The organism is Bacillus sp. WC2507, from assembly GCF_052656125.1.
On the sequence record NZ_JBQXPN010000001.1, the window covers coordinates 905,172 to 1,018,406 of the forward strand.

Here is a 113,235-nt window from a genome sequence, read left to right on the forward strand (position 1 = left end):
TGGAAGCAATACATGAGAATGGGGAATTCATAACATTTCAATATTCGCTTGTGAAAAAAGGATTTATACAGCATTTCTTTCCCGAAATTACGCTAGAGAAAGTGTGGCTCAATTTCCCACCAGCGTACGTCTTTAGCTGTAAAAAAGAATTGAGGAGAGCATATGCATAATGGAATTACATGAATTATTATCTTATATTGAACAATACGGTTATTGGGCGTTATTTTTCTGTTTATGGTTAGGTATTATTGGTATGCCAATTCCAGACGAAATGATTGTCATGAGTGGTGGTTTTGTATCTTCACTCGGTATATTAAGTGTTATTCCTGCATTTTTGTTAACATATTTAGGCGTTGTCTCAGGGCTTTCTTTAGGGTATATATTAGGGAAAATATTTGGTACGAAAGTACTTGATAAGCTAATGAAAAAGAAAAAGGCGAAATATCTTTTAAAATCTCAACAAATAGTAGAGAAGTATGGTCATTATGCGTTAGTCATAAGTTACTTCATACCGGTTGTAAGACATATCGTACCGTATTTAGTTGGAATGAATAACATGTCATTTAAAACGTATGCGATTTATTCATATGTAATAGGATTTGTTTGGACGTTAGTTTACTTTGTACTAGGCTCTATATTTGGAAAGCATATAGAAATGATAGCAACCCTTGTGACCGAGTATGGTATATATTTTGGTGGCATCGTTATCATAGTTTCTATTATTTCTTATGTGTATATGCATAAGAAGAATACAGTGGTGAGTGAAATAAAGTAACATTCATAGTTTGGTAAATGATGCTGGAGGAGATTTTGTGAATAAAGGAACGATACTTATCGTGGACGATGAGAAGGAAATTAGAAAACTTATCACCATCTATTTGAAGAATGAAGGGTATGAAGTATTACAAGCTGGAGATGGTGAAGAGGGTTTAGAAATAGTAAGGAAAAGAGAAGTGCATCTAATTGTACTTGATATTATGATGCCGAAAATAGATGGTATTCATATGTGTATGAAAGTGAGAGAAATAGCGGAAATGCCCATTATTATGCTTTCGGCAAAAACGCAAGATATGGACAAGGTTTTAGGGTTAACAACTGGAGCAGACGATTACGTAGCAAAACCATTTAATCCACTTGAACTCATTGCTCGTATTAAATCACAACTTCGGAGATATATGAAAATGAGCGGGGCAAGTGTAAAAGATGAAAATGTGTTTGAAGTTGGAGATATAAAGATAAATATAGCAACGCGGCAGGTCATTATTGCAAATGAAGAGGTGAAATTGACACCGAGAGAGTTTGAGGTATTAGAATTGCTTGTACGAAATCAAGGAATGGTATTAAATGCAGAGCAAATTTATGAAAGGGTATGGAAAGAGCAAGCTTTCCAATCCGATAATACTGTGATGGTACATATTCGGAAAATACGTGAAAAGATAGAGGAAATTCCAAGGAAGCCTCGTTACATTAAAACAGTATGGGGAGTTGGCTACAAGATTGAAAAAGATATTTAAACCGATAATATGGATGAATCAAGTTTTAAAAAAAATGATAGGTAAAACAGTGAGTTATTTGCAAAAGAGCATACGGGTACAGCTAATTACTACATTTACTTTCTGTACATTACTTGGTGTATTAGTAGGAGGGGTTTCATCTTCCTTTTTCGAGGATGCGAATAAAATTTCTATCATTGATTATGCATCAGGTATGGAAGCCATTGATGGACAGACACAAAGGCTTGTTGAAAGTATGACAGAAGAAGGTCAGGAAATTAATATACAAGAACTGCTGGATCAATTAAATCATCAAAATCAATTGAAGGTTTTAATAATAGATGAGAATGGGAAAGTGGTTTATAAAACAAAGGGAGCATCAGAAGAACAGATTAATCTTCATGAGACGATGCGTAATGTAATGGATTTTAAAATGGATCAAGTACGATATGTAGAGGCACAAAATTTAAATCAAGATAGAGCTGAACAAAGGCGTAAGGAGTTTACAACTTTTTATCCGGTTACTGTTAATATGAAAAATATGTATGTCATTGCAAGTGGTATACCACAAGGAAATGTAAAGTATGTAGTGAACGGTAGTAGTCCATTCCCATCTTTACTAGGTTTTATTACTTTTCTACTTTCTTTCTTTTATATAACGAAAAGAAAGATGAATCAGATTGAAGCAATGGCAGAAGGAGTAAGAGAGTTTTCGAAAGGGAACTTACAATATAAAATCAAACAGGCAGGTCAAGATGAAATAGGGGTATTAACTTCAAATATTAATCAAATGGCAGAAAAGCTTTTGGCTAATATAGAAAAAGAAAAACAAATAGAGAAACAAAAAAGTGAATTGATTACAAATGTATCACATGATTTAAGAACACCACTTACTTCTATTATGGGGTATTTACGCTTACTAGGCGATGCGAAATATGAAAATAAAGAACAGCATGATGAGTATATAAAAATTGCTTTTTCAAAATCAGAGCAGTTGAAGATGTTAATAGAGGATTTGTTTGATTATACAAAACTAACGGATGAAAATATGGTGTTAGATTCGCAAGAAGTGTGTATGAATGAATTACTTGATCAGTTAATAGAAGAGCTAGTACCACAAGCAGAGGAACATAATCTTTCGTTTGTGAAAGAATTTGAGGAAGATCGTATGTATGCCGTTGTGGACTCGGAAAAAATGGTGCGTGTGTTTGAAAACCTCTTAATAAATGCAATCAAATACAGTATAGATAAAGCAGAAATTCAAGTTTCGCTTCAAAGAGAAGAACAGCATATCAAAATTTCTATAGCGAATCATAGTGAAGAATTTACAAAAACAGAATTGGAGAATGTGTTTGAGCGTTTTTATAAAAAAGATCAATCTAGAAGTAGAGCTGTAGAAGGTTCAGGCTTGGGGCTTGCAATTGCAAAAAGCATTGTTGAATTGCACAAAGGAGAAATTCGAGCGGAATATGGAAATGGGGTTATTCAATTTATTATCTTATTGCCAATTTAATTAGAAGGGCATTAGAAATATCGGTTACCTTCTAATTAGGGAAGAATGAGTGATAGTATTGCTATTGATTTAGAGAGAGGCTTATTTCATCATTCAGGTGGACGTTGACTAATAAAACAGAGAAGTGGAGAATCGAAGGTTATATGAAAAAATTAAGTGCGTTTATCGTATTGATTATAGTTGGAGCTACATTACTTGTAGTGAAAGGTGGACCGATTGTAGATCAACTCAATCCGTTTATTAAAGAAGATATTTATTATGCTGTTGTCGACAGTGATGGGGAATATGAAGCCAAAAGTAATGATTTTGGTAGATGGAACTATAAATTTAAAGGATATGATGAATCTGGTAAAGAACAAAAAATTATGATGACTTCTTCAAAACATTTACGAATAGGAGCATATGTAAAGATTAAGTCTAAAGGGACTTGTGGTATAAAATGGGAAGAAATACAAGGTGACGAAATGCCCGCTAAAGCAAAAGAAAAAATAACAATAAAGCATGTCTAGTTATAGAAATGATAAGTTGTATTTAATAGATAAAGTAACGATCAAGCTTACAAATGTAATGGCAGTATATGATAATTTCTAAAATTTTTATAAAGAAGATAAAGATTATCTGAACTTTATCGAAACTGCATTTCTTCTGTATACAACTACTAGTATTCTATATTGTGTAGATAAAAAATGGTAAGGAGTAACAGGGTGATTATGCAGGTTTCTAAGAGGAAAATATTATTATTTCTTTCAATTATTCTTTTTGTTTTATTGATGATGTATGTATGTACGAATAATAGGCATGTACAAAATATTATTCACAATATAGAAGACATTTATAAAGTATATAAAGAGAATCAATTATTGAAAGAAAAAATCGAGAACCAAGAATCGTTAAAGAGTAAAGTGCAAATATTAAGTGAGGAGAAAGAAAACCTTACTAAGCTTATCAACAAGACGAGAGAATTAAAGGAACAAGGGAAATATAATTTAATTCAAGCTACAGTAGTAAGGCGTGTAGCAAAAGATTGGTATGGGAAAATCGCTCTTGATAGAGGGGTACAACATGGTGTAAAGGTTGATATGGCTGTTATGACGGTGAGTGGTCTTATTGGAAAGATAGAGAGTGTAGATCAATATACATCTGTTGTGAAATTAATTACGAAAGATGAACGAACAAATCGTTTAGCAATCACTTTCCAAAGTAACTCATCCATTTTAGGATTTGTTACAGGGTATGATAAGGAAAAACAAGCTCTTCGAATTGATAATATTCCATCAGATGAAGCGAAAGAAATAAAAATAGGTGATAGCATTATTACCTCTAAATTAAGTCAGAAAATACCACCCGGTCTTGAGGTAGCAGAGGTGATAGAGCAAGAACCAGATCAATATGGTCTTGCACATATTATTTATGCAAAACCAAAGGCGAATTTATATGATTTAGAAGATGTCATTTTGGTAGAACCTAAAGATTAGTAAAGTATAGATGAATATCATTTCTTTTTTTAGGTAGAGTAAGATTAAGAGGAAAAAAAGTCTTTATTTCTTACTCAAAAATAGAATATAGAAATCAAAAGTCCCAATCTATTAGCTTTGGGGCTTTTTCATATTCTTAAAGAAATGTTAAGAATATTCGCTGCTATTTATTAAGAAATGCTATCTATACTTAAAAATGGGTTAAGAAATGCTCGGAAAATATGTAAGGAAAATAAAAATAGGAAAAAGAAGTGTAGGAGGATATATATGAAAGCATCGGTTGTAGAGGTAAAGAATGTACAAAAGGTATACGGTAAAAAAGATGAGAGTCAATCACATGCACTAAAGGATGTATCGTTCTCAATTCAAGAGGGTGAATTCGTTGGAATTATGGGACCATCTGGTTCAGGAAAAACAACGTTATTGAATGTAATTTCTACATTAGATAAGGCAACAGGTGGAATTGTTGAAATTGCTGGAATAGATATTACGAAAATGAAGCAGGGAGAATTATCAGATTTTCGCTCAGAGAAACTAGGGTTTATCTTTCAAGATTTTAACTTACTTGAAAATTTATTAATCTATGAAAACATTGCATTACCGCTTTCTCTGCAAGGTGTTCATTCGAAAAGAATTGAATCAAAGGTGAAAAAGGTAGCAGAAATGTTAGGGATTTCAGAGATTCTTCAAAAATATCCGTCCGAAGTATCTGGTGGACAAAAACAACGCTCGGCAGCGGCCCGTGCACTTGTCCATGAGCCAGCCATTATTTTAGGAGATGAGCCAACAGGAGCGCTTGATTCTAAAAATGCGAAAAGTTTATTAGAGTCGATGACCAACTTAAATGAAGAACAGGATGTTTCGATTATGATGGTTACACATGATCCATTTAGTGCGAGTTACTGCCGACGTATTTTATTCATCCAAGACGGAGAACTGTATAAAGAAATTCATCGCAGAGGTACGCGTGATGAGTTCTATAAAGAAATTTTAGATGTGCTTGCGGATTTAGGTACACAAAAAGCATAAGAAAGAAGGTTCAACATGTTATTCAAACTTTCCATGTCGGGACTAAAAAGTAAACGAAAAGACTATATGGTCTTATTAGTTGGGCTTATTATGTCTATTTCAATTTTTTATATGTTTCAAACGTTAGCGTTAAATAAAACGTTTATTGAAGGGAATTCAATGGACGGGATTTTTTCCGTCTTTCAAACGGGCTCATTTTTATTAGGTTATATTACATTATTTTACATTTTGTACGCCAATTCATTTTTATTATCACTTCGGCAAAAAGAATTTGGTATGTATATGGTATTAGGGGCAAAAAAGCATAAAATTACATTGCTCATGTTTATTGAAACAATTGTATTAGGAATAGTATCTCTTATAGTAGGTGTGATAGTCGGTATAATCTTGGCACAAGGTGTTGGACATTTACTGATGAAGGAGATGGAATTTACTGGAGGTGGTTATCATGCATTTTATGTACCATCAATCCTTGTTACTTTCATCTTTTTCATTTCCTTATTTATGTTATCAGCAATTATGAATGGTATGAAACTAGTGCGTAATTCTCTATTACAACTTGTTCACTCCGATAGTCAAACAGAGCGTACGCCTACTAAAGGAAAACTAACAAGTATAGTAGCACTTTTATCGATTATTTTATTAGCAGTTGGCTATGTTTCGATGATTTGTATGAAGGAGCTAAAGGAATCAGGATTTATCATTGCAACAATTACAGTAACATTAGGAACTTATATGCTATTTGCATCATTCCTTCCCATTATTATTAACAAATTAAAAGCGAATAAAAATCGTAGTGAAAAAGGAATCAATGCGTTTACGTTTGCACAGTTAAGTTTTTCTATTAATAGTTTAACGAAAGTATTAGCGACAGTTGCTATGTTAGTGGCTCTCGGTGCGGGTGCAATCTCCAGTGGTATGGCGTTAAAAAATAATGTCACAAATATGGTGGAGAGTGCAGAATACTATGATGTCGAAATTAAAAATCCCACAGCAGAAGAAAAGAAAATATTAGATAGTATTACATTTAAAGAAAAGAATGAATATCGATACAAAGTAGATGAGCAGTTTATTTATCAATTGAAAGAAGATTTGGAAAGAAATCGTCCGCTAACACGTACTGGAAAGGACGAGAATAGTAGCCGATTCATTCCTGTTTCGAGGGAACTAGTTGCGGGATCCGTTTTAAGTCATAGCCAAGAAAAAAATGAGAATAATACCAATGTAATTCCAGAAGAGTGGGGAAATGTTTTACGGTCTCTTCAAAAGACATATATGAATCCTAGTCAAAAGATACAAATTGTAGATCAAAAGATGTATGACGGGATACAAGGTAAAGAAGAAATTATAATACTGGGGAAAACGGACCATTTTATAACGTATAAAGAAGAATGGAAAAAAATCGATGAATTAGAATTAGATAAATATAAAGATATGAAAGAAGTACATCTTTTGAGTAAATATATGCTGTATGAAGGATATTACAGTACTTACAGTGGCACAGTATTTATGGGGTTTTTCTTAGGCATAGCTTTCTTAGCGATGTTGGCAAGTTGTTTAATGTTTAAAATTCTTTCTGGTGCTTCAAAAGATATTACGCGTTATCAAATGCTTCGTAAAATTGGTGTGCGTTATGAACTATTAACGAAATCAATTTATAAAGAGTTACTTTTCGTTTTCTTGTTCCCAGCGATCGTAGGTATAATGCACGTATTAGTCGGAATGAACATGTTCTCGTTCTTAATAGATAATCCATATTTCCGTATTTGGCTGCCGATTATTATTTTCTTAGTCATTTACGTGTTTTATTATTTCATTACAGTTCAATTGTATAAAAAAATTGTCCTTCCGAAAGAAGTGTAGTATATAAGCCTAGATATAAATCTAGTAAAAGTTTATATTAGAGTGTTTTGAAAACATATAGAAATGATTGTAGCGAATTGATTTAATGAATATAGGGGTATAAAATATGACGGAAGATTTCCTGATATATTACTTTTGTTGTAAGAGAGGATACACTATGTTATTGATTTCTTAACATCATTTCGATAGGAATTATGACCGGGATGAAAGTAGTAGTTTTTGGGATAGTAGAGAGAAAAAGGTTTGTATATGTATTGTCCTAAGTGGAATGGGAGGATTAGAAAGGGGAATTCTGCTCCTTTTTATTCAAAATGTAATTTGTTTTTTAGTAAAGAATGATAGTTGGAATGAGTTTGAGATATTGAAAAAGCTTTGCGAGGATACGCAAAGCTTTTTGTATAGTTTATTTTCTTTCGATTCACATTGTAAATAAGGAGAAAGAGAATCCTCTATGTTTCAGTTTATAAAAGGTGAAGAAGAGAATTTATTATATCTTTTGTAATAAGCGTTCGCCGCTTTCCATATCGCTTTTGCATAACGGACATTTCGGTTCTGCTTCTAATGAAAAGTTTTTACGCATCCATCCACGGCAGTTTTCTTCTTGGCACTCCCATACAGCAATTGCTTCTGGTTCTTCTACAGGTTTATCATTTTTTCTCCAATACATGTGATCGCTCCCTTAAATTGAAAAGTTTTTCAGAAAAACAAAAAAGGTTGTTAACGATTTTGTTAACAACCTTCTTTGTATTAGTTCATTATACTTTGTTTTTTGGAAAAATGCGAAGGTTAGTAATTGTTAAAGTATAGAGGAATAAGGATTATATAAGCTAAGGATTATAAATTATCGTTGAAAGCTTTGGTAATCATTCAATTTGACACGGTGTGTGACGTCAACCTTCTCCTCATTTTTCTACCTTTTTCAATTTCTACTAATGTTTTTTTCGATAAACCAATAACTTCTGACATTTTTTCTTGTGATAAATCATTTTCAACACGGATAAGTGTTAATTTGGAATTAACGAGTTCAATAAATTCTTGTTTATTTATAATGCCACTCCTCTTTTGTTATAGTGTAAATTTATCGAAACAATAGGGATGGTAAGGAACAAGAAGCAACTATTAATGAAGTAGGTAAATTAACAAAAGGTTCGTACTGGAATATGCTTACAAAGGGAAAGTTTTTACATGATAAAATGCAAGTAATGATGGGTATGACTCCTGATGGACGAAGCAAAGTTAGGATTGTAAGTATGAATCCGATTCTTAATGAGAGAATTAGATTTGTTATTTTATGGTAAAATATAGGGGGAGGGGGGAGTAAGTTATGCTACTCATTGTTAGCCTTATTTTAATTGGAATCATGTGTAGTATGAGAATAGTATCTTTACATATGATAGAACGAGATAAGATAGAAGAGCGATACGTATATTGTCCAAAATGTGATGCGAAAATTAGAAGAGGGAATGCTGCTCCTTTTTGTTCGAAATGTAATTTAATATTTTAGTTCAAGTAAGTCCGCCGAATCACTTTGTATGGTGCTGGATTGTTCTTTTGAAGAAACCGTTGGGAAATTTCAGTGCTATTTCAAAAAAACGAACTGTATTACTTCTTTATACGAGCGACATATACCAAAGTTAAGAACAGACTATGAAAAAGGTATCTGGATTCACTGTGTGGATGATATTTCATTATTAAATAAGTGGGAGGAGAAATATCGAATTTTTCCTGAATATATGAATGTGTTTGTAGAATATGGGAGTGTAAAGGATTTCCCATATTTATCAGATAGAGAGAAAAAAGAATTAGCCCTTAAAATCGTTCATACTGAAATGTGATTGGGATATAGAGATGTTAGAAAAAGCATACAATAAGGTACTGGATTTGGATTATAAAAATGAATTTATTTATATAAAGAAGAGTAGTCCAAATAAAAAATATGTATGTAGTATAATTTGGCAGCATGAAGTGATGTATGCTGATATGTACTTAGAAATAAGGGAGTATAGAACGAGACGACTAATCAAAAAGGAAAAGCTTATTAGAGAAGAAGATATGTATAAAATGTCTAATCATGTTAGTGACGTGGCTTGGAAATTAAACCATAAAGTAATGTTGATGAACGACAAAGAGAAAACTATGTGGATGTTAACTTTTTTAGAGAAAAACGATCCAGATAATTTAGTTTGGAAGATTGAACGAATTGAGGAAAGTTGATAAAAAAGAGCTTGAAACAATTCAAGCCCTTTTTTATTACTATTTATGTCCTAAAATATGTTCAACCTCATGCACACTTAATTTACTTGCCTTAGCAATCGTTTCAAGTGGCATACCAAGATCATACATGCTTTTAATCATTTGCATTCTTCCCTGTTGAACACCTTCTTTTCGACCTTGTTCAATGCCTTGTTCAATGCCTTGTTCAATGCCTTGTTCAATGCCTTTTTCAAGCCCTTGTTCAAGCCCTTTTTCAATTCCTCTTTTTATTCCTTCTTGCTCTGCGTGAGCGAATTTTGCGGCCTCATCCATTAGAACCTTCTCCCTTGCGTCATAAGCTTGTCGGAAAGAAGAATCTTGACTCATACGTTCCCATTTATTTATCGTTTTTTGTAAAATAGGATCTTGGTTCATAGCAATATCCTCCAATGTTTTAGTTAAGTGCTCATCCTCATTTGCTGAAAGCAATAAAAGCCAACGAACAAATGGATCTTTCCACGGATTTACTTTTTCTTCATGCCATTGTTCTATTAATTTTGGCATTTCTACAATGTGAATCTCTATGCCATCACTCAAGAGTTTTTGTTGTTGTGTATTCCATAACGTGCCCGTTGTATGAAATTCTTTGTGATCTAAAAACATTATGAAGTTTAATAAATTAATGGTGATGGTTTTACGAAGTGCACTATATGGCATGCCTTTTTGTAATTGAGATGTGTATAATTTTCCCCAATAATATAAACTGCGTTTCATCATATCGTGATTATTATTAAGTTGTATTTCTACATTTATTTTTGTTCCCGTGTTTAACGTAGCTGAAATGTCTAGAATTGATAACTTATCATCTTCATATTCCCGGTGTAAATGTGGATCTTCTAATTGTAGAGAAGCGATGGGTGACTCTAAAGATTTTTGTAACATCGCGTTTAAAAAAGTGATTAGAATATCTTCACTATCATTTGTACCAAACAATTGTTTAAATGCAAAATCAATGCGTAAATTAACTAACTGTTGGTTGAACAAAGTTTGTCCTCTCCCTTATATCAAGGTGCTTCTTTCCTTCATTTTACCTAAAAATAACTAGAGCATGCAAATAGAGCATTCTGCTATTTTTAAGTAGCATTATTAGAATGTCACAGGCAAGAATGGCTATGTTATACTCTAGTGAAATTGAAAAGTTTATATAGAGGTGAAGATGATACATATGCAAAAAGGTATTTTGAAACTATTAGATAAAAAGCAAAGTAAGTATGAATTTCCTACCCTTGATAATGAAGATATGGCTATTTCGCAAGTGAAATTCTCTCTTTTCTTTAAAGATAATAAGGATTGGTTAATGGTGTTTCAGGTTGTTGGTGTAGGATCATTAGGTGTATGTAATAATATTCAAATATATGGTGATGGAGTGGATCATTTAATTGGTGATGATGGCATTTTGCAATTAAATGATGGAGATTATGAATTATTTGATGATGAAGGTGAATTTGTATTGGATATTCATAAAGGTAGTGTGAAAATTCGTGATCATCATTTTGAATATGAATTTACAGAAGAAGATTATGTGAATCATGGAATAGAAGTACAAACGACAGAGTCTTATCCAACATATTTCATGCGTGTGCTTGCTACTAATGATGAAGCTCGAAAATTAGTATGGTGGGATAAAGAAGAAATTTTAGAAGAGTGCGGTTTAGAAGGTGATTGGGAAGTAGCGTATGAAACGGAAGAATGGCAACATGTTGAGGACGAAAAAGTAAGTGAAAATGAATTCTTCCAATCAGTAGCCGCTGCAATAGAGAAGAAAGATCCAAGTGTTATTGTGAATAAGAACGCTAATACACATTGGAAAAATTGGGTGGAGTTTGATTATGAAAACTCATATTAAAAATGAAAACTAGGTTAAAATACCTTTCTAATAAAAAAGACGAGCTAAAATGTTAAAACTTTAGCTCGTCTTTTTGTATTACACAACCGCAGGATTATAAATCATCGTAAAGTGCCCTTGTAATAATTCAATATGACAAGGTGTATGAAGCGAGCTTTCTCCATCTGTATCTACTTCTTTTTCTTCCTCTGTTTCAATATGAATGGATTTCGCTTTTACGTGGAAGATATCATTTTCATTTGAGTCTTCAAATAATTTCTTTCCGATGTAATCTTTAAATGCTTGAATCCCTGTTGATTTTACAACGAAAATATCAAGTGTTCCGTCGTCGCATTTTACGTTTGGGATAAAGGAAGGAATACCACCAAGATATTCACCATTTCCAACCATAACAAGGACAGCTTCGTCTTCATATACTTGTCCGTCGTACGTAATTTTTACTGGGAATGTTTCAGCATTTTTGACAGTTCGAATGGTGCTTAGGTAGTAACCAATTTTACCAAGCTTTGCTTTCTCTTCTGCATCGATATTGTTTGATACTTCAGATACGAGTCCAATACCCCAAAAGTTTAAGAAATGTTGTTCGTTTGCTTTTGCGACGTCAACTGGTTTTACATGTTCCTTTGTGATAAGCTTTGCTGCTTCTGCAATATTTTGCGGAACACCGAGTGTGCGAGAGAAGTCGTTGCAAGTTCCGCCGGGAATAATTGCAAGTGTAGGTCTAGTTTCAAGAGGTGCTAAGCCGTTTGTGCATTCAAATACAGTGCCGTCACCACCAAAGACGATAATTAAATCTACTTTACTAGCAAACTCTTGGCAATATTTTGTTGCATCACCTTGCTTTTTCGTATGAAGGATATGTAAGTCAGGAAAAGCTGCCGCAAGAGGTGGTACGATTTTCGTTAAGTTCGTATGTAAATCGCCTTGCCCTGCTTTTGGATTTACGATGAGGAGTACTTTTTCAAATTTTGTTTTTGTCATTTTATTCTCTCCCTTTGTCTTTTACGAATCGTGATAGAAAATAAACTTCCATCAGTAATTGATGAAAGTTCATTCTATTATATTATTCCGTTACAACTGAAGCGATAAATGGTAAGTTACGATATTTTTCTGCACAGTCGATACCGTAGCCAACGATAAATTCGTCTGGAATTTGGAAGCCAACATATTCAGCTTTTAAGTCTACTTTACGACGTTCAGGTTTATCAAGTAACGTACAGAATTTCAACGCTTTCGGTTTATGCATAAAGAAGTGATCTTTTAAGAAGTGAAGTGTTAAACCAGAATCGATAATATCTTCTACTACAATTACGTTTTTTCCAGTAATGTTTACGTCGATATCTTTTAATAGTTTTACTTTTCCAGTTGTTTCTGTTTGATTTCCATAGCTAGATGCAGAAATAAAGTCGATTGTTACATCGTTTTTAATGTGACGAATTAAATCAGCAGCGAATACGAAAGATCCTTTTAATACAGCGATGACTATGATTTCTTCTCCTTCAAAGTCACGTTCGATTTGAAGTGCTAGTTCTTTTACTTTTTCTTGCAATTGTTCTTCAGAAATTAAAGTGTCTTTTATTTCAATATTCATTGGAGTCCTCCTACAGTGTAAAACTTGCGAACATTTCGACTGTAAAGGATAGAAAGGAAAAAGTCAAAGAAGACATCAGGTTTTTACAAAAATCCCCACAAAATAGTCAGATGATATGATATACTGATTACATTAAGAAAACGCTTCCATAAAGGGTGATTATGATGAGAAAGAAAGAGTATACAAGTGCAACATTTATAAAAGCATTACTTTTAACAATTGTTCTTGGTAGTTTGGCTTACATAATTGATGTACCAGCGATTCGGATTTCACTAATTGGAATGACTTTAGTATTAGGCGCAATTTCCCACGGTATGATGTCACAGCTGCAAGAAGCTGGAGTCAATCATATGAAAGATCATATAGATGAGAAATGAGAAACCTTCACGTATAGAGAGTGAAGGTTTTTTGTTTCTTACAAAAATGTAAGGTAGTTGTAAGACAAATCGATAGTTGCATAGTAGTGTTTTGGATAAACTATAAGTGTAAGGTAAAAGGCAAGCATATTTTAGGTAAATTAAGTTTTAGGCACTCTATATGTGAAAAAGGAGTAGGAGGGCATGGAGAAACGTTGGACGACCTTTTCTTTTCTAGCAACTAGCAACACCGTAATGCTAGCTGGTGAAATGGATTTTTTGCACTTGTTTGATCGAGAAGATGATCATTCTTCTTCTAAATTTACAATGAAATGGAATAAATGGAGCGAGAGTTGTAGGTTTGAAGAAGAGACCCCTAATGAAGAGCAAAAGATTATTTTGACAAACCCTATTAAAGCTTGGGTCGTTCAACGTCGTAAGTGTAACGTCAAAAATCACTTCAAGAAAACTGAGCCGAGACAATTAGTTATCGCTCCGGCCCGTTCTACTTCTAAATCACGCGAAAGTAACATGTAAATATTGAGACACACACCCGAAAAAACATCGTATATATTGCGATGTTTTTTTATTTTTCTACAATGAAATCTTTAAATGAAATATATTTTATCTGCATCTTATATTTATATCGATTGTTTATTCTAGTGATACATCCGATGCGAAGTGATGTAAAACGTATAAAAGGAGAGAAATAAAATGAAAAAGAAACTATTACCAATCTGTGCGATGGCACTTTTAACAGTAGGATATTCTTCAGTAGCGAGTGCGGATACTGGAACAGTAACAAAGGAAGAAGCAACGCAACTGCAACAAGATAAAGCGAAAAAAGAAGCAGCGATTAAAGAACAGCAAAAAAGTGAAGAAGAGAAAAAGAGAATGGCGCAAGAGCAGTTGAAAAATGATATGGCTAAAAAAGAGGAAGCGATAAAAGCTGGACAAAAAAGTGAAGAAGAGAAAAAGGGAATAGCACAAGAACAGTTAAAAAATGATATGGCAAAAAAAGAAGCAGCAATTAAGGAACAGCAAAAAAATGCTGCAGCAAAAAAAGAAGTAGCAAAGCCGGTTGTACAAGGTGAAAAATTACCAAACACTGCATCAAATAATGTAGTAATGATGGGGTTAAGCGCGTGTCTTGTCGCAATAGGTACATTATTTGGTTTGAATCGTCGTAATAAAGTTAAGGTGTAAATAAAATATTGTCCTATAAAGAGCGGGAAAATTTCACATATTAAAAATGGTAGGTTATTCCTACCATTTTTTGCATGGAGGGATGAAAATTGAAGTTACTTAATTATATCGGAATCATATTGATGGCCATCGGGCTATTTATGGGATCATATTACGCAGTGGAATGGTATAAAGGAAAAAGCTCTGCTCAACAATTAACGAAAGAAGAAATAAAGAGCCTTAACAATATACAAGATAATAAACTTTCTCACGAAACATCTGTAACTTCTCAAGTGCCTTCTTCTCAAACAGAACATAAAGAAGGAGAAAAGGTAGCGATATTAAATATACCGAAAATAAAGAAGAAGTTTTCTATATATTGGGGAGCGGATGATGCAACTTTGAAGAAAGGGGTTGGAATGTTCGTTAGTGATGTAACGACAACGCCATCTGGAGGTGGACATACTGTACTAAGTGGGCACCGGGATACTGTATTTACCGATTTAGGGGAGCTAAAAGAAAAAGATACCCTTGTTTTAGAGTATGATAATAAAATTTACACATATGAAATTCAAAAGACATGGATTACCCATGCGGATGATCGTACTGTTATTATAAAAAAAGAAGAACCGATATTAACACTGACAACTTGCTATCCATTTGATTATATAGGGGATGCACCAGATAGATATATTATCGAAGCGAAGTTAACTGCGAGCTATGCAAAATAAGATTGTAGTTTTTGAAAGTGGAAAGGGGATACATAAGTTATGGCAAAAAACATTTTAATTGTGGAAGATGAAGATATTTTGCGTGAAATATTAAAAGATTATTTTTTGAGTGAGCAATATATAGTGTTTGAAGCAAGAGATGGGAAAGAAGCTTTAGTTGTATTTGAGCAAGAAGAGGTGGATTTAGTTATTTTAGATATTATGTTGCCGGAACTAGATGGGTGGTCCGTTTGCCGAAGAATCCGTAAGACATCTGAGGTTCCTATTATTATGTTGACGGCGCGTGTAGATGAAGACGATACGTTACTTGGATTTGAACTTGGGGCGGATGACTATGTGACGAAGCCGTATAGCCCACCAATTTTATTAGCAAGAGCGAAAAGGTTGTTAGAAAGTAGAAAAGTAACAAAGCAACTTTTAGAGAATGAAGATGATACATTATCAATCCATGGTATTCACGTCCATTTTCCGTCACGTACTGTTACGGTAGATAAAACAGACATTAATTTAACACATACAGAATTTGAAATATTAGCGTATTTTATGAAAAATCAAGGGATTGTTTTAACACGAGAGCAACTCATTTCAAGAATTTGGGGATACGAATTTGCCGGTGATGATCGAACAGTTAATAGTCATATTCGTAATCTAAGAAATAAATTAGGAGCGAAAGCAAAATACATTACAACTGTAGTACGCACCGGATATAAATTTGAGGGGAATGTATGAGAAAAGGGATTGTACTAAAATTATTTACTCTCACAACGGCACTATGTATGTTAATTTTAGCGACGATATTTATTGGACAAACGATATTTTTTAAACAATATTATGCCAATCGAAAAGTGGAAGATATTAAAGTGAATTTAAATTCCTTTGAACAGAATTATTTAAATAATGCCGGAAATGCAGAAGGAATTCAGAAGCTGGAGCAAGACTTTTTAAGAGAAAATAATACGTGGATTACGACATTAGATCAGAACGGGAATTTAAAACATGCAGATGATTTTTATTTTGAGGTAACGATAGATCGTAGGCAACAGAAGAGTTTTGGACATCAAATATTCAAAATTCCCTTATACAATCTCGTCAATATTGAGGAGATTGATAATAAATCATCAGAACAGTTTTTAGGCCAAGAAATTTATTTTTCTGGAATGAAAAAAGAAGATAGTTTTATTCCATTCACTTTCTCGTTATCTAAGCAGACTTTAAGCGGATGGAATAAACCGTTAGAAAAAGCATTTAAGGAGAAAATGAGTAAATTAGATCAGGAGAAAAAGAAAGCAGCGGGTGAACAAGTTGGTAAGGAAAAGAAGCCGGTCGTTCAGGAGCAAGTTGCCCAAGAACCAGCTGCCCAAGAACCAGATGCTATCATAGGAGGGCGTGTTACGAAAGTACAGTTTCCAGATGTAAAAGGCCCCGTAAATCCAATTTATAAAAACACTTTATTTTTGGATAGCATAAAAGAATTTCAAACGGATGTAGTACTAAAAGAGGGTAATCCAATAGAGTATTCAACAAAGACAATGGACTATGAAAAAAATGATATAAAATATAAATTATTAATGAAACCGATAAAAGAAAAAGACGGATCCATAACATATATATATGCGATGGCTTCCTTACAGCCTGTAGATGAGGCTGTACAAATGGTACAAGATTATTACATCTACATCATTGCATTTGTAGTTGTTCTTATTTTTCTCGCTTCGTTCTATTACTCTAAACAAATCGCAAAACCGTTATTAAAAATAAATGATACAACGAAGAAAATAGCGCATTTAGATTTCACAGAACAAATACCGATCACTTCAAAAGATGAAATTGGTGATTTGTCGAAAAATATTAATGTATTATCCAATAAGCTCCATTCGCATATTGGACAGCTAGAGCAAGATATTGAAAAGGAAAGAATGCTAGAAAATACGCGGAAAGAATTTATTTCTGGTGTTTCGCACGAATTAAAAACACCGCTGAGCATTATGAAAAGCTGTATTTCTATTTTAAAAGATGGAGTAGCTGAGCATAAAAAAGATTACTATTTTCAGGCAATGGAACGAGAAGTAGATAAAATGGATACGTTAATTTTGGATATGCTTGAGTTAGCTAAATTTGAGTCAGGTACATATAAAATGAAAATGGATTCATTTTATATCGATACAGTAATTGAAGATATATGTGAACACCTTTCTGTAGAAATAGAGAAAAAAGAACTTCGTGTTCATAAAAATATAGGTCCATTTGAAGTGATAGCAAATCAAGGCCGGATTGAACAAGTCATCGTGAACTTCATTACGAATGCCATACGTTATACACCAAATAAAGAAGATATTATTATTTCTACAATAGATGAAAAAGATCGTATAAAAGTATGTATTGAAAATAAAGGTACTCACATTGAAGAAGAACAATTAGATAAAATTTGGGATCGTTTTTATCGCGTGGATGCAGCTCGCCAGCGTTCGCAAGGTGGAACAGGTCTTGGGCTTGCCATTTCAAAGAATATTTTAGAACTACACGGTGTTGAATATGGAGTAAAGAATACAGAAGATGGTGTATTATTTTATTTCTACTTATTGAAAAAAGCGTAGATGATGCATGCTACGCTTTTTTAATTTATTTTCATATTATCTTTACCTAATCTTTATTTTTAAGCGATATAATCTGATTAGAAAATGAGGTTATGTAAGGAGTCGATGAACCGTGCATAGCAATTGGCTAAGTATAATGGTATTTATTTTCTTTTGTGCATTTATTGTATTTTTAATTGATATTACGATATGAAAAAAAGAGCGCTCATTAAGCGCCCTTTTTGTTTGAGTTTAGTCGATAAGCATTGATACTCTTGAATAAACGTGGTGAAGTGATAAATAAAAAGATAAGTAAAACGGTACATAGAATATAGGAACCAATCATTGTACTACCATTTACGATTAATGAATATAGCACAGCTGATTGACCTTTCGGTGCATATTGTCCCCAAAAAATAATACCGGCAATGAAGTGACAGAAGTAGCGAGCAAAGCTACCAATAAATGTAGCAACAATAATGTAACCAATAACTTTCTTTCCTTCGTTTTGTTTTGAAGAAGGTTTGTCTTTACGGCTACCTAAATTGGATTGGTCTTCGCAATTTTCATTGGATGTTAAAAGTGCTTTTTGAATTGGACGATAGAATAAACCAGCAAATCCAATGAATGCGAAAGCAACGAAGTATTCAATGAGTACTTGAATTGGTGTGACGATAATGGCATCGCCTACGACAATTTGTAATAATCCCCAAATTAAGCCTCCTAAGAAAGCCATTTTGAAGCCCCAGCGGTATGCGATAATAAAAATAGGAATCATAGCGAATGAGATGGAACCGCCTGTTGGAAGTTTGATTGATAATGGTAAAATGTCGATGACCAAGGCGAAGGCTGCAAGAATGGCAGATTCGATCATCGCTTGTAAATTGGTGTTACGCATGTTGTCTCCCCCTAAATCCAAGTTGTACAAAAAAGAATAGGTATCATAGGAGGATACGAAATACGTAAATAAAAAAGAGGTATGTATTTCGGACGTTTGCACAATCCCTGCGTTAGCATTAACTAACAGGTTCGAAGGGTCGGAACGAAGTGTTCCCTCTCAGCGGCATGGCTCCCCCTGTGATAACGAGATTCTTTATTTGCTATTGTTTATTGTAAGCGAAATGGATGAGAATGGCAAATGAATCAAGTATGACAATAATTGAAATATAATTGTATTGAAATGTTAATAAATATGAAGCGAAAAGATATAGTCCAAATGAAATAGAGTATGCTATAATTTTTTTGAAAATAATTATCATTCTCTTCTGAGGGGGAAGGTTATGAGCTTAGTAGATATTAAAATTGGCGAGAAAGTGTTAGTAAAAAGTATTCAGTCTTTAGATCAGTTATTAAAGCGTAGACTAGCTGCTTTCGGTCTTGCGGAAGGAAGCGAACTTCGCTTGAAACAGAAAGCGATGTTTAAAGGTCCTTGTACATTGGAGTGTCGTGGACAGTTAATTAGTATTCGTCATTGTGACGCGAAAATGATAAAGGTGGAATTAGCGTGAATAAGGTAGCTTTGCTAGGGAATCCGAATACAGGGAAGACATCATTATTTAATGCACTTACTGGTTCTTATGAATATGTAGGAAACTGGAGTGGTGTAACAGTAGAAAAAAAGGTTGGTAAATTAAAAGATAAGCAAGGAACATTAATTGATTTACCAGGAGTGTATGATTTGAATCCAGTTTCACGTGACGAAGGTGTCGTTACGAATTTTCTACTAACAGACGAATTTCATCATATGTTAAATATTGTGGATTCCTCGCAGTTTGAACGAAATATGCATTTAACGTTGCAATTACTTGAATTTGGAAAACCGGTTTCAATTGGATTAAATATGGTCGATGTGGCAAAGCAACGAGGCATTGTAATTGATGTAAAACGGTTATCAGAACTATTAGGTGTAACAGTCGTTCCTGTCGTTGCAAGAAGCGGAAAAGGCTGTGAAGAACTGCTTACTACTCTTAAAGAAAATGACAAAAATGAGAAAAAACCATTCATTATTTCATATGGTGTACCAATGGATGAAGGAATTGGAGAGGTAATCGCTCTTTTAGAGACAGTGAATTATAAGCATCCGAGATGGTTAGCCCTTCAATTTTTAAGTAATAACGAAGTAGTAGAAAAAGAAATGAAAGCATTACCAATTTATAAGGAACTTGTAGCCATTCGATCTCGCTTAGAAGGAAAACTCGATTGTACGTTAGAGGAGCACATTTACAAAACTCGTGAAGCGTATATTGAAAAGTTAAAAACAAATGTTATGAAGCATGAGAAAGAAGGAAAAATTCCTTTTTCGGAAAAAATAGATAGGTTAATTACACATAAAATTTTAGGACTTCCAATCTTTTTAGCAGTTATGTTTTTTATTTTTCAGGTTACGTTTACGTGGATTGGTACACCTTTATCTGATATGTTAGATGGATTTTTTGGCGGGCAGCTTACGGATTGGGTAACGGCTGGACTCACAAGTATTGGTGCTTCTGACTTTATTCAAGCACTCGTTACAGAAGGTATTATTGCTGGTGTTGGTGCGGTATTAGTATTCGTTCCACAAATCTTTGCACTATTCTTTTTCATTTCATTATTAGAAGACTCAGGATATATGGCGCGAATTGCAGTTGTTATGGATAGAATTATGGAATTCTTCGGTTTAAACGGAAAAGCATTCATTCCGATGATTATCGGTTTTGGATGTAATGTCCCAGGTATTATGGCAGCGAGAACGATTGAACAAGAAAAAGAAAGATTACTTACAGTGCTTGTAACACCATTTATGTCTTGTTCGGCACGTTTACCTGTATATGCGTTATTTGCGGGAGTATTCTTCCCTCATAGTCAGGCAACTGTTGTGTTCTCCTTATATGTTGCAGGTATTGTTCTAGCGTTATTAGTTACAAAAATTATGTCTCTTACAATTTTAAAAGCGGAGAAGTCTATTTTCGTCATTGAACTACCTCCTTACCGCGTGCCACAAGCGAAAACGTTATGGCTGAGCACATGGGAGAAGGGAAAAGGATTTGTTCGTAAAGCTGGTACATTCATCTTCGGTGGCTCGGTTGTCATTTGGTTATTAAATTATGCAGGTCCATCAGGATTTGGTGTTGATATGGGAGACAGTTTCTTGGCGATGATTGGTGGATTTATCGCACCACTATTTGCACCGCTTGGCTTTGGAACTTGGCAAGCTGGGGCATCCCTTTTAACAGGATTTTTGGCAAAAGAAGTTGTCGTTTCAACAATGGCGATTATTTATGCGGTTAAAGAAGATGTGCTAGGAAATGTAATGGGAGCACATTATACAGCGTTATCAGCGTATGCATTTATGTTCTTTGTTTTATTATATGTTCCGTGCTTAGCGACAGTAGCTGTTATTAGACGTGAAACGGGATCGGTGAAATGGACGATTTTCTCAGTCGTTTATCCACTCGTTGTTGCTTATGTATTAACGTTCATTATATACCAAGTTGGATCCTTACTCGGATTCTAGAAGGAGATGTATTGTGATGATGGTCAATATTATAATTGGAGCTATCATTTTTGGTTATGCAGCATATACGTTAGTTCATTTTGTAAAGAGAAGTAAAAAAGGAAAATGCGCAGCATGTTCTTTAAATAAGTCATGTCAGTCACAAACTTGTAGTCCGGATATGGAGCAAATTGCTCATAAATAACAAAAAAGCTTTGCGAAATTGAAGTGACCCCTAAAAGTTAGGCACGGTTAGTTCATTAGGCAGCTTGATAAAAGTGAGTCCGGTATTGTACCGGACTCATTTTTAATTTTGCCTTTATCCGTTTGGTATTATAATAATCTATATATTTTTCTAATTCTATTTCGAAATGCTCTACACTTTCAAACTCTTTTATGTAGAGAAATTCAGACTTCATGATTCCAAAGAAATTCTCCATTACTGCGTTGTCGTAACAGTTGCCTTTACGAGACATACTTTGTACGATACCTCTTTCTTGTAATGCGTGACGGTACTGTTTCATTTGATAATGCCAACCTTGATCTGAATGCATCAATAGTTGGTGACTTTCAGGTAAACATTCTAATGCTGTCTCTAACATTTCTGAAACAAGTGAGTATGTTGGTCTAGAGCCAATTGTATAAGTAATGATTTCACCATTATACAAGTCCAATACAGGGGATACATAAAGTTTCTCACCGAATAATTTAAATTCCGTAATATCGATTACCCATTTTTCATTTGGCGCATCTGCCGTAAAATTACGCTCTAAAATATGGGGTGCAATTTTACCAACCGTTCCTTTATAAGATTTATATTTTTTCATACGTACAAGGCATTTTAAACCTAACTCTTTCATAATTCGTTGCACCTTTTTATGATTCACTATTTGATTACGGTTGGCTAATTCATCACGAATACGACGATATCCATAACGACCTTCGTGTTCATCATAAATCGCTTTAATTTCTACTTTTAAATCCGCATCTGGATCGATTCTATCCATTTGTTTTACATAAAAGTAATATGTGCTTCGAGGGATACCCGCTAACTTTACTAATTCTTTCACTTGAAACTCATGCCTTAATTCATAGACTACTTGTGCCTTATCTTGTTTGGTGATTTTTCCTTGTTTTGAACTAAGGCATTCAACTTTTTTAAATACGCGTTTTCCATACGTAAGCGCTCTAATTCAGCTTGTAACGCTTCAACTGAACCTTCTGCCGGAATTTTTTTCGTATCCTGTTTTGTGTTTTTATTTTTCATGGATGGACGCCCCTTTTTCTTTGGTTCAAGGGCATCTAAGCCACCTAATTCAAATTGCTTCTTCCATTGATAAACCGTTGTAAAAGAAGGAATCATGAATATAGCCGCTGTATCCATTAACGATATACCCGATTGAGCCATAAAATTTAGTACGTTTAGTTTAAACTCTACGGTGTAATTTGTATAGACCTCGTGTAAACCTTCTTCTCCATGGAGTTCGTATAAGCGCAACCAGTATTGAAATTGCGCCTTTGTAATATGCATCTGTTTTGCATATTCTGCTTGAGAAATTGTTTTTGGATTAAATCCTTGAACGAGCTTTAACCTTGAATCCTTCGTAAATTTTGTCATAAAAAAACTGCACCTCCAATTGTTAGACTGTGTCTAACAATTGGGGTGCAGTTCAAATTCGCAAAGCTTTTTTTGTTTCACTTTATAGTAAATACAACTTTTATATTAGACTTTACAGTATGAGAAGCTTGTTTGTTGCTTCTGGTATTAGTGTATAAAAAATATTGAAACGTAACTATCGAGTTAGCCTACAGTAACATTACAATAATGTAATTTAGTGAAAGTGTATAAAAATAAGTCAATTCTGAAGAGGATTAATGAGAATATATTAGGAATACAATGTTTTATCTGGAATGTCATATTATATTGGCTGTATTTTGGAAATAACATGTAAGGACATATTAGTTTTGTTATAATAAACACATAGGTTGTAAAAATGAATATTCTTTACTGTAAAGGGAGATTTTTCAGTTTTCCAAGTAGTGAATTTGAAATACGAGGTAAGTCATAGGAGGAATTAGAATGTCTGTATTTAAACGATTAAGAGATTTAACAATGTCAAATGTATATTCACTAATTGAAAAAGCGGAAGATCCAGTTAAGATGACGGATCAATATTTACGCGATATGCAAGCGGATGTACAAGAAGCTGAGAAAAGTGTAGCAGCTCAAATCGCGCTTGAGAAGAAATTCAAAATATTATTTGAAGAGCAAGAAGCACTTGTGAAAAAACGTGAAGAGCAAGCTCATATGGCTGTTCAAGCAAGCAATCTTGACCTTGCGCGTCGTGCTCTTGAAGAAAAACAAAACGCAGAACAAAAGATGAATGAGTATAAAGCAAGCTATGAGCAAAACAAAGCTGCTGCTGATAACCTTCGCCTGAAGCTAGAAGAAATGCGTAAGCAATTAACAGAGCTGAAAAATAAACGTGAAACACTTGTAGCACGTGTAAATGCGGCGAAAGCACAAAAGAATATTAATCAGGCGATGTCTGGATTTGATTCAAATTCAGCAAAAGCTGGTTTAAGCCGTATGGAAGAGAAAGCTCTTCAATTAGAGGCTGAAGCAGAAGCAAGCGGTGAAGTGTACAAAAAAGAAAAATCATTAGATGACGAATTCGCAAGCTTAAACAAAAATTCTGCTGTTGACGATGAATTAGCTCGTATTATGAAGCAGTATGAGAAATAATATAGAATAGAGACAAATGAACCGACATGTCTAAATAAATTCATGTCGGTTTTCTATTATCATTTAAGAGGAGGTTTTGCAATGACATGGACAAATGTGTTAGCCATGCTTGTATGGACTGGAGCAAGTGCAGTACTTTTATTTGCAATTATGTGGATTGATTCAATTTTTACTAAATACAATGATTTAAAAGAAATAAAGAATGGAAATACAGCTGTAACAACGCGTTTCGTTATGAAATTATTCGCGCAAGGGTACATTTTATCTCAATCTATAACGAAAGCAAATGACTTATGGCAAGCGCTACTTGCATCAGCAGTTTCTTTCGTTATTTTATTAGTGGTAGAAATGTTTATCGAATTTGTGTTAAAGAAAATGTCTGGCTTAGATTTAGAAGAAGGTACGAAAGAAGGCAGTGTCGCCCATGCGATGTTGGCTGGATCATTACATATCGTTGGTGCACTTATTTTAGGTGCTTGTTTATAAAGAGAGAAGGAGGGGTAGATCGTGAGTTTATTTAAACGAATTAAAAATATAATGAAGAGCCCAGAGCCGCCGAAACCAGAGAAAAGTTTGTTAACGTTAGCTCCTGGCGATATGATTGAAGTTTCATTAGTCATGTATGAATTAACTGGGAAAACGAGTATGCATTCTCGTAAAGAAATTGTTTTAACGCTGCAAGACGGGAAAGATATTCGTTATTTAAAAATTGAAGACCGTGAAAATACGTATTACAAATTATATACACCAATTGATGGTCGTTTAGATTCTATTGATGAAGTTCCGACGACAATTGAAATGGATGATACAGAGTACCATATGGAAGAGCAATATAACGGACGTGTTGTTGTGATGGGGAAAACACCATTCTCTGCTTCAGAAGAACAGTACGTATGGGAATTCCAATCAGATAACCGAAAATTATTGCGTATTGAATGGCAAAATGGTCGCACAATGATGTATGAGGGAGAAGCAATTATTCCTGCTGATGTACAAATTATAAGAGCAACGTAAGGGGGCGTAATCATGTCAAACCGATTGTTTACCATGATTAAATCGTTCGTAATCCCTATACTTGCTATCGTTATATTACTTGTTGTTGCTGGATATGCCCTATCAGGTTGTCAAGGCGGGCAGACAAAGTCGATTCAAGACCGTTATCCACTTGAATCTGTCGCAAAGGAAGGTAAACAAGAATCTTACGTGTATAGGGCCGCCAATCGGTCAGTTCCTGAAGTCGCAAAGGAACTTATAGCCGAAAGGAAACCGAAGCAAGCATCTAAAGAAGACGAAAATCAAATGTTCCTCGTTTATTCTGATAAAATGTATAATTTACAAAAGGATAAAGAGAAACCATCTGATACGTTAATTGAAGTAAGTAATGAAGAATTTGTCCGTCAAAATTACCAACCATCCTTCTTGCAAGGATATATTATGGGAAGTATATTAAATGATATATTCGGTTCAAAAAAATCATCATCCGGTGATTACCGAGGGTATAATGACAGACAAAATCATAAACCAGTTATTCCAGAAAGACCACCTACGAAAGAAGAAAAGAAAACCCCTCCTCCAATTACGAAGGAAGGGAAAGGATCTATCATTAAGCGAGGCGATAATGTAGATTCGAAATCTTCTGTAGGAGATACAGGAAGTATTACGGAAAAAGGAAGTAATACGCCTCCGCCTTCTACTGGAAGCAAAGGGAAAATTACAAAAACACCAGGTGGCTCGAGCGGATCAGATGTGAAGCCGAAATCATCTATTAAAACGCCGCCAAGGAATACGTCTCCCCCGAAAACGAGGGTTGGTGGTTCAGGAAAGATTACGAAGAGAAGATAGTTATAGAGACCGAAAAGTGGAATTTGCTTTTCGGTCTTTTTAATATGTAAATTAGTTCCTTTTAGCTGGTACAATTAAGTTATAAGGAGGAGAATAGTATGACTATATATAAAAGGTTTAGTTTGATTATGTTCCTCGTCTTATTCCTCAGTTTGTTTATTAGCACAACGATGAAATTTCACTTTGTAGTAGGTATTCTATGGATACTATGTACATGTACTCTCTTTCTATATGTTCCGCTTCGCTTTCAACAGAAAGTGCCCGCCTTTCAAAAATATGTAGCATGGATTAAGAACGGAGGAAGATGGGGGAAGTGAAATGATATCGGCGATTATTGAAATATATCGACCGCAATTTCATAATAAAAAGAGGGTGCACCAAATTGTTGGCGCACCCTCTTTTTTTATAATGATTAATGAATATCACGTTTCTTAAAGTTACCGCCTTTTACTTCTGCTACATCATAAACTGTAATGAAGGCATTTGGATCGATTTCATTAATTAAGTCTTTCATTTTACTTTCTTCTAAACGGTTAATTACGCAAGAAATTTCTTTAAATTTCTCTCTTGAATAACCACCGTATACTTCGTTATACGTTGCGCTTCGGCCTAAACGATCGCGAATTGTTTCTACCATTAATTCAGGCTCTTTCGTGATGATTTTAAATGTTTTCGAACCACTTAAACCAACTTCAACAATATGAATCACTTTCGAAGCGATAAAGTAAGCAATTGCCGAAAGGATAGCTCCTTGAAGGCCGAATACTGTTGATACGAAAATAAACACGAACATGTTTAAGAATAAAATAAGGTCACTTGTTCCAAAAGGTAACTTACGAGAAAGTAATACAGCTAGCATATCGATTCCATCTAATGCGCCGCCGTTACGTAATGCTAGTCCCATACCGAAACCGATAATAATACCACCAACAACTGTAACGAGTAATGTATCACCTTCAATAATAATTGGTATTCCGTGCATGACAACGGTACCTATTGCTAATGAAGCAATCCCGATAATAGAATAAATTGCAAAACTTTTACCAATTTGTTTGTATCCTAACCAAACGAAAGGAATGTTAATAACTGCGATTAGAGCTCCTAATGGCAATCCAAATAATCTTGAACTAACGATACTTAAACCTGTCACACCACCGTCTGATACGTTATTTGGAATTAATACCGATTCTAATCCGTACGCTGTGATAAATGCCCCAATAATAATCATCAAAGCTTTTGAAGCGATTTTTAGCTTATTGGGCTTGTTTTTGATAATTTTCTCCATGTAATTTCCTCGTTTCAAACTAGTTTCTTATTTGTTACGTAATTCACACCTAAATTCCATTTTAACATTTAATTTGAAAAAATTCTCCTTTAATGGATGTATGCAGGGAATATTATCACCATATTATCTTTAAAATATTTTTGAAATAAGTATAAGAAATCCCATCCTTATGAAAGGATGGGAGAATGTTAAGAAACAATAAAACTAAGGACTGTTAGGAATAAAGCGAAACCTAAAATAGTCCCGCACACTTTCATATGGCGCTTACGTCCCATTACAACAATTGCGACATATTCACGAATCATTGCGTTAGGCCAGTAATAAAAGGCTGTTTTTGATCCGATTCCTTGGCTATTAAGGCCAGCCTGTCTTGCATATATACCAGCGCGGAAAAGATGGAAGTTGTTCGTTGTAAAGATACTTCTATACTTACCTTCTGGTTTTAAAGAATCCATAATTTCTTTAGAGAACGACATGTTTTGATATGTGTTGACAGAGCGATTTTCCTGTACTGTATGTTCAATTGGAATTCCTTTTTCAACAGCATATTTTTGCATTGCTTCTGCTTCAGGAAGACCTTCATCTGGACCTTGCCCACCAGAGAAAATGATTGTTGGTGGTGTATTTACAGAGGCTTGTTTCCAATAAAAGTCGATTGCTTTATTAATGCGACTTGCAAGTAAAGGTGGTACTTTATCATTAATTAAGCCACTACCAAGAACGATGATGAAATCTTGATTACGTCTTGGTCTATTGAATTGATATAAAAAATACGCGCTTAAGAAGTTAGATAAATGCACAAAGAAATACATAGTTATAAGAGATATAGCAGCAAAAATAAATTGAAAATGCTCTGAGAATAAACTTGCTGGATTTATAATAGGGAGCATTATAAAGAATAAAATCCCTAAAGCAGCAATTAAAGTTAAAGAGTTTGTGAAGCGTCTTCCTTCACGTTGCATTAAAATTTTTGCATTAAGAAATAGTCCAAACATTAAAGCGACTATAGCAAAAGGTATCATTACAATTAGCGCTAACATGGGAATAATAACAATAAAATGTAAAGAATTACTACCAGACTCATAAGAGGCTATAGCGCAAAATAATAGAAATGAACAGAAAAAGGCATTAAATAAAAAGCCATTTATTATTTTTCGTGGATCTTTTAAATATGAGATAAGAAAAATAATAAACAATATAAGAGGAATGATTCCAAAATACATAAATATAGTACACCTCAATTTGTATAAGAATTTGACATACCTTTTATATTACATGATTTTATAATTAAAAATGAAAGGAAAAATGATTTTGAATTTTCTCAATAAAATATATGGATACATATGTTAAAATGTATGAAAGGCGATATATTAAAAGTAAAATGGTTGAAGAGGCACTCTATGGAGTGTCTTTTCTTTTAGGTATGTAATTATGCATATTATATTTATTTTTAAATGAAGAAGATTAAAATATAAGTTATAGGCAGACTTTATAAAGCAGAATTTAATACAAACATTTTCCTCTACTTTTTGTATCTAACAATCGTATAACAATAAATAATTCTGTTTTATAGTGTCTGTTTATGAAAGGTGTCTTCTTTGAAGGCACCTTTTTGTTGTTTAGTATAGATAGTTTTCACTGTTAATATAGTGGAAACTATCTATACTAAACATTAGCAATCTTCCGTATAAACATTATCAATTTACTATATATTCCAGTGGTGTTAACCTACATATGAAAGGCTTTCTTTTTCAAAATATTACCCCTAATAAATTTTTGAAGAAGTCAACTGTCTCCAAAATTGCCATTCATGCTTAGCAAAAAAGAATCCTACTGGATTCTTTTTTGTGTTCGACATAATATGACAAATTGTATTTTTATAATTTGTTATTATGTTAAATGGTTATTAAGAAAAGTAAAAGGGGATCTTAGAATGAATTTAAAGAAACTATTTTTAACAGGCGCGATTGTCGTAACAACTGCCTTTACATCTATTGGAACGGCACAAGCAAGTATTATCTTCAAAGATGTTCCAACAGGGCATTGGTCTTATAAAGCAATTTTAGATTTAACAAGCAAAAATATTGTTAGTGGGTACGGAAATGGAATTTTTGGGTTTGGTGATGATGTGACTCGTGAGCAAGTTGCTAGACTTATGTATCTCCAGCTAAAGCCGGAATCGAAAGAGAATTACAATAATCCGTATAATGATATTAATGATCATTCAACAAATTTTAAAAAGGAAATTTTAGCATTAACAGAAATAGGGATTTTTGCAGGAGATGAAAAAGGGAACTTTAGACCAAAAGCTTCTTTGACTCGTGAAGAAATGGCTCAAGTGTTAACAAATGCATATAAATTAGTGGCAAAATCAGAGCATACATTTGTAGATGTAGATAGAAAATCATGGTCGAATAAAGCGATTAGCGCTGTGCAATCTAATAAAATTGCCGCGGGAACAGGTGATAATATGTTTTCACCTAAGATGAATGTGACTCGTGAACAATATGTACAGTTCTTATATAATGCGACATTACCATATGAGGAAAGACCAGGAGCAAATCAAGAGCCAAAGCGCTTTGCTAATTGTAAAGAAGCAAATGATGCTGGATTTTATGATATTACAAGAGATAGTCCATACTACGGTAAGCATTTAGATCGTGATGGCGATGGAATTGCTTGTGAGAGAGAGAAGAGCGGTAAATAAGAAAAAGCACTCGTCCTGAGTGCTTTTTCTTATGGAAACATGCTATTTTTTTAGGCGATTCTCATAAAATAAAAGTAACGAAATGAAAGTAGGTGAAAAAATGCCGTCAGTTGTGGAAGGTGTTATTATTGAAAATTGTAACGGAATAATTAATTTAGGTGATAAATATAATGTGCAACCAATTGAAAAAACGAAAGCTTATAATGGATCGGGATCATCGAATACAGGAATGAAAGTACAAACATTTAGTGGTATTAGTACAGCGGATGTAGGGGACAACGATGTGTATGATCAAGTAATCCAATCTACGTTATAATTTTTATATGCAAAATTGCATAAAGTAACATGTTTGTCCTGTGATACAATCTAGCTGTGAGCTGTTAATGATTCTTCTGTATTATAGTTGTTAGATTGGAAATATAACATCTTATCGAAAATCATACGTATAAAAAAGACACTTCTAACGAAGTGTCTTTTTTCACCTTAGTGATACCCTTTAGCAGAGTCTTTATGAATTTTATTTTTAAAGATACTGTAGCTCCAAAGTTGATATCCAATAACAATTGGTACCATAACCATTGCAACGAAGAACATAATTTTTAAGTTTAATTGACTGCCAGCTGCGTTGTATAACGTTGTACTATAAGCATCATTAATACGAGATGGTAACATTCTTGGGAACATACCTGCAAAGCCAGTTGTCATAAACATTGCGATTGTTAAGCAAACGAATGTGAATGCGAGACCGATTTTATGTTTGTACACCATAATAAGTGCGAGTACACTCATTAACATGGCAAGTACCGGAAGAATGAATAGTACCGGATATTCTGTGAAGTTTTGGAATAAATTTGTACGATTTGCAGTTGCTACATAGAAAATAGCTAAAATGATAGCAGCTGCCATTGAAAATGGTCTTGCGATTTTATAAGCACGATCAGATACTTCACCAGTTGTTTTAATCATAACCCAAAGGGCACCAGATACGACAAATATAGCAGTGAAGAACAGACCTCCTAAAATACCGTAATGATTTAGTAAGCTAAGTAAATTTCCTTCATAGCCATTTTTTCCGATTTGTAGTCCATAATAAAGGTTAGCGAACGTAACTCCGAATAAGAAAGCGATTAGGAAACTACCAATTGTAAATGCCCATTTACAAGTTTTTTGCCAAATTGGTGAATCATCTTTATGCATGAATTCCAGTCCAGCGGCACGAGCAAATAGTGCAAGTAATACTAAAAATAGTGGTGTATATAGGTAACTAAACATATTTGCATATGTGACTGGGAAGGCAGCAAATGTTGCGCCACCAGCTGTAATTAACCATACTTCATTACCACCCCAGAACGGGCCAATTGCTTCTTGTAATTGATTTCGTTCTTGTCGGTCTTTCGCAACGAACGGGAAAATCATTCCGTTACCAAGTGCATACCCATCAAGAATGAAGTAAACTGTCCAAATCACGCCCCATAAACCAAACCAGATGATTGCAAGCATATCATGAGACATGAGCTGCACCTCCCTCAGTAGCAGGTTCTTCTAATGCTGCTGGTCCTTTTTTCGCGAACTTCAGCATTAAGTATACGTCTGCGATTAAAAGTAAAGTGTAGAATAAGATTAAACTAATTAATGAGAACCAAATTTGTGGGACAGATATAGGCGATACAGATTCTGCTGTACGCATTAGTTTATAAACTGTCCATGGTTGACGACCTACTTCGGCGACAATCCATCCAGCGTTAATTGCGATATATGGTAGTAAGACAGACCACATTGTAATTTTTAAATAACGTTTTGAGTTTTCTAGTTTTCCTTTTCGGTTTAAATAGAAACCGAACCAAGTTAATGCCATAAAGAACATACCAAGTGCAACCATTAAGCGGAAGCTATAGTACACGAGGTTAACGTTTGGACGATCTTCTTTTGGAATATCTTTTAAACCAACAATTTCACCATCAAATGAGTTTGTGTAGAAGAAGCTTCCTAGTTTCGGAATCGTAAGGAATTCAAAGTTCTTTTCGTTTTTCACATCAGGAATTTGAATAATCGAGAAGCCTTGTCCTTTTCCAGTTTCCCAAACAGCTTCCATCGCAGCACCTTTAGCTGGTTGATATTTAGCGGCGGATACACCAGATTGATGTCCCATAAATGGTGTAACTGTTGCGGCGAATAAACCTAACAGTAACCCAAACTTAAATGATTTTTTGAAGAATTCCACTTCATTTTTACGTAATAAGTGATAGGCACTAATTGCCATAACGAAGAAAGCACCAACAATATAACAACCAATTACAGTATGGAAGAACATGTTCCAAGCATATGGATTTGTAACAAGTGCCCAGAAATCATTTAATTCAGCGCGGCCATTACGTACTACGTAGCCAACAGGGTTTTGCATAAAGCCGTTTGCTGTAATAATCCAAAGTGCGGAAATATTTGTTCCAAGTGCAACCATCCACATACAGAAGGCACGGAACTTTGGTGAAATTTTGTCTTTACCGAATAACCATATTCCCATGAAAGTAGATTCTAAGAAGAAGGCAACAAGTGCTTCGATTGCGAGAGGTGATCCGAAAATATCTCCCATATATTTGGAGTACTCAGACCAGTTTGTTCCAAATTGGAATTCCATCGTAATCCCGGTTATAATCCCCATTACGAAGTTAATTGTAAATAATTTACCCCAGAAATTTGCCATTTTGCGGTATGTTGGATTCAATGTGCGGGCGTATTGAGTTTCCATACATGCTACCAAAATAACAAGTCCGATTGTCAAAGGTACAAATAAAAAGTGATAAAAAATAGTAATTGCAAATTGAAAACGACTCAGTAACAGAACGTCGGACATAATAAATATTCACTCCTTTTTTACATTATCTACAATCAGTTTATAGTGAAAATGTGGTTAAAGAATGTGAGACTTGTTACAAAGCTGTGTGTATATTTTGAAAAAATTATGGCGGTTATCTGAAAATATCTTATTTTTACTATAAAACAATATTCTTTTTGAGTTTTTTAAATTTTGGTACACTATATAAGTAATGTAAATGAGAGAAAAGAGGGTTTTTTACTATGAAGTCATTAGAAGAGATTTTACAATACAATGAAAAATTCGTTGAAGAAAAAAAATACGAAGAGTATGAAACAGGAAAATTCCCAAATAAAAAAATGGTAATTATCTCTTGTATGGATACTCGTCTTGTGGAACTACTACCGAAAGCAATGAATATGCGTAACGGTGATGTGAAAATTATTAAAGTAGCAGGCGCTGTTATTTCACATCCATTCGGAAGTATTATGCGTAGTATTTTAGTTGCTGTATATGAGCTTGGTGCTGATGAAGTATGTGTAGTTGGTCACCATGATTGTGGTATGGCAAAAATTCAAGCAAGCAGTACAATTGAGAAGATGAAAGAGCGCGGTATAACAGAAGAGAAATTAGATACACTTCGTTATTCTGGAATCGATTTAGAAAGATTCCTACAAGGGTTCTCTAGTGTAGAAGAAAGTGTAGAACATAGCGTATCAATACTTCGCAACCATCCATTACTTCCAGAAGAAGTACCTGTTCACGGTCTTGTTATCGATCCTGACACAGGAAAATTAGATTTAGTTGTGAATGGTTACGACAATTAAGAATTTACTTTGTCATCCTTTTTATCTGGGACAGGATCAAATCCTCCCGGGTGGAAAGGGTGACATTTTAATATACGCTTACAAGTAAGCAAAAAGCCTTTGAGTGCGCCATGCTTTTGAAACGCCTCTAATCCGTAATGAGAACAAGTTGGGTAAAAGCGGCACGTTGGTGGTGTCATTGGAGAAATGAATTTTTGATAAAAGCGTATAATGCCAATAAAAATCTGTTTCATAATGGTCTCCTTTTCAGCATATTCTTAAAGTATTATAGCACGACTGTACATAATACTTTACTAATGTTAATTTCCGTTATATCATATTGGATATAACGGAATTAAATTAAAAGCGGGAGAGATGTTGTATGCCATCAGTAGAAAGCTTTGAATTAGATCATACGATTGTAAAGGCACCTTATGTAAGACATTGCGGAGTTCACAATGTAGGTAGTGACGGTATTGTAAATAAATTCGATATTCGTTTTTGCCAACCGAATAAACAAGCAATGAAACCAGATGTTATTCATACGTTAGAACATTTATTAGCATTTAATTTACGTAAATATATTGATCGTTATCCGCATTTTGATATTATCGATATTTCACCGATGGGCTGCCAAACAGGATACTATCTTGTAGTAAGCGGAACACCGACAGTTCGAGAAATCATTGATTTATTAGAACTAACATTAAAAGATGCGGTTCAAATTACAGAAATTCCAGCTGCAAATGAAACACAATGTGGCCAAGCGAAGCTTCATGACTTAGAAGGAGCACAACGCTTAATGAACTTCTGGTTAAGCCAAGATAAAGATGAACTTGAGAAAGTGTTTGGATAAAGTGAAACTTTAATCAGTGGGTGATGGGGGAGGGGCCCCTATCACCCACTGATTATTAGTTGAACCAATCGGGATAAAGAAAAACTGCCTGTGAAAGGGCAGTTTTTTTATTGTGTTAAGAGCGACCATGCTCTTCTTTTTTATGAAAGTATACTAGACACCCCAACATATAAGACAAAGGCAGAACCGAGAAAATAAACAAATGCTTTTGCTTTTTCCTGTTTCTTCATTTCATCAATTCCAAAAAAGATAAACATAATACTCAAAAGGATGAATACGAATGACAAAAGTATAGAGAAGTTTGCAAAGAAGCTAAGTATAGCAAGAATGAGGGCAATCGTTGCTAGTATAATTCGAATGTTTTTTAACATATAAGCCTCCTTTAGAAGAACAGAATAAATGGACTAACAAAAACAATCGTAAAAAGACTTAAACAGGTGCTAATAGCTCCAATTTGCTTTTGCTGTTTTTGAATGGTCTTAATTCCTACTAAAATGCCATATAAGCTAAAAAGAAACAAAATGATAGGTGAAAAGATTTGAAGGTTCATTGTAAATAAGCTGTATAAACATAGAAGTAAAGTAATAAAAACGATGATGAGTTGTATGTGTCTAATATGCATTTTAGCCCTCCTTAGTAGAAAGAAAAGTTACCGAGAGAAAATAATAACAATAGCAACGATTAAAGTGAATATGCCGGAAAAGAAGGAGAGTGTACTATGTACTTTCTTTTGTTTCTGTTTTTCTTCTGCGCTTATGAGAAATGCCATAATTGATAAGGCGATAAGCATATAGGGCATTGTAACAATCGGATTTCTAAATGTTCCATAGAGAGCGAGAATGATGACAATAAGGGCCGATATAATTCGTAATGTTTTTAGCATACAAATCTCCCCTTTTTTCAAAATTAGCCTCTATTTTATTAAGTGCTTGTAAATGCTAAATTGGCCATTCTATACGTAGCGAAAGTAGTTTGATATTAAAAAGAAGAATATAAGACTAGAAACGAAAAAAAACGGAATACTCATTGATTTTCGTCCGGATTGCAATTCGTTAATTCCTAGAAGAATAAAGGAACAACTGAGAATAAAGTGTACGTATGGGAGAAGTGAAAAATTATCGGTAATAAGGGCATAAGTGCAAAGAGAGAGTCCGAGAAGAGTAATAAGTCCTAAAACAATCCGTAATCCAGTTAGCATGGAAATCCCCCTTTTAAATAGACTATTTATCGGAATAGTTCTGAGAAGCTAAGAAATAAAGCACCAGCGCCAGCTATGAAAGCAAATATACCACTAGATTTTCTGTCTTGTTTTATTTCTCCTAGTCCTATAGTGAAAGCCATTAATCCTAAGAAAATGAACATATAAGGCATCATTTCTCTATTACCAGTAAAATATCCATAGATTACTATACATAATGCAATGAGTGCAAAAGTAATCTGTAATCCTTTTAGCATATATATCCCCTCCTGTTATTTTATATAGCTAATGATGAGGAAAATCTAAATAAATCCGATTCTTGAATCTTTTTTCTTTATTTGTTCAAGGGCAATGAGGAATAGTAAAGCTCCTAATAGAAATTGTGAAAGTGGTAGAAAGTTATGCTGACCTGCCAGTAAATGAATACTGGATATGATGTGGGCTAAAATAAGTAGTATATGCAGCGTATTATGAATTCTTCTTGCTGTTTTTTGTATAAGGGTTATCTTCTGGCTTATCAACAGAATGTTTATAAGCGTAGCCTTTATTAATCGTCATGACGGAGAGTACGAGGATGACTAGGACGATTATAATACCGATAATTAATATTTTGAACATGGAATCCCTCCTTTTCTTTATTTTACATAATTTTGTAATTGATGAAAACAATAGAAATTAAAAGGATGAAAGAAGGGTGTTACATGGAGCAGAAAAAAACATATTATATATCAATAGGAAACGGTCAAATTTCACAAGTGAAGACGGCGGATACGTATAATTTTGAGATTTCCGCAAATGATGAGGAAATTACGGAATTAAGAGAGTACTTCGATCAAGCATATGTAGAAGACTTAGGTTCATTTGTACGCTCCCACGTTCCATTTGTTGAGTATCATCACGATTCAAATAATGACCGATATGATGAACAACTACAAAAAGCATATAAAATGATTTACGATTTAGGAAATCATGAGACGAAAGAATTAGTCGCGCAAATGGGAATAATCAATGGATTGTAATTGGATAATATTATGCAGAAAAGCGAGAATATGCTACAATTTGTGGTAGGAAAAACTTGTAACCATCAATAGGGGAGTAATGGCATGTACAAATTTAAAGATTATTACCACAACACTGTACAATTATCGTTTGAACGTTATCCATTTTCTCCTGAGCCAAAGCATGTTTGGGTTGTATGCCGGTACGGGGATCAATGGTTATTAACACATCATTTACGTCGCGGTCTTGAATTTCCAGGTGGTAAAGTAGAACTAGGGGAAACACCGGAAGAAGCGGCAGTTCGAGAAGTTCATGAAGAAACTGGCGGCATAGTTTCTGATTTAACTTACTTAGGACAATATAAAGTATCTGGAAAAGACAAAATAATCATTAAAAACATTTATTTTGCAACAATTAGTGCGGTAGAAGAACATACGCATTACGAAGAAACGAAAGGCTCTGTTTTATTAACAGACATTCCTGACAACATTAAAACGGATAGAAAATTTAGCTTTATAATGCGTGACGATGTATTGGCACGCACGATGAAACATATAGAAGAAATCGGCTGTTTTACGAAGTAAAGTGGCCGGTTTCTTTTTTTGTGTTCAAGAATAAATGTAAATATATCTTTACATTATTTTGGGTATATTATACAATTTTTGTAAAGATATATTTACATTTTAGGAGGGGAAAGATGGATAAAAGAAAAGAAACGACTGTTACTGTTTCGATGGTTAAGTTAAATGTCTATTCATGTTGTATAGCATTCGCTCTGGCGATTGGAATTAGTTTTTTACATTCACTTCTTTCAGGCGGGGTTCAAGTTGAAATTACGTTACCAACCCTGTTTCTTTTTATTATCGCAATGATTGTTCTTGTTTGTATTCATGAAGCGATACATTTAATAGGGTTTCGCTATATCGGAGGTGTTCCGTGGAGTGAACTAAAATGGGGCGTCAATTGGAAATTAGGTGTAGCATACGCTCATTCTAAAAAAGAAATTACAGTAAAGCAAATGAAGAAAGTGTTAATGCTGCCGTTTTTACCAACTGGAATTTTGCCAATTGTAATTGGGTTAGCTACGAATATGCAATCAATCTCATTTTTAGGGATTTTACTAACAGCAGGCTGTATCGGTGACATTGCTCTATATCAAAAAGTTTCAAAGTTTCCAGATGGTGCGCTAGTTAAGGATCATCCGAGTAAACCACAGTTTACAGTATATGAATAATAAAGGAAGAGGAGGCGTTCGGGAAAAGAAGCCTCCTTTTACTATTGTCTTGTTTGTATCTCCACCTCTAAAAACGAAAGCACCTCCAACAAATCGTCCACCACATGCGAATGCTTAAAGTCACCCCAAAATGAATCTCTTTTCCAAACACCAAGAATCCCTACTTGTTCAGAACCAAATACATCATTTTCTGGATGATCTCCAACGTACATGCATTCTTCTGCCTTCACATGTAGCTTTTGTAAAGCTCGTTCGAAAATCTCAGGATGTGGTTTTTTAATCCCTTCCGCTTCTGAAACGAGAATTGTATTTGTATACGTATGTATGTTTAGTGCACGAAGATTGTTCATTTGAAAGTCAGTAAAGCCGTTTGTAATAATGCCAATTTTAATATTTTGTTGTGTTAAACGTTGAAGTAATTCATGCATGTTTTGGAAAGGAATACAATGATGTTGAAAGTTTGTAATGTAGTCGTGCAGTAGTTGCTCTGGTGCTAAAGTGGTAATGTTGTATTCGCAAAGGAGAGTAGCATATACTTTATCTTTCCACGTATAGCCATTATTATCGAGCTCAAGAAATCGAGAACAATACTCTGATTTTTCTATGTTCATTAAGTGAGAGGCAAAGCGATTATATTGATCATGAATAAATTGTTCTAGAGATTGGCGCCGATCTAATAGTGTTCCATCTAAGTCGAATAAGACTGCTCGAATCATGAGAAACCTCCTTACAGTTCGTATAATTAATTATCGCATATTCGTTAAAAAATGATTATGATATTTTTGTAGAATGGAATAATGGAGGATTGTATGAAGAGACTGTATGGCAAGTTAGTAGGGGTTATCGTCGCAATGGGTTTACTAGCAGGATGCGATAGTTCTATGAAGAGTGTGAAGGAAAAAGAAGTTTGTAAAACAGAAGAAGAATGCGTGGAAATAGGAGATAAGAAACTTCAAAAAGTATATGAAAAAATAGATGGATTATCTGAGCTTGAAGCAGTAGAAGATTATGATATAGAAGAGCATGAAAGTGCGGATATGAAAAAAGCAGAGAAGAAAAAAGAAGAGGATGAAAATTATTTCTTTTTAGCTTCTTATTATATTGATGGTGATGAAATTGTAGATCCTTATTTTGAAAAAATAGAACGGAAACGTTTAAATAAAGTATTCGCTGAAGATAAAGAAGCGAAAGAAGAGGTGCTGCAACAACGTCAAGATAGAGGTTATCATGAAGATTTATGGGATATGTATCGTACACTCATTCCAGCTAAATATCGGGGGAATATAACAGAATTTGATTTAATAACGGATGGTTATGACGGTGTTGTTGCCCACGTTATGCCTAGTATGGAGAATCCAAAAGACTGGACTCTTAGCTTAGATACGCTTGATTCTGCGGTAAATATCGATGAAGTGATGAAAACATTAATTCATGAGACGGCTCACGTGTTGACGCTCGGGCATAAGCAAATACCAGTAGATGAAAACTATGTAAAGGCTTTTGAAGAAGATAAAGATATTTCAACGTACCGAAATAAATGTGGAAATCTTTTCTTACAAGAGGGATGTGCGAAGGAAAAATCTTATATTAATCAATTTTATAACTCGTTCTGGAAGCCTATTGAGCAGGAGTGGACAGAAAAGAAAGTAGAAGAAAGTGAAGAAACTCAAATAGAATTTTTTAAAGAAAAGCATGATGAGTTTGTATCACAGTATGGAACGACAAATGTAGCAGAAGATATTGCTGATACGTTTACAGCATTTATTTTGCAAGATTCAAAAAAGGTGAAAGAAGGATCGGAGTTAAAGTATAAAAAAATTGCGTTCTTCTATCAGTTCCCTGAGCTTGTAAAAATGAGAGCAGAAGTGTTGGCGGGATTATATGATGTTTCGAAAACGATAGAACAGCAAAGTGGACACTAATGCGAGTTATATAATTTAACTAAGAAAACGTAAAGAATTTTAGTTCTTTGCGTTTTTTTGTTGATAAAATTGAAAATTCTGTCTTTTTATTAAAAAGAAGAAGGAACTAGCGCTATAAAATAGAATTAGTATAAAAATGTCACAATTTAGACACAATTATAATGCGCGTGTTGTAGGGGCTATAAGTTTACTCTCGAGGAGGTAATGAAACGTATGAAAACGATTCTTGCTGTTGCTGGTCTCATTTGGGTAATGTCTCACGGTTTTCCGATTTTTGAAGGGGAGCAAATTCGTAGTGCATTGGATAAAAAGTTTAATGACTATCATGTAATAGATCGAAAAGATAATGTCGTTACAGTACGTGTGAAAGATTGTTTCCATACAGTTACAGTTGCGGATGGAAACGTTAAAAATGAAACAAAGATGTGTGATAAAAAGTAAAAGAAAGAAGCTGACTATAGTTTATCGTCCTAAGTCAGCTTTTTTTTCGTTTTCCAATTAGAAGTTTTTCAAATGCCTCAACAAACACATACATAAGTGTGGCGAGGACACAGGTTAGTAGTACACTCAGTAAGACGAGCGTGAAGTTGAAAACTTGGAATCCATAGCTAATTAAGTAGCCAAGACCTTGTTTAGAGACGAGAAGTTCGCCGAAGATAACACCGACCCATGATAAACCAACGTTCACTTTTAACGTTGAAATAATGGCTGGGAAGGATGCAGGGAGAACTACTTGCTTATAACATTGCCATTTATTTGCGCCAAATGTGTCCATCACTTTTATATAGTTAGAATCAACTTCTTGAAATGCACTGTAAATAACGAGAATGGTAATGATGATGGAAATGATTACTCCCATTGCAATCGACGAAGAAATATTTGGACCGAAGATTACAATGATGATAGGACCAAGTGCCACTTTTGGCATAGCGTTTAGAACGACAAGATATGGATCAAGTACGCGGGCGAGAAGGGGGATCCACCAAAGGAAAGTAGCGATAATAGCGCCGAGTACTGTTCCAAGAATGAAACCTACTCCCGTTTCAAGTAATGTCGTCCATATGTGGACCCAAAGCGAACCGTCAAGCCATTTACTAAGGAAGAGATCCCAAATGCTTGAAGGAGAGCTAAAGAGTAAAGGGTCAATCCACTCTTTTTTGCTAGCTATTTCCCATAGTGCAAAGAAAAGAATGAGCAGTAAAAGCTGTAAAGACCTGGCTAACCATGCGCGCCTGCGTTCTTTCTTCCGAAACTGTTCATGTAGTTGCTTTATATTATCCAAGGCGTTCCAGCTCCTTCCATATTTCTTGGAAGAGGGATGGGAAGTCATGGTGGTGGCGTGATTCTAACGGTGATAAGGAACGGATGCTTTCTGGGACGATAAATATTTTTGCTATTTTTCCAGGGTTCGCTTGTAGTAAATAAATACGATCACTCATTGCAATGGCTTCTTCAATATCATGTGTCACGAGTAGTGATGTTTTTTTATAGTTACGTAATAATGTGAAGACGAGATCTTCTAGTTTCAACTTCGTTTGATAATCGAGAGCGGAAAATGGTTCATCTAGCAATAAAATTTTCGGATCGGTCGCTAATGTTCGAACGAGAGCGGCACGTTGACGCATACCGCCGGATAGTTCACGAGGGTATTGTTCTTCTACATCATGCAGACCGACTTGTTTTAAAAGCTTTAAAGTGTGTTCTTTCGTCTGTTCATCGTAAATCTTTCGGGTATGAAGCCCAAGCATGATGTTTTCTTCGATTGTTTTCCAAGGAAACAAGTAATCTTGCTGTAACATATATCCCATAGATGCAGTTTTCGTTGTAATAGGCTCACCATCTAAAAAGACGATACCTTCAATAGGATCAAGTAACCCGGCAATAATGGAGAGGAGTGTCGTTTTGCCGCAACCACTTGGACCGAGTATAGAAATAAATTCGCCTTCTTCCACTTGTAAGCTCATATCTTCGAGAATCAATTTGGCATTCTCTTTTGCGAAAAAGCAGTGAGAAACGTTACGTATTTGTAAAAAACTCATACACTTCGCCTCTATTTCTTAATAACGCTTTCGGCAATTTTTGTATTGACGAGCGCTTCATGTGGAACTTCTTTTTGTAATTCGCCAGCTTCTTTCATAATCGTTTGGAGTTGTTTCCATTCTTCAGCATCTAATAGCGGATTTGTCGCATAAGAGTGTTGCTTTTTATACCGTTCAATTACTTTTACTGTAATGTCCTTTGAAGTGTCTTTAAATAACGGAGAAACGGCATCAGCGATCTCTTCTGGACTATGGGTATCAACCCATTGCTGCGCTTTATAGAGAGCACGTGTGAACTTTTCAGCAGCAGCTTTATCCTTTTTTAAGAAACTTTCCTTTGCCATGAACGATGTATAAGGAACAGTACCAGATTCATTTCCGAATGAAGCGACGATATAACCTTTACCTTCTTTTTCGAATATACTTGCAGTCGGTTCAAAGAGCTGTACAAATTCTCCCGTACCAGATGCGTAGGCATTTGCAATATTAGCAAACTCGATGTTTTGAATTAAGTTTGTATCTTTGTGAGGATCAATGCCATTTTTCTTTAAAACGTATTCTCCAACCATTTGCGGCATGCCGCCTTTACGCTGTCCTAAAAACGTAACACCTTTTACATCATTCCAATTAAAAGAGTCTAATTTTTTACGTGAAACTAAAAATGTTCCATCTGTTTGTGTAAGCTGTGCGAAGTTAATGACAGGGTCTTTTGCGCCTTGTTGATGAACGTAAATAGACGTTTCAGAACCGACGAGAGCAATATCAATTCCGCCAGATAACAGGGCGGTCATCGTTTTATCTCCGCCAGCTGTTGTTTGGAGGTCAATATTTAATCCTTCATCTTTAAAAAATCCTTTTTCAATCCCGACATATAACGGGGCGTAGAAGAGAGAATGGGTAACTTCGCCGACGCGAATGTTTTGAGTTTGTTCTTTCGTACCTTCTTTTTTACTACTGCAAGCAGCAAATGTGAAAACAGCTAGTAACATGATGCAAAAAACAGTTATTAATTTTTTCACTATATAACACCTCCTAGAAGTCACTCTACAAGCATGATATGTAGGTAAGTGCCCATATGTGAGTGTAGATAGCAGGAATTTTTTGGGTGATAAAGAAGTACAAATATAAGGGGTGATAAAATGAAGTGCGAATATGATGATAGCGTACATTTACATCTTGATTATTTCGGAACAGAATGTGATATGGAATCGATCGCTTATAAGCGGAAGAATGAAGACGTGTGGGATGTGTATTTTAATTTTGGAGCGTATGGTCTTCAGAAAGATGAGATCGAGACAGGTAGATTTATGGACGAATATGCTGGTCATTACGTTTTTTCTGTACATGCTCGTGATCTTAGCTGGGAATTTGGAAGTGCACAATTTGAAGAGTGGGTTTTGAGAAATCAGATAGTAGAAAAATCGCTGCAAAAATAGGGAGGAATGTAGTGGTTGATTTTCTCATTCTATTGTTTATTTTCGTAGTTGGATTTTTTATTATGGAAGTGCTCATTTACCAATTTGCAAAGAAAAACATTCAAAAATATACAAACATAAAATGGGTTCATATATGGTTAGACATGCATATGAAAAAAGGCCCGAGATTAGATCTTTTTGATTTTGTAGTTATCGTACTTGTATGTATTATATGGAAAGTATGGATGTATTCTCTTATATAATACATATGCCCATTTCTATTAAAATGAAGGAGAACCTGTCAGTGTTGATAGGTTCTTTTCTTATGGTAATCATTTTATGAAGCATAGTTCATTTATGTTTCTAGAATATAGAGAAGAAGTTTTATCCCGTTCAATCCTGAAAGGTTCGGGCCGATTAAAGTTTCACTGTATTTTTAAGAGGAAATTAAGGATACATGTGTATATTACAAGCGTATAGGGAGACTAGCTGCATACAAATATGTTATTTTGTATAAGACAATATGTTTTTTGATGCGAGACGAAGGGGTAAAGGAAAGAGGGAATAAATTGCTTTTTAATGTTTTAACACAACAACGAAGAAGAGATGAATTTTATCTTAGTTTTTCTCCTCAGGAGCCGAGGAAGAACCTACTAATTTCTATCATTCTTAGTGGAATGTGGGCGATTTGTTTAGAAACGCTGTTTTTTGTTATGTTAAGGTCTTTCGAATTCGAGAAAACTAAAGAATTTTTTAATGGGAAAATCCAGCTAAGTATACTCATTATTGTTTTGTGGAGTGTACTACTATACATCATTCATTTAAATAAGGGTATCAGTCATAAGCTTAGGCCAGCTATTCGAGTTTATGTCGTATTATTTTTAATTGCTCATACAATGAATTGGATGTATATCATAGTGCAGGAGGATATGAATCTTATAGTAGTAAATACATGGGTGTATTTACAATATGGACAGTATATATTAAGCCTATTATTTATTTATATGGTATACGTTTTTGCATATAATTTGATTGGAAAAGTTTTCTTAAGTACAACGATAACTAGCTTAGTTTTGATTATTTTTGTGCTGGTGAACCATTTTAAGCTCATTTTTAGAGGAGAGCCATTCTACCCGTCTGATTTTACACAGATTGGCCATATGAATTCCGTTATACCGATGGTTATGGATTATTTCAGTTTTTGGAATATGTTTCTGATGATAGTTAGTATTGTTTTACTTATATTTATAGTTATGTATATAAGAAAATACATTCCAGTTATAAAATCACATATTATTATGAGGATAATTTTAATATGTGGTTCTGCGTTTATGTTGTATGCATATAGTAACTACCCTACTACCTTTATGAATAATATATTTACAAAAGCTGGGGTAGACATCCGTGCATGGAATCAAGCGGCAAATTATAAGGGGAATGGTTTTGTTATAGGATTTTTAAGTAATTTAGATACGACAGTCATAAAAGAGCCAGAGGAATATTCAAAAGAAAAGATGCAGCAAATTGCAAAGGATATAGAAAAGCAATATGGCGGTAAAGTAAAAGCGCAAAAAAAGGCAGAGAAGCCGAACATTATATATATTATGAGTGAAGCATTGTGGGATCCGACAAAATTAACGAATCTTTCATTTAGCGAAGATCCAGTGCCGAATTTACATCGTTATACAGAGAATTTCCCAGGTGGACAAACGATAGCTCCTACATTTGGAGGGAATACAGCGAATACAGAATTTGAAGCATTAACGAGTTACTCGATGAGTCTCTTAATGCCAGGTTCTATACCGTATCAACAAGCTATTCCAAGTCAGAAAGAAGTTCCATCTATTGCAAGTGAATTGAAAAAGCAAGGGTATTATGCAAGTGCAATTCATGCCTTTAATCGATCGTTTTATAAACGAGAAGATGTATATAAAACATTAGGATTCGATAATTTTAATGCAGAAGACACGATGAAAAATACAGAAGTAGTTGGAGATAATATTGGTGATTTATCTATGAGTAAAGAAATAATAGATGAATTAAAAAAGAGAAAACAACCTACATTTATTCATGCGGTGACGATGCAAAATCATTTTCCATATACACCAAATATGTTTGGTGAAAATAAAATAGAAATTAGTGGATTAACAGAAGAGGAATCGAAAGCGGAATTAGAAGCATATACAGAAGGGGTAAGACTGTCGGATGAAGCGCTACAATATTTAATCGAGCAGCTTGATGAGTTAGACAGACCTACTTTATTAGTCTTCTTTGGAGATCATTTACCTATGTTAGGTACTAATAAATCTATTTATAAAGAAGCAGGATATATAGAAAATGAAGAGACGGTAAGAGAAAGATTAATTATGTCAGAAACACCATTGTTAATGTATGCGAATTTCGATTTGCCAAATGACAATTTAGGTTTAGTAAGTCCAATTTATTTTTCTAGTCTTGTTTTTGATTATGCAGGATTAAATCAATCACCATTTTATCAATTTCTATCGGAAATGCATAAAGAAATACCGGTTCTGAGAGATGAGTTAAAGGTTAATAAAGATGGGGAAGAGATAACAGATTTAACAAAAGAACAAAAAGAAATGTTAGAGCAATATAAAATGCTCCAATATGATTTACTTGCTGGAAAGCAGTATAGTAAAGATATACTTTTTAAATAGAAAAACAAAAAGAACTTGTATAACGATACAAGTTCTTTTTTTATAGTATTTAACGGGGTAACCAGACAAGCTGGGTTTAGGGAGTATTACCTGTACATTTAGTATAAATGTACAGGTAATCGTTTTATTAATTGATTTGTGAGAAATGTGTGAATTTTATTTTTTGTAAAAACTTGCAGTCTATCTTTTATGAACGTAAAAATTTTATAAGTTCTTCATTTAATTCATCCGCTTGATCGATTGGAGAACCGTGACCACTATTTGTAAGAGGATGTAACTGAGAGTTTTTAATCCGCTTTTGTGTGAGTTCAGCGCTTTTGTAAGGGATAAGTTGATCGTGAATACCGTGGAATATTTTTGTTGGGACGTTAATTTTACTTAAATCTTTCGTTACGTCTTCATTTGCAGCTGCTTGTAATATTTTGATGAGAGCGTAGGAAGCAGACTGCATACCGAGATAAGAAAACCATTCTAACGTAGCAGATCCTAAGTTTCTATTAAAAAATGATAAAGATACATCATTTAAAAATTTAGGCAGATTGGCATACATTTGATTAATGAGGGTATCTGCTTGTTCTTTTGGGACACCATAGGGAGATTCTTGATTTTTAACGAAAGAGGGGGAAACAGCATCGACTAATACAAGTTTAGAAATGCGATGACCATTGTAGCGAGACATGTACCGAATAGAAAGAGCGCCACCTACTGAAAAACCGACTAATGTAGCATTTTCTACTTGAAGTGCTTCTAGAACAATGGCGATATCGTCTGCTAAACGATCGTATGTGTAACCAGTCCACGGTTTATCAGATTGCCCGTTTCCTCGTATATCCATAGCGATGCAGCGGAAACCATGTTGTGGTAACACATTGAGTTGATATTGGTACATTTGATGATTTAAAGGCCAGCCGTGGACGAAGAACACAGTTTTACTACCGGGACCGGGATTCACGTCTTGCACAAAAATATGCACATCTTTTTCGACGGTAACAAACATAAATTATCCCCCTATCCTATTCATAAGCTCTATCCCAAAAGCGTTGTTTCGTCATAGCTTTAATAAATTCATTCGCCAGGAGCGTAGGGTTTTGTTCTATTAAGACACCAGGCTTTCCTTCGATATTTAAAGACTGAATAACAGTAGAGCCGTTTTGAAAGGCACCAATTGGCTTAAAGTGATTATATGATTCTACGACAAATGAACTCGCTTTATTAAGAAACTGTTCATCAAGATTTCCTCCAATAAGAAGTAGACCGTCATAAAGAAGTGATGATCCTGTTAAGAAAGTATCATTCACGTCCCAACGTATATTTTGCGTTCCTTGCACAATACCTAATCGCTCGGAAACAATCACTGGCTGTAGCCCAACTTGTTTGAATTGATTCATTATATATTGCGCGCTTCGTCCGTCATATCCATTTGCAACAATGACACCTACTCGTAATGTATTAGGACTAAATGTCGTATTTGCCATACTGAGTGCTGGCGATGATTTTGTAACGCTGGATTCTTGAATATTTGGGACTTTTGCTCCGACCGCTTCAGCGACTAACGTAGCTAATTCAGTACTAATATGGCCAATCATATTTACGACTTGTTGGCGGACGGATGTACTTTTTACTTTTCCTAATTCAAAGGAGAAGGCTTGCATAATATGAACCTTTTCGACGTTACTCATACTATTCCAAAATAGACGTGCTTGAGAGAAATGGTCTTTGAAACTGGCGGCTGTTTCTCTCGTTTTATGCCCTGACACCGTAGAAGGATATGTAACAAACCCACCCTTTGTACCGGGGACAGTGTAAGGAGTGTTATTTGCTAAGGAATTATTATGGTAAGCAATTTTTCCTTTATCGATTATATATTTAGATGCACCATCTCTTTGATTGTTGTGAAATGGGCATATTGGACGGTTAATCGGTAATTCTTGATAATTTGTACCGACGCGTGCCAATTGAGTGTCGGTATAAGAAAAGAGCCTCCCTTGTAAGAGCGGATCATTGGTGAAATCAATACCACGGACGATACTTCCAGGATGAAGTGCGACTTGTTCCGTTTCCGCGAATACATTATCGACGTTGCGATTTAATGTCATTTTCCCGATGATTTTAACGGGGAAATCTTCTTCAGGCCAAATTTTCGTCGCATCTAATATATCGAAATCGTATTTAAATTCATCCTCTTCTTCTAAAATTTGAATGCCGAGTTCGTACTCAGGATAGTTTCCAGCATTAATATTTTCCCATAAATCACGGCGATGGTAATCTGGATCGGCACCCCCTAGTTTTTGAGCTTCATCCCAAATTAATGAGTGAATGCCGAGCTTTGGCTTCCAGTGAAATTTTACGAATCGCGACTTTCCGTTTTTATTTACTAAGCGGAATGTATGAACGCCAAACCCTTGCATCATTCGAAAACTTCTTGGAATGGCACGATCAGACATAATCCACATCATCATCGCAGCGGATTCTTGGTTATTGGCGATGAAGTCCCAAAATGTATCATGTGCTGTTTGTCCCTGTGGAATCTCATTATGCGGCTCAGGTTTAAGGGCGTGAATAAGATCAGGGAATTTAATACCATCTTGAATGAAGAAAATGGGAATATTGTTTCCTACTAAATCAAAATTTCCTTCTTCTGTATAAAATTTAACAGCGAACCCTCGTACATCTCGATTTGTTTCATTCGCACCTTTTGATCCAGCTACTTCAGAGAAGCGAACAAAAAGGGGTGTTTTTTTTGAAGGGTCTTGTAAAAAGTGGGCCATTGTTAGCTCTTCTAAAGATTCATATAGCTCGAAAATACCATGTGCGCCGTATCCTCTTGCATGAACGACTCTTTCAGGAATTCGTTCACGGTCAAAATGAGCAAGTTTTTCCCGCATAAGAAAATCTTCTAGAAGGGTAGGACCACGATCGCCGACGGTTAAAGAGTTTTCATCATTTGAAATTTTGACACCTGTATTTGTTGTCATTTCCTTTCCTTCATTCTCACGCGTGAAGGATTCCATTTGTTCTGTCTTTTTATTTTTTTTGCCGTCCATATAAAGCACCTCCCATAATATACGTATTATTGTTTATAGTTTTTATGCTTACATATAGTCTGAGGAGATTGCAATGTTGGGATGATTTTCCTCAATTGTTCGATTTATCTTTGTTTGTCTATGAAAATCATTTATTATAATAAATGGTATTCTTCGAGATATTATTTTGAAGGGGTGTTGAAGTGAAAGAGAGTTTTCTATCATATAAAGAAGAAGAAAGGAATGCGAAAATTTTTTTATGGGTGTTGTATGTCACTGTTGGTGTATACCAAGTTTCTTATGCAATTGTATTAGAAAATAAAGCATTAATAGAAAACTGGCATAAAGGAATATGGCAAGTTTTATGTGGAGTAGCAATACTATGCGTGAATATATACTTAGTAAAAAAAGAGAAAGCAAACCTTGTTAAATATACATGTATATTTATATACATAGGGATAGAAATAGTGAATATACTTTCGTATATTCTTTATAATAAGGTGGCATTTGATGCGACGAATATAATAGAAATTATATTCATTTTCTTTGTACCTATATTTATAAATAAAAGATTTTTTGTGTGCTTACTTGTCACTATTATAGGGAAATATTTAATTTATTTATTTGTATTAGGGGAAGTAAAAGCGTTTATGTTCCTCATTATGTATACACTCGTATTAATAGCAGTATACATGATTTTAAATCGATTTATACAATACCTTTCAGCTGTAAAGGAAAGTATTAAGATTGCTAGTGAATCACAAAAATTAGCAGTAATCGGAAAAATGGCAGCGACAGTGGGACATGAAATTAAAAATCCACTTGCTTCATTAAAAGGGTTTACGCAATTACAACGAGAGAAGCATGGAGAGGACCCTATTTACAAACGGATGATTTTTGAAATAGAAAATATGAATAGTATGATAAGTGAGTTGATGGAAGTTGCTACATGTAAACCTTCTATCTATAAGAAACATAATATAGGAGAAATTGCATTACAAGCAGTAACAATTCTTCGCGAAAAAATGAATGAATCTAACGTTCAGCTTATTTCTAATGTGGAAGAAAAGGCGATAGAAGTTGAATGTGATGAGCGGAAAATAAGAGGAGTCTTGCTATATGTCATAAAAAATGCTCTGGAGGCGATGGAGCAAGGTGGCACATTAGATTTACGACTAGAAAATAAAGGACAAGATTATGTAATGCTAAGTGTAATCGATAATGGATACGGCATTAAGAAGGAAAATTTGGCCCGTGTTACAGAGGCCTTTTATACAACGAAACAGGATAAAATTGGCCTGGGACTTACGGTAGCGAATCGACTTGTTACCGAGCAGCACCTAGGTGAATTACATATTTCAAGTGAAAGAGATAGTGGAACTAGAATAGATATCATTCTCCCAAAGCAGCGTGAAAATAATGAAATTCAAGTGGGAGAAAAGCTAGGAGTTACCATATGAATAAAGACGATATATTTAAAAATGAAGAAATAAAGGCGCTGAAAATATTTTTAAGTTTATTTTTTATTATATTTTTTGTATACGATCTTGCCTACGAATTTATTGTACCTTTCCTAGGAGGAGAGCAAGACGGCGTAGGAGAATTTGAAGATGGTTTAGGTTTATGGCTTTATTTTCTGATGGTGATCTTATTTTGTACTGGAGTATACTTTATGAAATGGAAAAATCCATTTGCAGTAAAGTATATTATTCTAATTGGATATAATCTATTAGATTTTATTCATAATTTTATGATTTACTATGGTAGTGATGCTGAATTTGATGGTGGAAATATAGTAGAAGGATTTTTCATTTTATTTGCACCAATCTTTGTGAACAAAAGGTATTTTTGGTTAGTTCCGGGGATACTTGTTGGAAAGTACGCTCTTATAGGAATCATTATTCAATCGTCACTCGTCTTAATCCCAATGGCATTATATAGCGTATTTACTATCATATGTTGGATTATGTTTTTGAGGTTTCAGTCTTACGTTCGTACGCTTGAGATGATGGATAAAGAAATACAACAAACAGAAAAATTAGCAACTGTTGGGAAAATGGCAACAGTTATTGGCTACAAAATTAGAAGACCTCTAGCGAATTTGAAGAAATTTGTGAATAAGCAAGCAAATAAATATCCAGAGGATAAAATATATAGTGATATTATGAAACAAGAAGTAGAACGAATTCATACAATTGCTACAGAACTTAGTGGGTTTGAGAAATCTAAATCACCAGAATCAGAAACTCATAATATAGAAGAAATTATCGCTTATGTTATTCGAGTTATGGGGAAGCCTGCTTTAAAGCAAGGCGTGCACATACAAGGTATATATAGTAAAGACATACCATCAATTACATGCGATGAAAAACGATTAAAACAAGTATTTTTTAATTTAATTAAAAATGCGATCGAAGCAATGTCAGTTGGCGGAACGATTACGATTAAAGTGACTGTAGAAGATGCAATCATTGTTCAAGTTAAGGATGAGGGTTGCGGCATTCCAAAAGACAAAATTCCGAAGCTAAATGAAGCTTTTTACACAACGAAAGAAACGGGAACAGGTTTAGGTTTAGTAGTTACAGAAAAAATTATTAAAGACCACAACGGTAAAATGAGTTTTGAAAGTGAAGTTGGGGTTGGAACGACTGTAAAGGTTGTATTGCCGATGTAATGAAAAAATATTTTTAAAAGGGAGATCACTTATTTGAGAATGATCTCCTTTTTTGTGAATAAAAATTCGATAGTGTTTACCCTATTTGTACAGTATATATAATTTAAAAACCAAAATATGGATATATTAACAATGATAGTATATACTAGACTTGTCTGTTATTTGTTTTAATTCATTTGCATTTCTATTTGTTGGCCCCAATTATTGGGGCTTTTTTTGTTAAATAAATTATTTTTAAGAGGGAACTAAATATTAGTGATTAGAAAAACAGAATATACAGCACTAGCAGTAATTCCAGGAGTAATATAAAGGGATATAGCATCTCCTCTCGAAACGGGGTTTCCAGTTGTAATGCTAGTCCAAGTTACAGTAGCGGGACCTACTGCTGGAGTAGGATTAAACACTTGAATTTGTCCCAATCCAGTATCTGTCGCTTTAATTGAAAATATCATAGTTCCAGTAATTTTGTCAGTAGTAGTTAAGGTAATAGTGGATAGGATGTAACTAGAGGTAGGGGCATTGAGGTTTGTTGGGACATTCCTGCTAATATCAATCGTATAAACAGCAGCAGGTAAGTTATTTACATTTATAGACGCAGAAAATCCGACTATACTACCGGATCCAGCAGTAACATATGGAATAACATTGGAGTCAATTCCAGGAGAACCCGCTATACGTTGAAAACCAGCATTTGTTCCTTGAAAAACAATACTTTTTGATGAGGCACTACCCGCGGTGCCAGAAGGCCCAGTACTACCAGAAGGTCCGGTACTGCCAGAAGGCCCAGTACTACCAGAAGGTCCGGTACTGCCAGAAGGTCCAGTGCTCCCAGTAGTTCCAGCATTACCAGAAGGTCCGGTATTGCCAGTAGGTCCAGTGCTCCCAGTAGTTCCAGCATTACCAGAAGGTCCGGTACTGCCAGAAGGCCCAGTGCTACCAGAAGGTCCGGTATTGCCAGAAGGCCCAGTGATCCCCGTAGGTCCGGTATTGCCAGAAGGTCCAGTGATGCCAGAAGGCCCGGTACTACCAGAAGGTCCGGTACTGCCAGAAGGTCCAGTGATGCCAGAAGGTCCAGTACTACCAGAAGGTCCGGTATTGCCAGAAGGTCCAGTGATGCCAGTAGATCCAGTGTTCCCAGAAGGTCCGGTATTGCCAGTAGATCCAGTGATGCCAGAAGGTCCGGTATTGCCAGAAGGCCCAGTACTACCAGAAGGTCCAGTGATGCCAGAAGGCCCGGTATTGCCAGAAGGCCCAGTGCTCCCGGTTGACCCGGTGCTACCAGTAGGTCCACTTTCTACTAATACGATATAATCTGGAGATATATTGGGAAACCCTTGAGGTGCATCTTTTTTTACAACATAGCCGCTGCTCGTATAAGTGACCACTTGTCCGGTTTTATAGTTAGGGGCTGCTGCTAGACTAAAGGCGGTAGTACTTTGTAAACCAGCTCCGGTAGATCCAGCGCTACCAGTAGGTCCGGTCGGTCCAGTGGCGCCGGTGCTACCAATAGACCCGCCGTTGCGTCTGCCATCGCAACTAAAACAATTACGTGGGTACATATATTTTCTCCTTTCTCTGTTTTGAAAACCTAGTTTTAAAAATAGAACTACTATATATATATTATGAATTCTATATTTTTGTGTGGTCGATTGTATTGTGTATATAGATTTCAAAAGTAGGGAGGAGAATTGAATAGTTTTAGAGGAACCATTTTTCTTGCGGAAGCAAAGTAATATTCACATCAAAATTCGCATTAAACCAATCATATATCAATTTTTCTTTCACTAAATATTTAGAGACACATTGTGATACAGTCTCCTTTATCACATGTGTTAGTCTTAATTTTTTGTATACAATGATTTAGAAAAATAGTGGTACAATATATGAATGATGTGAGAAGAGAGGATGAATAACATATGTACGTTACTGTAACAGAAGCAGCATATAAAAAGATTATGGATACGATTCCAAGTGAAGCGAAATATATAAAGTTATTTTACGATAATGAAGGTTGCGGTTGTGTAATGAGCGGAATCATCGATTTAGTAGCTGTAGCAGAAAAAGATGAGCGTGATGTAGATATTGAATCAAGCCAGTTTAGTTTTATCGCAGATCGCACAAAGCTTGTATTTATGGATGATAAGTTAACAGTTGATTGGCATGAAGGTGGAGGAACTTTTCAGTTGAAGAGCCCAAGCCAATTTTATAATCCAAATATGAAGTTACACGTTCGAGTGTAGTAAAGAAAAGGTGATTCCAAAATGTATTTTGGAATCACCTTTTTTATTGTATAAGTCGCTATTATTATCGTTTTTTGTTGATAAATCGATATATTTAAAAAATCGCCGATATAAGTTCATTAAAACGTTGCATACAATACAAAGATTTTTTCACATAATGAAATGTACATGTGATTGAATTTTCTGTATAATTTTATTTGCGGAGGGGATACGCATGAGAAGATGGGGGATTGAGTTATTAATTTTAGCAGTCGTTATTATTTGGGGGATTAATTTTACGATTGCGAAATATGGACTTTTAGAATTTACAGCAATTGAGTTTACTGCACTTCGGATGATATCGGCGGCACCGCTTATGTTACTCCTTACATTTTTTATTGAAAAGTCGGTTTATATGGAACGAAAGGATATACCTAGATTAATCATCGTTAGCGTTGTAGGTATTGTACTGTATCAAACGTTGTTTATGGAAACTGTCAAATATACATCCGCTACAAATGCCTCTTTACTCATTTCTATTTCACCTATTTTTACAACTTTATTTGCGATTTTCTTGAAACAAGAAAAGTTTTCTTCTCGAAAGCTCATCGGTTCTATCATTGCCTTTGGTGGTGTAATATTAGTTTTAGTAGCAGGACATTCACTTGCTAGTTCTTTTTATGGAAATGGAATTGGACTAATTACATCAATATGCTGGGGGCTTTATCCTGTTTTAGCAAGTCCATTAATTAAAAAATATTCAGCACTACGTGTTACCGCATGGTCAGCATTAGTTGGTGCGATTCCGCTCTTATTGTTAAGTGGACCATACGTATTTATTATGCCATTTCACATTACACATGGAATGACACTATTTGCTTTACTATATTCGATTTTCTTCGTAACGGTATTCGGTCTAGTGATGTGGTATGTTGGTGTTCAAAAAATTGGGGCGTCACATACGATGGTATATATGTATATAACGCCACTTGTAGCTGTTTTATTTGCAGCTGTATGGGCAAATGAATATGTATCCTTTCAACAAATAATCGGTGGAATTATTATTTTCTTCGGTTTATGGTTTGTGAAATCGGAGAAAGTAAAAATGCATTCTACTGTGGAGGAATCTATATCAAAATAGGAAAACAGATCACCTATGATCTGCTTTCCTATTTTTTTATTTTTGGTAAGAAGACGAGAAATAAGATAGCAGTAATAAGTGGAATTAAGTTTAAAACTGGAATGCGGAAGAGTGTGATAAGAATAATACCCGGAAGAAGGACACCGAGGACAGCGTAGAAAATACTATGATTTTTCGTGTACCAATACAATGAAAGTCCAATAAGTGCAGGGATAATAAGGTGAATGAGAGCCATTAAAAAATAAATCATTAGACGCCCCCTTTATTTGTGTGCTTATTACATCATATCCGTATGTTCATAGATTGATATCAATTTTTTCAAAAATGGACGAAAAATGTTTGGAAAAACGTCACAAATTATAAGAATATGATGTTTGAAATCTTGTATAATATTATTTCCTAAAAACATTTAAACAACGTAAACATATCGTTTATGTTGTTTTTAATTTGATTGAAATGGATGTAAGCAGTATAAACTTGAAAGAAATTTTTTGTTGGATAGATAAAGTTCAACTAATAATCAGTGGGGGTTTTGTTCATCCCCCACTGATTATTAGTTGAACCAATCGGGCTTTTACGGGTGGTTGATCCCCCACCTAACTTCTTTGCTTCCGCTGAATTTTGAGGTGAGGGTCTTACTGCCCGTTAATGCGGGATAAAAATTACTGAAGAGGAGAACAGCATGATTAGTATGTCATTAAGATCGTTTAAAATTCAATCGTATTATTTACTAGGTTTTCTTTTACTAGGCTGGATGTTAACACCGTTTTCAGCTCATTTCCTAGGTGCTGGAATTGGACTTATCGTAAGTATGTATTGCGTTTGGCTTTTAGGAAGACGGATTGAAAAGCTTGGAGATAGTATCGTAAAGAAAACGAAAGCACCAACGCTCGGTATGTTTAATCGCTTTGCAGCTGCTATTTTAGGTGCTATTATTATGTACGAAATTGAGCACCACATGGTGATGTGGGCATTTGCAGTAGGGATTATGGGTGGTTATTTCTTAATTGTTGTGAATTTAGGATACTATAGTATGAAAGATGAGGAAGAATTAACGAAGAGCTAAAAAGATAAAAAGATAAAAGATAAAAAGCCTCTTTTTAGATGGGATAGAGGATCCGGCGGGGGATAGAAGCGGTTAGGGCCTGTTTGAGCCCCACGCGAAGTAAAACCAGAAGGATGTAGCGAGTAGAGATATAATTCATATGTTCGAATACGTAAGTTGTACGTGTGAAAATGGATTTACCCTGGAATAAGAGATCCAGCGATGAATAGTACAACAGGAAGCGTAACTTTGCATAAAATACAGGTTTACGCTTCTAATAAGTTAATATGAAATCACGTATTAGTATGACTCTTAGGTTTTTTGAAAAAGTTGGATATAATACAAAAAGCTATTCCAGTAATTAGAATAATATATTTTATTGTTTCACTTGTATGCTCGAATAAATTAGCGTTAAGCATCACAAGTCCCCAAAACATTTGGATCGCTCCATAACTGAATAAAATTTTTCCTGTACGAGAAAAATTTCTCATAGGCTTCACCCCTTCCTATATATGTAAATTGTATCATGAAAAACTAAAAGTAAATAAATATAAAGTGAAATTTCTGTAAATTAACAAACTAAGCCACAGATGAAGAGATTAACGTTTCACTTTATATAAGACATAGAAAGAAGCTTACGCAAAAACGTAAGCTTCTTTTTTATGTAAGTGTGTGTAACCGTTAAGCCGCATTGGGTTTTGTCGGTGAGTACGCGGAACTTTACGGTTACACGACACTTATTCATATGAGTAAAAGGATGATTCCAAAAGAAAGTTTGCACTTAAGCGATTGGACCGCCTAAGTTAATAATATCTTCAGAAACGCTGTCGAACTTTTTGAAGTTAGCTTTGAATTCATTTGCAAGCTCGATTGCTTTCGCTTTGTAAGCAGCTTTATCAGCCCAAGTTTGTTCAGGCATTAACACTTCGTCTGGTACACCTGGTACGTGAAGTGGAACTTCAAGACCGAAGATGTTATGTGTAGCTGTTTCAGTTTTCGCAAGTTCACCGCTTAATGCAGCTTGAATCATTGCACGAGTGTAACCTAAGTTCATACGTTTACCAACGCCGTATTCGCCACCAGTCCAGCCAGTGTTTACTAAGAATACTTTCGCATCGTGTTTCTCGATTTTTTCACCAAGCATTTCAGCATAGCGAGATGCATCAAGTGGTAAGAATGGTGAACCGAAGCAAGTTGAGAATGTTGCTTGCGGAGATGTAACACCACGCTCTGTTCCTGCTAGTTTACTAGTGTAGCCACTTAAGAAATGGTACATAGCTTGTTCTTTTGATAACTTACTGATTGGAGGCAATACGCCAGATGCATCAGCAGTTAAGAAAATGATTGTATTTGGGTGTCCAGCAACACTTGGCAGTACGATATTGTCGATCGCATGCATAGGGTATGCAGCACGAGTATTTTCTGTTAAAGTAGTATCGTTATAGTCTGCAATACGCGTTTGGTTATTAATGATAACGTTTTCTAAAACAGATCCAAATTTGATTGCATCGAAAATTTGTGGTTCTTTCTCGTGAGAAAGGTTTACACATTTTGCGTAGCAACCGCCTTCAATATTGAATACGCCGTTATCAGACCAACCATGCTCATCATCACCAATTAATTTACGGTTTGGATCAGCAGATAATGTTGTTTTACCTGTTCCAGATAAACCGAAGAATAGTGCTACGTCACCTTCTTCACCTACGTTTGCAGAGCAATGCATAGAAAGAATATCTTGTTCAGGTAGTAAGAAGTTCATAATAGAGAAGATTGATTTTTTCATTTCTCCAGCGTATTCTGTACCACCAATTAGTACGATACGTTTTTCGAATGAAACCATAATGAATGCTTCAGAGTTTGTACCGTCAACAGCTGGATCAGCTTTGAAATTCGGCGCAGAAACAATTGTGAACTCTGATTCATGAGTTGTTAATTCTTCTTCAGTTGGACGAATGAATAATTGATGTACAAATAAATTGTGCCATGCATATTCGTTAATAACTTGAATTGGTAGGCGGTAATTGCGGTCAGCGCCTGCAAATCCATTGAAGACGAATAACTCTTCTTTTTCTTTTAAGTATTCTAAAACTTTAGTATATAATTTATTAAAATGTTCTTCAGAAATCGGTTGATTCACAGCTCCCCAAGCAATTTTGTCAGCAACCGATGCTTCTTTCACAATAAATTTATCTTTAGGAGAACGTCCTGTATATTTTCCTGTTGAAGCAGAAACCGCACCAGTAGAAGTTAATTTCCCTTCATTTCGCATTAATACTTTTTCCACTAATTGCGGAACACTTAGTTGAATCTGTGCATTGCTTCCGTTCAATAATTCGTGTAAACCAATTTGGACATTCACAGTACTCATATTTATATACCATCCTTTTCATTTAATGAAATATTTCTCGTAATCCCCAACAAGAGTATAACACAATTATATAAATAATGTATACTATTTATTTCTATTTGTTTGTGTGAATACATTATTTCCTTATTAATAATTCACTTTAGGCGCATTGAGAAAAACTTTCAGGAAAATGTGAATATTAATTGACAAATGAATATCATTTCTTTAGTATAGGTTGGGACGGATACTCTCTTATCCCGAGCTGGCGGAGGGACAGGCCCGATGAAGCCCAGCAACCTCATTTGTAGTGGTAAATACAGGTGAATAGGTGCTAAAACCTGTGCGAGGCTAATGGTCTCGAACGATAAGAGCAAAGGGCAAAAAGCAGTATGCAAGTAGCAAATTAAACCTTTCCTCTATGTAAAGTAGGAAAGGTTTTTCTGTATGCTTGTGGGAGAATAAATGTATGTCGCAGTTTGTGGCAAATTAAGGATGAGTTCCGTACAATATATACAATTACTGTAGGGAGGTTTACCACATGACAAAAAAACGTCATCTGTTCACATCTGAGTCTGTAACTGAAGGACATCCAGATAAAATTTGTGACCAAATTTCTGATTCAATTTTAGATGCGATCTTATCAAAAGACGCAAATGCACGTGTAGCTTGTGAAACAACTGTAACAACTGGTTTAGTATTGGTAGCGGGGGAAATTACGACTTCTACTTACGTAGATATTCCAAAAATCGTTCGTGAAACAATTCAAGGCATTGGTTACACACGCGCAAAATACGGATTCGATGCAGAAACTTGTGCAGTTTTAACATCTATCGATGAGCAATCTGCTGACATCGCTATGGGTGTTGACCAAGCGCTAGAAGCACGCGAAGGTCAAATGACTGACGCTGAGATTGAGGCAATTGGTGCAGGAGACCAAGGTTTAATGTTTGGTTTCGCATGTAATGAGACACAAGAATTAATGCCACTTCCAATCTCGCTTGCTCACAAATTAGCTCGTCGTTTAACTGAAGTACGTAAAGATGACACATTATCATACTTACGTCCGGATGGAAAAACGCAAGTTACAGTTGAGTATGATGAAAATGGTAAACCTGTACGTGTAGATACAATTGTAATTTCTACACAGCATCATCCAGATGTTACATGGGAAGAAATCGATCGCGATTTAAAAGAGCATGTAATTAAGGCTGTAGTTCCAGCGGAATTAATGGATGGAGAAACGAAATTCTTCATTAACCCAACTGGCCGCTTCGTAATTGGTGGACCACAAGGTGATGCTGGTTTAACAGGACGTAAAATCATCGTTGATACTTACGGTGGATACGCTCGCCACGGTGGCGGTGCATTCTCTGGTAAAGATGCAACAAAAGTTGACCGCTCTGCAGCATATGCAGCTCGTTATGTTGCGAAAAATATCATAGCAGCTGGTCTTGCTGATAAAGCAGAAGTACAACTTGCATACGCAATCGGTGTAGCACAACCAGTATCAATTTCAGTTGATACATTTGGCACTGGTAAAGTATCTGAAGACGTATTAGTAGAACTAGTTCGTAACAACTTCGATCTTCGCCCAGCTGGTATTATTAAAATGCTAGACTTACGTCGCCCAATTTACAAACAAACAGCAGCGTACGGCCACTTCGGACGTACTGATGTAGATCTATCATGGGAACGTACAGACAAAGCTGCAACTTTAAAAGAGCAAGCTGGTCTATAATATATGAAAAAAAGCTTTGCGCGGTGAGCGCAAAGCTTTTTTTATTGCGCTTTACTTACAATTTGAATGCATGAGCCACAATACACTTCGCCGTCTAGCTCAATATACTTTTTCATATTCGTCATACCACTGGCCGGAAAGGGCATATGAATCCATGCTTTTTCATACGTTTGTATTTCTTTTTCACATGATTTACAAAGTATTTGTTTCTTACGGAACATAGATGATCACCCTTTCAGTTGACGTGCTTTACCAGCGCAAAAGGCACTGCTTAGTAAAAATAGTGTCGCGAATATAATGCTTACTAATGTAGCGTATGGGATTGCGCCTTTTAAGGAAAAGCCAACAGTAATGGAAGCGACGAATAAGAGGATGAATGTTGTTGTTAGTTTTTTATAAAGTTCCATAGTATTAGACCTCCGGCTTATTTTGTAGTGCAAGTTATAAAATTGAATTCTATTATGTAGAAAATATAGAGAGTAGTTAAAGATGTGAAGTCTAGGAAATGGTTTTTCATTTTCCTTTTTGTGGGTTAGTATACTTATATTGTATCATGATGCATCGTTGGCTTCATACATAATTGTGCAAAGATATATATGATAAAATGAAGAAAAGCCTTTAAGAAAGGAAAGATGAAAAATGAGCGTAACCGAACATAAAAAACAAGCACCAAAAGAAGTGCGTTGTAAGATCGTAACAATTTCCGATACACGTACGGAAGAGACAGATAAGAGCGGACAATTATTACATGAATTGTTAAAAGAAGCAGGACATAAAGTGACTTCTTATGAAATTGTAAAAGATGATAAAGAGAGTATTCAGCAAGCAGTGTTAGCTGGTTATCATAAGGAAGACGTAGATGTTGTATTAACAAATGGCGGGACTGGTATTACGAAACGTGATGTAACGATTGAAGCGGTATCAGCGCTATTAGATAAAGAAATTGTCGGGTTTGGTGAGTTGTTCCGTATGATTAGTTATTTAGAAGATATCGGAAGCAGCGCTATGTTAAGTAGAGCAATCGGCGGTACAATTGGACGCAAAGTCGTCTTTTCAATGCCAGGGTCTAGCGGAGCAGTTCGCCTTGCGATGAATAAATTAATTTTGCCGGAATTAGGTCATATTACATTTGAGCTGCATCGCCAATGAGTAAATATGCTGGAATTGTATTAGCGGGCGGTATGTCGAGTAGATTCGGTGAGCCGAAAGCGTTAGCAATTTGGAAGGGGACTACTTTCGTTGAGCATATTGTGAAAGTGATGACAAGTACTTTGCAAGAAGTTGTAATCATTAGTCACCCCGATATAAAAGAGCGAGTAGAGCAATTCGTACAAGTTCCTGTTATAGAAGATATTCCGCACTATAAAGGAAACGGACCACTTGCTGGGATTGTATCAGGTATGGAATACATAGAAGCAGACTGGTATGCTATTATGCCTTGCGATGCGCCAAATGTTTCGCATGAATGGTTTACCATTTTATTAGAGCAAACGAGCAATGAATATGATGCGGTTGTACCTATTATTAATGGAAGAAAACAACCGTTACTTGCAGCATATCATAACCGTGTGAAAGAAAAGATTTATGCTTTGCTTCAAGAAGAAAAAAGAAGTATGGGCCAACTTTTATCACAATGCAATGTGAAATATGTTGCTGGTGAAGATGTACAAGCGAATGCGGATTGGTTTATAAATGTAAATACGAAAGAAGAATATGTGCAGGCTCAAAAAGACCTTTCAAATGAATGAAAGGTTTTTTTGATATACAGAAATTGGGGAACAATTCCTGTATAAAGGTATGTGAGTAAGTTGATTTTAAGGGGAATTCTTAAAATCACTATACAGTTAAAATACTGTATAACCATATATTAATTTTTATGGGTTTTTATTACAAGTCTGTTTAGTTATGTATCTTTTTGCTATAATGAATATAGGAATAAAGTTTCACTATGTGTATCATTTATTAAACTAAAATTTACAACTGTGTAATAAACTCCCTTCGTTTTTTTGAAGGGAGTTTTTCTATTTAAGCGAGTAACTCTGATGCGGTGTGCTGAAGGACTTCTTCATATTGTTTAAACAAACCAAGAAAAATCTCATCCCAGCTCTTTGATTTCGCAAAAGATGAAGCTGCTATTCCCATCTGCTCAAGTTTTTCTTCATTTTGCAATAAAGAATAAATGGAGGATAGAAATGAATCATCATTTTTAGGCGGACAAAGAACTCCCGTTTTTCCATCTGTAATGATGTTTTTAACCCCGCCACTATTTGCACCAATGACAGGTGTGCCGCATGCAAGTGATTCAAGTACAACATTTCCGAATGTTTCAGTAGCTGATGGAAATACCATGATGTTAGAACAAGCATATGCTTCAGCTAAATCCTCGCCTTGTAAATATCCAGTAAACGTGACATTTGTTTTCGGAACAGCTTCACGAAGACTTGTTGCTAGGGGACCGTCTCCTGCTATAAGCCAATGAATATCGTTTCGAGTATGTGCTAATTTAACGATAAGATTTTGCAACGTATCAATATCTTTTTCAGGAGCAATTCGTCCAACATAGGAAAGGACATACTTCGCTGTAATATTATATTTTTTTCGGAATAGGTCTGTATTGTAAGCTGGATGAAAGAGTGTGCAATCTACACCCCGTCCCCAAATAGAGAGGGCCTGAAAGCCTTTATTTTTTAATTGATGTAATGTTTCAGGGGATGGAACGAAATTTTTTTGCATATGACTATGAAACCACTTTAAATAGTTCCAAAGCATATTAGAGAGAAATTCAATTTTGTAGTAGCGTAAATAAGCATCGAAATCAGTATGATAAGAACCGACAACTGGGATGTTTAACTTTTTTGCATAATACAATCCACAAAGTCCCATGTTGAAAGGTGTGGCAATGTGAATAATGTCAGGTTGAAAGGAAAGAAGTTCACGTTTAATGCGCGGAGTAGGAAAAGAAAAACGACATTCTGGATATAATATTGTTAACGGGATACTTCTCATCTTATTCACATTCGCTACGAAATTATCTTCAGCTGTATGCTGAGGGGCGAAAACAGAATAGGCAATCTTTTCTTTCTGAAAGTAACGTGTTAATCGTTCTAATGTTTTCGCAACCCCGTTGACTTGTGGCGTAAAAGTATCGGTAAAAATGGCGACTCTCATCATATCACTCCTTTATGTGAAAAGTGGGATGAATTGATAAAAAGAGATGATGCCAGAGCAAGTGCCGAGGCACATACCGACGAATACATCAGACGGATAGTGAAGCCCTAAATAAATGCGAGAAATACCAACGCATAATGCTAACGGTAATAGAAAAACAAATAAGTTTGGATTATAGCAAATAAATGGAATAAAGACAGAGAAAACGGCTGTTGTATGACCAGACGGGAAAGAGTGGTCTTTTAATGGATGGACTGGATATTTTGCATCCTGAATTGTTAAATAAGGACGTTTTCGCGGATACCATCTTTTTAATATTTGCACAGGAATATGGCTAATTGCTAACGAAATAGCAGTTGCGATTGCAGCTTGGTGCAAAGTTCCCTTTGCGAAAATTAAAAAGAACAGTGTGAGTGCAATGGAGAAAGTCGCGCCACCGATATGAGTAATATTGCTGAAAAAGATATTTAACGTTTTTTGATCAAAGTATCGGTTAATTCCTTTGAAAATGTAGCATTCTATTTTATACAGTCCACTGACCTTCATGAAAATTCTCCTCCCTCGTTTACATATATATGGAGATATTAGCTTTTATTTTAATAAGATTTTATTGAGGGAGTAATAATGTTTTGTAAAGAAAAGTTAGTTTTTTTATAAAAAAGCTGCCAGTATTATGGCAGCGGTAAAATCACTTTTGTAGTGATTTATAATATTGACCTTTTTCAACGTATTGTGTGCGAATACGCTCCATGTCTTTACGGTCTTCTTCTGTTAATTCACGAATGACTTTCGCTGGGCGACCGAACGCTAATGTGTTTGGCGGGATTTTTTTTCCTTGTGAAACGAGGCTTCCAGCACCGATAAAGGCTCCTTCGCCAATTTCAGCACCATCCAATATAATAGAGCCCATTCCAATTAAAGCATCCTTTTTTATATGGCAGCTATGTAAAATAACTTGATGCCCAACTGTCACATCATCTTCTAAAATAAGAGGGTACTGTGGGCTTTGGTGAAGTGTACATTGGTCCTGTACATTTACTCGGTCTCCGATGATTGTTGGTGATACATCGCCGCGTATGACTGTATTAAACCAAATACTTGCTTCTTCGCCAATTGTCACATCACCTGTAATGGTTACGTAGTCAGCGATAAAAGCACTACTCGCAATTTTCGGATTTTTTTCTTTGTAAGGATATATCATGTAAAGCCTTCCTTTCCTAGAGACTAGTTTTAGTGTATCAAATTATGAGAAAGAGTGAAATGGAGGAGAGCCGTATGTGGAATTATGAAGCAGAGGAAGCGAAAGCTGTCGTTGTTATCGTGCACGGCGCAATGGAATATCACGGACGTTATGAAGCCGTTGCGGAAATGTGGAATCATATCGGCTACCACGTCGTGATGGGGGACCTTCCGTCACATGGAACGACTTCAAGAAATAGAGGACATATTGATTCATTTGATGAATACATAGAGGAAGTTAAATTATGGGTGAAAGAGGCAAGAAAGTATAGGTTACCTATCTTTCTATTTGGTCATAGTATGGGTGGTCTTATTGTCATTCGTATGATGCAAGAAACGAAGAGAGAAGATGTAGACGGCATTATTTTAAGTTCACCCTGCTTAGGGGTAGTGACTGGACCTTCTGCACCGCTTCAAGCTGTCTCAAAAATATTAAATGTTATTGCTCCAAAATTGCAATTTGCAACGAATCTTACAGTAGAAATGTCAACTCGTAATCATGAAGTTCGGGATGCGATGGAGAATGATTCATTGTTCTTGCGCAAAGTATCAGTACGTTGGTATAGTGAATTGATTAAGTCTATCGAAATTGCGCATAAAAAAATAGGCGATTTTCCAGACGTTCCACTCTTGCTAATGCAAGCTTGTGAGGATAAACTTGTAGATAAAACACGTGTCCGTACTTGGTTTGATAATGTTAAAATAAGTGATAAGGCTTTTAAAGAATGGCCGAATTGTTATCATGAGTTATTAAATGAGTATGAGCGTGATGAAATTTTGAATTATATTCAGTCATTTACTGAAATACACATCAATAACATAATAGAAACAAATAAGTAAATTATTTGTACATTGAATAGAGGAGATGAAGGAAGAAGTGAACGTACCGAGTAATCCCATAACGCTCATGGCGAAAGTATACCGTGATGTGTTTCCGGTTGTACACCATGAGCTAGCGATGTGGAAAGAGCGTGCCTACCATATTCCGAATGACGAGCTTCATAGTCAGGCAATCGCAAGTATTGAGAATAAAACGTTTCATTGCGAGGGCGGTGGCATTTTAGCGCTATTAGCAAATGAACACCGAGAGGAATGTATTCGTTTTATCGTAGCGTATCAAACGATTAGCGATTATTTAGATAACTTATGTGATCGCAGTACATCACTTGATCCAAATGATTTTGCCGCGCTGCATGAGTCCATGTTAATGGCTTTATCACCTGAAGTAGAAGGTGGCGGTAATTATTATCGTTATCGTGATGATCAAGATGATGGTGGCTATTTAGATGAACTTGTTGAAACATGCCAAGATGTTTTAAAGAAAACGAAGCACTATGACAAAATTGCTCCTGTTCTTCATGAACTTGCTTGTTATTATTGTGATTTGCAAATTCATAAACACGTGAAGTTAGAAGAAAGAGAACCACGCTTACAAACATGGTTTGAAGCACATAAAGAAAACTTACCAGAGATGAGTTGGTTCGAATTTTCAGCATGTGCTGGTTCTACGCTTGGAATCTTCTGTCTTGTAGCATATGCCTTTCATGATGAATTACATGATGAAGATATTGCGAAAATTAGACAAGGATATTTCCCTTACGTACAAGGACTTCACATTTTACTTGATTATTTTATCGATCAAGAAGAAGACCGTATAGGCGGAGATTTGAATTTCTGTAGTTATTATGAAAATGAGCAAGCTATATTAGATCGTATGAAACATTTTGTAGAAGAAGCAGAGAAGAGCATTGGTGATTTGCCTCATGCGAAGTTTCATCGTCTCATAAGCCGAGGGTTACTTGGTATTTACTTATCAGACCAAAAAGTATCAGCGCAAAAGAATATGCACAAAATGGCACGGCGCATTGTAAAATACGGAGGCCTCACTTCACGATTCTTCTATTGGAACGGGAAGATGTACCGAAAGAAAATGGCGCAGTGATGAAGAAAACCACTCATGTAGAGTGGTTTTTTGTTATAATATGGTAAAGGTGGTGGTGGAAATGAAGCGATTGTTTCAAAAGCTATATGACAATATTGAAGTAACATTACTCGTGCTACTTTCCATTTCATTTATAACTGGAATGTATATGATGATGAATAAAGCTGGCGGTCCGACAACGATGGATTATGTAGCTCAAGTTATCATTGCATTGATTATTATAGTAGATATTGTCTTTTTAATAAGTGGTAGAAAAAAAGAAAATAGTAAATAAAAAAGCATTTGTACACGGGAGTACAAATGCTTTTTCATTATGACCGTATTTTTGAAAATACATATATAAGAAGTTCAATCGCAAAAATAACTAACACAGATAGTCCGAATAAAGGCATGACAGCGCCTAGTATAACCATCATGATAAAGAAAACAAATATACTTTTCTTATCTCTTTGTTTTGGAGGTGCTGATAATTTTCCTTGCGGCTTTCTTGCTAACCACATTTTTATTCCGTAATAAATGAGAAGTAATAAAGATAATGTCGTTAGTAAGCATAATATTTTATTTGGCCATCCGAATAAATGACCTTCATGAAGCGGGATACCGTAAGTGAACCATTGTGCAAATAATCCATAATCACGATAGTCCGTTTTTGAAATGAGTTCACCGCTATATTGATCAAAGTAAGCTGTTATTTCTTCATTTGGTGCGACATGCATACCCGTAATACCAGAACCGCTCGATTTCGAAACAGTGAATACACCTTTCGGATCAGCCGGTAGTGAGATCACATATGGCTTCTGTATTTCAATTCCTTTTTGTAATGTATCAACTGAAATTGCTTTTGGCTCATTTGAATTTGATTCAGGAGGAGCTTCCTTTCTTGTTGCCCACGGCAATTCTTTTACCTTTGATTCAGGCGGTGCCATATACAATTTCGGATACCCGAGCGATTCATTCGACGATGCGATTTTATAAATTTGGTTACCCATAAACCCTGACCACGGCAATCCAGATGCGACTAACAAAACGAGAGGAATTGTAAATATAATACCGATAATAGAATGACGTCGTTTTGCCTTTTCTCGTTTATTGGATGCTGATGTGTTTTTGAACTGGCGTATACTCATATACAATCCGGTTACAATTAAAAAGATTGTCCAGCACGCCGCAAGTTCTACAATATAGTTAACGACAGTACCACCAACTAAAAGAGAACTATGTAATTCCCTCATTATATTCGCAAACGTTTCACTTGCGTTTTGATCCCCAACAATTTGATTATTGCTATCTAAATACACATATTTTTGTTGCCCAGTATATTCATTTGCAATCGTAAGTCTCGTATTATAATCCCCATTAAACTCACTAATTTTCGCCACACTATAGTGTGGATACTTTTTCTCTGTTAAAGAAAGCGAATCAGACATCGAAATAGATTCTGTTTGGGCGCTCTTCCCAAAATATAAATCTTTATAGATGAAATCTTCAACTTCTTCTCGAAATAAATACCCAATTCCGCTCAGTGACAAAGTAATAAGAAGCGGCGTAATAAAAAGACCAGCGTAAAAATGCCAACGCCAAAAAATGTAATGAAGCGAACGATTTACTTTCATACTTTCAGTTCCCCTAACCTTCCCTATATGAATAACTACTTATTTAATATAGCGAGATTAAGTGTGATTACTTTGAAAGAATTGTGAAGAAAGTTAAAAGTTTTTAGGGCAGATTTTATCGGCGAGACATACAATACGCAATGCAAAGCTTAGTTGAATGAATTAGCTCTTCATTTCCTTTTTGTAGCCTAATTTGAAGTGCCTTTTGAAAGTAAGTAAGGGCGGTGTGGAAGTCACCCTCATCTAATTTACTTTTTCCGTAATGTTGGTAGAAGAAGTCTTTATAAGTAGGAACGTTCGGCAACATATGTTGAAGTTCGGTAAATAGTGTATTTGCCGTATGGAAATTTTGTTCCCAATGGTATGTGTGTGCGAGACGTAGTTTGTTAACAAAGAGTCCTTCTTTATTATTTAAATTTGTATAATATGCAATTGCTTCCTGTAAGTAATACTTACTCTCAGGAAGGTTGCCAGCGATTCGTTCATAAACACCGATTAATCCGCAGTTTTTTCCATATAACGATCCTTCCTGTAAATGCTCTTTCAAAAACACAATCCCTTGCTTCATTTCAGCAAGGGATAAAGGTTCTTCTCTAAGGTTTTCGTCAAATGTGTATCCCATTTCAAAAGGTATATTCATTGGGACCTCCTTATATTTTCTACATACATTCTAACAACCGCTTCAGCAAGACATTGAGAGGAATCAACAAAATCCTCACTCGCCACCACATTCAAATCGGTACATGCAATAATTGCGGTATCTACTTCATCTTTCAACTGTACAACGAGCGCACTCCATAATTGGCGAGCTACTTCAACTTCTCCGTTTTTAATATAAGTAATAATGTGATTAATCATTTCCTGCCATTTTTCATGATGAATATACTCTATATTACGTATTTCAATTCCATCTTGGTAAATCCCGGCTTGAACAGTTGCTTCTGTTGCGAGAAGAGCGACTCTTTTTGTATTTTCAGGAATTGCTTGTAACGTTTCATCGACTATATTTAAAATCGGAATAGAAAGAGAACGCTGTAATTCTTCAAAATAAAGATGCGCCGTATTACAAGGCATAGCGATAAAGTCTACGCCAGTACTTTCGAGTTTTTGTGCCCCTTCAATAATCGCTTTTTTCATCGCCTCGTGATCAATAGGGCAATCCATGTAAAACGGTGTTGGGCACGAATAAATCATCATATGAGGAAAGTCCATATCATGCTTTGCTCCGTATATTGTTTGGCATCTTGCTACAACTGTATCGACGAATGGTCCAGTTGATTTTGGCCCCATTCCTGCTAGTATTCCGATCATTGCTTCGTCTCCTTTAATAGGTAATTAAAAACGTTTTTTGCGGACGAGAAAAAGAAATAAAGTAAGTAATAAAAATGAATATACGATAGCCCAAGCTGTGAGCCATAAAGTGTGAGTAAGTATATTATATTTGTATTGTCCAAGCATTAGAAAGCTTTCGACAGGTGGTAAAAACCATAGCAACTCTTTTTTAAACTGAATGGAGGCGATCGTTATAAGTAATATAAATATAAGGCTAAGCCAAGCAGTGCCTGCTTTTTGAATCATATTTCTAGTAAATAATGTTGCGATTGAAATTCCTAGTATAGAGAAAGACATGTGAGCGAGAAATCCGACTAGAAATAAAGAAACTGTCATTTTTTCATTGAACATTTGCAAAATAATTGGGTAGATTACGGATATAAAAGATAACACAGTACAAATGAGAAGAGCTGTAATATATTTACCAACGTATAATGCTGAAATGTTATTTGTGTGTGAAATAGTGATTTGCTCTTGTACAGGGTCTTCCGTATGGAAAATCGTGACCGTAATCCAGGCAGATAATAAATAAAGTGCGAGTGCTGTTTCTAAATATGTCGGTACAATAGGAGTTGGTTTATATGTATATACAAAAAGTAAGCTCATGCAGTACATCGCAATAGGAGGGACGTACTTATACGATTTTGTGTAGTCGAGAAAATGGTAACGAATAAGCGCGAACATAATAAACCTTCTTTCGATTTAAAAGTTAGGTTGTAGCAGTGTGATAGATGCTTTTTTATGTAATAAAAACTGAAGCATTTCGTTTGTATATTCTTTTTCGATTTGTAATTGAATAAGGCTTTGATTTGAATTGTGTACAACATGTATAAAACCTAATTGTTTCCGTAGTTCTATCACTGAAAATGTGTCGTGAACGATTGCTTCAATATAGACTTGTTCTGCCCCTTTTTGTACAAAGGTATCTGCTGTGATTGTATGATTTGCTAACGTCACAATTCTATCGGCGAAGTTTTCTAATAGTTGTTTTTCGTGACATGTGAAGAGTACAGATATACCTTGTTGTTTTAATGAGAGTAAAATATGTTCTAATTCTTGCTGAGAGTTAGGATCGAGCCCAGAAAGCGGTTCGTCTAAAATTAATAAATGTACGTCTGTAAGTAATGCTTGCATAATACCTGTTTTTTGTTTCATACCTTTTGAAAAGTTTCGTACAACGGAATGTCTTGCGTGATGTAAGTGAAAAGATTCAAGGAGCATCGGAATTTTATTATGTAAGTATTTTGTTGATAAGCCGTGAATGTGGCCGAGATGATATAAATAATCTTCTAATGTAAAACGAATCCTTTCAGGAAAATGCTCAGGTACATAACCGATTTGTATATGTTTTTTTCTTTGAAGTGTCCCTGCCGTAGGTGAAATAAAACCTGCAATTATTTTGAGTAGAGTACTTTTTCCAGTCCCGTTCCCGCCAACAATGGCGAGTGCTTCTCCTTCTGGAATGGATAAATCAATGTTGTCTAGTATGAGTGATTTGCCGTACTTCTTTTGAATTCCCTTTAGTTCTACTAGCAAAGTTCTATCCTTCTTTCTTCAAATAGTGTATATATCCATTATATAGGAGAATGAGAAAAAGACGTGCAATGAGTGCACGTCTTTTTTTGGTATGTTTTGTCGAATTATCGATATATCTGAAAAATCGTTGATATATTGTAAGTTATGATAGATATATTGAAAAAATCGTTGATATATCCGGCATTACGATAGATATAATTGAAAAACCGTTGATATAATTATCCCGCTATTTACCGGGCAGAAAAACCCGCTGATTAAAGTTTCACTTTATCGCTTCTCAATCGCCACAATAAATGGCGGGTTATTTTGCTGGTTAATGAAGCCGTATCGCAGTACGTGAGCTTGTTTTTGATCTAGTTCTTCGGCAAATTTAAGTACAGCGTCGCGTTCTACTTGTCCTTCTGGATGCCCGTGATAAATGACAAGGACGATGATACCTTCAGGTGCCATTACTTCTAATAGTTGTTCGATCGCTGAGATTGTTGAGTTCGGTTTTGTAACGATATGCTTGTCTCCGCCTGGAAGGTAACCTAAGTTGAAGATTGCGCCTGTTACTTTTCCTTTTGCATTCTCTGGTAATACGGATAGAAGTGTATCGTGACTATCATGAACTAAAACAGTACGTTCGAAAAGCTCTTTTTCTTTTAGGCGGATCGTAGAACTTTCAATTGCTTCTTTTTGAATATCAAATCCAAATACTTTTCCGTTATCTCCAACGATTTCAGCTAGGAAGCAAGTGTCATGTCCATTTCCAAGTGTTGCATCTACAGCGTAATCGTCTTCTTTAACAGCCGTTTGCAGCAGTGTGCGAGCAAACGGTAATACGCGTTCTAATTTCATTTTTGTTTCTCCTCATTTGCATATTTTCCTTGCCAGCTTCCGCGGCGTACAAATTCTGCATCGATGGAATTTAATACTTCCCATTTATTTAAGCTCCACATTGGACCAATCATTAAATCAGGTGGACCGTCACCTGTAATACGGTGCACAATTACATCTTCTGGAATAATCTCAAGCTGGTCAACAACGAGACTTACGTAATCTTCAAGAGAAAGGAACTCTAGTTGTCCTTTTTCATATTGCTTCACCATTGGCGTTCCTTTTAATAAATGAAGTAAATGAATTTTAATTCCTTGTACATCAAGCTTCGCGACTTCACGAGCTGTTTCCATCATCATGTCGTAATCTTCAAGTGGAAGACCGTTAATAATATGGGAGCAAACTTTAATGCCATGTTTGCGTAATTTATTTACGCCTTCAACGTAAGAAGGATAATCGTGAGCGCGATTAATAAGGTTTGCAGTACGTTCATGAACAGTTTGTAGTCCGAGTTCAACCCAAAGGTACGTGCGTTTATTTAAGTCCGCTAAATATTCAACGACATCGTCCGGTAAACAATCTGGACGAGTCGCAATAGAAAGACCGACAACATCTTTTTCTGCTAGAAGCGGTTCGAATTTTTCTTTTAACACTTCAAGCGGTGCATGTGTATTTGTATACGCCTGAAAATAAGCGATACATTTACCGTCTTTCCACTTTGAGCGCATTTTTTCTTTCATTTCATGATATTGCGTTATAACATCATCGCGGCGATCACCAGCGAAGTCACCAGATCCAGCAGCACTGCAAAATGTACAACCGCCATAAGCAACTGTACCGTCACGGTTCGGGCAATCGAAGCCAGCATCTAATGAAACTTTAAAGATCTTTTCACCAAATTCATTTCTTAAATGGTAATTCCATGTATGATAACGTTTATTGTCGTTTGTATATGGAAAAGGGTTTTGAACCTTCATTACTTTCCCTCCTAAGCCGAGTCAAAATGAAACAAAATACATTATAACATACTCATAAGGTTCATATGGAAGGGACACACTAAAGGGGAATTGAAGCAAGGAGGGACAATTATGGCAGAGCGTCAATCACTTGAATCGTATATTACACAAGCGGAACAAGCGGTGGAATATGCGAAAGAACAATTAGACCAAGGTATGAGACAAGAGCATTACAATACGATGGAGTATTCAGATGCGCAGTTACAATTAGAACAAGCATATAACGATTTACAAACGATGCAACAACATGCGAATGATGAGCAACGTGAGCAGTTAAATAGAGCACGTATGGCAATTCGCCAATTGCAACATCAAATGATTATTACACCGCGCTAATAAGGAGTGAATGTAATGGCGAAACGTTCAGATCAAAATAACCCAGAGCAAAAAACACAAAATGGACATAACGCTGAGTTTTCGAATGAGCTTGATCCAGTTGTTCAAGTGAAACAGCGTAACAGTAAAAAGGGACAACCTCAAAGATCGAAGCAATCAGAGTAGACCAGGTCGCAATATGACCTGGTTTTATTTTATTATATTACAATAATGTAAGATTTCTGTAAGGTTTGTCGATAGTTGTGAGCCGCTTTCTCCAGTAGAGTAAGGAAGGATTAAATTTTATCCCGCATTAACGGGCAGTAAAACTCCCACCTCAAAATTCGGCTGGAGCAAAGAAGTTAGGGGGGAGATCCACTGCCCGTAAATGCCCGATTGGTTCAACTAATAATCAGTGGGGGATGAAACCCCCACTGATTATAGTTTCACTTTATACAAGGAGTTGCTTTATGGGGAACAAGATTACAAACAAACGAATTGATGAGTTAGATTACATTCGTGGCTTCGCACTACTGGGGATTATTTTAGTAAATATTCTCGCACTACTTAATATTAAAATTCCAGATCCTAATACAGTGGATGCTAGCTATCAAAGATTTTTATACTTATTTGTAGAAGGTCGTTTCTTCTCAATCTTCTCATTCTTATTTGGAGTGGGATTCTATATCTTTATCTCTAGAGCAATTGCAAAGGGCAAAAATGGGTATGTTTTATTTTTCCGCCGCTTAGTTGCACTATTTATTTTCGGTTTGATTCATCAAATGTTTCAGCCTGGAGAAGCACTAGCGTTATACGCAATTTGCGGATTACTTGTTTTACCGTTTTATAAAGCGAAAAAAGAAGTGAATTTAGTAGTTGGACTTGTTTTAACAATTTCCTTTAGCGTACTTGCTGCGAAAGAATTTCTACCGCTAGGTTTAATTTTATTAGGGCTTGCTGCAGGACAATATCGTGTGTTTGAAAATCTCACGCAAAATATAAAGCAAGTCGCTATTTTTACAGGTATTATGTTTGTTTTAAGTGTCGTAGCTGTATGGTATCAATATGGGCACGTTCCTGCTGAACCATTTGTAAATGGGATAATGGAGAATGAAGATGGAACAATCGATGCTGCAAGCCAATTTTTAAAAATTGGTATTACAGTTGGGCCAATTATTTCAGCTTTCTATGTGGGAGCATTAATTTTATTACTTCAATTAAAACCAGTTCAAGCATTGTTAGCGCCACTGAAATATTATGGTCGTATGGCTTTAACGAATTATATTGGACAAACTGCAATGATTTTAATCGCAGGAAGTGTATTTAACTTTGCAGAAAACTTAACGTACATGCAGACGTTATATGTATGTATCGCAATTTACGCAATTCAAATTGTGTTTAGTGTGATTTGGATGAAAATCTTTAAAATGGGTCCACTAGAATGGATTTGGCGTGTTATTACGTATTGGACGGTAACACCTTTAAAGAAATAAAGAGAGAAGTGGGCTGTTTCTTTTGTGGAACAGCCTATTTTTTATTGTCATCTTTTTCGGTAAGTCGATATTACTTGTCGAATCGCTAATACAATTTCATTTACCAACGAACCTTACACACGCATCTTTTTTATATTACAAAAGTGTAAGGTAAATGTAATGTTAACAAATAGCAGTTCCCTTCCAAAAGGCGCAAAATAGGTAATGGAAAAACAAGCGTAGGAGGATATATATGACGAAACCAGTTGTAGACGTAAAAAACGTTCAAAAAGTGTACGGTAAAAAAGGTGAGAACCAATCGCATGCGTTAAAAGGTGTGTCATTCTCGATTCAAGAGGGTGAGTTTGTCGGAATTATGGGACCATCTGGTTCTGGTAAAACGACATTATTAAATGTAATTTCAACGTTAGATAAAGCAACAGGCGGCGTTGTTGAAATTGCAGGAACAGATATTACGAAAATGAAGCAAGGTGAGCTTTCTGATTTCCGCTCGCAAAAATTAGGATTCATCTTCCAAGACTTTAACCTATTAGAAAACTTATCTATTTATGAAAACATTGCACTTCCACTTTCTCTTCAAGGTGTTCCATCACGTAATATTGGACCGAAAGTAGAAAAAGTAGCGGATATGTTAGGGATTACAGAAATTCTTCAAAAGTATCCATCTGAAGTATCTGGTGGACAGAAACAACGTTCAGCAGCAGCTCGCGCACTAGTACATGAGCCGGCAATTATTTTAGGGGACGAGCCAACAGGAGCTCTTGATTCTAAAAATGCGACGAGTTTACTTGATGCGATGACAAACTTAAATAAAGATCAAGGCGTATCGATTATGATGGTTACGCATGATCCTTACAGTGCAAGTTACTGCCAGCGTATTTTATTCATTCAAGATGGTGAGCTGTATAAAGAAATTCATCGCGGTGGTACGCGTGAAGAGTTCTACAAAGAAATTTTAGATGTACTTGCAGATTTAGGTACACAAAAAGCGTAAGAAAGGAGGTTCCAGTATGTTATTTAAACTTTCTATGTCGGGGCTGAAAAGTAAGCTAAAAGATTATATTGTCTTACTTGTCGGTCTTGTCATGTCGATTTCAATTTTTTATATGTTTCAAACGTTAGCGTTAAACGAAGCCTTCCTTAAGGAAAATTCTACTATTGGTCAAATTGGATTTGTATTCCAAGCAGGTTCATTTTTACTTGCTATTATAACGTTCTTCTATATTTTGTATGCAAACTCTTTCTTACTATCTCTTCGTCAAAAAGAGTTTGGTATGTATATGATGTTAGGAGCAAAAAAGCATAAAGTTACATTACTTATGTTTATTGAAACAATCGTATTAGGCGCTGCGTCTCTTGCAATCGGTATTATAGTTGGTGTAGGACTTGCAGAAGGTATCGGTCAGTTATTAATGAAACAATTAGAATTTGCAGGTGAAGGTTATAAAGCATTTTATCTGCCATCTATGACTGTTACTTGTATCTTCTTCTTTGCATTATTTGTATTATCAGCAATTATGAATAGTATTAAGTTATCACGTATTTCTGTACTCCAACTTGTACATGCAGATGCACAAACAGAACGTGTTGCGGTAAAAGGAAAAATGACAGGTTTAGTCGCATTCCTTGCGGTTATTTTATTAGGAATGGGCTATGCATCAATGATTTACATGGAAAAACTAAGAGAAATGGGAATTCTTATCGCATTAATTACAACAACAGCTGGTACTTACATGCTATTTGGATCACTTCTTCCAGTTATTATTAAAAAGTTAAAAAGTAATAAAAAGCGTAGTGAAAAAGGACTTAACGCTTTTACATTTGCACAATTAAACTTCCGTATTAATAGCTTAACAAAGGTGCTTGCGACAGTAGCGATGTTAGTTGCTCTTGGAGCAGGTGCGATTTCTGGTGGTATGGCGTTTAAAAATAACGTTATAAAAATGGTTGATGGTTTAGTAATCTATGATTCAGTAGTTCATAATCCAACAGCTGAAGAAAAGAAAATTTTAGACGGTATTACATTTAAAGAGAAAAGCGAATATCGTTACAAAGTTGATGATAAATACGTTTATTATGTAAAAGAGGATTTGGAGAAAAATCGTCCTTTAGTAAAAGATATGACAAATATAAAGTCGATGAAGGATTTAGTGAATACGAAGAAGGCTTCACAGGAACTACCATTAGGCGCAGTTTCTAGAGAAATGAATGAAAAAGATGCGAACGCTAAAGAACTTTCAGAAGAATGGGTAGATGCTTTTAGCACAATTCATCCGTATTATCTATACGAAGATCATGCAATTAAAATTGTAGATCAAAAAATGTACGATGAGATAAATGGTAAAGAAGGTATAGCATTTATCGGAAAAACAGATGATTTCTTAACATATACAAAAGAATGGAAAAAACTTGACGAGTTGCAACTAGATAAATATAAAAATGTAACAGCTGAAAGAATGAACAGTAAATATCAATCTTACGACATGTTCTACGGCGTTGCGAGCGGAACAGTGTTTATGGGATTCTTCCTTGGAATTGCTTTCTTAGCAATGATGGCAAGTTGTTTAATGTTCAAAATTCTTTCTGGTGCATCAAAAGATATTACGCGTTATCAAATGCTTCGTAAAATTGGGGTGCGCCGTGAATTATTAACAAAATCAATTTATAAAGAGTTATTCTTAGTATTCTTATTCCCAGCAATTGTAGGTATTGCTCACGTATTAGTTGGTATGAATATTTTCGGATTTATTTTACTTGATCCGTACTTCCGTATTTGGGTACCGATTGTTATCTTCGTAATGATTTATGCAATTTATTACTTCATTACCGTTCAATTGTATAAAGGAATTGTTCTTCCGAAAGAAGATTAATAAAAAACCGAGCGAAACTGCTCGGTTTTTATTATTTTCAGAAAAAACACTTCAATGTTACTGAAATATATAATATAATATAAATAAGTAACATAATATAAAAGTAGAAGCAGCTGGATAATGAAAGGAGGAATCCGATCTGTAGAAAGAGGCTGAACTTGTATCCCCTATTTTGCCTACCCCACTGTATTTGCACAATTATCAATTTCCAAATGAAAAATTTTCGGACTAAAAGTATATTGAAAAATAATGGATAATACATGGAAATCCCATAGCATGATAAGGTAAAATGGACAACATGATGAGAAAATTACCGTTCATAAGATGAGGAGAATACATGTATGGAAGTTGTAGAGGCATTAAAAGATATAAGCCAAATTGAGGCTATGAAAAAGTATTTAAAAGAGCACTCGCAGCGAGATTATCTTTTATTTGTTATTGGAATTAACACAGGATTAAAGATTACTGAGCTACTTAGTATGAAATTTGAAGAGGTATTAAATGAAGATGGAACTGTTAAAGAGTTTTATTCTCTTCCTGTGAAAGATGAAAAATTCAAACAAGATATTTATTTAAATACAAAAGTAAAAGAAGCACTTTTAGAGTACGTACAATCTATTAATGCTCAAAGAGAAAACTACGTATTTCAATCTAATAAAACGACAAATTCAATTACGCGTCAACAAGCGTATCGTGTAATTCATAATGCTGCTGAAGCAGTTGGGGTTGTTGGTAAAATCGGAACGAACTCAATGAGAAAAACATTTGGATTTCATGCATACAAAAGAGGGATAGCGATTGCGCTATTGCAAAAACATTTTCATCACGCGACACCTTCAGAGACATTAAAGTATTTGGGAATCTCAAAAGATGAAGAATTTAAAACAGAGATTGATGTAGATTTGTAAAAGCCGTAACTAAAAACTTTAGGAGGCGGAAATATGAATATTAGAGAGAGTGAATTACCGGGCATTGGATGTAAGTTTGAAGTAATTACAAAAGGTAATGAAAAAATGGTTATCGTTATTCATGATGATGGACGAAGAGAAATGTATCATTTTGATGCGGATCATGATGAAAGTATTTCAAGCATTTCTCTTCGTGATTCTGAGGCGAGACAAATTGCAGCTATATTAGGCGGAATGGTATACAGACCACAAGCGTTAGACACAATTGAGATGGCTTTTGAAGGATTATCAATTGAATGGTTTAAGGTGGAAAATAACGCACCAGTCGTACAAAAAACAATTGGTAGCTTACATGTCAGAAAAACGTATAACGTAACGATTATTGCTATTTTGAAAAAGAATATGAAGAAATTCTTTAATCCAGGTCCAGACTCTATTATTGAAGCTGGTGATATGCTCGTGTTATCGGGTGAAAGACATGAAGTGAAAAGAATTATTAATGAATTGCTTTCAGCAGGAGGTGATTCATAATCGATGGATACTTTAATCTTTGAAGTTGGAACTGCGTTAGTATTAGTAGCTTTTGCAGCTATCCTCGCTGCAAAGTTAAAGTTCTCGATTATTCCGTTTCTCATTATACTCGGTATGTTGGTGGGGCCTCATGCCCCAGATTTAGGACTTATCGATTTAAGGTTTATTGAAAGCGGAGAAGTTATTTCCTTCCTCGGTCGTGTTGGCGTCATATTCCTCCTATTCTATTTAGGCTTAGAATTCTCAATAAAAAAATTAATTAAATCAGGAAAATCAATTGCTTTCGGGGGGACTGTCCACATATCACTTAATTTCATATTAGGTTTGCTTTATGGATATGTTATGGGCTTCCCCTTATTAGAAACATTAATTATTGCTGGAATCATTACAATTTCATCAAGTGCAATTGTTGCGAAAGTAATTGTTGATTTAAGAAGATCTGGTAATAAAGAGACTGAATTAATATTAGGAATCATTATGTTTGATGATATTTTTTTAGCTGTATATTTATCAGTCGTTTCAGGGTTAGTGCTCGGTGGTGCAACATCATTTTTAGGTGCTCTTACATCGGTGCTCATCGCAGTAGGGTATATGCTCCTATTCTTTGTAATCGCTAGAAAAGCTACGCCGTTTTTAAATAAAGTATTAGATATTTCGTCTAACGAAATTTTCATTATCGTAATATTCGCTATTTTATTCTTTGTAGCAGGATTCTCAGAAACAATTCATGTCGCAGAGGCGATTGGAGCGTTATTGTTGGGACTCGTCTTTTCTGAAACAGAGCATAGTGATCGGATTGAGAAGCTAGTCGTCCCATTCCGTGATTTCTTTGGAGCTATATTTTTTTTCAGCTTCGGTTTAAGCATAGATCCGTTTTCGCTTGGAGGAGCAGTGTGGTTGGCATTAGGAGCAGTTTTCATTACTCTAATCGGTAATTTTACTGCTGGAATGATTGCGGGACGTAAAGCCGGGTTATCCCATAAGGCTTCTACGAATATAGGTTTAACACTTGTATCACGCGGAGAGTTCTCCATTATTGTAGCGAATATCGGCATTGCGGGTGGCTTACTGGCAGCGATTAAACCGTTCTCTGCACTATACGTTTTAATATTAGCATCGTTAGGTCCGTTATTAACGAAGGAATCTGGGAGAATATACTCTCTACTAGATAAAATATTTAAATGGAACGCTAAAGAACGTGCAAAGCGAGAAAAAGAAGTTGGATAATAAAAAAAAGAAGCGGCTGCATGAACTTCATGCAGCCGCTTCTTTTTTTATATTGTTTCTGTTGTCGCTTTTTGTTGGTAAGTCGATATAATTAGAAAATCGCTGATAAAATCCAAGAAGCGATCAGTATAATTTCACTTATCGACATCTCATTATCTGAATTTCATCAACTATTAATCAGTTGCCTTCCTATTTAAAAACGACTACAATTTTACTGTTATAGATGAACGAAAAAAATAGAATAGGAGGGGAGACTATGCCAAGGAAAGTATGGCTATTAGTAGCTGGGATGATTATTAATGTCACGGGTGCTTCTTTTTTATGGCCTTTTAATACAATTTATTTGCATGATCACCTAGGGAAATCTTTATCTGTGGCCGGAATGGTATTAATGATCAACTCGCTTACTGGTGTAATCGGAAACTTGCTCGGCGGTGTTTTATTTGATAAATGGGGCGGATATAAATCAATTTTAGTAGGAATTGTGATTACACTTGTATCGATTTTAGGCCTTGTGTTCTTCCACGGCTGGCCGTTATATGTTGTGTGGCTAGCATTAATCGGTTTTGGTTCTGGAATGGTCTTCCCATCGATGTATGCGATGGTTGGTACGGTTTGGCCAGAGGGCGGAAGACGAGCATTTAATGCGATGTATGTTGGACAAAACGTTGGTATTGCGATCGGAACAGCATGTGGTGGATTAGTTGCATCGTATCGTTTTGATTATATTTTCTTAGCAAACTTTATTTTATATTTTGTTTTCTTCTTAATTGCTTTTATTGGATTCCGTGGTATGGAAGACAAGAAAGAGCCAGGAGTGCAAAAAGAAGTCGAAACGAAAAAAGGTTGGTCGCTTACACCTGGATTCAAAGCACTTCTTATCGTATGTGTAGCATATGCTTTATGCTGGGTTACATACGTACAGTGGCAAGGAGCGATTGCAACACATATGCAAGAATTAAATATTAGTCTTCGTCACTATAGTTTATTATGGACGATAAACGGAGCGATGATTGTTTGTGCGCAGCCGCTAGTTAGTATGTTAATTCGCTGGATGAAGCGTTCGTTAAAACAACAAATTATGATTGGGATCTTCATTTTTGCGGCGTCATTCGTTGTGTTAAGTCAAGCGCAGCAATTTACGATGTTCCTCGTTGCGATGGTAACTTTAACAATTGGTGAGTTATTTGTTTGGCCGGCGGTTCCGACGATTGCAAATATACTTGCGCCAAAAGATAAGTTAGGGTTTTATCAAGGCGTTGTAAATAGTGCGGCGACTGTAGGGAAAATGTTCGGGCCAGTCGTTGGCGGAGCGATTGTTGATTTATACAATATGGAAGTATTGTTTATAGCAATCATGGTAATGCTTGTAGTAGCGCTTATTGCAACGAGCATGTATGATAAACGAGTAAAAGTAGAAGAAACAGTTGAAGAAAAAATTGCAGTTTAGTTTGACGGAACATGTTCACATGTTTTAGAATATATTTAAATAAAATAACCTTTGGAACAAGGGAGATAGCTCGGCTGTCCTAAGACGAATTCGTTAGTTATTAAAAGTAACGATTAACCGAGAAGCCCCGCTTTAAGTAAGCTCTTTAGAGAGACTAGGCGGATGGTAGTTCATATTTTCACTCATATTTGTAATAACAGTGAGAAGGAGTAGTAGTAATAGAAGCTGGTTTAGAGAGTTGACGGTCGGTGCAAGTCAATCCACGTTTCGTTATGAACTCGCCTTTGAGTTGCAGTTGTGAAACTAATAGTAGCAATTGCCGTTAATCCACGTTACGGATCTAAGCGAATGTATATTTTTTGTACATTAATTTAGGGTGGTACCGCGGGAATCTATAACCTCTCGTCCCTTTCTAGGGATGAGAGGTTTTTTGTATTTTGGGCGGTGAAAATAAATAGAATTTCAAGGAGGGTATCTCATGAGCTTTAATCATCAAGAAGTTGAGAAGAAGTGGCAAGGGTACTGGGAAGAGAATAAAACATTCCGTACGCCAGATGAGACAGAAAAACCAAAATTTTATGCACTAGATATGTTCCCATATCCATCAGGTGCAGGCCTACACGTAGGACATCCAGAAGGTTATACAGCGACAGATATTTTATCTCGTATGAAGCGTATGCAAGGATATAACGTTCTTCATCCAATGGGATGGGATGCATTCGGTCTTCCAGCAGAGCAATATGCACTTGATACTGGAAACAGCCCAGCAGAATTTACAGAGCATAATATTAATACGTTCCGTAACCAAATTAAAGCATTAGGTTTCTCTTATGATTGGGACCGTGAAGTAAATACAACAGATCCAAACTACTACAAGTGGACACAATGGATCTTCCTACAACTATTTGAAAAAGGCTTAGCTTACGTTGATGAAGTACCTGTAAACTGGTGCCCAGCACTTGGTACAGTACTTGCAAACGAAGAAATCATTGATGGTAAGAGTGAGCGCGGTGGACATCCAGTTGAGCGTCGTCCGATGAGACAGTGGATGTTAAAAATTACAGCTTATGGAGATCGTCTATTAGAAGATCTAGATGAGCTTGATTGGCCAGAAAGCTTAAAAGATATGCAACGTAACTGGATCGGTCGTTCTGAAGGTGCAGAAGTACACTTCAACATCGATGGTACAGACGAGAAATTCACAGTTTTCACAACGCGCCCTGATACACTATTTGGTGCAAGCTACTGTGTACTTGCTCCAGAGCATGCGCTTGTTGCAGACATTACAACAGCTGAGCAAAAAGAAGCGGTAGAAGCTTACATTAATTCTGTAAAAATGAAGAGTGATTTAGAACGTACAGAACTTGCGAAAGAAAAAACTGGCGTATTCACTGGTGCTTACGCAGTTAACCCAGTAAATGGTGAGAAATTGCCAATCTGGATCGCTGATTACGTTCTTGCAACTTACGGAACAGGTGCTGTAATGGCAGTTCCAGCGCATGATGAGCGTGACTATGAATTCGCATCAACATTCAATCTTCCAATGAAGGAAGTTGTAAAAGGCGGAGACATTACGAAAGAAGCATACACAGGTGATGGTGCACACGTAAACTCAGCATTCCTTGATGGCTTAAATAAAGAAGAAGCAATCGCAAAAATGATTGAATGGCTTGAAGTAACGAGCGCAGGAAATCAAAAAGTAACATACCGTCTACGTGACTGGTTATTCAGCCGTCAACGTTACTGGGGTGAGCCAATTCCAGTAATTCACTGGGAAGATGGCACAATGACAGCTGTGAAAGAAGAAGAATTACCATTAGTTCTTCCGAAAACAGAAAATATTCGTCCTTCAGGTACAGGTGAATCACCACTTGCTAACATTGACGAGTGGGTAAATGTTGTTGATCCTGAAACTGGTAAAAAAGGTCGTCGTGAAACGAACACGATGCCACAATGGGCTGGTAGCTGCTGGTATTACCTACGTTACATCGATCCAAACAATAGCGAAGCACTTGTAGACCCTGAAAAAGTAAAACAATGGCTTCCAGTTGATATTTATATTGGCGGAGCGGAGCACGCTGTACTTCACTTACTATATGCTCGTTTCTGGCATAAAGTATTATACGATATCGGTGTAGTTCCAACGAAAGAGCCGTTCCAACAATTATTCAACCAAGGTATGATTCTAGGTGAAAACAACGAGAAAATGAGTAAATCAAAAGGTAACGTTGTAAACCCTGATGATATCGTAGCAAGCCATGGTGCAGATACACTTCGTCTATACGAAATGTTCATGGGACCATTAGATGCTTCAATCGCTTGGTCTGAAAATGGTCTTGACGGAGCTCGTCGTTTCCTAGACCGCGTATGGCGCCTATTCGTTCAAGAGAACGGTGAATTAAGTGAGAAAATTACTGATGCACCAAATAAAGAGCTTGAAAAAGCTTACCACCAAACAGTGAAGAAAGTAACAGAAGACTATGCAGAGCTTCGCTTCAACACAGCGATTTCTCAAATGATGGTATTCATCAACGATGCATACAAAGCTGAAACACTTCCGAAAGAATATGTAGAAGGTTTCGTAAAAATGATTGCACCAGTTGCACCTCACATCGGGGAAGAACTATGGAGCAAACTTGGTTACAATGAAACAATCACATATGCAAGCTGGCCAACATTTGATGAGTCTAAACTTGTAGAAGATGAAGTTGAAATCGTTGTTCAAGTTATGGGTAAAGTTCGCGCAAAACTAACAATGAGTAAAGACGCATCTAAAGATGAAATGGAAAAACTTGCACTTGAAGCAATTCAAGACCAAATCGAAGGGAAAACAGTTCGTAAAGTAATTGTTGTTCCTGGAAAACTTGTTAACGTTGTTGCAAACTAATGAATGAAAGAAAAGCTCAGAGCATTTATGCTCTGAGCTTTTTTATGTAGAAAATAATCTCAGGATCACCTTCATCTAAGTTTTCGATCATTCCACTGCGTATAAAACCATTTGCGTTAAATACTTTCTGCATACTTTCATTCGATTCGTTCGTTGAAGAAAAGATTTTTTGAGTAGGAGAATGACTTAACATATATGAGATTAACGAGCTTGCATAGCCTCGCCTTCTTTTAGTTGGCGAAACAATGATTAATGAGAGGAAAATACAACCAAAGAAATTTGTATCGTATGTTAGAAAACCGGAAATAGAATTATCTTCTTTTACAATGATGCAGCGGCCCTCATCAATAGTGTGCTTAATGTAATTTCGTCTACTATCGTTTCCAATTACGTCAATATCTATATGTACGATTGAATCTAAATCATTGATAGAAGCTTTTGTTACGTTCTTCAATAGAAATACCTCCTAGAAAAAATATTCAGTAAATTAATTTTATCATGAATGAAGAAAAAGGAGCGGAATTCCAATACAGACAAACACCTATTTTTCTATAGGAAATATGATAAAAAAGGTAGGCTAAATTGAGTAGAAGAGGTGAAAGGAATGAAAGGGATGGACAATAATGCACCACACGGCTTTTTCGGAGGTGGATCGGATAGTTATGAACAAATGATGTTAATGGGAGGAGCAGGTCAACAAGGATATGGCGGAATTCCGAGCTGGATGGGCGGAGCAGGTCACCAACAAGGATACGGTGAAATTCCGAGCTGGATGGGTGGAGCAGCAGGAGGATCTCCAACATCGGTAGCTGGCATGCAAACTGGAATGCCTACATTAATGGGAGGATTTTCGACATCAGGGGCTGGAATGCCTACAGTAACAGGAGGATTTCCGACATCAGTAGCTGGCGTACAGACAGGAATTCCAGTAGGAGTACCAACTACATTTCCTTCTTTCGTTGGAGGAGTGCAGACAGGATTTCCGGTACCGGGAGTAGGTGTTGTAGCAGGCGGAGTAGGTGGTTATCCGCAAGGTGTTCACGGTCACCATGTACATCACCATCACCAAGGACAACATGGCCACCATGTACATCATCACCACCAAGGCCATCAAGGCCATCATGTACATCATCATCACCAAGGTCACCAAGGTCACCAAGGCCATCATGGTCATCATCATCACCAAGGCCAGCATGGACACCATGGTCATCACCACCATCAAGGACATCAGGGGCAACAAGTACATCACCATGGACACCATCATATACATCCGCAGGCTGTTCTTTATCAAACGCATCAAGGCCATCATGGTCACCACCACCACCAAGGCCAGCACGGCCACCATGGTCACCACCATGGTCACCACCAAGGGCACCAAGGGCACCAAGGGCACCAAGGGCACCACGGTCATCAAGGTCACCAAGGTCATCAAGGTCATCAAGGCCAACACGGTCACCAAGGTCAACAGCACCAACAATATCAACAGTATCAACAATATCAACAACAATCTTCTCCTTGGACAGGTGGAGTTGGAGCAGGAGGAGCAGGGGCAGCAGCAGGAGCAGCTAGTATTGGTGGAGCAGCAGGGCACGCTGGACACGTGGGTCATTAACGAGTCAAAGGAAAAAAGACATAATAAAAAACTGCTAGGAAATCCTAGCAGTTTTTTTCAGCTTCTTGGCGTTGACGTTCGATTTCAGCACGAAGTTGTGGTTCTGGTGCTTGCCAGCCTTCTGGTTTTAGGATTTTGCCGTCGCCTTCGCGGAATCGAGGTTTTCCATCAGGGAATAATTTTGCCATGTTTGCATTATTTACAATTTCGAATCCTTTATCTGGACGTACGCCCATTTCGGCAAACGTGCCGAATGCAAAGTAAATAAGGTCAATCAGTGCATCGTATTGATCTTCAACAGTCGTTGCTTCTAGAAACTCTTCTAGCTCTTCTTGCATAAAACTTGCACGGATTTTTGCACGTTCTTCTGTTAATTTTGTTGGAGTATTTGTCACGGGATGTCCGAATACTTCGTGCATTTTTGCAACAAGTTCGTATCCTTTATCTAAACCTTTTTCGTTTGTCATGTTGTTTCATCCTTTCTCGCTTAGTGCCGAATCCCATTGTAACATAAGGTGATTATGAAATGAAAAGGGACTGTCTAAAAGTTTCATCTTTTAGTTAAGATAGCGATAGTAAAAGACTATATCGATTTAAGGATAAAATATGACATAACCTGTTAATAAAAGAAAGCCATCCCGGAATACTTTTGGGACGGCCCTGCTCGTTATTTTTCTTCTTTTATAAAAACGGATAAAATAAGGTCGATGCCAAACATACCAACGAGCAACATTGGTATAACGACAAGTAAATAACGTGTGAAGGAAACATTTTTTAAGTATGTATGAGCAAATAAAAAGACGCCGAGAAATAAAATACCATTTAAAATAGGCTTTACTAATTTTTTAGACATAAGCTCCCCCGTAAATATCTTCTCTCTCTTTGGTAATAAAAAACTCCTCTCTCCGTTGTATCATGCTGGAGAGAGGAGTTCAATCATTTCTCATTCAATTACACCAGAATTTGTAATGTCAACGGTGTACTTTACTTTAATTGGCACATCTTTGTACATTTTTCGCCACTCTTCTAATTTAAATGGGCGATAATGTTGTCTATATTTTGCTCCAAGTCCAAGGGGATCAACATTTAGAGATTTAAACTGTTTAATTAGTTTTGTAGCTTTCGCATCTAATTGTTTTTCGACCGACTTAGCTATTTTTGTTGTATTTTTTTTGTTTTCTAAATTAAATTTTCTAGAGAGCTCCTGAATACGAGCTTCCACCTTTACATGAATATAGAAAGAAGGTTTCCCATTTTTTATGTTTACCTCGTAGGTAGGAACGGAACGAATGTTATTAATCATTGCATAGCCAGGATTGGTTTTAAATTCATGTGAGTCCAAGCGGTGCTTTTCTAGCAGTCCTTTGAAAACAAACATATCGTGGTACTTAATTGTTCCGACTAACTTATCCTTTTTCAAGAGACCGATACCAATAATCTTTATTTTATCTCCATGTTTTTTTAGGATAGGCATATAGGAATCTTGTCCTTCACGGTAGTACCTGAAGGCGCCTAAATACAAATTGTCAGTTGGCAAAGGGCCAGTGTCCATATTATGTTCTAACATTTTTTTTATATAAATCGCAACATTGTAAGATGTACTATATTTTCCTTTAAATAGTTCAGTACCATTGCCTTCTAATAGTCCAACATACAGCGAGTTACCAATATTCACATCACGAATTAATGTGTCAAAGGAGTTGGATAATCCTTTTTTAGCAATTTTTGTTGTGAATAAGGCAACACGCATTTGACCGCTTGCGAACGGTTGCGAAGATTCTAAAGATGTATCTGCCTTTACTTGTTTTACTGCGTTTCCTGTGCCTTCATAAACTTGAACTTTATTTCCCTTTTTTTGTATGGGGCAAACGAATGTAACCTTTACTTTATTATCTTTTGCTGTATCGAAGACAGTTCCTTGAATGAGTTGAACATCATCAATAATATTTTTTTGTAAGCAACCAGCTAGACTGAAGATACTGATGCAAACAAGAAGTATTAATTTTCTTTTGGTTTTTTCCATTTTCTTTTCACCCACACAATAATAAATAGAATTGGGATGTATACATATATAAGCCAAAAACTAACTTTAGATATATTGCTAATAAAATCATTAATATCATGCCTGTTCGTTAAAAGTTGTGAAACAACTAAAGTGATAAGCATAAATGCGATTAAAATACCTCGTTGCTTCACACGAAAGATTTCATGCGTTCCTCTAGTTGCAGCCCATAAAGGTAGGATAAAGCTGGTAATAATAACGAGAGCATAACCGGAAATAGCAATATACTCAAGTCGCTCTATAAAAGGAAGCTTAATAACTTGTGTCATGGACAGCTGAGACCAAATAGTTTTGAGTAATTGTTTTTCGCTAAAGAATGTAAAAGCGAGAATGGTACTAAACAAATATAGAATATTGGAAAATAATGCCCCATATTGCGCAAATTTATGGGATTTCTCTGGTTCTTTAACAAATGGATAAATCATAAGGAAAATTTCAAATCCTGTCATGCTATAAATAGATAGTTGAGCTGCTTTCAAAATATCTGTAAAAGAATGTGAAAATATTGGAAGTAAGTTATCCCAATGTGAGAATTTCAAAATGAAAAGACTTAGAAAGAGATAACCTAGTGTTCCACCAACGGAAATAACACAAATTCCTGCAATGACGCGGAATCCTGATGAAATAATGTAATAACTTATTAAACACATAAAGAATGTGAGCATCCAGGTGGATGCACTAGGAAACATCCATACTTGAATAATTTCGACATATGTTCTAACAACAGAAATGCTTACAATAAAAAAATAAGCCATAAAAATGATATTAATACCATTTCCGATCCATTTTCCAAAAAGTTGTTTGTGTAAATCAATTAAGTTTCCCTCTACATTTTTCAATGAATAATACATCATCCAGATGAGAATATGAATGATGATTCCTGTGAGGAGAACTCCTATCCAGCCGTCGTATCCAGCAGATTTTGCAATAATCCGAGCGAAACCGAGAACCCCGGCACCAAACTGTGCACTGTGAATTAAGAAGAAAACAAAGATAGGAGATATTTGATATTTCTCTTGAACTTTACTCATCAATGCACCTCATTCCTTATTCATCAAAATCCGATCGATGTTTTGTTGAAATTCCTTTCGCTGCTTTTTTTACATGTTGTGGCCTTGCTTGTACATCCCTTGTATCAATCATTGTTAAGGGAAAACGAATCCAAGAATCTTTAACAGATTGTTGTCTCGTTGGATAAAACAAAGCGTATGGTTTACGTAAGGAAGTAAGTCTAAATAGATGGGTAAATAAAAAGATAAATCCAAGAGAGATGCCGAAGAGTCCTCCTATTTCTGCGAATGCTAGAAATGGAAAACGTAGTAATCGAACGGCATTACCCATTTTATAAATAGGTGTAATAAAGGAAGCGAGTGCTGATAATGCAACGATAATTAATAAAATGTTACTCGTTAAACCAGCTTGTACAGATGCCTGCCCGATTACGATACCGCCTACAATACCGAGCGTTTGACCAACTTTCATCGGCAACCTCGCGCCAGCTTCTCTCAGTAAGTCGATTGCAAGTTCTAAAAAGAGTGCCTCAATTAAAGGTGGGAATGGTACTTGTGCCCTTGATAAAATCAAAGTTTCAAGTAAATCACTTGGAATGAGCTCATAATGATAATTTAAAACTGCAACGTATAACGGTGTAGCACAGATTGAAAATAGAACAGCGATAAGACGTAAAATGCGTGAAAATGTAGCGTATAGCCAAGAGACGTTATAGTCTTCTGGTGAAATGAAAAAATCAAAATAGGATACAGGTGTTAGTAGAACACTTGGAGAACCATCCACAAAAATAGCGATTTTTCCATCAATTAGTGCTTTTGTAACTCTATCAGTACGTTCTGTATTGATATAGAGAGGGAAAATCGACTTTTCACCCATTAATTCTTGTATATAAGCACTATCATTAATTTGATCATACTCAAGAGCACGTAATGATTCCTCGAGAAAATCTACATTATCTTTTTCAGCGAGGTTGTCTAAATACATCATGACAACTTTTGTTTTGGAAAACTCACCGACAATCATTTCTTTTGTTTGTAAATCTAAAACAGGAAGACGTTTTCGTACTAAATTAATATTCGTATCAATAGCTTCTACAAAGCCTTCTTGTGGACCGATAACTGTTGATTCATTTAATGGAGGGCTTGGTGCCCGGTAAGTATCAATTGCAATGTTTGCAAGCATACACTTTTGATCTTGCTGATTTACTTGAACAATCGCATGCCCCTTTAAAACCATGTCCTCAATTTTTTGTAAATCGTTCGTAATTGTAATACCGCTCATTGGAATATGTTCTTTCAATTCTTCTAGTGAAGCTTTAGGTCGTTCTAAAAGAGTAGGCATTAGATACTTTTGTAATTTCTCTCCATCAAGCGAAGGACGATAGTAAGAAATCCAATAAGGCATCGTTTCATCGTCAGATGTGTGATAATTAACAAAATCACTAGAATTTTTAAGCTTCGCTATTAAATCTTGTAGAGAATGAATGCGGTCTTTTTCTGGTTTTGAAAAATCATAAATACTATTACTTCCAGAGCTTTGCTGTTGATCTTGAGTAGAGTTGTTTTGCTTAGAATGTTGCTGTTTATCCTGGGATGAGTTATTTTGCTCAGCATTTTGCTGCTTATTTTGAGAAGATTCGTCTTGTTGAGCACTTTGTTGCTGATTCTGATCCGAATCGTCTTGTTGAGCATTTTGTTGTTGCTGTTGATCCTGATCGGAGTCATTTTGTTTAGAGTGTTGCTGTTGATCCTGATCGGAGTCGTTTTGTTTAGAGTGTTGCTGTTGATCCTGATCGGAGTCGTTTTGTTTAGAGTGTTGCTGTTGATCCTGATCTGAGTCGTTTTGTTTAGAGTGTTGCTGTTGATCCTGATCTGAGTCGTTTTGTTTAGCATTTTGCTGTTGATCCTGATCTGAGTCGTTTTGTTTAGAGTGTTGCTGTTGATTCTGATCCGAGTCGTTTTGTTTAGCATTTTGCTGTTGATTCTGATCTGAGTCGTTTTGTTTAGAGTGTTGCTGTTGATGTTGATCCGAGTCGTCTTGTTTAGAGTGTTGCTGTTGATTCTCATCTGAGTCGTTTTGTTTAGAGTATTGTTGTTGATGTTGATCCGAGTCGTTTTGTTTAGCATTTTGCTGTTGATTCTGATCTGAGTCGTTTTGTTTAGAGTATTGTTGTTGATGTTGATCCGAGTCGTTTTGTTTAGCATTTTGCTGTTGATTCTGATCTGAGTCGTTTTGTTTAGCATTTTGCTGTTGATTCTGATCTGAGTCGTTTTGTTTAGCATTTTGTTGTTGATGTTGATCTGAATTATTTTGCTTAGGATGTTGTTGCTGATCCTGGTCTGAGTCACCTTGTTTAGAATTTTGTTGCTGATCCTGAGAAGACTCCTTGTGTTCCTCCTTTTTTTGCTCACCATTGTTACCTTTATTATGTTTCATACCTCTAGCCGGTTTTTGGTTATCATTCTCTTGACTATCAGGCTGTTGCTCCGAATTATCTGTTTCGCTTTTCTCTGTTGCATTTGATTTTTTTTTCTTACGTAGCCAATTCCAAATCATCTGTATGACCTCTTTAATTGTGTAATATAGTGCTATTTTGTGGCTAATTTTGTATATTATTCATTTATTTATGAAAAGAAGGAGGAGATTGGTTTGCATAGAAAAAATCCTTTAGTAAGCAGTACATACTATGACGGGAAGAGGGCGAGTCTGTGCAATTTGTAAAAAAAGAGAAGTTTGTTTTAAAGGAGTTTACATTTGAAAATGGTAGGGTAATTCCTGTTCAAATGGGATATGAGACGTATGGCACTTTAAATAGAGAAAGGTCAAATGCGATTTTGGTTTGTCATTATTTTAGTGCAACTAGTCACGCGGCAGGAAAATACACAGCGCATGATGAGGAGTCTGGGTGGTGGGATGGTTTAATTGGACCGGGAAAAGCAGTTGATACAAATAAATACTATGTTATATGCACTGATAATCTTTGTAATGTGCAGGTGAAGAACCCTTATGTAATTACAACGGGACCGAAATCAATTGATCCGAAAACTGGAGATGAATATGCGATGGATTTTCCGGTTTTTACATTTCTTGATGTAGCTCGTATGCAATATGAGTTAATAAAAGATATGGGAATCGTAAGGTTACATGCTGTAATGGGACCGTCGGCTGGTGGGATGATTGCGCAGCAATGGGCTGTTCATTATCCTCATATGGTAGAGAGGATGATTGGTGTTATTACGAACCCGCAAAATCCAATTATTACGTCGGTAAATGTAGCGCAAAATGCGATTGAGGCTATTCAATTGGATCCAAGTTGGAAGGGCGGAAAATATGGAGAAGAGCAGCCAATGAAGGGGCTTCATTTAGCAAATAGAATGATGTTTATGAACGCATTTGACGAGCACTTTTATGAAATAACATTTCCTCGTAATAGTATAGAGATAGAACCTTATGAAAAATTTTCTGCATTAACATCATTTGAGAAAGAAATAAATAAGGTGACATATAGAAGTATAGAGTTAGTAGATGCAAATTCGTGGATGTACACGGCGAAAGCAGTTTTATTACATGATATTGCGCATGGATTTTCGTCTTTAGAAGAGGCTCTTTCTAACATAGAAGCAAATGTCCTTATGATTCCATGTCAACAAGATTTACTTCAGCCGTCTCGCTATAATTATAAAATGGTAGACATTTTGCAAAAACAAGGGAAATATGCGGAAGTGTATGAGATAGAAAGTATAAATGGGCATATGGCGGGAGCATTTGATATTCATTTATTTGAAAGGAAAGTTTATGAATTTTTAAATCGGAAAGTATCTAGTTTTGTGTAGAAAATAAACGGTGTGAAAAGGTGCAATGTATGTAGTAGGCACCTTTTTTTACATGATTTGTAGACGGAAAATATATGTGGCAATTGCTATACCGAAGAACGCTATACTAAGTAATAGAAATAAGAATGATATTTCTTGTGGCGATTTTATTTTTTTATTATTTTTCATACTAAGAGCAATAATTGCAGCGATTAAGAAAATGATGCCCGTAATGAAAAGAAAAAGTGTCATTTTCATTGGCTCCTTTCATAAAACAAGTATATTGAGGATACAATGCACGAGTTATGTTTGTAAAGAATAAATTTTGCGGGAAAATTGAGAAATAAATTTTCCATTCTTTGCGTTCTTTCTTTCGCATGCTAAAATTGATTAGACATGCTTGTTGAAGGAAGAGACTAAAGGTTTTATTGTATATAAGGAGGAACGACATATGACAGAAGTTAAAACAATTACTACAGAAGAAGTACAAGAGCGTTTAGAAAATGGAGAAACATTATTTTTAGTAGACGTAAGGGAAGATGAAGAAGTAGCAGCAGGGAAAATTCCAGAAGCTGTACATATTAAAATGGGTGATATCCCAAATAAAGTGGATTTCTTTGATAAAGAGAATGAATATATCTTTATTTGTCGTTCGGGAATGCGCAGTGAAAATGTATGTCATTATTTAAATGAGCAAGGATTTAAAACAATGAACATGGTTGGCGGTATGCTTCAATATGAAGGTGAAACGAAATAAGTAGTTAAAAAAACTTGAAACGAGTCTGTTTCAAGTTTTTTTCTTTTGCATACAGTGTACAAAAGGGGGATAGGTAAATGGGGATTAACTTGCGGAAAGTAAAAATTATTAATAATACAGGAGCTGTTAATGTTGGTGACTGTTATGATATCTCACCTTTAGCTGTAGCAAAAATATATGCAGGTGCTGGAGGGTCGAGTGCGGCTATTTTTTTAAATGGGAAAAGACAGCCAGAAGCGGTGATTCGAACATCAGTGTTTCTTCCGCCATTAGCAACGAGTACACGTACATTAGGTTCATAGAGGAAAGGTAGAGTGTAATTATGCCTGCTCATATAAAAGAATTTGTTATTGTGAATAACACTGGGAATATATTTACCGGTGATAATTTAAGTGATACGTCTTTTACTGCTACGAAATCGTACAGTGGTTCAATGGGGTGTACTTGGATCGACGTTGTTACAGTAATAGGGACGGAGACCAAGCTTTGTTTGCAGCCGGGAGATTCGGTGACGACAACATATACAAGAGGTACTCCTGCTGGTACTGTAACAGGAACAAATATGGGGCAAAGTGTAAATACATCGAGTATAGCACAAGCTGTTCCTAATACAGATAATATGGATTCAATTGCTGGACTCCCTTAAGGAATTAAGGGAGTTTTTATTATTTAAAATAAAAATAGTCTTGGAGATTATTTTTGTAAATACATATTAAGAAGAGGTTTGTTTCATGTAAAAAAGATGGTGTGTAGGTGGTGAAAGTATGAAAGAGCGCGATAAACAAAATTCATTAAACTCTAATTTCAGAATCTCGCCAAATCTTATTGGACCTACTTTTCCTCCCGTTCCAACGGGATTTACTGGTATTGGGATTACTGGTCCAACCGGTCCACAAGGTCCGACTGGCCCACAAGGACCAAGAGGAATTCAAGGTCCGATGGGGGAGATGGGCCCAACAGGACCTCAAGGTGTGCAAGGAATTCAAGGACCAGTTGGACAAATGGGGGCAACAGGACCAGAAGGACAGCAAGGGCCACAAGGAGTAAGGGGACCACAAGGAGAAACAGGAGCGACAGGATCTCAAGGAGTGCAAGGGTTACAAGGTCCGATTGGTCCAACTGGAGCGACTGGAGCACAAGGAATACAGGGAATACAAGGATTACAGGGGCCGATTGGAGCTACTGGACCAGAAGGAACGCAAGGAATTCAAGGTATGCAAGGAGTACCGGGAGCAACTGGTCCACAAGGAATACAAGGAATACAAGGAGCGCAAGGGATACAAGGCGCACAAGGACCGAGTGGAAATACGGGAGCAACAGGAGTAACTGGTCAAGGGATTACAGGCCCGACTGGAATAACAGGCCCAACAGGGATAACTGGACCATCAGGAGGACCTCCAGGTCCAACTGGCCCGACTGGAGCAACAGGTCCAGGGGGCGGACCGAGTGGAAGTACAGGGGCGACTGGAGCAACAGGAAATACAGGGGCAACAGGAAGTACAGGGGTAACAGGAGCAACGGGAACTACTGGTCCGGCTGGGAGCACAGGAGCACAGGGCTTGCAAGGAATACAAGGGATACAAGGTCCAATTGGGCCAACAGGTCCAGAAGGTCCGCAAGGAATACAAGGTATTCCTGGTCCGACGGGCGTAACTGGTGAACAAGGAATACAGGGAGTTCAGGGAATTCAAGGGATAACGGGAGCAACCGGAGATCAAGGTCCACAAGGTATACAGGGAGCTATAGGGCCTCAAGGTGTAACAGGAGCAACCGGAGATCAAGGTCCACAAGGTATACAAGGAGTACCGGGTCCATCAGGAGCAACGGGACCACAAGGAGTTCAAGGGATACAAGGTCCGATGGGTGAGATAGGACCAACAGGTCCAGAAGGGCCAGAAGGACTTCAGGGTCCGCAAGGGATACAAGGAGTGCCAGGACCAGCTGGAGCAACAGGTCCAGAGGGCCCACAAGGAATACAGGGAATTCAAGGGCAAGTAGGAGCAACGGGTCCAGAAGGTCCACAAGGAATACAGGGAATACAAGGGATTCAAGGTGTAACGGGAGCAACAGGAGCACAAGGAGCAACTGGAATTCAAGGCGTTCAAGGGAACATAGGAGCGACAGGTCCAGAGGGCCCGCAAGGTGTTCAAGGTGCACAAGGAGCGATTGGCCCAACAGGTCCGATGGGTCCACAAGGAGTTCAGGGAGTACAAGGAATTCAAGGAGCAACGGGTGCTCAAGGAGTGCAAGGTCCACAAGGAATACAGGGAATTCAAGGTCCAACCGGAGTAACAGGAGATACGGGTGTAACTGGAGCGACAGGGGAAGGAACTACAGGCCCAACTGGAGTAACCGGTCCAACAGGGGTAACTGGTCCTTCTGGAGGACCAGCAGGACCGAGTGGTCCAACGGGGCCATCAGGTCCGACTGGAGTGACAGGTCCATCCGGTGGACCACCTGGACCGACAGGAGCAACCGGTGTGACAGGAGCAACTGGAGATACCGGGGCGACAGGCTCAACTGGAGTGACAGGAGCGACGGGGCAAACGGGAGCAACAGGAGTGACTGGGTTACAAGGTCCACAAGGAATTCAAGGGGTGCAAGGAATCCAAGGTCCAACAGGCCCGCAAGGAGTTCAAGGTCCCCAAGGGATACAAGGAGTAACTGGAGCGACAGGAGATCAAGGTCCACAGGGAATCCAAGGTCCACAAGGAATTCAAGGTCCAACAGGTCCACAAGGAATTCAAGGGGAACAAGGTCCCCAAGGGATACAAGGAGCAACCGGAGCCACTGGAGCACAAGGTCCACAGGGAATTCAAGGAATACAGGGAGTGCAGGGCCCGACCGGTCCACAAGGCCCAACAGGAATTCAAGGTGTTCAAGGCGACATAGGTCCAACCGGTCCACAAGGTGTGCAAGGTTTACAAGGTCCACAAGGTCCAACCGGTGACACGGGAGCAACCGGAGCACAAGGCCCGCAAGGAATTCAAGGTCCAACCGGAAGTACGGGTCCAACAGGAGAGACAGGTCCACAAGGAATTCAAGGTCCGCAGGGAATCCAGGGTTCCCAAGGTCCAACGGGAGTCACTGGAGCAACAGGTTCTCAAGGTCCAACCGGAAGTACGGGTCCAACCGGTTCGCAAGGAATCCAAGGTCCAACAGGCCCAACAGGAGCTGGCGCAACCGGGGCCACTGGCGCAACGGGTGTGACTGGAGTTAGTACAACTGCAACGTATGCATTTGCGAATAATACATCAGGAACCGCTATTTCCGTTTTATTAGGTGGTACGAACGTACCATTACCAAACAATCAAAATATTGGCCCAGGAATAACCGTTAGTGGTGGAAATACTGTATTTACAGTTGCGAATGCAGGAAACTATTATATAGCTTATACAATTAATTTAACGGCAGGATTACTTGTAAGTTCTCGTATAACTGTAAATGGTAGTCCGCTTGCGGGAACGATAAATGCTCCGACAGTGGCTACTGGTTCATTTAGCGCACCGATCATTGCTAATTTGCCTGCGGGAGCTGCTATTAGTCTGCAGTTATTTGGATTAGTTGCAATAGCTACATTATCTACGACAACGCCAGGAGCTACTCTAACGATTATTAGATTAAGTTAATAAGAAGAAAACCTTGGAGCTTTTACGCTTCAAGGTTTTTTATCTCATTATTTGTATGTAGTCTCATTGCTTAGGAAAGTTTTACTTTATTCACATGAGCAAAAACATCGCAGTTCGAAAATATATTATAATAGAATGAAAAGAGAGAAATTTGGCAGAAAAGGAGGGTGGCGATGCAGGAGATGGTTAAAGATTTTTTTGGACGCCCACTTCAAGATTTGCGCATATCTGTCATTGATCGTTGCAATTTTAGATGTACATATTGTATGCCAGCGGAAGTGTTTGGGCCAGATTATGCTTTTTTAAAAGATGAGTTTTTACTGACGTTTGATGAAATTGAGCGTTTGGCAAAATTATTTGTTAGTATCGGTGTACGAAAAATTAGACTTACTGGTGGCGAGCCACTACTTCGTAAAGATTTAACAAAACTTATTGCACGTCTCGTGAAAATTGATGGGTTAGTAGATATAGGATTAACGACAAATGCGATTCATTTAACAAAGCAAGCAAAAGCATTAAAGGAAGCTGGATTACATAGAGTAAATGTTAGTTTGGATGCAATAGATGACGATGTATTTAAGGACATTAATGGCCGGAATATCAATACGAAACCTGTTATAAAGGGAATTATGGCTGCAAAAGAGGCCGGGCTTGATGTAAAGGTAAATATGGTTGTGAAAAAAGGGATGAACGACCATCAAGTACTTCCGATGGCTGCGTATTTTAAAGAGCAAGGAATCGCGCTTAGGTTTATTGAGTTTATGGATGTTGGTAGTACAAATGGATGGAACTTTGATCAAGTCGTTACAAAGCGAGAATTAATCGAAATGATTCATAGCGTGTATCCGCTTGAGCCAGCTGAAGCGCATTATTTCGGTGAAGTTGCGAAGCGATATCGTTACGTTGGAACAAATGTCGAAGTCGGTTTTATTACTTCTGTTTCTGAGTCATTTTGTTCCTCTTGTACGAGAGCGAGAATTTCGGCAGATGGAAAGTTTTATACTTGCTTATTTGCCACAGAAGGATTGGATGTAAGGGAACTTCTTAGAGGAAATCTTTCGGATGATGAGTTAGTAAGTGTTATACAAGATGTATGGATGAATAGAAAAGATAGGTATTCAGATGAACGGACAGAAGAAAGTGCAAAGAATCGTCCGAAAATTGAAATGTCTTATATAGGAGGATAAGGAAGGGGGCTATCGTATGCAGGAGCGATATTCAAGACAAATATTATTTTCTGGTGTTGGAGAAGAGGGACAGAGAAAAATTAGAGAGAAGCATGTGCTTATTATCGGCGCTGGTGCTCTCGGTGCAGCGAATGCAGAGGCGATTGTTAGAGCAGGTGTTGGAAAAATAACAATTGCGGATCGTGATTATGTAGAATGGAGCAATTTACAAAGGCAACAATTATATACAGAAGAAGATGCAAAGCAGTATAAACCGAAGGCGGTAGCAGCGGCAGAACATTTACAAGCGATTAATTCTGAGGTGGAAATAAATCCGGTTGTAACTGATGTAACAGTGCAAGAAATGGAAGAGCTAGTGAATGATGTAGATTTAATATTAGATGCGACAGATAATTTTGAAACGCGTCTTCTTATTAATGATATTTCACAAAAGTATAATATTCCGTGGATATATGGTGGTTGTGTCGGAAGCTACGGAGTAACGTATACAATTTTACCAGGAAAAACACCGTGTTTCCGCTGTTTAATGGAGCATCCGGCGAGCGGGGCAACATGTGATACTGCCGGTATTATACAGCCGGCAGTGCAATTAGTAGTTGCGCATCAAATAACGGAAGCGCTGAAAATATTAGTAGAAGACTATGGAGCGCTTCGCGAAACGATGTTATCGTTTGATCTTTGGAATAATCAACAGATGGCATTTAAAGTAAATAGGCAGAAAAAAGACACGTGTTTATCTTGCGGAAGATTACGTACATATCCGAGTCTAACATTTGAAGCACAAACGAAAACAGAAGTGTTATGTGGCCGAAATACAGTACAAATTCGTCCAGGTGTGCGGAATGAATTTAATTTAGAGGAAATTAACAAGCGCTTACAAAGAAGTGTGGATGTAAAAGCTACTCCGTATTTATTATCATTTCTCGTAGAGGAATTTCGTTTTGTTTTATTTACAGATGGCAGGGCGTTTATTCATGGGACGAATGATATAAATGTAGCAAAACGTTTATATGCAAGATATATAGGGTGAACCTAAAGAGAAACCCTTTAGGTTCAACAGAGAGAAGGTTAAGACTTTCTCGTATAATCTCCACTTTTTCCACCTGTTTTTTCAAGTAAGTACGTTTCGCCAATAATCATACCTTTATCAACAGCTTTACACATATCGTACACGGTAAGAGCGGTAGCGGAAGCAGCAGTTAAAGCTTCCATTTCAACACCGGTGCTACCTTCTGTTTTAACTTTTACTTCAATAAGTAATCGATATTGTTCTTCGGATTGTTTCCAATCGAAAGAAACGTCAACACCTTTTAATAATAAAGGATGGCACATTGGGATAATATCAGAAGTGCGTTTCGCAGCCATAATACCTGCGATTTGCGCAACTGCTAATACGTCACCTTTCCCGATGTCATTGTGAGAGATTTTATCGTAAATTTCTTTTGTAACGACAATGCTAGAGCACGCAATTGCTGTTCGAACGGTTGCCTTTTTGTCGCTTATATCAACCATCTTCGCGCGTCCTTGGTCATTAAAGTGTGTGAATGAAGACATGGAATTCCTCCTTGAAGTAATTTCTATTTAATATATAAAGTTTAATCGAGATAAAAAAAATTGCAAATATGAGGTGAGAAACGATGGTAGAAAAACGAATTCCGATTCAAGTTGCCGAGGCAGTAGAGAGGGTAATGGAATATGCGAAGAATGGTGAAATAGAAGAGATTTCTATTACGGAAAGTTATGGGAGAATTCTTGGGGAGGATGTTGTCTCTGATCATGACGTTCCTCATTTTGATCGTTCTCCTTACGATGGTTTCGCAATTCGAGCAGAAGATACGAAAGAAGCAAATCAAGAGAATTCGATTGAGTTTGAAGTAATAGGAGAAATCGGGGCGGGATCTGTTTTTTTAGATGAAGTAGGCCCTTTTAAAGCAGTTCGTATTATGACGGGAGCAGCTATTCCAGATGATTGTAATGCAGTCGTAATGCTAGAGCTGACGGAAGGTTTTGAGAAGAACGGAAAAGCATATATGAAGTTAAAGCGTCCTTTTAATAGTGGTGACAATGTGTCATTTAAAGGAGAAGATATAAAACAAAATCAAGTTCTCGTTAAGAAAGGTGTTGCAATTAATCCAGGTGTTGCGGCCTTATTAGCGACGTTTGGATATAGTGCTGTGAAAGTTGTGAAACAGCCTGTTGTTGGTATTGTGACGACAGGAAGTGAATTGTTAGAAGTACATGAGTCGTTAGAGCCGGGGAAAATTAGAAATAGCAACTCTTATATGATTGCGGCTCAAATTATGAAAGCCGGAGGAAAAGTTCGTTATTATGGCCAACTTGCCGACGAGTTAGATGCATGTTTTACAGCCGTTCAATCGGCGATGAATGAAGTTGATATTTTAATTACAACAGGCGGTGTGTCGGTAGGAGATTATGACTATTTGCCAGCTATTTATGAGAGATTACAGGCGAATGTACTCTTTAATAAAATAGCGATGAGACCAGGAAGTGTAACGACAGTAGCTGAAGTTGATGGAAAGTTACTTTTCGGTTTATCAGGAAATCCATCAGCTTGCTACGTAGGCTTTGAGTTATTTGTGCATCCGGTTATAAAGACATATTTGTATGCGAAGGAGCCTCACGTATATAGAGCTGATGCTATTTTACAAAAAGATTTTCCAAAGCCAAATCCGTTCACTCGTTTTGTAAGAGCAAAGGTGACAATTGCGGAAGGGGCATTACAAGCAATGCCGGTCGGTTTAGATAAATCGAGTGCGGTATCTTCACTCGCGGATGCAAATGCTTTTATTGTATTGCCTGGAGGAACGAGAGGATTTGAGGCAGGGATGAAAGTGTCAGTATTATTGTTAGAGCACGCCGAGGGATGTGATTGGCCATGGGCAAAGCCCCTTCAATCTTACAAATAGTAGGGTATCAAAATAGTGGGAAAACAACACTTGTTGAGAAAATTGTGTATGCATTAGCTGAACGAAAAATGAAAGTTGCTACCATTAAACATCACGGACACGGAGGTTTTCCAGAAGTAGCGCAAAAAGATAGTGAAAGGCACCGCCAAGCTGGTGCTGTTGTCAGTAGCGTAGAAGGCGCTGGGTTACTTTCACTTTCGTCATTAAGAGAGGAATGGCCTTTGCAAGAAATTATTCGCTTATATGAGTTTTTTGAAGTGGATACAATTTTAATTGAGGGCTATAAAAAAGAGAGCTATCCGAAAGTCGTGTTACTTCGTTCTGAAGAAGACGTTGAACTTTTACATAAAGTAGAAAATATAGTAGCGGTTATTACGTGGCATGATGCTCCGGCAAACTTACGAGAAGAATATAAAGTATTTCATATAACAGAAGAAGAGTTGTATATAGACTGGTTTTTACAAACGGTAAGGAGTACAAAATGACAAATACGTATTATGAAGTAATTGATACAGAAATCTCGATTGAAGAGGTAGCGAAGAAAGTAATTCGCCGTGAATGCGGTGCTGTTACAACATTTATTGGAACGGTTAGAGAGTTTACGAAAGGGCGTCGTACATTATATTTAGAATATGTCGCTTATAAAACGATGGCAGAAAAGATGCTACAGAAAATCGGCTTAGAAGTGAAAGAAAAATGGCCAGGTACACACGTTGCAATTACACATCGCATCGGTACACTGCAGATTTCTGATATAGCGGTTGTTGTTGCTGTTTCAACGCCGCATCGTAAAGCGGCTTATGAGGCGAATGAATATATTATGGAACGCATAAAACAAATTGTTCCGATTTGGAAAAAAGAGTTTTGGGAAGATGGAGACTCTTGGATTGGTGATCAATTAGAAAAAACGCCATATCCGGCTGGAGAGCCTGGGAAGGAGCTATAAGTATGATTCGAGTATTGTTATTTGCGCACTTGCAAGAGGAAGCAGGAACAAGTGAATTACAAATAGAGAAAGAAAATATTACGGTTGCAGAGTTAAAAAATGTTGTCGCGAAAGAATATAATGTAGCAGTGACAGAACCAATTATGGTTGCGATTAATGAAGAATACGCTAATGAAGATGACACGATTCAATCTGGTGATGTTGTTGCACTAATCCCGCCAGTGAGTGGTGGTTAATATTGGATTCCTTAAAACGACTTTCCTACATAGGGAAAGTCGTTTTTTTATGGCAGTTTTGAGAACACTAGTCTATAGAACAAGGAGGGAACTATGAAAAAAATATGTGTAGTTATCACAATGCTATGTGCGGCCTTTTTCTCTTCTCCAAGTGATTCTTTCGCGAAAGAATCAAGAGAACAACTTTTAGAGAGTGCATTATCGAATAGGTACTATTCAGTTGTTAGACAAGTGACAGAAGATCAATATGAATGTGATTCAGTTATAAATATAAAGCGTCTCGGCAAAAAAGATGAGTTCGTTCCTAGATTTGAAGTGACGCTACAATTTCTTACATTTCAAGGGGCGCATAATCCGCCGAATGATAAAGTTACACTTACTTTGGAAGATCATTTAGATCATATAAAAATAAAGAAGGTGGAACGAGAAAAAAATGTCTCTAGTGCAATCGTAGAAAAGGTTTGCGCACGAGCGAAGGAAAAAATGAAAGCACACTCTCATGGTGTAGAGCGGTAATTAATGACATTTTGTAGAGAAAGGTAATGAGCGATGGATATACTTTTAGCGATTTTACCGGCTATATTTTGGGGAAGTATTGTGTTATTTAACGTGAAACTGGGCGGAGGACCGTATAGTCAAACGCTCGGTACGACGCTTGGCGCACTTATTTTCTCGATTGTTGTTTATATTTTTGTGAAGCCAGTACTAACTCCTACTGTTATTGGAGTTGGAATTGTGTCAGGTTTATTTTGGGCGCTTGGTCAGGCGAATCAATTAAAAAGTATTGATTTAATGGGTGTTTCGAGGACGATGCCGATTTCGACAGGACTTCAATTAGTTGCGACGACTTTATTTGGAGTCATCGTATTTCATGAGTGGTCTACGACAATATCAGTCGTTCTTGGCGTGTTGGCGCTCGTTTGTATTATTATCGGTGTTATTTTAACATCGCTTCAAAGTGAAGAAGAAAAGAATGCAGAGCAAGCAGGGAATTTTAAAAGAGGCATTATCATTTTATTAATTTCAACAGTCGGTTATTTAGTTTACGTAGTAGTGATTAGGCTTTTTAACGTAGATGGTTGGTCGGCTTTATTACCACAAGCAGTTGGTATGGTATTAGGGGGCATTTTACTTACGTTTAAACATCATCCATTTAATAAATATGCGATACGAAATATTATTCCAGGATTAATTTGGGCAGCTGGAAATATGTTTTTATTCATTTCGCAGCCGCGTGTCGGAGTCGCAACAAGTTTTTCATTATCGCAAATGGGGATTATTATTTCGACGCTTGGCGGGATTGTTATATTAGGTGAAAAGAAAACGAAACGCCAATTGACGGGGATTGTTGCCGGTATCGTTTTTATTATCGCAGCTGGAATTATGTTAGGTGTTGCGAAAAGCTAAAGGGGGTATTGAAATGTATAGTGATTTAGAAGGAAAAGTCGTCGTTATTACAGGATCAGCAACTGGTCTTGGAAGAGCGATGGGAGTAAGGTTTGCTAAGGAGAAAGCGAAAGTGGTTATTAACTATCGCTCCCGAGAGTCTGAAGCGCATGATGTACTAGAAGAAATTAAAAAGGTAGGCGGAGAAGCGATTGCTGTAAAAGGAGATGTCACGAGTGAATCGGATGTTGCGAATCTCATTCAATCTGCTGTAAGAGAGTTTGGTACGCTCGACGTTATGATTAATAATGCGGGAATAGAAAACGCGGTACCATCTCATGAAATGCCGCTAGAGGATTGGAATAAAGTAATTCATACAAATTTAACAGGTGCTTTTTTAGGAAGCCGTGAAGCGATTAAATATTTTGTGGAAAACGATATTAAAGGATCTGTCATTAATATGTCTAGCGTTCATGAAAAGATTCCGTGGCCATTATTTGTGCACTATGCAGCAAGTAAGGGTGGCATTAAACTGATGACAGAAACGTTAGCGTTAGAATACGCACCGAAAGGTATTCGAGTAAATAATATTGGGCCAGGTGCAATAAATACGCCGATCAATGCAGAAAAGTTTGCTGACCCTAAAAAACGTGCTGACGTAGAAAGTATGATACCGATGGGTTACATTGGAAAACCAGAAGAAATTGCAGCAGTAGCAACTTGGCTTGCTTCGTCAGAGGCGAGCTATGTAACTGGAATTACGCTATTTGCAGATGGCGGAATGACGTTATATCCATCATTTCAAGCTGGGCGTGGGTAATAAAAAGGACAAAGAGTTTGATCTCTTTGTCCTTTTTGCAAAAAAAAATAGCGGCCAGCTATTTTAAAATTAATGATTAATTGTATCTTGAAGAAATTCTGTCGCTTGATGTTCAGAAACATTTTGTACGAGTGCAACTTCGCTAATCATCATTTTTCGTGCATTATCTAGCATTTGTTTTTCGCTCGCATTTAATGCTCTTTCTTTATTACGGCGAAGTAAATCCCGAACAACTTCTGCACTATCTTGCAGATTGCCGTTTTTCATTTTTTCCATATTCATTGTATATCTTTGTTTCCAGGAAAGTGATGTATCTGATTCCCCGTTTTGAAAGTCAATAAGTATATCATCTAACGTACATTTATCTACGATATAACGAATACCTGATTTTTTTAGTTGATCCATAGGAAGCATTACTTGCATATCTTTACTAATGATACGTATCACACAATATTGACGTGTTGTTCCTAATATTTCTTTCTCTTCAATGGCTTCGATGACCCCTGCGCCGTTCATTGGATAAACGATTTTATCACCAATTTGAAACAAATCATCCACCTCCATATGTGGTAACCACTTTTAATGATATCACAAGTTTGTAAAAATGTCAAATTTTATATAATACCATAATATTAATATTTGAGTCAATAAGTAAAAACTCTTTTTTTATATTTTTTTACTTTTACTTATTGATGGTTTTTTAGAAAAATAGTACAGGCGAAGAAAGAAGGCATATCCACTTATTTTTAAGCATAAAATGTAAAATCGCTAATACAATATACCTAAATCCGTTCTTTGCAAAGGAGGGAGAGAAGGTGGGGCGCACAATAAAAATTGATATTACAAATAAAGTGGTAGCTAAATTTAGACCAGATTGTTTGGAATTATATACGAGTAAATTTATGATAGGTAAGTTTTATGTCTATACTGAAGGTAAACAATATGTGTTAGAAGACGGATATATATATGAAGACGGAAAATTTTATCGCATCATAGATACGCACCGTGGCAATAATCAAGCGGCGGAGGGCTGCGATCTAGGATGGTGTTAACATGATTCGTGTAAAAGTGTTTGATGAAAGTCATGAAAAAGACTTAGAAGACGCTGTAAATGTTTTTTTGAAAAAGATTGATGATAGTAACTTTGTAGATATTAAGTACCAAGTTGGTGTTTCCATTAACGATGACGAAAACCAAATTTATTGTTTTTCAGCAATGATCGTTTATAAAGCATAAAAAAGAGCTGGGTGAGCCAGCTCTTTTTTATGCTTTATGTTGGGACAACATGTGTCGGTAATACGTTCATAATAGATTGGGGTGTACCTAATTTCTTTGTCGTTAAAAGAGGCTCCCCTGTTTCATGGTTTTGGGCATCTGTACACATACCAAGGTGATAGCGATCACCTAAAAATGGATCGATATAAAAACCGTTTTTGAATACTTTATCATTCGGATGTTTTTCATGGTGAATGTCAGAACAGTTAATGCAATAGAACATAGCTTTCATCCCCTTTTTATTTTTGTTTGAAAAAAGTGAGTCGGTAGTCATTTCGCTCCTAAGGAAATGTTGAGGAGAAGAGAAATAACTACCTACTCAAATGGTGGGCATATTCCTTCTGATTTTTCATATCCCGCGTAGTGTCCCTTGAGGGAAGGAGGAGAGACGAAATACGCATGATATAAGCAAGGCTCTTCTTTCAAGATGAATGATGGGGTTTCATGTTAAGAGAAGTTTTTATTTTTTGTTGCCTTTGTGAGTATATTATGAAGGAATGCTGAGAGGGTGTTTGTCCTGTTGAAAAAATGTTGAGGATTTCTCAACAGTAAAAAAGAATTAGCGTTGACATGAAACTAAAAGGTGTTATATCATCTGGATGTAACCAAAAGGTGTTATATTTGAGCGCCGAATAAAGGAGAATGGAAATGGAACAACAACATACATTAGATGATATTAAACAAACGATCGTTTTTAACGCGTCTATTCAAAAAGTATGGAATGTAGTATCAACTGCAGAAGGAATTTCGTCATGGTTTATGCCAAATGATTTTGTATTAGAGGTAGGACATGAATTTCATGTACAATCACCATTTGGTCCATCACCATGTAAAGTGTTAGAAATTGATGAACCAAACCATCTATCTTTTTCATGGGATACAGATGGCTGGATTGTTTCATTTAATCTGAAAGACCTAGGAGATAATAAAACAGAATTTACGTTAATTCACGGCGGCTGGAAACATCCTGATGAAATTCTTCCGAAAGCGAATGCGAAGAGCTCTATTATTCGCGATAGAATGAGCGGTGGATGGGTAGCAATTGTAAATGAAAAACTGAAAAAGGTTGTCGAAGGCTAAGTGTCCTCATCAGCAGCGAAATATGATGTATTTCAAGCAATTGCTGATCCAACCCGCCGAGAAGTAATACGGTTATTAAGTGACAAAGAGTTACCGATTTCAAAAATAACGGATCATTTTCCGATGAGTCGTACTGCGGTTGTAAAGCATCTTCATATTCTTTCGGAAGCGAATTTAGTAAGCGGAAGAAAAAGCGGAAGAGAGAAAATATATCGTTTGCAGCCGGAACCGTTAGAAGAATTACAACAGTGGCTCTCCTACTATGAACGTTTTTGGGATAATAAATTGTCCATGCTGAAACATATTGTGGAGAATGAGGAGTAAAAAGAGGATGACCGAAATGGTCATCCTCTTTACTATTGCTCACTTGTTTGTGTAGCTGGCTTTAATAAAATCCAAGCGATAATTAATGTAAATACTGCTAATACGAAAGTACTCATATAAATGACGTGTACACTTGATGCTAATGCCTCTTGCGATTCGGTTGCTACATTTGCTGTAGTTCCGCCGTGTCCGCTAGATACAAGGTCAAGGTTTTTAATGCCGCGTGCATGAATCATCGTATTGAAGATTGTTCCAAAGATTGCAGCACCTAATGTTTGACTAAATGTATTAATAAATGTGTTTAAACCTACGGCTGTTCCGCGTGTATGTGCTGGTACGGCTGCTTGAATTGTTACCATGTAAATCGGTGTTACAAGCCCCATTCCTAATCCGAATAATCCGACTGCTACATAAATAAGGAACGATGGTGAATGTGTTGATAATGTAAATAATAAGAAGGTAGCAACTGATAAAATGCTAGCTCCAAGTAAAATGATCTGTTTCGTTTTTAATTTGCCAACTAAGTTACCAGAGAAAATAGCGCCAAATGTCCACATAACAGGAATTGGCATTAAAATAAGTCCAGCTTCAGTTGCATTTTTTCCTAATACACCTTGGCTCCAAATTGGAAGGTACATTGTAATACTAATAATCATTGCACCAGCAATAAGAGTTAGTATGTTTATCGTAGATAATGTACGATTAGAGAAAAGTGCTAGCGGAATTAATGGTTCCGGAGATTTTTTCTCGATGAATAAGAAAAGAATGAATGAAACGACGGCAAAGATTAATAGACCGATAATTGTAATGTCTCCCCAGTTTTGCTTACTGCTACCTGTTAATAGTGCGTATAGTAGAGCGATCGTACTTAATGAGAAGACTGTTGCACCAAGATAGTCGATATGATGCTTAGCAGGCTTAATAGATTCTTTGTAGTAAATGGCAATCATTAAGCAAGCGATAATTCCGAATGGAACGTTTAAGAAGAAAATATAACGCCAAGATAGAGAATCAACTAAAAATCCACCTACTAACGGCCCGATAACACCAGATACACCCCAAACGGCACTCATCCAGCCCTGTGCTTTCGCGCGGTCTTTCGCTTCGCTATATAGGTCTCCAATAATCGTCATTGTGATCGGCATAACAGCACCAGCGCCTATACCTTGAAGAGCACGGAAGAAGATTAATTGTTCCATTGATGTAACGACTCCGCAAAGTGCAGAACCGATTAAGAAGATTGCTGCTCCAATGAGCAAAACTTTTTTACGGCCAAATAAATCAGCCAATTTTCCGTATATTGGAGTCGAAACAGCTGTTGCAAGCATATAAATTGCATATACCCAACTAACAAGTTCGACGCCTGACAAATCACTCGTTATACGAGGGATCGCTGTACTAACAATCGTTCCTTCTACCGCAGAAAGAAACGTCATTAGCATTAAAGACATCATGACTTTTTTTCTCATTTGTTTTCCCCTTACCCTTTTTCAATTGTTCAACAATATAAAATATAAAGGTACTAAGGTATATAAAGCAACAAAAAAGAAATGGGAGGGTGAGAGGAGGGGATATTTGTCGTTCTTTGTTGGTAAGTCGATATCTCTTGCTGGATCGCCGATATATCTTGCAAAAGCACTTATATAATTTCATGTACCTATAAAAAAAGAAACAGGAAGCCCTGTTTCTTTTTTAATACTGCATTTTTGCATTTTCTCCAGCTGTTGTTCCGGCAATTCTACCAGTAACAAGAGCAGATGTAATGTTATAGCCGCCAGTATAACCGTGAATATCAAGAACTTCTCCGCAGAAATATACGCCGTTCGTGAATTTAGAAGACATTTCTTTCGGATTAATTTCTTTAACGGATACACCGCCGCCAGTAACAAATGCTTTTTCAATTGACTGCGTACCATTTACATTTACAGTAAATTCTTTAAAGTCTTTCACAAGTGCACGAATCTTCTCGTGAGAAACTTGTCCAGCTTGTTCACTACCGTCAATTTCATTTTTTTCTAATAAGAATAGGAAGTAACGTTCAGGAACATAACCTTTTAGCACGTTTTTAATTCCTTTTTTCGGATCTTCCTTCATTTGTTTCAGCATGCGCTGGAATAGTTGTTCACTATTTTCTTCTGGCAATGCATCAATACTCATTTGAACTGTATTCGTTTTAAACTTTTTCAGTGCTTTCACAACGAATTGGCTACAACGAAGAGCAGCAGGACCAGATAGGCCGAAATGAGTGAAGAGCATGTCCATTTTATGAGAAATGATAACTTTTCCTTTCGGGTTTAATACGCTTAAGTTTACATCTCGTAAAGCAAGACCTTGTAAGGAGCGGTCACGAATAAATGGTTCGTTTGAAAGGATTGGTACTTCTGTTGGGAATAGTTCTGTAATGGTATGCCCAGCTTTTTCAGCCCAAGCATATCCGTCTCCAGTAGAGCCGGTTTGAGGAACAGATTTTCCGCCAACAGCGATAACGACGTGATTTGTTTCGAGTACTTCGCCAGTTTGCAGTACTACTGCCTGCGTTTGCCCGTTCTCATATTCAATCGTTTCAACAGGTGTATTCGTACGAATTTTTACACCTAAGTCTTTTAATCGTGTTAAAAGTGCGTCTACTACCGATTGTGCTTTATTTGATACAGGGAACATACGGCCATGGTCTTCTTCTTTCAGTTTTACACCGAGATTTTCGAAGAATGTAATAATATCTTCATTATTGAAAATAGAAAAAGCGCTGTATAAAAAGCGGCCATTTCCTGGTATATGTTTAACGATCTCATCAAGTGGTAGACGGTTCGTTACGTTACAGCGACCGCCACCAGAAATCGCAAGTTTACGCCCTAATTTGTTTCCTTTATCAAGAAGTAAGACATTTGCGCCTTCTTCTGCAGCACCGATTGCAGCCATTAGCCCAGAAGGCCCGCCGCCGATGACAATAACATCATAATGCATAATATATCGACCTCATTTTCTACATTTCCTGCCTAAAAGAATAGCATGTTTTCCCTTAAAAGAAAAATAGAGTGAAGTACTGCTTACAGGGAGAATTGTGGTACAATACAAAAGTTAGAGTTCAGCACTATCCTGCTATTTGTGGGCAATAAGACTACCATCTTAAGATTTATGAGAAGTAAAGAGGGAGTTAAAAAGGTCCGTAAATGCTCGAATGATTAGTAGGAGGGGAGTCTCCCGCTAATTATAGCTTCACTTTATCCCGCTATTTGTGGGCAGTAAAACTCCCACCTCAAAATTCGGCTAGAGCCAGGAAGTAAGGTGGAAGATAAACTGCCCGTAAACGCCCGATTGGTTCAACTAATAATCAGTGGGGAAGAACACCACACTGATTAAAGTTTCACTTTATGTAGATGTAGGAGGATTTTTGTATGTCCGATTCGAAATTTCTGCGCGGAACGCTTATTGTTACGTTAGGGACATTTTTAGTAAAGTTCTTAGGCATGATTTACGTCTTTCCGTTTCATGCATTAGTAGGTACAGAAGGCGGAACGCTCTATACATATGGATACATTCCATATACGATCTTTTTAAGTATCGCAACGGCAGGGGTGCCGCTTGCTGTTTCAAAATTTGTTTCCAAATATAATGCGCTTGGCGATTATAAAACGAGCCGGAGAATGTTCCGCTCGGGAATGGTTATGATGATAGTAACAGGAGTTCTTTCGTTCCTAGTTCTATACATGACGGCGCCACTGTTTGCAGAAGCAATGCTTGGTAAACAAAGTATACACAGTAATGTAGAAGAAGTTACGACGATTATTCGTCTTGTAAGTTTTGCTCTTATTGTTGTACCAGCAGCGAGTTTAATTCGTGGTTATTTCCAAGGTCACCAATCAATGGGGCCCACTACTGTTTCGCAAATTATTGAGCAAATTATTCGTATCGTCTTTTTATTAGCGGGTAGTTTTATCGTTATTAAAGTACTTGGCGGTACAGTTGCAACAGCAGTTGGGGTAGCGACATTTGCTGCGTTTGTTTCGGCAGTTGGAGCGCTCGGTGTACTCATTTGGTACTGGTTAAAACGGAAAAAACATTTGGATCAATATTTAATTGAACAAACCGCACCAGAATCGACAGTGAGTACCGTTCAACTATTTAAAGAATTATTTGCATATGCGATTCCTTACGTTGTAATTGGGTTAACGATTCCTTTATATCAACAAATTGATACATTGACATTTAACTCAATTATGCAGGCGATTGGCCAAGGTGATATCGCAGAACGTGCGCTTGGTATTTTCACAATGTGGACGCATAAATTAATTATGATTCCTGTATCGCTTGCGACAGCGTTTAGTTTAACGCTTGTACCAGCGATTACAAAATCATTTACTGAAAAACAATATCGTTATTTAAAGTTACAAATTACACAAACATTCCAGGCAAATATGTTCTTAACATTGCCAGCAGTTGTCGGTATTTCAACACTTGCATATCCAATTTATACTGCGTTTTACGACTCAGATCCATTAGGTGGACAAGTATTAATGTGGTATGCACCGGTTGCGTTGTTATTCGCTTTATTTACAGTAACAGCAGCAATTTTGCAAGGGATTAACCAACAGAAGCATGCGATTATCGCGCTTATCATGGGTGTTATTTTGAAATTTGTATGTAACGTAATCTTTATTCGTTATTTCGGTACAGTTGGAGCGATTTTAGCAACAGCAGTCGGCTTCTTAGCTTCCGTATGGTATACGAATAGACAAATTAAAAAACATGCACACTATTCATTTGGTGTTGTATATAAGAGAACTTTCCAAATTGCAGTATTAACACTTGTAATGGTCGTTGCTGTAAAGTTATCACAATGGATTCTATCCTTCATGATTTCGCCTGATGGCCGAATTGGTGCTCTTATTACAGTTGTGGTTTGTGCAGGTATTGGTGGTCTTGTTTACGGATTGTTAGCGATTCGCACAGGAGTACTTGAAAGAGTATTTGGCGGAGAAGCATTAGAGAAAATTCAACGTAAACTTGGCAGTAGATTCAAAATAAAGTTGAAATCAAAAGGGGCGTAATTACGTCCCCTTTTCTATGATAAATAAAGAAGGTGAAAAACGTGAGATTAGATAAATTATTAGCGAATATGGGATATGGAAGTAGAAAAGAAGTAAAGAAATTATTGAAAGACGGCGTTGTGAAAATTGATGGAACGCCAGTGAAAGATGCAAAGGTTCATGTAAATGTAGAAGAACAAGAAGTTATGATTCACGGTGAAGTTGTGGAATATAAAGAGTTTGTTTACTTAATGATGCATAAACCACAAGGCGTTATTTCAGCGACAGAAGATGATAACCATGAAACGGTAATAGATTTATTAGAATTAGAAGATGCAATCTTTGATCCGTTCCCAGTTGGAAGACTTGATATTGATACAGAAGGTTTCTTATTAATAACAAACGACGGGAAGTTATCACATCAATTGTTATCTCCGAAAAAGCATGTGCCGAAAAAATATTATGCACACGTTGCAGGAGTAGTAACAGAAGAGGATGTAGAAGAGTTTGCTAAAGGTGTTATTTTAGATGATGGCTATGAAACAAAGCCAGGGGCACTCACAATATTAAAAAGCGATGATATTTCTGAAATCGAGCTTGTCATTACAGAAGGAAAGTTCCATCAAGTGAAGCGTATGTTTGAAGCGGTAGGGAAAAAAGTAGTCTACCTAAAGAGAACAGAGATGGGACCG

At 36.4% G+C, this 113,235-nt stretch carries 128 protein-coding genes, 3 pseudogenes, 2 riboswitches and 1 other annotated feature (2 of these 134 running past the window's edge); of the genes and pseudogenes, 79 read left to right on the forward strand and 52 right to left on the reverse strand.

The window, feature by feature from the left end; translation table 11 throughout:
• The 8 genes from ACUN28_RS04835 to ACUN28_RS04870 all read left to right on the forward strand — a co-directional run.
• On the forward strand, window positions 1-170 hold the final stretch of the coding sequence (locus ACUN28_RS04835; RefSeq protein ID WP_016136891.1) for a class I SAM-dependent methyltransferase. It extends 409 nt beyond the left edge of the window; the window shows 170 of its 579 coding nt (coding positions 410-579); its start codon lies beyond the left edge, outside the window; the stop codon is at window positions 168-170.
• Window positions 170-775: a DedA family protein gene (locus ACUN28_RS04840; RefSeq protein ID WP_016085796.1), complete on the forward strand. Its 606-nt coding sequence runs from the start codon at window positions 170-172 to the stop codon at window positions 773-775. The genes ACUN28_RS04835 and ACUN28_RS04840 overlap by 1 nt, the downstream gene beginning before the upstream one ends.
• A 37-nt stretch (window positions 776-812) precedes the next feature.
• A complete protein-coding gene (locus ACUN28_RS04845; protein WP_016135538.1) occupies window positions 813-1,514 on the forward strand; it encodes a response regulator transcription factor in 702 nt (233 codons plus the stop codon).
• Window positions 1,498-3,006: a sensor histidine kinase gene (locus tag ACUN28_RS04850; RefSeq protein WP_016085798.1), complete on the forward strand. Its 1,509-nt coding sequence runs from the start codon at window positions 1,498-1,500 to the stop codon at window positions 3,004-3,006. Before ACUN28_RS04845 ends, ACUN28_RS04850 begins: the two co-directional genes overlap by 17 nt.
• A 143-nt stretch (window positions 3,007-3,149) precedes the next feature.
• Window positions 3,150-3,515, forward strand: a complete 366-nt coding sequence (locus ACUN28_RS04855) for a YxeA family protein (RefSeq protein WP_016136890.1) — start codon at window positions 3,150-3,152, stop codon at window positions 3,513-3,515.
• A 201-nt stretch (window positions 3,516-3,716) separates the two neighbouring features.
• Entirely contained in the window at window positions 3,717-4,481 is a 765-nt protein-coding gene (mreC, locus tag ACUN28_RS04860) for a rod shape-determining protein MreC (RefSeq protein ID WP_098560629.1), read from the forward strand.
• A 267-nt stretch (window positions 4,482-4,748) separates the two neighbouring features.
• Window positions 4,749-5,510, forward strand: coding sequence for an ABC transporter ATP-binding protein (locus ACUN28_RS04865; protein WP_016085801.1), 762 nt, complete (start codon window positions 4,749-4,751; stop codon window positions 5,508-5,510).
• Between the two features lie 15 nt (window positions 5,511-5,525).
• Window positions 5,526-7,373 (forward strand): FtsX-like permease family protein, encoded by a 1,848-nt coding sequence (locus ACUN28_RS04870; RefSeq protein WP_016136889.1) that lies wholly within the window; start codon window positions 5,526-5,528, stop codon window positions 7,371-7,373.
• Window positions 7,374-7,860: 487 nt separating this feature from the next.
• Here ACUN28_RS04870 and ACUN28_RS04875 read toward each other — a convergent pair whose 3' ends face one another.
• The gene (locus tag ACUN28_RS04875) at window positions 7,861-8,040 is read right to left on the reverse strand and encodes a cold-inducible protein YdjO-related protein (protein WP_000289926.1); all 180 of its coding nucleotides are present in this window, start codon (window positions 8,038-8,040) and stop codon (window positions 7,861-7,863) included.
• 239 nt (window positions 8,041-8,279) lie between these two features.
• Window positions 8,280-8,420, reverse strand: a pseudogene (locus tag ACUN28_RS04880) (helix-turn-helix domain-containing protein); the annotation flags it as partial.
• 277 nt (window positions 8,421-8,697) lie between these two features.
• Here ACUN28_RS04880 and ACUN28_RS04885 point away from each other — a divergent pair.
• Window positions 8,698-8,877, forward strand: coding sequence for a hypothetical protein (locus ACUN28_RS04885; RefSeq protein WP_000924670.1), 180 nt, complete (start codon window positions 8,698-8,700; stop codon window positions 8,875-8,877).
• Between the two features lie 88 nt (window positions 8,878-8,965).
• Window positions 8,966-9,587 (forward strand): annotated as a pseudogene (locus ACUN28_RS04890) (hypothetical protein); the annotation flags it as partial.
• Window positions 9,588-9,626: 39 nt separating this feature from the next.
• On the opposite strand, the gene ACUN28_RS04895 reads toward ACUN28_RS04890, so the two are convergent.
• Window positions 9,627-10,610 carry an Rpn family recombination-promoting nuclease/putative transposase gene (locus tag ACUN28_RS04895; RefSeq protein ID WP_016136888.1) on the reverse strand — a complete coding sequence of 328 codons (984 nt, stop codon included), beginning with the start codon at window positions 10,608-10,610 and terminating at the stop codon, window positions 9,627-9,629.
• A 172-nt stretch (window positions 10,611-10,782) separates the two neighbouring features.
• Here ACUN28_RS04895 and ACUN28_RS04900 point away from each other — a divergent pair, with 172 nt between their 5' ends.
• Window positions 10,783-11,472, forward strand: coding sequence for a DUF7003 family protein (locus tag ACUN28_RS04900; protein ID WP_016136887.1), 690 nt, complete (start codon window positions 10,783-10,785; stop codon window positions 11,470-11,472).
• A gap of 78 nt (window positions 11,473-11,550) precedes the next feature.
• Here ACUN28_RS04900 and ACUN28_RS04905 read toward each other — a convergent pair whose 3' ends face one another.
• Together ACUN28_RS04905 and hpt are read right to left on the reverse strand one after the other, a co-directional pair.
• Complete coding sequence (locus ACUN28_RS04905; RefSeq protein WP_016085807.1) at window positions 11,551-12,453, reverse strand: diacylglycerol/lipid kinase family protein; 903 nt, start codon at window positions 12,451-12,453, stop codon at window positions 11,551-11,553.
• 82 nt (window positions 12,454-12,535) lie between these two features.
• A complete protein-coding gene (gene hpt, locus ACUN28_RS04910; RefSeq protein WP_016135533.1) occupies window positions 12,536-13,063 on the reverse strand; it encodes a hypoxanthine phosphoribosyltransferase in 528 nt (175 codons plus the stop codon).
• Between the two features lie 161 nt (window positions 13,064-13,224).
• Between hpt and ACUN28_RS04915 the strand changes: the two genes are divergently transcribed.
• The 6 genes from ACUN28_RS04915 to ACUN28_RS04940 all read left to right on the forward strand — a co-directional run bounded on the left by ACUN28_RS04915 (window position 13,225) and on the right by ACUN28_RS04940 (window position 17,929).
• Entirely contained in the window at window positions 13,225-13,440 is a 216-nt protein-coding gene (locus ACUN28_RS04915) for a hypothetical protein (protein WP_016085809.1), read from the forward strand.
• A gap of 183 nt (window positions 13,441-13,623) precedes the next feature.
• Window positions 13,624-13,956, forward strand: coding sequence for a hypothetical protein (locus ACUN28_RS04920; RefSeq protein WP_016085810.1), 333 nt, complete (start codon window positions 13,624-13,626; stop codon window positions 13,954-13,956).
• Window positions 13,957-14,133: 177 nt separating this feature from the next.
• Window positions 14,134-14,625 (forward strand): LPXTG cell wall anchor domain-containing protein, encoded by a 492-nt coding sequence (locus ACUN28_RS04925; RefSeq protein WP_016085811.1) that lies wholly within the window; start codon window positions 14,134-14,136, stop codon window positions 14,623-14,625.
• A gap of 89 nt (window positions 14,626-14,714) precedes the next feature.
• Window positions 14,715-15,335, forward strand: a complete 621-nt coding sequence (locus tag ACUN28_RS04930; RefSeq protein WP_016136886.1) for a class D sortase — start codon at window positions 14,715-14,717, stop codon at window positions 15,333-15,335.
• A 39-nt stretch (window positions 15,336-15,374) separates the two neighbouring features.
• Window positions 15,375-16,064, forward strand: a complete 690-nt coding sequence (locus ACUN28_RS04935) for a response regulator transcription factor (RefSeq protein ID WP_016085813.1) — start codon at window positions 15,375-15,377, stop codon at window positions 16,062-16,064.
• Complete coding sequence (locus tag ACUN28_RS04940; protein ID WP_016136885.1) at window positions 16,061-17,929, forward strand: sensor histidine kinase; 1,869 nt, start codon at window positions 16,061-16,063, stop codon at window positions 17,927-17,929. Before ACUN28_RS04935 ends, ACUN28_RS04940 begins: the two co-directional genes overlap by 4 nt.
• Window positions 17,930-18,137: 208 nt before the next feature.
• Here the strand turns inward: ACUN28_RS04940 and thiT are convergent, their stop codons facing one another.
• Entirely contained in the window at window positions 18,138-18,806 is a 669-nt protein-coding gene (thiT, locus tag ACUN28_RS04945; RefSeq protein WP_016136884.1) for an energy-coupled thiamine transporter ThiT, read from the reverse strand.
• 86 nt (window positions 18,807-18,892) lie between these two features.
• Window positions 18,893-18,994, reverse strand: a riboswitch (TPP riboswitch).
• Between the two features lie 194 nt (window positions 18,995-19,188).
• Here thiT and ACUN28_RS04950 point away from each other — a divergent pair.
• Genes ACUN28_RS04950 through ACUN28_RS04960 form a run of 3 tightly spaced genes read left to right on the forward strand, consistent with a single transcriptional unit; the run spans window position 19,189 to window position 21,585 of the window.
• Complete coding sequence (locus tag ACUN28_RS04950; RefSeq protein ID WP_000060512.1) at window positions 19,189-19,416, forward strand: FeoA family protein; 228 nt, start codon at window positions 19,189-19,191, stop codon at window positions 19,414-19,416.
• Entirely contained in the window at window positions 19,413-21,401 is a 1,989-nt protein-coding gene (gene feoB / locus ACUN28_RS04955) for a ferrous iron transport protein B (protein WP_016136883.1), read from the forward strand. Before ACUN28_RS04950 ends, feoB begins: the two co-directional genes overlap by 4 nt.
• Window positions 21,402-21,417: 16 nt before the next feature.
• Window positions 21,418-21,585: a FeoB-associated Cys-rich membrane protein gene (locus tag ACUN28_RS04960; protein WP_000989585.1), complete on the forward strand. Its 168-nt coding sequence runs from the start codon at window positions 21,418-21,420 to the stop codon at window positions 21,583-21,585.
• Window positions 21,586-21,640: 55 nt separating this feature from the next.
• Here the strand turns inward: ACUN28_RS04960 and ACUN28_RS04965 are convergent.
• A protein-coding gene (locus tag ACUN28_RS04965; protein WP_154214474.1) for an IS3 family transposase occupies window positions 21,641-22,998 on the reverse strand; the annotation gives its coding sequence in 2 pieces (ribosomal slippage) (window positions 21,641-22,542 and window positions 22,542-22,998; 1,359 coding nt in all).
• Between the two features lie 462 nt (window positions 22,999-23,460).
• Between ACUN28_RS04965 and ACUN28_RS04970 the strand changes: the two genes are divergently transcribed.
• The 5 genes from ACUN28_RS04970 to ACUN28_RS04990 all read left to right on the forward strand — a co-directional run bounded on the left by ACUN28_RS04970 (window position 23,461) and on the right by ACUN28_RS04990 (window position 26,285).
• Entirely contained in the window at window positions 23,461-24,126 is a 666-nt protein-coding gene (locus tag ACUN28_RS04970; protein ID WP_000110287.1) for a PspA/IM30 family protein, read from the forward strand.
• Between the two features lie 81 nt (window positions 24,127-24,207).
• Window positions 24,208-24,612, forward strand: a complete 405-nt coding sequence (locus tag ACUN28_RS04975; RefSeq protein WP_016085820.1) for a DUF350 domain-containing protein — start codon at window positions 24,208-24,210, stop codon at window positions 24,610-24,612.
• 21 nt (window positions 24,613-24,633) lie between these two features.
• The gene (locus ACUN28_RS04980; protein WP_000051753.1) at window positions 24,634-25,140 is read left to right on the forward strand and encodes a DUF4178 domain-containing protein; all 507 of its coding nucleotides are present in this window, start codon (window positions 24,634-24,636) and stop codon (window positions 25,138-25,140) included.
• A 12-nt stretch (window positions 25,141-25,152) separates the two neighbouring features.
• Window positions 25,153-25,968, forward strand: coding sequence for a DUF4247 domain-containing protein (locus tag ACUN28_RS04985; RefSeq protein WP_016085822.1), 816 nt, complete (start codon window positions 25,153-25,155; stop codon window positions 25,966-25,968).
• Window positions 25,969-26,066: 98 nt separating this feature from the next.
• Window positions 26,067-26,285 (forward strand): hypothetical protein, encoded by a 219-nt coding sequence (locus ACUN28_RS04990; RefSeq protein ID WP_016085823.1) that lies wholly within the window; start codon window positions 26,067-26,069, stop codon window positions 26,283-26,285.
• Window positions 26,286-26,380: 95 nt separating this feature from the next.
• Here the strand turns inward: ACUN28_RS04990 and ACUN28_RS04995 are convergent, their stop codons facing one another.
• Window positions 26,381-27,253, reverse strand: coding sequence for a YitT family protein (locus ACUN28_RS04995; protein WP_016135528.1), 873 nt, complete (start codon window positions 27,251-27,253; stop codon window positions 26,381-26,383).
• A gap of 188 nt (window positions 27,254-27,441) precedes the next feature.
• The gene (locus ACUN28_RS05000) at window positions 27,442-28,476 is read right to left on the reverse strand and encodes a YdcF family protein (protein WP_016136882.1); all 1,035 of its coding nucleotides are present in this window, start codon (window positions 28,474-28,476) and stop codon (window positions 27,442-27,444) included.
• Between the two features lie 710 nt (window positions 28,477-29,186).
• On the opposite strand from ACUN28_RS05000, the gene ACUN28_RS05005 reads away from it, so the two are divergent.
• Window positions 29,187-29,960, forward strand: coding sequence for an S-layer homology domain-containing protein (locus tag ACUN28_RS05005; protein WP_016085826.1), 774 nt, complete (start codon window positions 29,187-29,189; stop codon window positions 29,958-29,960).
• A gap of 82 nt (window positions 29,961-30,042) precedes the next feature.
• The gene (locus ACUN28_RS05010; protein ID WP_033659789.1) at window positions 30,043-30,276 is read left to right on the forward strand and encodes a spore germination protein; all 234 of its coding nucleotides are present in this window, start codon (window positions 30,043-30,045) and stop codon (window positions 30,274-30,276) included.
• 167 nt (window positions 30,277-30,443) lie between these two features.
• Here ACUN28_RS05010 and cydB read toward each other — a convergent pair whose 3' ends face one another.
• Together cydB and cydA are read right to left on the reverse strand one after the other, a co-directional pair.
• Window positions 30,444-31,472, reverse strand: a complete 1,029-nt coding sequence (gene cydB, locus ACUN28_RS05015) for a cytochrome d ubiquinol oxidase subunit II (RefSeq protein WP_000017650.1) — start codon at window positions 31,470-31,472, stop codon at window positions 30,444-30,446.
• Complete coding sequence (gene cydA / locus ACUN28_RS05020; protein ID WP_016085828.1) at window positions 31,462-32,811, reverse strand: cytochrome ubiquinol oxidase subunit I; 1,350 nt, start codon at window positions 32,809-32,811, stop codon at window positions 31,462-31,464. The genes cydB and cydA overlap by 11 nt, the downstream gene beginning before the upstream one ends.
• A 224-nt stretch (window positions 32,812-33,035) precedes the next feature.
• On the opposite strand from cydA, the gene ACUN28_RS05025 reads away from it, so the two are divergent.
• Entirely contained in the window at window positions 33,036-33,599 is a 564-nt protein-coding gene (locus tag ACUN28_RS05025; protein WP_000838167.1) for a beta-class carbonic anhydrase, read from the forward strand.
• On the opposite strand, the gene yidD is transcribed toward ACUN28_RS05025, so the two are convergent.
• Window positions 33,596-33,832, reverse strand: coding sequence for a membrane protein insertion efficiency factor YidD (yidD, locus tag ACUN28_RS05030; protein WP_016085830.1), 237 nt, complete (start codon window positions 33,830-33,832; stop codon window positions 33,596-33,598). The genes ACUN28_RS05025 and yidD overlap by 4 nt on opposite strands.
• A 128-nt stretch (window positions 33,833-33,960) precedes the next feature.
• Here yidD and luxS point away from each other — a divergent pair, with 128 nt between their 5' ends.
• Window positions 33,961-34,434 carry an S-ribosylhomocysteine lyase LuxS gene (gene luxS / locus ACUN28_RS05035; RefSeq protein WP_001141371.1) on the forward strand — a complete coding sequence of 158 codons (474 nt, stop codon included), beginning with the start codon at window positions 33,961-33,963 and terminating at the stop codon, window positions 34,432-34,434.
• 140 nt (window positions 34,435-34,574) lie between these two features.
• Here luxS and ACUN28_RS05040 read toward each other — a convergent pair whose 3' ends face one another.
• The 5 genes from ACUN28_RS05040 to ytzI form a co-directional block, all read right to left on the reverse strand.
• Window positions 34,575-34,805 (reverse strand): YczI family protein, encoded by a 231-nt coding sequence (locus tag ACUN28_RS05040; RefSeq protein ID WP_016085831.1) that lies wholly within the window; start codon window positions 34,803-34,805, stop codon window positions 34,575-34,577.
• Between the two features lie 11 nt (window positions 34,806-34,816).
• Window positions 34,817-35,056, reverse strand: coding sequence for a hypothetical protein (locus ACUN28_RS05045; protein WP_016085832.1), 240 nt, complete (start codon window positions 35,054-35,056; stop codon window positions 34,817-34,819).
• Between the two features lie 27 nt (window positions 35,057-35,083).
• Window positions 35,084-35,317, reverse strand: coding sequence for a DUF3953 domain-containing protein (locus ACUN28_RS05050; RefSeq protein ID WP_016085833.1), 234 nt, complete (start codon window positions 35,315-35,317; stop codon window positions 35,084-35,086).
• Between the two features lie 341 nt (window positions 35,318-35,658).
• Window positions 35,659-35,889, reverse strand: a complete 231-nt coding sequence (locus ACUN28_RS05055) for a YczI family protein (RefSeq protein WP_016085834.1) — start codon at window positions 35,887-35,889, stop codon at window positions 35,659-35,661.
• A gap of 211 nt (window positions 35,890-36,100) precedes the next feature.
• Window positions 36,101-36,250 (reverse strand): YtzI protein, encoded by a 150-nt coding sequence (ytzI, locus tag ACUN28_RS05060; protein ID WP_000472802.1) that lies wholly within the window; start codon window positions 36,248-36,250, stop codon window positions 36,101-36,103.
• A gap of 83 nt (window positions 36,251-36,333) precedes the next feature.
• On the opposite strand from ytzI, the gene ACUN28_RS05065 reads away from it, so the two are divergent.
• The 3 genes from ACUN28_RS05065 to ACUN28_RS05075 all read left to right on the forward strand — a co-directional run bounded on the left by ACUN28_RS05065 (window position 36,334) and on the right by ACUN28_RS05075 (window position 37,865).
• A complete protein-coding gene (locus ACUN28_RS05065) occupies window positions 36,334-36,651 on the forward strand; it encodes a hypothetical protein (RefSeq protein ID WP_000435820.1) in 318 nt (105 codons plus the stop codon).
• A gap of 84 nt (window positions 36,652-36,735) precedes the next feature.
• Window positions 36,736-37,215, forward strand: a complete 480-nt coding sequence (gene mutTA / locus ACUN28_RS05070) for an antimutator 8-oxo-(dGTP/GTP)ase (RefSeq protein WP_000276386.1) — start codon at window positions 36,736-36,738, stop codon at window positions 37,213-37,215.
• A gap of 113 nt (window positions 37,216-37,328) precedes the next feature.
• Window positions 37,329-37,865 carry a DUF3267 domain-containing protein gene (locus ACUN28_RS05075; protein ID WP_016085835.1) on the forward strand — a complete coding sequence of 179 codons (537 nt, stop codon included), beginning with the start codon at window positions 37,329-37,331 and terminating at the stop codon, window positions 37,863-37,865.
• 41 nt (window positions 37,866-37,906) lie between these two features.
• Here ACUN28_RS05075 and ACUN28_RS05080 read toward each other — a convergent pair whose 3' ends face one another.
• Entirely contained in the window at window positions 37,907-38,581 is a 675-nt protein-coding gene (locus ACUN28_RS05080) for an HAD family hydrolase (protein ID WP_016085836.1), read from the reverse strand.
• A gap of 93 nt (window positions 38,582-38,674) precedes the next feature.
• On the opposite strand from ACUN28_RS05080, the gene ACUN28_RS05085 reads away from it, so the two are divergent.
• Window positions 38,675-39,787 (forward strand): hypothetical protein, encoded by a 1,113-nt coding sequence (locus ACUN28_RS05085; protein WP_016085837.1) that lies wholly within the window; start codon window positions 38,675-38,677, stop codon window positions 39,785-39,787.
• 213 nt (window positions 39,788-40,000) lie between these two features.
• Window positions 40,001-40,228 (forward strand): hypothetical protein, encoded by a 228-nt coding sequence (locus ACUN28_RS05090; protein ID WP_000849109.1) that lies wholly within the window; start codon window positions 40,001-40,003, stop codon window positions 40,226-40,228.
• A gap of 34 nt (window positions 40,229-40,262) precedes the next feature.
• Here ACUN28_RS05090 and ACUN28_RS05095 read toward each other — a convergent pair whose 3' ends face one another.
• Genes ACUN28_RS05095 through ACUN28_RS05105 form a run of 3 tightly spaced genes read right to left on the reverse strand, consistent with a single transcriptional unit; the run spans window position 40,263 to window position 42,845 of the window.
• Window positions 40,263-41,069, reverse strand: coding sequence for an ABC transporter permease (locus tag ACUN28_RS05095; RefSeq protein ID WP_016135516.1), 807 nt, complete (start codon window positions 41,067-41,069; stop codon window positions 40,263-40,265).
• Window positions 41,062-41,826: an ABC transporter ATP-binding protein gene (locus ACUN28_RS05100; RefSeq protein WP_016085839.1), complete on the reverse strand. Its 765-nt coding sequence runs from the start codon at window positions 41,824-41,826 to the stop codon at window positions 41,062-41,064. The genes ACUN28_RS05095 and ACUN28_RS05100 overlap by 8 nt, the downstream gene beginning before the upstream one ends.
• 11 nt (window positions 41,827-41,837) lie before the next feature.
• On the reverse strand, window positions 41,838-42,845 hold the full coding sequence (locus ACUN28_RS05105) for an ABC transporter substrate-binding protein (RefSeq protein WP_016085840.1): 1,008 nt from the start codon (window positions 42,843-42,845) through the stop codon (window positions 41,838-41,840).
• 120 nt (window positions 42,846-42,965) lie between these two features.
• Here ACUN28_RS05105 and ACUN28_RS05110 point away from each other — a divergent pair, with 120 nt between their 5' ends.
• The 3 genes from ACUN28_RS05110 (at window position 42,966) to ACUN28_RS05120 (ending at window position 45,919) form a co-directional block, all read left to right on the forward strand.
• The gene (locus ACUN28_RS05110; RefSeq protein WP_016085841.1) at window positions 42,966-43,262 is read left to right on the forward strand and encodes a DUF3986 family protein; all 297 of its coding nucleotides are present in this window, start codon (window positions 42,966-42,968) and stop codon (window positions 43,260-43,262) included.
• A gap of 11 nt (window positions 43,263-43,273) precedes the next feature.
• Complete coding sequence (locus ACUN28_RS05115; protein WP_016085842.1) at window positions 43,274-43,504, forward strand: hypothetical protein; 231 nt, start codon at window positions 43,274-43,276, stop codon at window positions 43,502-43,504.
• A gap of 270 nt (window positions 43,505-43,774) precedes the next feature.
• Window positions 43,775-45,919 (forward strand): LTA synthase family protein, encoded by a 2,145-nt coding sequence (locus ACUN28_RS05120; RefSeq protein ID WP_048894646.1) that lies wholly within the window; start codon window positions 43,775-43,777, stop codon window positions 45,917-45,919.
• A gap of 187 nt (window positions 45,920-46,106) precedes the next feature.
• Here the strand turns inward: ACUN28_RS05120 and ACUN28_RS05125 are convergent, their stop codons facing one another.
• The gene (locus tag ACUN28_RS05125; protein ID WP_016085844.1) at window positions 46,107-46,916 is read right to left on the reverse strand and encodes an alpha/beta fold hydrolase; all 810 of its coding nucleotides are present in this window, start codon (window positions 46,914-46,916) and stop codon (window positions 46,107-46,109) included.
• A gap of 16 nt (window positions 46,917-46,932) precedes the next feature.
• Complete coding sequence (locus ACUN28_RS05130; protein ID WP_016135514.1) at window positions 46,933-48,963, reverse strand: catalase; 2,031 nt, start codon at window positions 48,961-48,963, stop codon at window positions 46,933-46,935.
• 182 nt (window positions 48,964-49,145) lie between these two features.
• Between ACUN28_RS05130 and ACUN28_RS05135 the strand changes: the two genes are divergently transcribed.
• The gene (locus ACUN28_RS05135; protein WP_016136881.1) at window positions 49,146-50,402 is read left to right on the forward strand and encodes an ATP-binding protein; all 1,257 of its coding nucleotides are present in this window, start codon (window positions 49,146-49,148) and stop codon (window positions 50,400-50,402) included.
• Entirely contained in the window at window positions 50,399-51,616 is a 1,218-nt protein-coding gene (locus ACUN28_RS05140; RefSeq protein ID WP_016085847.1) for an ATP-binding protein, read from the forward strand. The genes ACUN28_RS05135 and ACUN28_RS05140 overlap by 4 nt, the downstream gene beginning before the upstream one ends.
• Before the next feature lie 245 nt (window positions 51,617-51,861).
• Here the strand turns inward: ACUN28_RS05140 and ACUN28_RS05145 are convergent, their stop codons facing one another.
• Window positions 51,862-53,175, reverse strand: coding sequence for a hypothetical protein (locus ACUN28_RS05145; RefSeq protein ID WP_080117828.1), 1,314 nt, complete (start codon window positions 53,173-53,175; stop codon window positions 51,862-51,864).
• A gap of 139 nt (window positions 53,176-53,314) precedes the next feature.
• A pseudogene (locus tag ACUN28_RS05150) lies at window positions 53,315-53,440 on the reverse strand (Nif3-like dinuclear metal center hexameric protein); the annotation flags it as partial.
• 92 nt (window positions 53,441-53,532) lie between these two features.
• Here ACUN28_RS05150 and ACUN28_RS05155 point away from each other — a divergent pair.
• Both ACUN28_RS05155 and ACUN28_RS05160 read left to right on the forward strand, forming a co-directional pair.
• Window positions 53,533-53,856, forward strand: a complete 324-nt coding sequence (locus ACUN28_RS05155) for an iron-sulfur cluster biosynthesis family protein (RefSeq protein ID WP_016085849.1) — start codon at window positions 53,533-53,535, stop codon at window positions 53,854-53,856.
• A 214-nt stretch (window positions 53,857-54,070) separates the two neighbouring features.
• Window positions 54,071-54,976, forward strand: a complete 906-nt coding sequence (locus ACUN28_RS05160) for a DMT family transporter (RefSeq protein WP_016085850.1) — start codon at window positions 54,071-54,073, stop codon at window positions 54,974-54,976.
• A 28-nt stretch (window positions 54,977-55,004) separates the two neighbouring features.
• Here the strand turns inward: ACUN28_RS05160 and ACUN28_RS05165 are convergent, their stop codons facing one another.
• On the reverse strand, window positions 55,005-55,226 hold the full coding sequence (locus ACUN28_RS05165; protein WP_016085851.1) for a hypothetical protein: 222 nt from the start codon (window positions 55,224-55,226) through the stop codon (window positions 55,005-55,007).
• 432 nt (window positions 55,227-55,658) lie between these two features.
• Between ACUN28_RS05165 and ACUN28_RS05170 the strand changes: the two genes are divergently transcribed.
• Window positions 55,659-56,042 (forward strand): ATP synthase subunit I, encoded by a 384-nt coding sequence (locus ACUN28_RS05170; RefSeq protein ID WP_016085852.1) that lies wholly within the window; start codon window positions 55,659-55,661, stop codon window positions 56,040-56,042.
• Between the two features lie 272 nt (window positions 56,043-56,314).
• On the opposite strand, the gene ACUN28_RS05175 is transcribed toward ACUN28_RS05170, so the two are convergent.
• Both ACUN28_RS05175 and pckA read right to left on the reverse strand, forming a co-directional pair.
• Window positions 56,315-56,512, reverse strand: a complete 198-nt coding sequence (locus tag ACUN28_RS05175; RefSeq protein WP_016085853.1) for a hypothetical protein — start codon at window positions 56,510-56,512, stop codon at window positions 56,315-56,317.
• A 290-nt stretch (window positions 56,513-56,802) separates the two neighbouring features.
• Window positions 56,803-58,389: a phosphoenolpyruvate carboxykinase (ATP) gene (pckA, locus tag ACUN28_RS05180; protein ID WP_016085854.1), complete on the reverse strand. Its 1,587-nt coding sequence runs from the start codon at window positions 58,387-58,389 to the stop codon at window positions 56,803-56,805.
• Between the two features lie 228 nt (window positions 58,390-58,617).
• A riboswitch (SAM riboswitch) is annotated at window positions 58,618-58,739 on the forward strand.
• Between the two features lie 167 nt (window positions 58,740-58,906).
• On the opposite strand from pckA, the gene metK reads away from it, so the two are divergent.
• Window positions 58,907-60,106 (forward strand): methionine adenosyltransferase, encoded by a 1,200-nt coding sequence (metK, locus tag ACUN28_RS05185; protein WP_016085855.1) that lies wholly within the window; start codon window positions 58,907-58,909, stop codon window positions 60,104-60,106.
• A 41-nt stretch (window positions 60,107-60,147) separates the two neighbouring features.
• On the opposite strand, the gene ACUN28_RS05190 is transcribed toward metK, so the two are convergent.
• Together ACUN28_RS05190 and ACUN28_RS05195 are read right to left on the reverse strand one after the other, a co-directional pair.
• Entirely contained in the window at window positions 60,148-60,327 is a 180-nt protein-coding gene (locus ACUN28_RS05190) for a hypothetical protein (protein ID WP_016085856.1), read from the reverse strand.
• Between the two features lie 6 nt (window positions 60,328-60,333).
• Entirely contained in the window at window positions 60,334-60,513 is a 180-nt protein-coding gene (locus ACUN28_RS05195; RefSeq protein ID WP_002067722.1) for a hypothetical protein, read from the reverse strand.
• A 232-nt stretch (window positions 60,514-60,745) separates the two neighbouring features.
• On the opposite strand from ACUN28_RS05195, the gene ACUN28_RS05200 reads away from it, so the two are divergent.
• Together ACUN28_RS05200 and ACUN28_RS05205 are read left to right on the forward strand one after the other, a co-directional pair.
• Window positions 60,746-61,255, forward strand: a complete 510-nt coding sequence (locus ACUN28_RS05200) for a MogA/MoaB family molybdenum cofactor biosynthesis protein (protein ID WP_000117124.1) — start codon at window positions 60,746-60,748, stop codon at window positions 61,253-61,255.
• The gene (locus tag ACUN28_RS05205; RefSeq protein WP_016085857.1) at window positions 61,252-61,854 is read left to right on the forward strand and encodes a molybdenum cofactor guanylyltransferase; all 603 of its coding nucleotides are present in this window, start codon (window positions 61,252-61,254) and stop codon (window positions 61,852-61,854) included. Before ACUN28_RS05200 ends, ACUN28_RS05205 begins: the two co-directional genes overlap by 4 nt.
• A 277-nt stretch (window positions 61,855-62,131) precedes the next feature.
• Here ACUN28_RS05205 and ACUN28_RS05210 read toward each other — a convergent pair whose 3' ends face one another.
• The 3 genes from ACUN28_RS05210 to ACUN28_RS05220 all read right to left on the reverse strand — a co-directional run bounded on the left by ACUN28_RS05210 (window position 62,132) and on the right by ACUN28_RS05220 (window position 64,475).
• Window positions 62,132-63,274 (reverse strand): glycosyltransferase family 4 protein, encoded by a 1,143-nt coding sequence (locus ACUN28_RS05210; RefSeq protein ID WP_016085858.1) that lies wholly within the window; start codon window positions 63,272-63,274, stop codon window positions 62,132-62,134.
• A 12-nt stretch (window positions 63,275-63,286) separates the two neighbouring features.
• A complete protein-coding gene (locus ACUN28_RS05215; RefSeq protein WP_000868580.1) occupies window positions 63,287-63,820 on the reverse strand; it encodes a phosphatase PAP2 family protein in 534 nt (177 codons plus the stop codon).
• Window positions 63,821-63,962: 142 nt separating this feature from the next.
• Window positions 63,963-64,475, reverse strand: coding sequence for a gamma carbonic anhydrase (locus tag ACUN28_RS05220; protein WP_016085859.1), 513 nt, complete (start codon window positions 64,473-64,475; stop codon window positions 63,963-63,965).
• Between the two features lie 74 nt (window positions 64,476-64,549).
• Between ACUN28_RS05220 and ACUN28_RS05225 the strand changes: the two genes are divergently transcribed.
• Genes ACUN28_RS05225 through ACUN28_RS05235 form a run of 3 tightly spaced genes read left to right on the forward strand, consistent with a single transcriptional unit; the run spans window position 64,550 to window position 66,729 of the window.
• On the forward strand, window positions 64,550-65,353 hold the full coding sequence (locus ACUN28_RS05225) for an alpha/beta hydrolase (RefSeq protein ID WP_016085860.1): 804 nt from the start codon (window positions 64,550-64,552) through the stop codon (window positions 65,351-65,353).
• A 37-nt stretch (window positions 65,354-65,390) separates the two neighbouring features.
• The gene (locus ACUN28_RS05230) at window positions 65,391-66,455 is read left to right on the forward strand and encodes a tetraprenyl-beta-curcumene synthase family protein (protein ID WP_001102478.1); all 1,065 of its coding nucleotides are present in this window, start codon (window positions 65,391-65,393) and stop codon (window positions 66,453-66,455) included.
• 40 nt (window positions 66,456-66,495) lie between these two features.
• Window positions 66,496-66,729, forward strand: coding sequence for a hypothetical protein (locus ACUN28_RS05235; protein ID WP_116329196.1), 234 nt, complete (start codon window positions 66,496-66,498; stop codon window positions 66,727-66,729).
• Window positions 66,730-66,766: 37 nt separating this feature from the next.
• Here ACUN28_RS05235 and ACUN28_RS05240 read toward each other — a convergent pair whose 3' ends face one another.
• The 7 genes from ACUN28_RS05240 to ACUN28_RS05270 form a co-directional block, all read right to left on the reverse strand.
• Window positions 66,767-68,068: a PepSY-associated TM helix domain-containing protein gene (locus tag ACUN28_RS05240; protein ID WP_016085861.1), complete on the reverse strand. Its 1,302-nt coding sequence runs from the start codon at window positions 68,066-68,068 to the stop codon at window positions 66,767-66,769.
• A 115-nt stretch (window positions 68,069-68,183) separates the two neighbouring features.
• Window positions 68,184-68,708 carry a hypothetical protein gene (locus ACUN28_RS05245; protein WP_016085862.1) on the reverse strand — a complete coding sequence of 175 codons (525 nt, stop codon included), beginning with the start codon at window positions 68,706-68,708 and terminating at the stop codon, window positions 68,184-68,186.
• Window positions 68,705-69,379 (reverse strand): aspartate/glutamate racemase family protein, encoded by a 675-nt coding sequence (locus tag ACUN28_RS05250; RefSeq protein ID WP_016085863.1) that lies wholly within the window; start codon window positions 69,377-69,379, stop codon window positions 68,705-68,707. The genes ACUN28_RS05245 and ACUN28_RS05250 overlap by 4 nt, the downstream gene beginning before the upstream one ends.
• Before the next feature lie 24 nt (window positions 69,380-69,403).
• The gene (locus tag ACUN28_RS05255; protein ID WP_016085864.1) at window positions 69,404-70,084 is read right to left on the reverse strand and encodes a hypothetical protein; all 681 of its coding nucleotides are present in this window, start codon (window positions 70,082-70,084) and stop codon (window positions 69,404-69,406) included.
• Window positions 70,085-70,102: 18 nt separating this feature from the next.
• On the reverse strand, window positions 70,103-70,936 hold the full coding sequence (locus ACUN28_RS05260) for an ABC transporter ATP-binding protein (RefSeq protein WP_016085865.1): 834 nt from the start codon (window positions 70,934-70,936) through the stop codon (window positions 70,103-70,105).
• 267 nt (window positions 70,937-71,203) lie between these two features.
• A complete protein-coding gene (locus ACUN28_RS05265; RefSeq protein ID WP_016085866.1) occupies window positions 71,204-71,776 on the reverse strand; it encodes a tRNA (mnm(5)s(2)U34)-methyltransferase in 573 nt (190 codons plus the stop codon).
• Entirely contained in the window at window positions 71,773-72,732 is a 960-nt protein-coding gene (locus tag ACUN28_RS05270) for a TIGR01212 family radical SAM protein (RefSeq protein WP_000868029.1), read from the reverse strand. Before ACUN28_RS05270 ends, ACUN28_RS05265 begins: the two co-directional genes overlap by 4 nt.
• Window positions 72,733-72,843: 111 nt before the next feature.
• On the opposite strand from ACUN28_RS05270, the gene ACUN28_RS05275 reads away from it, so the two are divergent.
• The 10 genes from ACUN28_RS05275 to leuS all read left to right on the forward strand — a co-directional run bounded on the left by ACUN28_RS05275 (window position 72,844) and on the right by leuS (window position 84,452).
• Window positions 72,844-73,107, forward strand: coding sequence for a YtzC family protein (locus tag ACUN28_RS05275; RefSeq protein ID WP_000840870.1), 264 nt, complete (start codon window positions 72,844-72,846; stop codon window positions 73,105-73,107).
• Between the two features lie 15 nt (window positions 73,108-73,122).
• Entirely contained in the window at window positions 73,123-73,272 is a 150-nt protein-coding gene (locus tag ACUN28_RS05280) for a hypothetical protein (RefSeq protein WP_001129345.1), read from the forward strand.
• 284 nt (window positions 73,273-73,556) lie between these two features.
• Window positions 73,557-74,579, forward strand: coding sequence for a DUF418 domain-containing protein (locus ACUN28_RS05285; RefSeq protein ID WP_016085867.1), 1,023 nt, complete (start codon window positions 73,557-73,559; stop codon window positions 74,577-74,579).
• A 232-nt stretch (window positions 74,580-74,811) separates the two neighbouring features.
• Window positions 74,812-75,573: an ABC transporter ATP-binding protein gene (locus ACUN28_RS05290; RefSeq protein WP_000165844.1), complete on the forward strand. Its 762-nt coding sequence runs from the start codon at window positions 74,812-74,814 to the stop codon at window positions 75,571-75,573.
• 16 nt (window positions 75,574-75,589) lie between these two features.
• Complete coding sequence (locus ACUN28_RS05295; protein WP_016135499.1) at window positions 75,590-77,449, forward strand: FtsX-like permease family protein; 1,860 nt, start codon at window positions 75,590-75,592, stop codon at window positions 77,447-77,449.
• Window positions 77,450-77,790: 341 nt separating this feature from the next.
• Entirely contained in the window at window positions 77,791-78,357 is a 567-nt protein-coding gene (locus ACUN28_RS05300; RefSeq protein WP_016085869.1) for a tyrosine-type recombinase/integrase, read from the forward strand.
• Between the two features lie 33 nt (window positions 78,358-78,390).
• A complete protein-coding gene (locus tag ACUN28_RS05305) occupies window positions 78,391-78,888 on the forward strand; it encodes a cation:proton antiporter regulatory subunit (protein WP_001026047.1) in 498 nt (165 codons plus the stop codon).
• A 3-nt stretch (window positions 78,889-78,891) separates the two neighbouring features.
• Complete coding sequence (locus ACUN28_RS05310; protein WP_016136880.1) at window positions 78,892-80,115, forward strand: cation:proton antiporter; 1,224 nt, start codon at window positions 78,892-78,894, stop codon at window positions 80,113-80,115.
• A gap of 256 nt (window positions 80,116-80,371) precedes the next feature.
• Window positions 80,372-81,565: an MDR family MFS transporter gene (locus ACUN28_RS05315; protein WP_001137539.1), complete on the forward strand. Its 1,194-nt coding sequence runs from the start codon at window positions 80,372-80,374 to the stop codon at window positions 81,563-81,565.
• Window positions 81,566-81,755: 190 nt separating this feature from the next.
• Window positions 81,756-81,978, forward strand: a binding site (T-box leader).
• A 65-nt stretch (window positions 81,979-82,043) separates the two neighbouring features.
• Complete coding sequence (gene leuS / locus ACUN28_RS05320) at window positions 82,044-84,452, forward strand: leucine--tRNA ligase (protein WP_016085871.1); 2,409 nt, start codon at window positions 82,044-82,046, stop codon at window positions 84,450-84,452.
• Between the two features lie 25 nt (window positions 84,453-84,477).
• Here leuS and ACUN28_RS05325 read toward each other — a convergent pair whose 3' ends face one another.
• On the reverse strand, window positions 84,478-84,906 hold the full coding sequence (locus ACUN28_RS05325; RefSeq protein WP_000800323.1) for a GNAT family N-acetyltransferase: 429 nt from the start codon (window positions 84,904-84,906) through the stop codon (window positions 84,478-84,480).
• 150 nt (window positions 84,907-85,056) lie between these two features.
• Here ACUN28_RS05325 and ACUN28_RS05330 point away from each other — a divergent pair, with 150 nt between their 5' ends.
• Complete coding sequence (locus tag ACUN28_RS05330; RefSeq protein WP_445423356.1) at window positions 85,057-86,064, forward strand: hypothetical protein; 1,008 nt, start codon at window positions 85,057-85,059, stop codon at window positions 86,062-86,064.
• Window positions 86,065-86,108: 44 nt separating this feature from the next.
• Here the strand turns inward: ACUN28_RS05330 and ACUN28_RS05335 are convergent, their stop codons facing one another.
• The 5 genes from ACUN28_RS05335 to ACUN28_RS05355 all read right to left on the reverse strand — a co-directional run bounded on the left by ACUN28_RS05335 (window position 86,109) and on the right by ACUN28_RS05355 (window position 91,693).
• Window positions 86,109-86,531 carry a hypothetical protein gene (locus tag ACUN28_RS05335; RefSeq protein WP_000180554.1) on the reverse strand — a complete coding sequence of 141 codons (423 nt, stop codon included), beginning with the start codon at window positions 86,529-86,531 and terminating at the stop codon, window positions 86,109-86,111.
• Window positions 86,532-86,731: 200 nt separating this feature from the next.
• A complete protein-coding gene (locus tag ACUN28_RS05340; RefSeq protein WP_016085874.1) occupies window positions 86,732-86,917 on the reverse strand; it encodes a hypothetical protein in 186 nt (61 codons plus the stop codon).
• A 90-nt stretch (window positions 86,918-87,007) separates the two neighbouring features.
• Window positions 87,008-88,087, reverse strand: a complete 1,080-nt coding sequence (locus ACUN28_RS05345) for a Ger(x)C family spore germination protein (RefSeq protein WP_016085875.1) — start codon at window positions 88,085-88,087, stop codon at window positions 87,008-87,010.
• Window positions 88,063-89,157: a spore germination protein gene (locus tag ACUN28_RS05350; protein ID WP_000049079.1), complete on the reverse strand. Its 1,095-nt coding sequence runs from the start codon at window positions 89,155-89,157 to the stop codon at window positions 88,063-88,065. The genes ACUN28_RS05345 and ACUN28_RS05350 overlap by 25 nt, the downstream gene beginning before the upstream one ends.
• 16 nt (window positions 89,158-89,173) lie before the next feature.
• Window positions 89,174-91,693 carry a spore germination protein gene (locus ACUN28_RS05355; RefSeq protein WP_223267284.1) on the reverse strand — a complete coding sequence of 840 codons (2,520 nt, stop codon included), beginning with the start codon at window positions 91,691-91,693 and terminating at the stop codon, window positions 89,174-89,176.
• Window positions 91,694-91,845: 152 nt separating this feature from the next.
• Here ACUN28_RS05355 and ACUN28_RS05360 point away from each other — a divergent pair, with 152 nt between their 5' ends.
• Window positions 91,846-92,970 carry an alpha/beta fold hydrolase gene (locus tag ACUN28_RS05360; protein WP_016085878.1) on the forward strand — a complete coding sequence of 375 codons (1,125 nt, stop codon included), beginning with the start codon at window positions 91,846-91,848 and terminating at the stop codon, window positions 92,968-92,970.
• A gap of 48 nt (window positions 92,971-93,018) precedes the next feature.
• Here the strand turns inward: ACUN28_RS05360 and ACUN28_RS05365 are convergent, their stop codons facing one another.
• Entirely contained in the window at window positions 93,019-93,201 is a 183-nt protein-coding gene (locus ACUN28_RS05365; RefSeq protein ID WP_016085879.1) for a hypothetical protein, read from the reverse strand.
• A gap of 199 nt (window positions 93,202-93,400) precedes the next feature.
• Here ACUN28_RS05365 and ACUN28_RS05370 point away from each other — a divergent pair, with 199 nt between their 5' ends.
• The 6 genes from ACUN28_RS05370 to ACUN28_RS05395 all read left to right on the forward strand — a co-directional run bounded on the left by ACUN28_RS05370 (window position 93,401) and on the right by ACUN28_RS05395 (window position 99,552).
• Window positions 93,401-93,706, forward strand: a complete 306-nt coding sequence (locus ACUN28_RS05370) for a rhodanese-like domain-containing protein (RefSeq protein ID WP_000141210.1) — start codon at window positions 93,401-93,403, stop codon at window positions 93,704-93,706.
• A 77-nt stretch (window positions 93,707-93,783) separates the two neighbouring features.
• The gene (locus ACUN28_RS05375) at window positions 93,784-94,008 is read left to right on the forward strand and encodes a spore germination protein (protein WP_000512461.1); all 225 of its coding nucleotides are present in this window, start codon (window positions 93,784-93,786) and stop codon (window positions 94,006-94,008) included.
• Between the two features lie 20 nt (window positions 94,009-94,028).
• Window positions 94,029-94,352 (forward strand): hypothetical protein, encoded by a 324-nt coding sequence (locus ACUN28_RS05380; RefSeq protein ID WP_016085880.1) that lies wholly within the window; start codon window positions 94,029-94,031, stop codon window positions 94,350-94,352.
• 118 nt (window positions 94,353-94,470) lie between these two features.
• Window positions 94,471-97,335 (forward strand): BclA-related collagen-like exosporium protein, encoded by a 2,865-nt coding sequence (locus ACUN28_RS05385; RefSeq protein WP_016136874.1) that lies wholly within the window; start codon window positions 94,471-94,473, stop codon window positions 97,333-97,335.
• A gap of 173 nt (window positions 97,336-97,508) precedes the next feature.
• A complete protein-coding gene (moaA, locus tag ACUN28_RS05390; protein ID WP_016085882.1) occupies window positions 97,509-98,522 on the forward strand; it encodes a GTP 3',8-cyclase MoaA in 1,014 nt (337 codons plus the stop codon).
• A gap of 16 nt (window positions 98,523-98,538) precedes the next feature.
• Window positions 98,539-99,552: a molybdopterin-synthase adenylyltransferase MoeB gene (locus ACUN28_RS05395; protein WP_016085883.1), complete on the forward strand. Its 1,014-nt coding sequence runs from the start codon at window positions 98,539-98,541 to the stop codon at window positions 99,550-99,552.
• Between the two features lie 38 nt (window positions 99,553-99,590).
• Here the strand turns inward: ACUN28_RS05395 and moaC are convergent, their stop codons facing one another.
• Window positions 99,591-100,076 carry a cyclic pyranopterin monophosphate synthase MoaC gene (gene moaC, locus ACUN28_RS05400; protein WP_016136873.1) on the reverse strand — a complete coding sequence of 162 codons (486 nt, stop codon included), beginning with the start codon at window positions 100,074-100,076 and terminating at the stop codon, window positions 99,591-99,593.
• An 83-nt stretch (window positions 100,077-100,159) separates the two neighbouring features.
• Between moaC and moeA the strand changes: the two genes are divergently transcribed.
• The 7 genes from moeA to ACUN28_RS05435 all read left to right on the forward strand — a co-directional run bounded on the left by moeA (window position 100,160) and on the right by ACUN28_RS05435 (window position 104,837).
• Entirely contained in the window at window positions 100,160-101,449 is a 1,290-nt protein-coding gene (gene moeA / locus ACUN28_RS05405; protein ID WP_016085885.1) for a molybdopterin molybdotransferase MoeA, read from the forward strand.
• Window positions 101,419-101,934 (forward strand): molybdopterin-guanine dinucleotide biosynthesis protein B, encoded by a 516-nt coding sequence (gene mobB / locus ACUN28_RS05410; protein ID WP_033660121.1) that lies wholly within the window; start codon window positions 101,419-101,421, stop codon window positions 101,932-101,934. The genes moeA and mobB overlap by 31 nt, the downstream gene beginning before the upstream one ends.
• The gene (moaE, locus tag ACUN28_RS05415; RefSeq protein ID WP_016085887.1) at window positions 101,931-102,395 is read left to right on the forward strand and encodes a molybdopterin synthase catalytic subunit MoaE; all 465 of its coding nucleotides are present in this window, start codon (window positions 101,931-101,933) and stop codon (window positions 102,393-102,395) included. Before mobB ends, moaE begins: the two co-directional genes overlap by 4 nt.
• Before the next feature lie 2 nt (window positions 102,396-102,397).
• Window positions 102,398-102,631, forward strand: a complete 234-nt coding sequence (moaD, locus tag ACUN28_RS05420; RefSeq protein WP_016085888.1) for a molybdopterin converting factor subunit 1 — start codon at window positions 102,398-102,400, stop codon at window positions 102,629-102,631.
• Window positions 102,632-102,724: 93 nt separating this feature from the next.
• Complete coding sequence (locus tag ACUN28_RS05425; RefSeq protein WP_016085889.1) at window positions 102,725-103,147, forward strand: DUF3888 domain-containing protein; 423 nt, start codon at window positions 102,725-102,727, stop codon at window positions 103,145-103,147.
• Between the two features lie 33 nt (window positions 103,148-103,180).
• Entirely contained in the window at window positions 103,181-104,038 is an 858-nt protein-coding gene (gene glcU / locus ACUN28_RS05430) for a glucose uptake protein GlcU (protein WP_016085890.1), read from the forward strand.
• A gap of 13 nt (window positions 104,039-104,051) precedes the next feature.
• Window positions 104,052-104,837: a glucose 1-dehydrogenase gene (locus ACUN28_RS05435; protein ID WP_016136872.1), complete on the forward strand. Its 786-nt coding sequence runs from the start codon at window positions 104,052-104,054 to the stop codon at window positions 104,835-104,837.
• Between the two features lie 69 nt (window positions 104,838-104,906).
• Here the strand turns inward: ACUN28_RS05435 and ACUN28_RS05440 are convergent, their stop codons facing one another.
• A complete protein-coding gene (locus ACUN28_RS05440; protein WP_080117830.1) occupies window positions 104,907-105,401 on the reverse strand; it encodes a CarD family transcriptional regulator in 495 nt (164 codons plus the stop codon).
• 251 nt (window positions 105,402-105,652) lie between these two features.
• Between ACUN28_RS05440 and ACUN28_RS05445 the strand changes: the two genes are divergently transcribed.
• Both ACUN28_RS05445 and ACUN28_RS05450 read left to right on the forward strand, forming a co-directional pair.
• Window positions 105,653-105,889: a DUF2553 family protein gene (locus ACUN28_RS05445; protein WP_000533797.1), complete on the forward strand. Its 237-nt coding sequence runs from the start codon at window positions 105,653-105,655 to the stop codon at window positions 105,887-105,889.
• A gap of 1 nt (window position 105,890) precedes the next feature.
• On the forward strand, window positions 105,891-106,073 hold the full coding sequence (locus ACUN28_RS05450) for a sporulation protein Cse60 (protein ID WP_000621751.1): 183 nt from the start codon (window positions 105,891-105,893) through the stop codon (window positions 106,071-106,073).
• A gap of 34 nt (window positions 106,074-106,107) precedes the next feature.
• Here the strand turns inward: ACUN28_RS05450 and ACUN28_RS05455 are convergent, their stop codons facing one another.
• Entirely contained in the window at window positions 106,108-106,335 is a 228-nt protein-coding gene (locus ACUN28_RS05455; protein WP_033659785.1) for a DUF3973 domain-containing protein, read from the reverse strand.
• A 425-nt stretch (window positions 106,336-106,760) separates the two neighbouring features.
• Between ACUN28_RS05455 and ACUN28_RS05460 the strand changes: the two genes are divergently transcribed.
• Both ACUN28_RS05460 and ACUN28_RS05465 read left to right on the forward strand, forming a co-directional pair.
• A complete protein-coding gene (locus tag ACUN28_RS05460) occupies window positions 106,761-107,192 on the forward strand; it encodes an SRPBCC family protein (RefSeq protein ID WP_016085894.1) in 432 nt (143 codons plus the stop codon).
• Window positions 107,193-107,516: an ArsR/SmtB family transcription factor gene (locus ACUN28_RS05465; protein ID WP_016085895.1), complete on the forward strand. Its 324-nt coding sequence runs from the start codon at window positions 107,193-107,195 to the stop codon at window positions 107,514-107,516.
• A gap of 32 nt (window positions 107,517-107,548) precedes the next feature.
• On the opposite strand, the gene ACUN28_RS05470 is transcribed toward ACUN28_RS05465, so the two are convergent.
• Both ACUN28_RS05470 and ACUN28_RS05475 read right to left on the reverse strand, forming a co-directional pair.
• Window positions 107,549-108,985, reverse strand: coding sequence for an MDR family MFS transporter (locus tag ACUN28_RS05470; RefSeq protein ID WP_016085896.1), 1,437 nt, complete (start codon window positions 108,983-108,985; stop codon window positions 107,549-107,551).
• A 223-nt stretch (window positions 108,986-109,208) separates the two neighbouring features.
• On the reverse strand, window positions 109,209-110,480 hold the full coding sequence (locus ACUN28_RS05475) for a BaiN/RdsA family NAD(P)/FAD-dependent oxidoreductase (protein WP_016085897.1): 1,272 nt from the start codon (window positions 110,478-110,480) through the stop codon (window positions 109,209-109,211).
• A gap of 431 nt (window positions 110,481-110,911) precedes the next feature.
• Between ACUN28_RS05475 and ACUN28_RS05480 the strand changes: the two genes are divergently transcribed.
• Window positions 110,912-112,564 (forward strand): putative polysaccharide biosynthesis protein, encoded by a 1,653-nt coding sequence (locus ACUN28_RS05480; protein ID WP_016085898.1) that lies wholly within the window; start codon window positions 110,912-110,914, stop codon window positions 112,562-112,564.
• A 41-nt stretch (window positions 112,565-112,605) separates the two neighbouring features.
• Window positions 112,606-113,235, forward strand: partial view of a pseudouridine synthase gene (locus ACUN28_RS05485; protein ID WP_016085899.1) — the 5' portion only. 99 nt of this gene lie beyond the right edge of the window; only the first 630 of its 729 coding nucleotides appear in the window; the start codon lies at window positions 112,606-112,608; its stop codon lies beyond the right edge, outside the window.

Coding starts and splice junctions, on each gene's coding strand:
- ACUN28_RS04840 (WP_016085796.1), top strand. CDS start 170: ATGGAATTACATGAATTATTATCTTATATTGAACAATACGGTTATTGG.
- ACUN28_RS04855 (WP_016136890.1), top strand. CDS start 3,150: ATGAAAAAATTAAGTGCGTTTATCGTATTGATTATAGTTGGAGCTACA.
- mreC (WP_098560629.1), top strand. CDS start 3,717: ATGCAGGTTTCTAAGAGGAAAATATTATTATTTCTTTCAATTATTCTT.
- ACUN28_RS04865 (WP_016085801.1), top strand. CDS start 4,749: ATGAAAGCATCGGTTGTAGAGGTAAAGAATGTACAAAAGGTATACGGT.
- ACUN28_RS04870 (WP_016136889.1), top strand. CDS start 5,526: ATGTTATTCAAACTTTCCATGTCGGGACTAAAAAGTAAACGAAAAGAC.
- ACUN28_RS04875 (WP_000289926.1), bottom strand. CDS start 8,040: ATGTATTGGAGAAAAAATGATAAACCTGTAGAAGAACCAGAAGCAATT.
- ACUN28_RS04885 (WP_000924670.1), top strand. CDS start 8,698: ATGCTACTCATTGTTAGCCTTATTTTAATTGGAATCATGTGTAGTATG.
- ACUN28_RS04900 (WP_016136887.1), top strand. CDS start 10,783: ATGATACATATGCAAAAAGGTATTTTGAAACTATTAGATAAAAAGCAA.
- ACUN28_RS04905 (WP_016085807.1), bottom strand. CDS start 12,453: ATGACAAAAACAAAATTTGAAAAAGTACTCCTCATCGTAAATCCAAAA.
- hpt (WP_016135533.1), bottom strand. CDS start 13,063: ATGAATATTGAAATAAAAGACACTTTAATTTCTGAAGAACAATTGCAA.
- ACUN28_RS04915 (WP_016085809.1), top strand. CDS start 13,225: ATGATGAGAAAGAAAGAGTATACAAGTGCAACATTTATAAAAGCATTA.
- ACUN28_RS04920 (WP_016085810.1), top strand. CDS start 13,624: ATGGAGAAACGTTGGACGACCTTTTCTTTTCTAGCAACTAGCAACACC.
- ACUN28_RS04925 (WP_016085811.1), top strand. CDS start 14,134: ATGAAAAAGAAACTATTACCAATCTGTGCGATGGCACTTTTAACAGTA.
- ACUN28_RS04935 (WP_016085813.1), top strand. CDS start 15,375: ATGGCAAAAAACATTTTAATTGTGGAAGATGAAGATATTTTGCGTGAA.
- ACUN28_RS04940 (WP_016136885.1), top strand. CDS start 16,061: ATGAGAAAAGGGATTGTACTAAAATTATTTACTCTCACAACGGCACTA.
- thiT (WP_016136884.1), bottom strand. CDS start 18,806: ATGCGTAACACCAATTTACAAGCGATGATCGAATCTGCCATTCTTGCA.
- ACUN28_RS04950 (WP_000060512.1), top strand. CDS start 19,189: ATGAGCTTAGTAGATATTAAAATTGGCGAGAAAGTGTTAGTAAAAAGT.
- ACUN28_RS04960 (WP_000989585.1), top strand. CDS start 21,418: ATGATGGTCAATATTATAATTGGAGCTATCATTTTTGGTTATGCAGCA.
- ACUN28_RS04970 (WP_000110287.1), top strand. CDS start 23,461: ATGTCTGTATTTAAACGATTAAGAGATTTAACAATGTCAAATGTATAT.
- ACUN28_RS04975 (WP_016085820.1), top strand. CDS start 24,208: ATGACATGGACAAATGTGTTAGCCATGCTTGTATGGACTGGAGCAAGT.
- ACUN28_RS04985 (WP_016085822.1), top strand. CDS start 25,153: ATGTCAAACCGATTGTTTACCATGATTAAATCGTTCGTAATCCCTATA.
- ACUN28_RS04990 (WP_016085823.1), top strand. CDS start 26,067: ATGACTATATATAAAAGGTTTAGTTTGATTATGTTCCTCGTCTTATTC.
- ACUN28_RS04995 (WP_016135528.1), bottom strand. CDS start 27,253: ATGGAGAAAATTATCAAAAACAAGCCCAATAAGCTAAAAATCGCTTCA.
- ACUN28_RS05000 (WP_016136882.1), bottom strand. CDS start 28,476: ATGTATTTTGGAATCATTCCTCTTATATTGTTTATTATTTTTCTTATC.
- ACUN28_RS05005 (WP_016085826.1), top strand. CDS start 29,187: ATGAATTTAAAGAAACTATTTTTAACAGGCGCGATTGTCGTAACAACT.
- ACUN28_RS05010 (WP_033659789.1), top strand. CDS start 30,043: ATGAAAGTAGGTGAAAAAATGCCGTCAGTTGTGGAAGGTGTTATTATT.
- cydB (WP_000017650.1), bottom strand. CDS start 31,472: ATGTCTCATGATATGCTTGCAATCATCTGGTTTGGTTTATGGGGCGTG.
- cydA (WP_016085828.1), bottom strand. CDS start 32,811: ATGTCCGACGTTCTGTTACTGAGTCGTTTTCAATTTGCAATTACTATT.
- ACUN28_RS05025 (WP_000838167.1), top strand. CDS start 33,036: ATGAAGTCATTAGAAGAGATTTTACAATACAATGAAAAATTCGTTGAA.
- yidD (WP_016085830.1), bottom strand. CDS start 33,832: ATGAAACAGATTTTTATTGGCATTATACGCTTTTATCAAAAATTCATT.
- luxS (WP_001141371.1), top strand. CDS start 33,961: ATGCCATCAGTAGAAAGCTTTGAATTAGATCATACGATTGTAAAGGCA.
- ACUN28_RS05040 (WP_016085831.1), bottom strand. CDS start 34,805: ATGTTAAAAAACATTCGAATTATACTAGCAACGATTGCCCTCATTCTT.
- ACUN28_RS05045 (WP_016085832.1), bottom strand. CDS start 35,056: ATGCATATTAGACACATACAACTCATCATCGTTTTTATTACTTTACTT.
- ACUN28_RS05050 (WP_016085833.1), bottom strand. CDS start 35,317: ATGCTAAAAACATTACGAATTATATCGGCCCTTATTGTCATCATTCTC.
- ACUN28_RS05055 (WP_016085834.1), bottom strand. CDS start 35,889: ATGCTAAAAGGATTACAGATTACTTTTGCACTCATTGCATTATGTATA.
- ytzI (WP_000472802.1), bottom strand. CDS start 36,250: ATGTTCAAAATATTAATTATCGGTATTATAATCGTCCTAGTCATCCTC.
- ACUN28_RS05065 (WP_000435820.1), top strand. CDS start 36,334: ATGGAGCAGAAAAAAACATATTATATATCAATAGGAAACGGTCAAATT.
- mutTA (WP_000276386.1), top strand. CDS start 36,736: ATGTACAAATTTAAAGATTATTACCACAACACTGTACAATTATCGTTT.
- ACUN28_RS05075 (WP_016085835.1), top strand. CDS start 37,329: ATGGATAAAAGAAAAGAAACGACTGTTACTGTTTCGATGGTTAAGTTA.
- ACUN28_RS05080 (WP_016085836.1), bottom strand. CDS start 38,581: ATGATTCGAGCAGTCTTATTCGACTTAGATGGAACACTATTAGATCGG.
- ACUN28_RS05085 (WP_016085837.1), top strand. CDS start 38,675: ATGAAGAGACTGTATGGCAAGTTAGTAGGGGTTATCGTCGCAATGGGT.
- ACUN28_RS05090 (WP_000849109.1), top strand. CDS start 40,001: ATGAAAACGATTCTTGCTGTTGCTGGTCTCATTTGGGTAATGTCTCAC.
- ACUN28_RS05100 (WP_016085839.1), bottom strand. CDS start 41,826: ATGAGTTTTTTACAAATACGTAACGTTTCTCACTGCTTTTTCGCAAAA.
- ACUN28_RS05110 (WP_016085841.1), top strand. CDS start 42,966: ATGAAGTGCGAATATGATGATAGCGTACATTTACATCTTGATTATTTC.
- ACUN28_RS05120 (WP_048894646.1), top strand. CDS start 43,775: ATGCGAGACGAAGGGGTAAAGGAAAGAGGGAATAAATTGCTTTTTAAT.
- ACUN28_RS05125 (WP_016085844.1), bottom strand. CDS start 46,916: ATGTTTGTTACCGTCGAAAAAGATGTGCATATTTTTGTGCAAGACGTG.
- ACUN28_RS05130 (WP_016135514.1), bottom strand. CDS start 48,963: ATGGACGGCAAAAAAAATAAAAAGACAGAACAAATGGAATCCTTCACG.
- ACUN28_RS05140 (WP_016085847.1), top strand. CDS start 50,399: ATGAATAAAGACGATATATTTAAAAATGAAGAAATAAAGGCGCTGAAA.
- ACUN28_RS05145 (WP_080117828.1), bottom strand. CDS start 53,175: ATGTACCCACGTAATTGTTTTAGTTGCGATGGCAGACGCAACGGCGGG.
- ACUN28_RS05155 (WP_016085849.1), top strand. CDS start 53,533: ATGTACGTTACTGTAACAGAAGCAGCATATAAAAAGATTATGGATACG.
- ACUN28_RS05160 (WP_016085850.1), top strand. CDS start 54,071: ATGAGAAGATGGGGGATTGAGTTATTAATTTTAGCAGTCGTTATTATT.
- ACUN28_RS05165 (WP_016085851.1), bottom strand. CDS start 55,226: ATGATTTATTTTTTAATGGCTCTCATTCACCTTATTATCCCTGCACTT.
- ACUN28_RS05170 (WP_016085852.1), top strand. CDS start 55,659: ATGATTAGTATGTCATTAAGATCGTTTAAAATTCAATCGTATTATTTA.
- ACUN28_RS05175 (WP_016085853.1), bottom strand. CDS start 56,512: ATGAGAAATTTTTCTCGTACAGGAAAAATTTTATTCAGTTATGGAGCG.
- pckA (WP_016085854.1), bottom strand. CDS start 58,389: ATGAGTACTGTGAATGTCCAAATTGGTTTACACGAATTATTGAACGGA.
- metK (WP_016085855.1), top strand. CDS start 58,907: ATGACAAAAAAACGTCATCTGTTCACATCTGAGTCTGTAACTGAAGGA.
- ACUN28_RS05190 (WP_016085856.1), bottom strand. CDS start 60,327: ATGTTCCGTAAGAAACAAATACTTTGTAAATCATGTGAAAAAGAAATA.
- ACUN28_RS05195 (WP_002067722.1), bottom strand. CDS start 60,513: ATGGAACTTTATAAAAAACTAACAACAACATTCATCCTCTTATTCGTC.
- ACUN28_RS05200 (WP_000117124.1), top strand. CDS start 60,746: ATGAGCGTAACCGAACATAAAAAACAAGCACCAAAAGAAGTGCGTTGT.
- ACUN28_RS05205 (WP_016085857.1), top strand. CDS start 61,252: ATGAGTAAATATGCTGGAATTGTATTAGCGGGCGGTATGTCGAGTAGA.
- ACUN28_RS05210 (WP_016085858.1), bottom strand. CDS start 63,274: ATGAGAGTCGCCATTTTTACCGATACTTTTACGCCACAAGTCAACGGG.
- ACUN28_RS05215 (WP_000868580.1), bottom strand. CDS start 63,820: ATGAAGGTCAGTGGACTGTATAAAATAGAATGCTACATTTTCAAAGGA.
- ACUN28_RS05220 (WP_016085859.1), bottom strand. CDS start 64,475: ATGATATATCCTTACAAAGAAAAAAATCCGAAAATTGCGAGTAGTGCT.
- ACUN28_RS05225 (WP_016085860.1), top strand. CDS start 64,550: ATGTGGAATTATGAAGCAGAGGAAGCGAAAGCTGTCGTTGTTATCGTG.
- ACUN28_RS05235 (WP_116329196.1), top strand. CDS start 66,496: ATGGTAAAGGTGGTGGTGGAAATGAAGCGATTGTTTCAAAAGCTATAT.
- ACUN28_RS05240 (WP_016085861.1), bottom strand. CDS start 68,068: ATGAAAGTAAATCGTTCGCTTCATTACATTTTTTGGCGTTGGCATTTT.
- ACUN28_RS05245 (WP_016085862.1), bottom strand. CDS start 68,708: ATGAATATACCTTTTGAAATGGGATACACATTTGACGAAAACCTTAGA.
- ACUN28_RS05250 (WP_016085863.1), bottom strand. CDS start 69,379: ATGATCGGAATACTAGCAGGAATGGGGCCAAAATCAACTGGACCATTC.
- ACUN28_RS05255 (WP_016085864.1), bottom strand. CDS start 70,084: ATGTTCGCGCTTATTCGTTACCATTTTCTCGACTACACAAAATCGTAT.
- ACUN28_RS05265 (WP_016085866.1), bottom strand. CDS start 71,776: ATGAAATTAGAACGCGTATTACCGTTTGCTCGCACACTGCTGCAAACG.
- ACUN28_RS05270 (WP_000868029.1), bottom strand. CDS start 72,732: ATGAAGGTTCAAAACCCTTTTCCATATACAAACGACAATAAACGTTAT.
- ACUN28_RS05275 (WP_000840870.1), top strand. CDS start 72,844: ATGGCAGAGCGTCAATCACTTGAATCGTATATTACACAAGCGGAACAA.
- ACUN28_RS05280 (WP_001129345.1), top strand. CDS start 73,123: ATGGCGAAACGTTCAGATCAAAATAACCCAGAGCAAAAAACACAAAAT.
- ACUN28_RS05285 (WP_016085867.1), top strand. CDS start 73,557: ATGGGGAACAAGATTACAAACAAACGAATTGATGAGTTAGATTACATT.
- ACUN28_RS05290 (WP_000165844.1), top strand. CDS start 74,812: ATGACGAAACCAGTTGTAGACGTAAAAAACGTTCAAAAAGTGTACGGT.
- ACUN28_RS05295 (WP_016135499.1), top strand. CDS start 75,590: ATGTTATTTAAACTTTCTATGTCGGGGCTGAAAAGTAAGCTAAAAGAT.
- ACUN28_RS05300 (WP_016085869.1), top strand. CDS start 77,791: ATGGAAGTTGTAGAGGCATTAAAAGATATAAGCCAAATTGAGGCTATG.
- ACUN28_RS05305 (WP_001026047.1), top strand. CDS start 78,391: ATGAATATTAGAGAGAGTGAATTACCGGGCATTGGATGTAAGTTTGAA.
- ACUN28_RS05310 (WP_016136880.1), top strand. CDS start 78,892: ATGGATACTTTAATCTTTGAAGTTGGAACTGCGTTAGTATTAGTAGCT.
- ACUN28_RS05315 (WP_001137539.1), top strand. CDS start 80,372: ATGCCAAGGAAAGTATGGCTATTAGTAGCTGGGATGATTATTAATGTC.
- leuS (WP_016085871.1), top strand. CDS start 82,044: ATGAGCTTTAATCATCAAGAAGTTGAGAAGAAGTGGCAAGGGTACTGG.
- ACUN28_RS05330 (WP_445423356.1), top strand. CDS start 85,057: ATGAAAGGGATGGACAATAATGCACCACACGGCTTTTTCGGAGGTGGA.
- ACUN28_RS05335 (WP_000180554.1), bottom strand. CDS start 86,531: ATGACAAACGAAAAAGGTTTAGATAAAGGATACGAACTTGTTGCAAAA.
- ACUN28_RS05340 (WP_016085874.1), bottom strand. CDS start 86,917: ATGTCTAAAAAATTAGTAAAGCCTATTTTAAATGGTATTTTATTTCTC.
- ACUN28_RS05345 (WP_016085875.1), bottom strand. CDS start 88,087: ATGGAAAAAACCAAAAGAAAATTAATACTTCTTGTTTGCATCAGTATC.
- ACUN28_RS05350 (WP_000049079.1), bottom strand. CDS start 89,157: ATGAGTAAAGTTCAAGAGAAATATCAAATATCTCCTATCTTTGTTTTC.
- ACUN28_RS05355 (WP_223267284.1), bottom strand. CDS start 91,693: ATGATTTGGAATTGGCTACGTAAGAAAAAAAAATCAAATGCAACAGAG.
- ACUN28_RS05365 (WP_016085879.1), bottom strand. CDS start 93,201: ATGACACTTTTTCTTTTCATTACGGGCATCATTTTCTTAATCGCTGCA.
- ACUN28_RS05370 (WP_000141210.1), top strand. CDS start 93,401: ATGACAGAAGTTAAAACAATTACTACAGAAGAAGTACAAGAGCGTTTA.
- ACUN28_RS05375 (WP_000512461.1), top strand. CDS start 93,784: ATGGGGATTAACTTGCGGAAAGTAAAAATTATTAATAATACAGGAGCT.
- ACUN28_RS05380 (WP_016085880.1), top strand. CDS start 94,029: ATGCCTGCTCATATAAAAGAATTTGTTATTGTGAATAACACTGGGAAT.
- ACUN28_RS05385 (WP_016136874.1), top strand. CDS start 94,471: ATGAAAGAGCGCGATAAACAAAATTCATTAAACTCTAATTTCAGAATC.
- moaA (WP_016085882.1), top strand. CDS start 97,509: ATGCAGGAGATGGTTAAAGATTTTTTTGGACGCCCACTTCAAGATTTG.
- ACUN28_RS05395 (WP_016085883.1), top strand. CDS start 98,539: ATGCAGGAGCGATATTCAAGACAAATATTATTTTCTGGTGTTGGAGAA.
- moaC (WP_016136873.1), bottom strand. CDS start 100,076: ATGTCTTCATTCACACACTTTAATGACCAAGGACGCGCGAAGATGGTT.
- moeA (WP_016085885.1), top strand. CDS start 100,160: ATGGTAGAAAAACGAATTCCGATTCAAGTTGCCGAGGCAGTAGAGAGG.
- mobB (WP_033660121.1), top strand. CDS start 101,419: ATGGGCAAAGCCCCTTCAATCTTACAAATAGTAGGGTATCAAAATAGT.
- moaE (WP_016085887.1), top strand. CDS start 101,931: ATGACAAATACGTATTATGAAGTAATTGATACAGAAATCTCGATTGAA.
- moaD (WP_016085888.1), top strand. CDS start 102,398: ATGATTCGAGTATTGTTATTTGCGCACTTGCAAGAGGAAGCAGGAACA.
- ACUN28_RS05425 (WP_016085889.1), top strand. CDS start 102,725: ATGAAAAAAATATGTGTAGTTATCACAATGCTATGTGCGGCCTTTTTC.
- glcU (WP_016085890.1), top strand. CDS start 103,181: ATGGATATACTTTTAGCGATTTTACCGGCTATATTTTGGGGAAGTATT.
- ACUN28_RS05435 (WP_016136872.1), top strand. CDS start 104,052: ATGTATAGTGATTTAGAAGGAAAAGTCGTCGTTATTACAGGATCAGCA.
- ACUN28_RS05440 (WP_080117830.1), bottom strand. CDS start 105,401: ATGGAGGTGGATGATTTGTTTCAAATTGGTGATAAAATCGTTTATCCA.
- ACUN28_RS05450 (WP_000621751.1), top strand. CDS start 105,891: ATGATTCGTGTAAAAGTGTTTGATGAAAGTCATGAAAAAGACTTAGAA.
- ACUN28_RS05455 (WP_033659785.1), bottom strand. CDS start 106,335: ATGTTCTATTGCATTAACTGTTCTGACATTCACCATGAAAAACATCCG.
- ACUN28_RS05460 (WP_016085894.1), top strand. CDS start 106,761: ATGGAACAACAACATACATTAGATGATATTAAACAAACGATCGTTTTT.
- ACUN28_RS05470 (WP_016085896.1), bottom strand. CDS start 108,985: ATGAGAAAAAAAGTCATGATGTCTTTAATGCTAATGACGTTTCTTTCT.
- ACUN28_RS05475 (WP_016085897.1), bottom strand. CDS start 110,480: ATGCATTATGATGTTATTGTCATCGGCGGCGGGCCTTCTGGGCTAATG.
- ACUN28_RS05480 (WP_016085898.1), top strand. CDS start 110,912: ATGTCCGATTCGAAATTTCTGCGCGGAACGCTTATTGTTACGTTAGGG.